Annotated in this window: 113 protein-coding genes, 1 pseudogene and 1 riboswitch (2 of these 115 running past the window's edge); of the genes and pseudogenes, 32 read left to right on the forward strand and 82 right to left on the reverse strand. The window is 46.9% G+C overall.

The window, feature by feature from the left end:
* The 3 genes from ppk1 to AC4PHM_RS08515 all read right to left on the reverse strand — a co-directional run.
* Positions 1-824: the start of a polyphosphate kinase 1 gene (gene ppk1 / locus AC4PHM_RS08505; protein WP_492017395.1), read on the reverse strand. 1327 nt of this gene lie to the left of the window's left edge; the window shows 824 of its 2151 coding nt (coding positions 1-824); its start codon is at positions 822-824; its stop codon lies off the left edge, out of view.
* Between the two features lie 18 nt (positions 825-842).
* The gene (locus tag AC4PHM_RS08510; RefSeq protein ID WP_492017396.1) at positions 843-1472 is read right to left on the reverse strand and encodes a flavodoxin family protein; all 630 of its coding nucleotides are present in this window, start codon (positions 1470-1472) and stop codon (positions 843-845) included.
* Positions 1473-1539: 67 nt separating this feature from the next.
* Positions 1540-3249: a phosphodiester glycosidase family protein gene (locus AC4PHM_RS08515; protein WP_492017397.1), complete on the reverse strand. Its 1710-nt coding sequence runs from the start codon at positions 3247-3249 to the stop codon at positions 1540-1542.
* Between the two features lie 252 nt (positions 3250-3501).
* Between AC4PHM_RS08515 and AC4PHM_RS08520 the strand changes: the two genes are divergently transcribed.
* Positions 3502-3687, forward strand: coding sequence for a hypothetical protein (locus AC4PHM_RS08520; protein ID WP_492017398.1), 186 nt, complete (start codon positions 3502-3504; stop codon positions 3685-3687).
* Positions 3688-3840: 153 nt separating this feature from the next.
* Here the strand turns inward: AC4PHM_RS08520 and AC4PHM_RS08525 are convergent, their stop codons facing one another.
* Both AC4PHM_RS08525 and AC4PHM_RS08530 read right to left on the reverse strand, forming a co-directional pair.
* The gene (locus AC4PHM_RS08525) at positions 3841-4221 is read right to left on the reverse strand and encodes a metallopeptidase family protein (RefSeq protein WP_492017399.1); all 381 of its coding nucleotides are present in this window, start codon (positions 4219-4221) and stop codon (positions 3841-3843) included.
* Between the two features lie 99 nt (positions 4222-4320).
* Positions 4321-5256, reverse strand: a complete 936-nt coding sequence (locus AC4PHM_RS08530; protein ID WP_492017400.1) for a DMT family transporter — start codon at positions 5254-5256, stop codon at positions 4321-4323.
* 175 nt (positions 5257-5431) lie between these two features.
* Between AC4PHM_RS08530 and AC4PHM_RS08535 the strand changes: the two genes are divergently transcribed.
* The 3 genes from AC4PHM_RS08535 to AC4PHM_RS08545 all read left to right on the forward strand — a co-directional run bounded on the left by AC4PHM_RS08535 (position 5432) and on the right by AC4PHM_RS08545 (position 10270).
* The gene (locus tag AC4PHM_RS08535) at positions 5432-6592 is read left to right on the forward strand and encodes a PucR family transcriptional regulator (protein WP_492017401.1); all 1161 of its coding nucleotides are present in this window, start codon (positions 5432-5434) and stop codon (positions 6590-6592) included.
* A gap of 46 nt (positions 6593-6638) precedes the next feature.
* Positions 6639-8570 carry a ribosomal protection-like ABC-F family protein gene (gene abc-f / locus AC4PHM_RS08540; RefSeq protein ID WP_492017402.1) on the forward strand — a complete coding sequence of 644 codons (1932 nt, stop codon included), beginning with the start codon at positions 6639-6641 and terminating at the stop codon, positions 8568-8570.
* Between the two features lie 65 nt (positions 8571-8635).
* Positions 8636-10270 carry a DEAD/DEAH box helicase gene (locus AC4PHM_RS08545; protein WP_492017403.1) on the forward strand — a complete coding sequence of 545 codons (1635 nt, stop codon included), beginning with the start codon at positions 8636-8638 and terminating at the stop codon, positions 10268-10270.
* Between the two features lie 121 nt (positions 10271-10391).
* Here AC4PHM_RS08545 and AC4PHM_RS08550 read toward each other — a convergent pair whose 3' ends face one another.
* The 4 genes from AC4PHM_RS08550 to AC4PHM_RS08565 form a co-directional block, all read right to left on the reverse strand.
* Positions 10392-11180, reverse strand: a complete 789-nt coding sequence (locus AC4PHM_RS08550; protein ID WP_492017404.1) for an IclR family transcriptional regulator — start codon at positions 11178-11180, stop codon at positions 10392-10394.
* A gap of 181 nt (positions 11181-11361) precedes the next feature.
* Positions 11362-12423: a YeiH family protein gene (locus AC4PHM_RS08555; RefSeq protein ID WP_492017405.1), complete on the reverse strand. Its 1062-nt coding sequence runs from the start codon at positions 12421-12423 to the stop codon at positions 11362-11364.
* A 109-nt stretch (positions 12424-12532) separates the two neighbouring features.
* Complete coding sequence (locus tag AC4PHM_RS08560) at positions 12533-12874, reverse strand: zinc ribbon domain-containing protein YjdM (RefSeq protein ID WP_492017406.1); 342 nt, start codon at positions 12872-12874, stop codon at positions 12533-12535.
* A 177-nt stretch (positions 12875-13051) separates the two neighbouring features.
* Complete coding sequence (locus AC4PHM_RS08565) at positions 13052-14362, reverse strand: MFS transporter (protein WP_492017407.1); 1311 nt, start codon at positions 14360-14362, stop codon at positions 13052-13054.
* A gap of 360 nt (positions 14363-14722) precedes the next feature.
* On the opposite strand from AC4PHM_RS08565, the gene AC4PHM_RS08570 reads away from it, so the two are divergent.
* The 5 genes and pseudogenes from AC4PHM_RS08570 (at position 14723) to AC4PHM_RS08590 (ending at position 22841) form a co-directional block, all read left to right on the forward strand.
* On the forward strand, positions 14723-17242 hold the full coding sequence (locus AC4PHM_RS08570; protein ID WP_492017408.1) for a bifunctional diguanylate cyclase/phosphodiesterase: 2520 nt from the start codon (positions 14723-14725) through the stop codon (positions 17240-17242).
* 62 nt (positions 17243-17304) lie between these two features.
* Positions 17305-18678, forward strand: coding sequence for a GGDEF domain-containing protein (locus AC4PHM_RS08575; RefSeq protein ID WP_492017409.1), 1374 nt, complete (start codon positions 17305-17307; stop codon positions 18676-18678).
* Positions 18679-18840: 162 nt separating this feature from the next.
* Positions 18841-18990: pseudogene (locus tag AC4PHM_RS08580) on the forward strand (hypothetical protein); the annotation flags it as partial.
* A gap of 27 nt (positions 18991-19017) precedes the next feature.
* A complete protein-coding gene (gene fdhF / locus AC4PHM_RS08585; protein ID WP_492020487.1) occupies positions 19018-20883 on the forward strand; it encodes a formate dehydrogenase subunit alpha in 1866 nt (621 codons plus the stop codon).
* A complete protein-coding gene (locus AC4PHM_RS08590) occupies positions 20880-22841 on the forward strand; it encodes a 4Fe-4S dicluster domain-containing protein (RefSeq protein ID WP_492017410.1) in 1962 nt (653 codons plus the stop codon). Before fdhF ends, AC4PHM_RS08590 begins: the two co-directional genes overlap by 4 nt.
* A 103-nt stretch (positions 22842-22944) precedes the next feature.
* On the opposite strand, the gene AC4PHM_RS08595 is transcribed toward AC4PHM_RS08590, so the two are convergent.
* A complete protein-coding gene (locus AC4PHM_RS08595) occupies positions 22945-24069 on the reverse strand; it encodes a hypothetical protein (RefSeq protein WP_492017411.1) in 1125 nt (374 codons plus the stop codon).
* 191 nt (positions 24070-24260) lie between these two features.
* On the opposite strand from AC4PHM_RS08595, the gene AC4PHM_RS08600 reads away from it, so the two are divergent.
* Complete coding sequence (locus tag AC4PHM_RS08600; RefSeq protein WP_492017412.1) at positions 24261-25877, forward strand: WG repeat-containing protein; 1617 nt, start codon at positions 24261-24263, stop codon at positions 25875-25877.
* 95 nt (positions 25878-25972) lie between these two features.
* Here the strand turns inward: AC4PHM_RS08600 and AC4PHM_RS08605 are convergent, their stop codons facing one another.
* From AC4PHM_RS08605 to malQ, 4 genes are all read right to left on the reverse strand, one after another.
* Positions 25973-26839 (reverse strand): DMT family transporter, encoded by an 867-nt coding sequence (locus AC4PHM_RS08605; protein WP_492017413.1) that lies wholly within the window; start codon positions 26837-26839, stop codon positions 25973-25975.
* Between the two features lie 27 nt (positions 26840-26866).
* Positions 26867-27793, reverse strand: coding sequence for a hypothetical protein (locus AC4PHM_RS08610; protein ID WP_492017414.1), 927 nt, complete (start codon positions 27791-27793; stop codon positions 26867-26869).
* 138 nt (positions 27794-27931) lie between these two features.
* Complete coding sequence (locus tag AC4PHM_RS08615) at positions 27932-30292, reverse strand: glycogen/starch/alpha-glucan phosphorylase (protein WP_492017415.1); 2361 nt, start codon at positions 30290-30292, stop codon at positions 27932-27934.
* 3 nt (positions 30293-30295) lie between these two features.
* Positions 30296-31780: a 4-alpha-glucanotransferase gene (gene malQ / locus AC4PHM_RS08620; protein WP_492017416.1), complete on the reverse strand. Its 1485-nt coding sequence runs from the start codon at positions 31778-31780 to the stop codon at positions 30296-30298.
* 342 nt (positions 31781-32122) lie between these two features.
* Between malQ and AC4PHM_RS08625 the strand changes: the two genes are divergently transcribed.
* The 4 genes from AC4PHM_RS08625 to AC4PHM_RS08640 all read left to right on the forward strand — a co-directional run bounded on the left by AC4PHM_RS08625 (position 32123) and on the right by AC4PHM_RS08640 (position 35901).
* On the forward strand, positions 32123-33358 hold the full coding sequence (locus tag AC4PHM_RS08625; RefSeq protein WP_492020489.1) for an efflux RND transporter periplasmic adaptor subunit: 1236 nt from the start codon (positions 32123-32125) through the stop codon (positions 33356-33358).
* Positions 33355-34572: an ABC transporter permease gene (locus tag AC4PHM_RS08630; RefSeq protein ID WP_492017417.1), complete on the forward strand. Its 1218-nt coding sequence runs from the start codon at positions 33355-33357 to the stop codon at positions 34570-34572. The genes AC4PHM_RS08625 and AC4PHM_RS08630 overlap by 4 nt, the downstream gene beginning before the upstream one ends.
* A 44-nt stretch (positions 34573-34616) precedes the next feature.
* Positions 34617-35408 (forward strand): ABC transporter ATP-binding protein, encoded by a 792-nt coding sequence (locus AC4PHM_RS08635; protein WP_492017418.1) that lies wholly within the window; start codon positions 34617-34619, stop codon positions 35406-35408.
* A gap of 334 nt (positions 35409-35742) precedes the next feature.
* Positions 35743-35901 (forward strand): hypothetical protein, encoded by a 159-nt coding sequence (locus AC4PHM_RS08640; RefSeq protein WP_492017419.1) that lies wholly within the window; start codon positions 35743-35745, stop codon positions 35899-35901.
* A gap of 83 nt (positions 35902-35984) precedes the next feature.
* On the opposite strand, the gene AC4PHM_RS08645 is transcribed toward AC4PHM_RS08640, so the two are convergent.
* Both AC4PHM_RS08645 and AC4PHM_RS08650 read right to left on the reverse strand, forming a co-directional pair.
* Complete coding sequence (locus AC4PHM_RS08645) at positions 35985-36353, reverse strand: DUF134 domain-containing protein (RefSeq protein ID WP_492017420.1); 369 nt, start codon at positions 36351-36353, stop codon at positions 35985-35987.
* Between the two features lie 56 nt (positions 36354-36409).
* Positions 36410-36703, reverse strand: coding sequence for a DUF5320 domain-containing protein (locus tag AC4PHM_RS08650; protein WP_492017421.1), 294 nt, complete (start codon positions 36701-36703; stop codon positions 36410-36412).
* Between the two features lie 190 nt (positions 36704-36893).
* Between AC4PHM_RS08650 and AC4PHM_RS08655 the strand changes: the two genes are divergently transcribed.
* Genes AC4PHM_RS08655 through AC4PHM_RS08665 form a run of 3 tightly spaced genes read left to right on the forward strand, consistent with a single transcriptional unit; the run spans position 36894 to position 38241 of the window.
* Positions 36894-37460 carry a TetR/AcrR family transcriptional regulator gene (locus tag AC4PHM_RS08655; protein WP_291405312.1) on the forward strand — a complete coding sequence of 189 codons (567 nt, stop codon included), beginning with the start codon at positions 36894-36896 and terminating at the stop codon, positions 37458-37460.
* Between the two features lie 27 nt (positions 37461-37487).
* A complete protein-coding gene (locus tag AC4PHM_RS08660; RefSeq protein WP_291405310.1) occupies positions 37488-37808 on the forward strand; it encodes a cupin domain-containing protein in 321 nt (106 codons plus the stop codon).
* 22 nt (positions 37809-37830) lie between these two features.
* The gene (locus AC4PHM_RS08665) at positions 37831-38241 is read left to right on the forward strand and encodes an OsmC family protein (protein WP_291405308.1); all 411 of its coding nucleotides are present in this window, start codon (positions 37831-37833) and stop codon (positions 38239-38241) included.
* 122 nt (positions 38242-38363) lie between these two features.
* Here the strand turns inward: AC4PHM_RS08665 and AC4PHM_RS08670 are convergent, their stop codons facing one another.
* From AC4PHM_RS08670 to dpaL, 3 genes are all read right to left on the reverse strand, one after another.
* On the reverse strand, positions 38364-39368 hold the full coding sequence (locus AC4PHM_RS08670; protein WP_492017422.1) for a prenyltransferase/squalene oxidase repeat-containing protein: 1005 nt from the start codon (positions 39366-39368) through the stop codon (positions 38364-38366).
* Between the two features lie 30 nt (positions 39369-39398).
* Entirely contained in the window at positions 39399-40361 is a 963-nt protein-coding gene (locus AC4PHM_RS08675) for a GNAT family N-acetyltransferase (protein ID WP_492017423.1), read from the reverse strand.
* An 82-nt stretch (positions 40362-40443) separates the two neighbouring features.
* The gene (gene dpaL / locus AC4PHM_RS08680) at positions 40444-41652 is read right to left on the reverse strand and encodes a diaminopropionate ammonia-lyase (RefSeq protein ID WP_492020490.1); all 1209 of its coding nucleotides are present in this window, start codon (positions 41650-41652) and stop codon (positions 40444-40446) included.
* Positions 41653-41912: 260 nt separating this feature from the next.
* Here dpaL and AC4PHM_RS08685 point away from each other — a divergent pair, with 260 nt between their 5' ends.
* Positions 41913-42677 carry a DUF2202 domain-containing protein gene (locus AC4PHM_RS08685; protein ID WP_492017424.1) on the forward strand — a complete coding sequence of 255 codons (765 nt, stop codon included), beginning with the start codon at positions 41913-41915 and terminating at the stop codon, positions 42675-42677.
* A gap of 48 nt (positions 42678-42725) precedes the next feature.
* Here AC4PHM_RS08685 and AC4PHM_RS08690 read toward each other — a convergent pair whose 3' ends face one another.
* The gene (locus AC4PHM_RS08690) at positions 42726-43685 is read right to left on the reverse strand and encodes a helix-turn-helix domain-containing protein (protein WP_492017425.1); all 960 of its coding nucleotides are present in this window, start codon (positions 43683-43685) and stop codon (positions 42726-42728) included.
* A 16-nt stretch (positions 43686-43701) separates the two neighbouring features.
* Positions 43702-44745: a fasciclin domain-containing protein gene (locus AC4PHM_RS08695; RefSeq protein WP_492017426.1), complete on the reverse strand. Its 1044-nt coding sequence runs from the start codon at positions 44743-44745 to the stop codon at positions 43702-43704.
* A 169-nt stretch (positions 44746-44914) separates the two neighbouring features.
* Here AC4PHM_RS08695 and srtB point away from each other — a divergent pair, with 169 nt between their 5' ends.
* On the forward strand, positions 44915-45724 hold the full coding sequence (gene srtB / locus AC4PHM_RS08700) for a class B sortase (RefSeq protein WP_492017427.1): 810 nt from the start codon (positions 44915-44917) through the stop codon (positions 45722-45724).
* A 120-nt stretch (positions 45725-45844) separates the two neighbouring features.
* Here srtB and AC4PHM_RS08705 read toward each other — a convergent pair whose 3' ends face one another.
* The 9 genes from AC4PHM_RS08705 to AC4PHM_RS08745 all read right to left on the reverse strand — a co-directional run bounded on the left by AC4PHM_RS08705 (position 45845) and on the right by AC4PHM_RS08745 (position 55003).
* Positions 45845-46264: an arsenate reductase ArsC gene (locus tag AC4PHM_RS08705; RefSeq protein WP_492017428.1), complete on the reverse strand. Its 420-nt coding sequence runs from the start codon at positions 46262-46264 to the stop codon at positions 45845-45847.
* Between the two features lie 68 nt (positions 46265-46332).
* Positions 46333-47394 (reverse strand): ACR3 family arsenite efflux transporter, encoded by a 1062-nt coding sequence (gene arsB, locus AC4PHM_RS08710; protein ID WP_492017429.1) that lies wholly within the window; start codon positions 47392-47394, stop codon positions 46333-46335.
* Positions 47395-47428: 34 nt separating this feature from the next.
* The gene (locus AC4PHM_RS08715; protein ID WP_492017430.1) at positions 47429-47773 is read right to left on the reverse strand and encodes an ArsR/SmtB family transcription factor; all 345 of its coding nucleotides are present in this window, start codon (positions 47771-47773) and stop codon (positions 47429-47431) included.
* Between the two features lie 262 nt (positions 47774-48035).
* Entirely contained in the window at positions 48036-48308 is a 273-nt protein-coding gene (locus tag AC4PHM_RS08720) for a DUF1905 domain-containing protein (RefSeq protein ID WP_291405304.1), read from the reverse strand.
* 6 nt (positions 48309-48314) lie between these two features.
* A complete protein-coding gene (locus tag AC4PHM_RS08725) occupies positions 48315-48731 on the reverse strand; it encodes a secondary thiamine-phosphate synthase enzyme YjbQ (RefSeq protein ID WP_492017431.1) in 417 nt (138 codons plus the stop codon).
* Between the two features lie 146 nt (positions 48732-48877).
* Positions 48878-50827 carry an ABC-F family ATP-binding cassette domain-containing protein gene (locus AC4PHM_RS08730; RefSeq protein ID WP_492017432.1) on the reverse strand — a complete coding sequence of 650 codons (1950 nt, stop codon included), beginning with the start codon at positions 50825-50827 and terminating at the stop codon, positions 48878-48880.
* Positions 50828-50957: 130 nt separating this feature from the next.
* Positions 50958-52502, reverse strand: a complete 1545-nt coding sequence (locus AC4PHM_RS08735; RefSeq protein ID WP_492017433.1) for an IS3 family transposase — start codon at positions 52500-52502, stop codon at positions 50958-50960.
* A 180-nt stretch (positions 52503-52682) separates the two neighbouring features.
* Complete coding sequence (locus tag AC4PHM_RS08740; protein WP_492017434.1) at positions 52683-53915, reverse strand: protease inhibitor I42 family protein; 1233 nt, start codon at positions 53913-53915, stop codon at positions 52683-52685.
* 203 nt (positions 53916-54118) lie between these two features.
* On the reverse strand, positions 54119-55003 hold the full coding sequence (locus AC4PHM_RS08745; RefSeq protein WP_492017435.1) for a hypothetical protein: 885 nt from the start codon (positions 55001-55003) through the stop codon (positions 54119-54121).
* A 134-nt stretch (positions 55004-55137) separates the two neighbouring features.
* Between AC4PHM_RS08745 and AC4PHM_RS08750 the strand changes: the two genes are divergently transcribed.
* Entirely contained in the window at positions 55138-56322 is a 1185-nt protein-coding gene (locus AC4PHM_RS08750; RefSeq protein ID WP_492017436.1) for a gluzincin family metallopeptidase, read from the forward strand.
* A gap of 223 nt (positions 56323-56545) precedes the next feature.
* Here AC4PHM_RS08750 and AC4PHM_RS08755 read toward each other — a convergent pair whose 3' ends face one another.
* From AC4PHM_RS08755 to AC4PHM_RS08795, 9 genes are all read right to left on the reverse strand, one after another.
* Positions 56546-57445 carry a pentapeptide repeat-containing protein gene (locus AC4PHM_RS08755; RefSeq protein ID WP_492017437.1) on the reverse strand — a complete coding sequence of 300 codons (900 nt, stop codon included), beginning with the start codon at positions 57443-57445 and terminating at the stop codon, positions 56546-56548.
* 103 nt (positions 57446-57548) lie between these two features.
* A complete protein-coding gene (locus AC4PHM_RS08760; RefSeq protein WP_492017438.1) occupies positions 57549-58424 on the reverse strand; it encodes an SAM-dependent methyltransferase in 876 nt (291 codons plus the stop codon).
* 15 nt (positions 58425-58439) lie between these two features.
* A complete protein-coding gene (locus AC4PHM_RS08765; protein WP_492017439.1) occupies positions 58440-58562 on the reverse strand; it encodes an OadG-related small transporter subunit in 123 nt (40 codons plus the stop codon).
* 30 nt (positions 58563-58592) lie between these two features.
* Positions 58593-59720: a sodium ion-translocating decarboxylase subunit beta gene (locus tag AC4PHM_RS08770; RefSeq protein ID WP_492017440.1), complete on the reverse strand. Its 1128-nt coding sequence runs from the start codon at positions 59718-59720 to the stop codon at positions 58593-58595.
* A gap of 156 nt (positions 59721-59876) precedes the next feature.
* On the reverse strand, positions 59877-60308 hold the full coding sequence (locus AC4PHM_RS08775; protein WP_492017441.1) for a rhodanese-like domain-containing protein: 432 nt from the start codon (positions 60306-60308) through the stop codon (positions 59877-59879).
* A 24-nt stretch (positions 60309-60332) separates the two neighbouring features.
* A complete protein-coding gene (locus AC4PHM_RS08780) occupies positions 60333-60764 on the reverse strand; it encodes a pyridoxamine 5'-phosphate oxidase family protein (protein ID WP_492017442.1) in 432 nt (143 codons plus the stop codon).
* A 49-nt stretch (positions 60765-60813) separates the two neighbouring features.
* The gene (locus AC4PHM_RS08785) at positions 60814-63120 is read right to left on the reverse strand and encodes a putative bifunctional diguanylate cyclase/phosphodiesterase (RefSeq protein ID WP_492017443.1); all 2307 of its coding nucleotides are present in this window, start codon (positions 63118-63120) and stop codon (positions 60814-60816) included.
* 46 nt (positions 63121-63166) lie between these two features.
* The gene (locus AC4PHM_RS08790) at positions 63167-63673 is read right to left on the reverse strand and encodes a GNAT family N-acetyltransferase (protein ID WP_492017444.1); all 507 of its coding nucleotides are present in this window, start codon (positions 63671-63673) and stop codon (positions 63167-63169) included.
* 21 nt (positions 63674-63694) lie between these two features.
* The gene (locus AC4PHM_RS08795; protein WP_492017445.1) at positions 63695-64144 is read right to left on the reverse strand and encodes an RrF2 family transcriptional regulator; all 450 of its coding nucleotides are present in this window, start codon (positions 64142-64144) and stop codon (positions 63695-63697) included.
* Positions 64145-64386: 242 nt separating this feature from the next.
* Here AC4PHM_RS08795 and AC4PHM_RS08800 point away from each other — a divergent pair, with 242 nt between their 5' ends.
* Complete coding sequence (locus AC4PHM_RS08800) at positions 64387-65790, forward strand: L-cystine transporter (RefSeq protein WP_492017446.1); 1404 nt, start codon at positions 64387-64389, stop codon at positions 65788-65790.
* Between the two features lie 124 nt (positions 65791-65914).
* On the opposite strand, the gene AC4PHM_RS08805 is transcribed toward AC4PHM_RS08800, so the two are convergent.
* From AC4PHM_RS08805 to AC4PHM_RS08850, 10 genes are all read right to left on the reverse strand, one after another.
* Positions 65915-67378, reverse strand: coding sequence for a protein adenylyltransferase SelO (locus tag AC4PHM_RS08805; RefSeq protein WP_492017447.1), 1464 nt, complete (start codon positions 67376-67378; stop codon positions 65915-65917).
* A gap of 32 nt (positions 67379-67410) precedes the next feature.
* Positions 67411-67737 (reverse strand): hypothetical protein, encoded by a 327-nt coding sequence (locus AC4PHM_RS08810; RefSeq protein ID WP_492017448.1) that lies wholly within the window; start codon positions 67735-67737, stop codon positions 67411-67413.
* Between the two features lies 1 nt (position 67738).
* Positions 67739-68041, reverse strand: coding sequence for a DUF2089 family protein (locus AC4PHM_RS08815; RefSeq protein ID WP_291402826.1), 303 nt, complete (start codon positions 68039-68041; stop codon positions 67739-67741).
* 225 nt (positions 68042-68266) lie between these two features.
* Complete coding sequence (locus tag AC4PHM_RS08820) at positions 68267-68506, reverse strand: hypothetical protein (protein ID WP_492017449.1); 240 nt, start codon at positions 68504-68506, stop codon at positions 68267-68269.
* Positions 68507-68783: 277 nt separating this feature from the next.
* Entirely contained in the window at positions 68784-69011 is a 228-nt protein-coding gene (locus tag AC4PHM_RS08825; protein ID WP_492017450.1) for a DUF2164 domain-containing protein, read from the reverse strand.
* A gap of 169 nt (positions 69012-69180) precedes the next feature.
* The gene (locus AC4PHM_RS08830) at positions 69181-69588 is read right to left on the reverse strand and encodes a LytA/YqiH family protein (protein WP_492017451.1); all 408 of its coding nucleotides are present in this window, start codon (positions 69586-69588) and stop codon (positions 69181-69183) included.
* A 208-nt stretch (positions 69589-69796) separates the two neighbouring features.
* Positions 69797-70474, reverse strand: coding sequence for a PspA/IM30 family protein (locus AC4PHM_RS08835; RefSeq protein WP_492017452.1), 678 nt, complete (start codon positions 70472-70474; stop codon positions 69797-69799).
* A 101-nt stretch (positions 70475-70575) separates the two neighbouring features.
* Positions 70576-71700: a hypothetical protein gene (locus tag AC4PHM_RS08840; RefSeq protein ID WP_492017453.1), complete on the reverse strand. Its 1125-nt coding sequence runs from the start codon at positions 71698-71700 to the stop codon at positions 70576-70578.
* A 473-nt stretch (positions 71701-72173) separates the two neighbouring features.
* A complete protein-coding gene (locus tag AC4PHM_RS08845; protein WP_291405298.1) occupies positions 72174-72977 on the reverse strand; it encodes a DUF4346 domain-containing protein in 804 nt (267 codons plus the stop codon).
* 150 nt (positions 72978-73127) lie between these two features.
* On the reverse strand, positions 73128-73412 hold the full coding sequence (locus tag AC4PHM_RS08850; protein ID WP_291405296.1) for a hypothetical protein: 285 nt from the start codon (positions 73410-73412) through the stop codon (positions 73128-73130).
* 171 nt (positions 73413-73583) lie between these two features.
* On the opposite strand from AC4PHM_RS08850, the gene AC4PHM_RS08855 reads away from it, so the two are divergent.
* Complete coding sequence (locus AC4PHM_RS08855) at positions 73584-74249, forward strand: DUF4386 family protein (protein ID WP_492017454.1); 666 nt, start codon at positions 73584-73586, stop codon at positions 74247-74249.
* A 173-nt stretch (positions 74250-74422) separates the two neighbouring features.
* Here the strand turns inward: AC4PHM_RS08855 and AC4PHM_RS08860 are convergent, their stop codons facing one another.
* The 3 genes from AC4PHM_RS08860 to AC4PHM_RS08870 all read right to left on the reverse strand — a co-directional run bounded on the left by AC4PHM_RS08860 (position 74423) and on the right by AC4PHM_RS08870 (position 77489).
* Positions 74423-76126 carry a GGDEF domain-containing protein gene (locus AC4PHM_RS08860; RefSeq protein WP_492017455.1) on the reverse strand — a complete coding sequence of 568 codons (1704 nt, stop codon included), beginning with the start codon at positions 76124-76126 and terminating at the stop codon, positions 74423-74425.
* Positions 76127-76215: 89 nt separating this feature from the next.
* The gene (locus AC4PHM_RS08865) at positions 76216-76965 is read right to left on the reverse strand and encodes a DUF6904 family protein (protein WP_492017456.1); all 750 of its coding nucleotides are present in this window, start codon (positions 76963-76965) and stop codon (positions 76216-76218) included.
* Between the two features lie 128 nt (positions 76966-77093).
* Complete coding sequence (locus AC4PHM_RS08870) at positions 77094-77489, reverse strand: VOC family protein (protein WP_291405292.1); 396 nt, start codon at positions 77487-77489, stop codon at positions 77094-77096.
* Between the two features lie 314 nt (positions 77490-77803).
* Here AC4PHM_RS08870 and AC4PHM_RS08875 point away from each other — a divergent pair, with 314 nt between their 5' ends.
* The 4 genes from AC4PHM_RS08875 (at position 77804) to AC4PHM_RS08890 (ending at position 79777) form a co-directional block, all read left to right on the forward strand.
* Positions 77804-78190, forward strand: coding sequence for a hypothetical protein (locus AC4PHM_RS08875; RefSeq protein ID WP_492017457.1), 387 nt, complete (start codon positions 77804-77806; stop codon positions 78188-78190).
* Positions 78191-78249: 59 nt separating this feature from the next.
* Positions 78250-78624 (forward strand): DUF2089 domain-containing protein, encoded by a 375-nt coding sequence (locus tag AC4PHM_RS08880; protein ID WP_492017458.1) that lies wholly within the window; start codon positions 78250-78252, stop codon positions 78622-78624.
* Positions 78625-78649: 25 nt separating this feature from the next.
* Positions 78650-79042: an SHOCT-like domain-containing protein gene (locus AC4PHM_RS08885; RefSeq protein ID WP_492017459.1), complete on the forward strand. Its 393-nt coding sequence runs from the start codon at positions 78650-78652 to the stop codon at positions 79040-79042.
* 108 nt (positions 79043-79150) lie between these two features.
* A complete protein-coding gene (locus tag AC4PHM_RS08890) occupies positions 79151-79777 on the forward strand; it encodes a DUF975 family protein (RefSeq protein ID WP_492017460.1) in 627 nt (208 codons plus the stop codon).
* 155 nt (positions 79778-79932) lie between these two features.
* On the opposite strand, the gene sfsA is transcribed toward AC4PHM_RS08890, so the two are convergent.
* From sfsA to AC4PHM_RS08980, 18 genes are all read right to left on the reverse strand, one after another.
* Positions 79933-80625 carry a DNA/RNA nuclease SfsA gene (sfsA, locus tag AC4PHM_RS08895; RefSeq protein ID WP_492017461.1) on the reverse strand — a complete coding sequence of 231 codons (693 nt, stop codon included), beginning with the start codon at positions 80623-80625 and terminating at the stop codon, positions 79933-79935.
* Positions 80626-80814: 189 nt separating this feature from the next.
* A complete protein-coding gene (locus tag AC4PHM_RS08900; RefSeq protein WP_492017462.1) occupies positions 80815-81645 on the reverse strand; it encodes a peptidoglycan-binding domain-containing protein in 831 nt (276 codons plus the stop codon).
* Positions 81646-81649: 4 nt separating this feature from the next.
* Positions 81650-81782, reverse strand: a riboswitch (cyclic di-AMP (ydaO/yuaA leader).
* 66 nt (positions 81783-81848) lie between these two features.
* The gene (locus AC4PHM_RS08905; RefSeq protein WP_492017463.1) at positions 81849-82256 is read right to left on the reverse strand and encodes a molybdenum cofactor biosynthesis protein MoaE; all 408 of its coding nucleotides are present in this window, start codon (positions 82254-82256) and stop codon (positions 81849-81851) included.
* Between the two features lie 20 nt (positions 82257-82276).
* Complete coding sequence (locus tag AC4PHM_RS08910) at positions 82277-83833, reverse strand: histidine kinase N-terminal 7TM domain-containing diguanylate cyclase (protein ID WP_492017464.1); 1557 nt, start codon at positions 83831-83833, stop codon at positions 82277-82279.
* A 292-nt stretch (positions 83834-84125) separates the two neighbouring features.
* Positions 84126-85526 carry an APC family permease gene (locus tag AC4PHM_RS08915; protein WP_492017465.1) on the reverse strand — a complete coding sequence of 467 codons (1401 nt, stop codon included), beginning with the start codon at positions 85524-85526 and terminating at the stop codon, positions 84126-84128.
* A 142-nt stretch (positions 85527-85668) separates the two neighbouring features.
* Positions 85669-85962 (reverse strand): hypothetical protein, encoded by a 294-nt coding sequence (locus AC4PHM_RS08920; RefSeq protein ID WP_492017466.1) that lies wholly within the window; start codon positions 85960-85962, stop codon positions 85669-85671.
* Positions 85949-86227, reverse strand: coding sequence for a hypothetical protein (locus AC4PHM_RS08925; protein ID WP_492017467.1), 279 nt, complete (start codon positions 86225-86227; stop codon positions 85949-85951). The genes AC4PHM_RS08920 and AC4PHM_RS08925 overlap by 14 nt, the downstream gene beginning before the upstream one ends.
* Before the next feature lie 241 nt (positions 86228-86468).
* Positions 86469-87041: an ANTAR domain-containing response regulator gene (locus tag AC4PHM_RS08930; protein ID WP_492017468.1), complete on the reverse strand. Its 573-nt coding sequence runs from the start codon at positions 87039-87041 to the stop codon at positions 86469-86471.
* Between the two features lie 79 nt (positions 87042-87120).
* The gene (locus AC4PHM_RS08935) at positions 87121-88356 is read right to left on the reverse strand and encodes a sensor histidine kinase (RefSeq protein WP_492017469.1); all 1236 of its coding nucleotides are present in this window, start codon (positions 88354-88356) and stop codon (positions 87121-87123) included.
* A gap of 25 nt (positions 88357-88381) precedes the next feature.
* A complete protein-coding gene (locus tag AC4PHM_RS08940; RefSeq protein WP_492017470.1) occupies positions 88382-89797 on the reverse strand; it encodes an amino acid permease in 1416 nt (471 codons plus the stop codon).
* A 14-nt stretch (positions 89798-89811) separates the two neighbouring features.
* Positions 89812-90534, reverse strand: a complete 723-nt coding sequence (locus tag AC4PHM_RS08945; protein WP_492017471.1) for a lysoplasmalogenase family protein — start codon at positions 90532-90534, stop codon at positions 89812-89814.
* Positions 90535-90618: 84 nt separating this feature from the next.
* A complete protein-coding gene (locus AC4PHM_RS08950) occupies positions 90619-91071 on the reverse strand; it encodes a helix-turn-helix transcriptional regulator (protein WP_492017472.1) in 453 nt (150 codons plus the stop codon).
* A gap of 238 nt (positions 91072-91309) precedes the next feature.
* Positions 91310-92047, reverse strand: coding sequence for an SIMPL domain-containing protein (locus AC4PHM_RS08955; RefSeq protein WP_492017473.1), 738 nt, complete (start codon positions 92045-92047; stop codon positions 91310-91312).
* Between the two features lie 48 nt (positions 92048-92095).
* The gene (locus AC4PHM_RS08960; protein WP_492017474.1) at positions 92096-92377 is read right to left on the reverse strand and encodes a GNAT family N-acetyltransferase; all 282 of its coding nucleotides are present in this window, start codon (positions 92375-92377) and stop codon (positions 92096-92098) included.
* A 93-nt stretch (positions 92378-92470) separates the two neighbouring features.
* Positions 92471-93118 carry a tetratricopeptide repeat protein gene (locus tag AC4PHM_RS08965; RefSeq protein ID WP_492017475.1) on the reverse strand — a complete coding sequence of 216 codons (648 nt, stop codon included), beginning with the start codon at positions 93116-93118 and terminating at the stop codon, positions 92471-92473.
* Between the two features lie 27 nt (positions 93119-93145).
* Positions 93146-94153, reverse strand: coding sequence for a hypothetical protein (locus AC4PHM_RS08970; protein ID WP_492017476.1), 1008 nt, complete (start codon positions 94151-94153; stop codon positions 93146-93148).
* A gap of 19 nt (positions 94154-94172) precedes the next feature.
* Positions 94173-94802 (reverse strand): metallophosphoesterase, encoded by a 630-nt coding sequence (locus tag AC4PHM_RS08975; protein ID WP_492017477.1) that lies wholly within the window; start codon positions 94800-94802, stop codon positions 94173-94175.
* A 192-nt stretch (positions 94803-94994) separates the two neighbouring features.
* Positions 94995-95759 carry a type II toxin-antitoxin system prevent-host-death family antitoxin gene (locus AC4PHM_RS08980; RefSeq protein ID WP_492017478.1) on the reverse strand — a complete coding sequence of 255 codons (765 nt, stop codon included), beginning with the start codon at positions 95757-95759 and terminating at the stop codon, positions 94995-94997.
* 314 nt (positions 95760-96073) lie between these two features.
* Between AC4PHM_RS08980 and AC4PHM_RS08985 the strand changes: the two genes are divergently transcribed.
* Complete coding sequence (locus AC4PHM_RS08985) at positions 96074-96445, forward strand: hypothetical protein (protein ID WP_492017479.1); 372 nt, start codon at positions 96074-96076, stop codon at positions 96443-96445.
* 131 nt (positions 96446-96576) lie between these two features.
* Here AC4PHM_RS08985 and AC4PHM_RS08990 read toward each other — a convergent pair whose 3' ends face one another.
* Positions 96577-97701, reverse strand: coding sequence for a radical SAM protein (locus AC4PHM_RS08990; protein WP_492017480.1), 1125 nt, complete (start codon positions 97699-97701; stop codon positions 96577-96579).
* 229 nt (positions 97702-97930) lie between these two features.
* Here AC4PHM_RS08990 and AC4PHM_RS08995 point away from each other — a divergent pair, with 229 nt between their 5' ends.
* Both AC4PHM_RS08995 and AC4PHM_RS09000 read left to right on the forward strand, forming a co-directional pair.
* The gene (locus AC4PHM_RS08995; RefSeq protein ID WP_492017481.1) at positions 97931-99211 is read left to right on the forward strand and encodes a glycine/sarcosine/betaine reductase component B subunit; all 1281 of its coding nucleotides are present in this window, start codon (positions 97931-97933) and stop codon (positions 99209-99211) included.
* Between the two features lie 16 nt (positions 99212-99227).
* A complete protein-coding gene (locus tag AC4PHM_RS09000; RefSeq protein WP_492017482.1) occupies positions 99228-100499 on the forward strand; it encodes a glycine/betaine/sarcosine/D-proline family reductase selenoprotein B in 1272 nt (423 codons plus the stop codon).
* A gap of 181 nt (positions 100500-100680) precedes the next feature.
* Here the strand turns inward: AC4PHM_RS09000 and AC4PHM_RS09005 are convergent, their stop codons facing one another.
* The 3 genes from AC4PHM_RS09005 to AC4PHM_RS09015 form a co-directional block, all read right to left on the reverse strand.
* Entirely contained in the window at positions 100681-101043 is a 363-nt protein-coding gene (locus tag AC4PHM_RS09005) for an MmcQ/YjbR family DNA-binding protein (protein ID WP_492017483.1), read from the reverse strand.
* A 73-nt stretch (positions 101044-101116) separates the two neighbouring features.
* Complete coding sequence (locus AC4PHM_RS09010) at positions 101117-102037, reverse strand: Fic family protein (RefSeq protein WP_492017484.1); 921 nt, start codon at positions 102035-102037, stop codon at positions 101117-101119.
* Between the two features lie 377 nt (positions 102038-102414).
* Positions 102415-103239, reverse strand: coding sequence for a 4Fe-4S binding protein (locus AC4PHM_RS09015; protein ID WP_492017485.1), 825 nt, complete (start codon positions 103237-103239; stop codon positions 102415-102417).
* 220 nt (positions 103240-103459) lie between these two features.
* Between AC4PHM_RS09015 and istA the strand changes: the two genes are divergently transcribed.
* From istA to AC4PHM_RS09030, 3 genes are read left to right on the forward strand one after another with little or no spacing between them, the layout of a single operon-like run.
* Positions 103460-105010, forward strand: coding sequence for an IS21 family transposase (istA, locus tag AC4PHM_RS09020; RefSeq protein ID WP_492017486.1), 1551 nt, complete (start codon positions 103460-103462; stop codon positions 105008-105010).
* Positions 105003-105776, forward strand: a complete 774-nt coding sequence (istB, locus tag AC4PHM_RS09025) for an IS21-like element helper ATPase IstB (RefSeq protein WP_492017487.1) — start codon at positions 105003-105005, stop codon at positions 105774-105776. Before istA ends, istB begins: the two co-directional genes overlap by 8 nt.
* Positions 105776-105955 carry a hypothetical protein gene (locus AC4PHM_RS09030; protein WP_492017488.1) on the forward strand — a complete coding sequence of 60 codons (180 nt, stop codon included), beginning with the start codon at positions 105776-105778 and terminating at the stop codon, positions 105953-105955. Before istB ends, AC4PHM_RS09030 begins: the two co-directional genes overlap by 1 nt.
* Before the next feature lie 251 nt (positions 105956-106206).
* Here the strand turns inward: AC4PHM_RS09030 and AC4PHM_RS09035 are convergent, their stop codons facing one another.
* The 8 genes from AC4PHM_RS09035 to AC4PHM_RS09070 all read right to left on the reverse strand — a co-directional run.
* Positions 106207-106437: a hypothetical protein gene (locus AC4PHM_RS09035; protein WP_492017489.1), complete on the reverse strand. Its 231-nt coding sequence runs from the start codon at positions 106435-106437 to the stop codon at positions 106207-106209.
* Positions 106438-106452: 15 nt separating this feature from the next.
* A complete protein-coding gene (locus tag AC4PHM_RS09040) occupies positions 106453-108159 on the reverse strand; it encodes an IS1634 family transposase (RefSeq protein ID WP_492017490.1) in 1707 nt (568 codons plus the stop codon).
* A 498-nt stretch (positions 108160-108657) separates the two neighbouring features.
* The gene (locus AC4PHM_RS09045) at positions 108658-109533 is read right to left on the reverse strand and encodes a DMT family transporter (protein WP_492017491.1); all 876 of its coding nucleotides are present in this window, start codon (positions 109531-109533) and stop codon (positions 108658-108660) included.
* 5 nt (positions 109534-109538) lie between these two features.
* Positions 109539-110660 carry an aminotransferase gene (locus tag AC4PHM_RS09050; RefSeq protein ID WP_492017492.1) on the reverse strand — a complete coding sequence of 374 codons (1122 nt, stop codon included), beginning with the start codon at positions 110658-110660 and terminating at the stop codon, positions 109539-109541.
* 13 nt (positions 110661-110673) lie between these two features.
* Positions 110674-111669: an ornithine cyclodeaminase family protein gene (locus AC4PHM_RS09055; RefSeq protein WP_492017493.1), complete on the reverse strand. Its 996-nt coding sequence runs from the start codon at positions 111667-111669 to the stop codon at positions 110674-110676.
* Positions 111670-111778: 109 nt separating this feature from the next.
* Entirely contained in the window at positions 111779-112960 is a 1182-nt protein-coding gene (locus AC4PHM_RS09060) for a PucR family transcriptional regulator (protein ID WP_492017494.1), read from the reverse strand.
* Between the two features lie 407 nt (positions 112961-113367).
* Positions 113368-114711 (reverse strand): protein kinase domain-containing protein, encoded by a 1344-nt coding sequence (locus AC4PHM_RS09065; RefSeq protein ID WP_492017495.1) that lies wholly within the window; start codon positions 114709-114711, stop codon positions 113368-113370.
* Positions 114701-115343, reverse strand: partial view of a hypothetical protein gene (locus AC4PHM_RS09070; RefSeq protein ID WP_492017496.1) — the final stretch only. 3098 nt of this gene lie beyond the right edge of the window; the window shows 643 of its 3741 coding nt (coding positions 3099-3741); the start codon falls outside the window, past its right edge — the gene reads right to left on this strand; the stop codon is at positions 114701-114703. The genes AC4PHM_RS09065 and AC4PHM_RS09070 overlap by 11 nt, the downstream gene beginning before the upstream one ends.

Raw genomic sequence — 115343 nt, forward strand, 5'->3', positions numbered from 1 at the left:
AATTCAACGCTCAGCTTGTTCTGCAGTTCCAGGCGGACCGGGGCTAGCCTGGCCCTGAGTTTCACGATTTTCTTCATGTGGCTTCTGAAATTTTCATCCACTTCAAAAGCCTCGTCATCCGGCTGGATATCCGCGTTTCTAGTGACGCTGATCACCGTTTTTTCTAGGATCTCGTACATTTCAAAAACATCTGGGGCGTATTGGAGGATCAGGTCTTCAATCAGAATATAACGAAGTGATTTACCCGGCAGATACACCACTCTTGGCAATGACCTGGGTACGGGGATCAGACCGTATTGCGTCACCTCTTTGGATTTCAACATCACTGCAATGGTCAGCGCCTTATTCTCAAGATGCGGGAACGGATGGTGAGGGCTGATCACCTGAGGTGACAGCACTGGCATCACCTGGGTCTTGAAATAAGTTTGGATCACCTTCCTGTCCTTGCCTTCAAGTTCTGCCACCTTCAGCCGTTCGATCTCGTATTGCGCCAGAAACATCTCAACATTTTGATTCGTTTTGTCCCTGTGCGCATACAGCGGCTTGACGGCTTTATAAATTGCCTTCAGCTGTTCTGCCGGCGTCATGCCAGACTTGTTGTCAATCATTGTCTTTTGGAGCATGGACAAGTCAAGCAGGCTCCCCACACGGATCATGAAAAATTCATCCAGGTTGCTGGAAAAAATGGACACGAATTTTAGCCGCTCCATTATGGGAACGGCTGGATCATTAGCCTCGTTCAAGACCCGTTCATTAAATTTCAGCCAGGACAGATCCCGGTTCTGTGTATAAGTATAATCTACATAGTCCTTGGGCTTTTGCATAGTTGTTCTCCTGTCCGCTTATTTGATGATCCGGCTCTTTCTCAGCCATGCTGCGAGGTCTTCCCGGAACATTTCGGGGGATAACACCTGATTCGCACGCTCCTCATCTCCCAGAGTCGCCAACATCTTCGAGGTGAAGCCGATGGTCTCCACCACCACGCCCCCCTTTTGTTCTATACGCTTTCGCACAGAATCCATGACCTTTTGCGATGGCACATTGTCAGCCATGGTCATAAATAGCCATACTTTTTTGTTATTAAAATTTTCACGCCTCAGAAAGGCATTGACGGCCGGTGTCGTGTTGCCTGCCCAAACCTGAATGCCAAGAAAAAGATTGTCATAGGTCTCCAATGATATGGAAAGAGGCTTTATATCGCTTTTAAAATGAAACCACGCACCCATGGCTGCCATTGGAATACTGCCAAAAGGTCTATGTTTCGCTTCTTCAATTCGTTCAAGGGCAAATCCAGTCTGAGCGTGGAGCTCCTGGGCGACGGACGCCGTATTGCCCGTCCATGAATAATAAACTATAAGACTTTGGCCTTCCATGCCAAACACTTCCTTTCCTGAAAATCCTATACCCATTCCTGAGGCTTGAATATCATAAAACCATTTGTAAGCAGAGGGGATGAAGCTGGTGTCTGACACCGACTTCATCCCCTCTGCTTATTATGAAGTTGAAACTCGGTGTCTGACACCGAGTTTCAAATCCAATTCAATTCTCCACTATCACAATGGCATTACTGATCGCCCGGCCAGGTGTCCGAATCATTTTTCCGTTGTAATACATACCGCTCGAGGCCCCGCCGTCCAGGTTCGTCGCGGTTTTAGCGCCGAGCTGGATCATAATGTCCGCCAACTCGTGGAGGGTGGCGGAGGTGGTGATGAAGATCAGGCGACCATCGGCAGAAATTCCTACGGCACTGCGGGCGGCTGAATTCGTCGTTATCTTTGCCTCGTAGAAGGCCTCTTTGCCCAAATCAATAGCTTTCACGCCATCCCGCACCAGCAGCGGACCGGCCCCCACCACGGAATCTGCTTTGGCCCAGAAATCCCCGCCAAGCTCGGAGGTTAGCGCAGGCTGCATCCCAAAGCGGCTGCCTTCCGCAAATTTGGCGTAAGAGGTGTAAACAAAGCCGGCGTTTTGGTTAATCAGCGCACCGGTAGCGGCCAGGAGGTTCGTGTCCTTGCCGGGGTAGCTGTGGGCCGCCGGAAACACAACGGTGTAATCTGCGGTGTTCGACAGGGTGCCAGCCCATGGTTTGGCCTTCGAAATAAGTCCGCCGCTGACAGTGAAGACTGTGCCTGCAAAGCTTGTATTCAGCGCGATCTGGCTTTTATACTGCTTGTCGAAGATCACGATGCGCTGATCCGTGGCGTGGATCTGCGGCGTATTGAGAGAAAAGCCCTTCCAGGCACCGCTGTACCAGGGGACCTTGTCGAAGACGCCGCCGGTGTTTTCGCCATTTACCGTCGAGGACACCCGGTCAATTCGGGCTTCAGTCCCGGAGATGCCAAGAGAGCCGTAGTGTCCGCCCGTGGTCAGCAGCCTGCCGCCTACGACCAGAGTGTTGCTTGGCGTGCCGTAGCCGTTGTAGGCGTCAAAGAAGGTGCCGTTGATGGCGAAGACGGCGTTTTCACGTTTGGCTGCCGCTTCCAGCGTGTTGGTTTCCCCGACCCGCGACCCGGCGAGGACAGCTCTGGCCTTCAGTTTGGCGCTTTTCAGGTCCACGGTGACGACACTGACGGGGATGGATTTGGTACCGACCTTTATGGTTTTTTCAGTAAAGGTCATGCCGCTCGAAACCGATGCAGGTGCTGTGGCTGGCGCTTGGCCAGAAGGAAGTACAGGTTCTGCCGATGGTCCCGAAACCAGCCCCTGCGCCGGTACGCTGGCATTGAGCACGCCCGAATTGATGACTAATCCACCCGCCTGGCTGTATTGATAGTCCCAGCCAAACATTTCCTTTGCAAACCGCCATGTCAGCGGGAAATAGGTGATATCCCGGAAATTGAGGATTGGATATGGCTCCTTGGCATTGTCTATGCGCTGACCGCCAACTATGACGGGGTAAGTGACAATTTTTGCGGAATACGTGGTGTTCAGCCTGTTGCTGCCAGTGGTATCCTGTTTGACGGTATCCTGGCTGGCGGCTTTTTGAATGTCGAGCCCAGCTTCAGACGAGAATTTCAGGGTGAGACCAAGTGAACGTGACAAATTCCAGGTCATGGGGAAATAAGTGATGCTTTTATAGAGTACCAGTGGGTATTTGGCGCTTGTCGACTCAAAGCCGACCCCATTCAGAGTGACTTTGAAGGTCGGAAGAGTGACCCCTGCTTCTGTGGCATAGGAACGGTTGGCGGCAGACGGAAGAATTGCCGTCAGTGCCAGGATCAGACTGAACAGAATGATGAACTTCTTCATTGGGGTGACCTCCAGACTCTAAGTTATTCATAGAATAACACTTTATACCTTCACTGGAATGTTACAAATATATTTCGGTGTCAGACACCAAGTTGAGGCTGGTGTCTGACACCAGGTTGAAAACCGTCCGCGTCACCAAAAAATTTTCCCTCCCCATAATTTCTCCACAACTCCATGGCATACTGTCCTCAGGGTCACAAACAACCCAAACCAAACTAAAAACAAATTAATCCTTTAGGAGGACAATTCAAAATGAAAAAGACAATTGCTGCAAGCATCCTTTCTTTACTGCTCATCACTTCAGGTTCCCAGGCATTTGCTGCCAACGCGGTCTCCAATATGGCCACAACCAAAGGCGGCCTCAGCGTCGCAGAGTGCGCTAAAACCATGGACCGCGGCGTCTCCGCGTGTGCTCAGCACGACGTGTGCGCAAAATAATAAAAAACCCGCCCTCCCCCTTTTATTAAAAGATTGAACATATAAAAAAGACAGGTCTTGCAGGGAAGTTTCAGCGCGTAATCCCCTCCTGCAAGTGCCTGTCTTTTTTGTTTTTTGAATCCCCCACATGAACGAATATCCTCCTAAGACGTCTCACGTCCGCCGAACCTTCCGGCTCAGATAACGGTTCATGTCCCGCTCGTCCTGTTTCTCCAGCCCGCGCTCCCCCGCCAGCGACTCCAGGTGATGCGTAAACTCATGCTTCAGCGTCTCCTCAAGCCGCCGCTTGATCACACTGCGGTCCGCATGCCCATAAACCTGCGCGAACGAGCCATAGTAGATTACAATATACCGCCCCTGACTGCCTCCCCGGTGGTATTCGCCCATGATAAACAGGTCATCCCCAATGCTTTTCGGATGCATCCGACTTTCCGGCAGCAGCAAAATCCCGCCATTCAGCTCCTTGTAAAACACCTCCGGCAGCCCCTCGGCGACCTCGTTCAGAATCTCTTCCATTTCCTCTATTGTCAGCACCGCCACCACCACTTTTCTGTTCTCGTCTTCACTCTATTCTTTCCCATAAAGACTAAAGACCAAACATCTGCCGATGGTCACCTTTCCCAAACCCAGCCGCTAAGACTCACTGATCCAGATGGCTCCCAATATGGCCGCCGCGCCAATCGCCATCTTCGTCGTAAAGGAATCCCCCAGCAGAACTACTGAAAGCAGGCTTCCAAACACCGCCTCCATACTCAGAATGATGGACGTTACAGACGGCTTCAAATACTTTTGACACACTGTCTGAAGGTAGTAGGCCACTATGGAGCCAAAGACCGCCAAATGCAGCACTGCCAGCATCCCCAGATTAAACACCTGAGGCGCGGGACTAAAAAGCAGGCCAAGAATCATGGCCAGGACAGCACCAACGCCAAACTGGACTGCCGTAAAGACCGCCGCATCTTCCTTATGGGCAAAAAATCCCGTCACAACGATATGAGCGCCATAAAACACAGAGCTGAGCAGCGTGATGCTGTCCCCAAGACTGATGCTTAGGTTTTCATTCAGCGAGAGCATGCCAATGCCCCAAAAGCATACTGCTGCACCTATGTAAGCTTTAAGAGACGGATTCCTTTTGAATACCGCCCAGGTCAAAAATGGTACTATGACCACATAGGCACTGGCCAAAAAGGATTGTTTACTTGCCGTAGTGAACTGAAGACCATAAATTTGCAGCACATATCCCATTGAAAGCATGACGCCAGCGATCAGGCCGCCTCTCATGTCTTTCAGTTTCGTTGAAAACAGTTTCTTGTGGATGACTATGGCCATAAGCACAAAGGCGAATAAAAATCTAAATCCCATAAGATAAAAGGGACTCATAAATTCCAGTGCGTATTTCCCCGCAGGGAACGTCGAACCCCACATCAACGCTGTGGTCATAAGGCCAAGTCCAGCTAGCAGCCGTGTCTTTTTAGGGTAATCTGACGGTTGTTTAGCGTCGTCCTTTTCGACCTCTTCACGCCCCTGATTGTTCAAAGCTGAGTCAGTTTGATTCTCTTTTAAAGCCATGGATTCATCCCCTTAACCTTGCTCAAAGGCTAATTAAATAAGTTGCTAAAATTAATGATCTCGATTTATTATAACAAACCTCTCTTTGTACTTTTTACAATGATTCGAAATAAAATTTGTATAAGTCACTACGCATTTCGAATTAATGAGTTATAATTTGATAGAGGTGAGGTTCATGTCTATCACGGTTCTGGAAGCCACTAAGCTGAGTACCTTTAAAAATTTCAAACTCATTGTGGGCCACTCCGGCCTCGACCGCCAGGTTGAGAAAATCGGAATTCTCGACTATGAGTTTATTTCGAATATCCATGGACAATTTATTCCAGGTGAATTCGTCATCAGCAGCCTGCTGTTCGCCAAAGACCACCCTGAGCGGATCCTTTCCGCTGTCGCCAGCCTTATTGAGGACGGCGTCAGCGGCTTGGCCATTAAAAACATCTATTACAACACACTGCCTCAGGAGGTTCTGGCGTATGCCAACGAACACAGCTTTCCCATCTTTATTTTTGATAATACCGTTTACTTTGAAGACATCATCACTGAGTTGACGGATAAACTCAGATCCGTTGACAACGATGCTTTGCTCGAAGCCAAAGTGGATGCTTTAGTACGTCTAAGTCTAAATAAAGCCACTGTCAGAGATATCGCGCTCGAAATTAACACCAGCTTTAGAGAGTACTTTTTCGTCCTTTATTTACGCGAAAAGAAGCTCTTTAATCCCCAAGGCTCTATGAAACTTTTGGATGAGATCAAAAAGCACCGCGGCCTGGAGATTCAAAACAGCATTATGCGGTATCGTCAAGGACTTCTCCTGATTTTGACTTTTGACCTAGCCCTTGAGGAAACCAAACTAAAAGCCTCCTCTCTTCAAGTTTTTTCAAAGCTCGGGATCCCGTCAGAACAATACGAGACTGGCATAAGCGGCGCCCATGGCGACCTCAGTGATTTGGGGCGAGCCATTAACGAGAGCCTGTACGCACAAAAGGCCAGCGCGCTCATCCATGAAAGCCTCTGCGCTTTCAGTGACATTGGCATTTACAGCATTCTGATGCCTTACCACCAGGAGCTCTGGATGCGTCAATTTTATAGCCGGGTTCTTCAGCCCATCAAAGACTATGATGAACGATACAATACACAGCTCTATGAAACGGCTCAAGCTTTTGTTGAGCAGGACGGTAAAATCCCTGAAACGGCAGAGTCCCTTTTTATGCATAAGAATACCATTCGCTATCGTATCGGAAAAATAAAAAGCCTGCTTCATATGGAGGACGCTGAAGGAAGCTTCTATGAACAGCTGTCTCTAGCCATAAAGCTGGACAGAATCTATTCGCTCTAAGTTTATCGACTCTATGCCACCCAACTCCGAAAGGGGCATCCACAGCATGATAGATATTTCTTTCTTTCAAGTCAAAAAAACATATTATCAGAAACCTATCCTTGAATCTGTCTCCTTCGACGTGATCTCCGGCTCAAAAATTGGCTTAATTGGCCGTAACGGCGCAGGAAAAACGACACTTTTCAAACTTATGATGAAGGATGAGCTGCCGGATGCAGGCCAAGTGAACCTTCGTAAAGGTCTGCGCCTCGGGTTTCTGGAACAATTGCCTGACCATAGACCGGGACTAACCGTCAAAAACTTATTGGAGGAAGGCTTCTCAGAACTTCATGAACTGAGAGCGTCGCTCTCTGAACTTGAGCTCAGAATGTCCGGGGAGCCTCAGAACACTTCATTGCTGAAAAGCTACGGGGAAAAGCTGACGCTTTTCGAAACACTGGGCGGCTACACGACCGAAGTCAAACTGAACGAGATCTGCCAGGCCTTGAAGCTGGTGCCGCTTCTTAATCAACCCTTTGAGTCCCTGTCCGGCGGCGAAAAGACCAGAACCCTATTTGGACGATTACTCCTCAAGGCGCCGGACGTTCTGCTTCTTGACGAACCCACCAACCACCTGGACAGCGATATGCTGGAGTGGCTTGAGCGCTATCTCAACCTATACGACGGCACGGTCATCATGATCTCCCATGACCGCTATTTTCTTGATCTGGTCGCCCAGTCCATCCTGGAGCTTGATCAGGGTTTTGTACGCCACTATGAAGGCAACTATTCCTGGTATGCGATTGAGAAGGAAAAACAAAATGAGCTTCAGCTTCAGCAGTATCTGCTCCAGCAAAAGAAAATTAAAGCCATTGAAGCGGCCATAAAGCGCTTCGAATTATGGGGCACCATGGGTGATAACGAAAAATTCTTCAAGAAAGCCAACCAGTTTAAAGCGCGCCTTGATAAAATGGATAAGGTCCTTCCGCCAGATCACGGCCAGCTGAACTATAAGCTCAGCCTGGACAGTACCTCCAAGTCATCAAAACAGCTGATCACACTTGAGAATCTGAAGCTGGGATACCCTGGCATGACCTTGCTTGAGCATGGCTATTTAAGTCTTTTTCGAGGCGAGCGCCTTTGCCTGATCGGTAAAAACGGCGCAGGAAAAACGACGCTGTTCAAATCGATTCTGGGACAATGCGAGGCTCTTGATGGTTCGGTCAGGGTTGGGGTATCTGCGACCATCGGCTACATCCCTCAAGATATTGAATTTGAAGATGCGGACCTCAGTCTGCACGACTGGTGTATTCAAACGCTTTCTCTAAGCAGCGGTGAGGCCAGAAATCTGCTGGCCCATTACGGATTCCGGGATCAGGAGGTTTTCAGACGGCTTTCTACGCTGTCCGGGGGTGAACGCAGCCGGCTGAAGCTCATTCAAATTTCGAAATCCCAGTCGACGCTGCTGCTTCTCGACGAACCGACCAATCATATGGATATCCCCTCACGGGAGCAGCTGGAAGCCATGCTGTCGGATTTTAAAGGGACTTTGCTGATGATCTCCCATGACCGCTACCTGATTGAAATGATTGCTACTGGGATGGTCTGGCTGCATGATCAGACCCTGGAGCGGATTGACGGGGGGTATGAGGATTATTTAATCGCGAGATCGCGGGTTCATCTGCTCGAGTCGAACACCATGCCCGAAAAATGTGTCAATGCTTCTGAGAAAGACGCGGCAGCCTCCAGCCAAAATCGAAAGGAACGTCCAAAGACCTTCCAAAAAGAGAAACTGCGGCTGCAACAGGTTGAAGCGGAAATTGCGTTGGCTGAAGACCAGCTCACCCTTATAGAGGAGGCCCTAAAGGCGCATGCAAGTGACTTCGAAAAGCTGACGGCACTCAGCTCAGAGCTGGCAGCGCTTAAGGAACACCATCATATCTTGCTGGAGGAATGGACTGAGCTTGCGGAAACTGTTGAATCAGGTGCTAAGGCTTGAAATAGGACATTTCGCCGAAGCATGTTATAATAAGACTACACATTAACGGAAATGAGGTTCCCAGCATGACGCAATTTAAAGATCTTGGCATTGAAGCCCCTATTCTGACCGCTATTGACGAGATGGGCTTTGAGACCCCTACAGAGGTTCAAATCAAAGCGGTACCAAAGATCCTCAATCAGGAGGACTTAATTATTATTTCTAAGACCGGCAGCGGCAAAACCGCTGCTTTCGGCATGCCTATTTTGCAACTGACGACGCCCGACACCAGCGCTACCCAGGCGCTGATTCTCACACCTACCCGAGAGCTGGCCATCCAGGTGGATCACGATATCATGCAAATGGCCAAGCACCTGAGCCACAAGACGACAGCCATCTATGGCCAGCACAACATCAACGTTGAGATCAAGGCCCTCAGCAAGTTTCCGGAGATTGTCACGGGTACGCCGGGCCGGGTATACGATCACATTCAAAGAGGCCAGCTCAAGCTGGATAAAGTGAAATTCCTCGTCATTGATGAAGCGGATCGCATGCTGGACATGGGCTTTATTGATCAGGTGGTTCGGATTATCAAAAAACTGCCTAAGGATCGTATCACTCTGCTCTTCTCCGCGACCATGCCGGAAGAAGTGCGCCGCATGTGCAAGGCATACATGAAGTCCCCTACGACCATTGAGATCGAATCCGAGACAAAAACGGTGGATCTGATCGAGCAATCCTATTACCGCGTGGAGCGCAACGAAAAGCGCACTCAGCTGGATAGGCTTCTCCAAATCAACCGGCCTGACAGCTGCATGATCTTCTGCAATACACGCCATGCGGTGGATCAGGTTCAGAGTTTCCTCCAACGCCAAGGCTACGCGTCCATGGCCCTCCACGGCGAAATCCCACAGAGCAAACGGCAATCCACCATAGAAAAATTTAAGAAGAGCGACTTCCACCTATTGGTCGCTACAGACGTTGCGGCACGTGGCATTCATATTGATGATCTCTCTTTGGTCATCAATTATGATGTCCCGGAGGACAAAGACAGCTATGTCCATAGAATCGGCCGCACGGGCAGAGCCGGCAACACAGGCCGCGCCATTTCCCTGGTTACAGGGGATGACGTGATGACCCTGTATGAAATCGAAGAGCATATCAACGCCATGATCTCCGAAGCGGATCTCCCTACAGACGCAGAAGTGAACGCTGAGAAGGATGCAGCTGCGGTCTGGAAAAAGACGAAATCGGTGCCATTCTCTCCGCCTGCGGATCCAACCCTAAAAGCCAGGGGCAGCCGACCGCCAAGACGTTCCGGGGCTGAGAAATCAGCTCATGAAAAGTCAGTTCAAGGAAAGCCGGCCCAAGGAAAGACCAGACCACAAAGTGAGAAAAAGTCAGAGCCTAAAAAGAGCAGACCTGCCGATGGTCGCGAAACCGGCTTCCGCTACGAAACCCGCGAGCCAAGCTTTGACAACCACCAAAAATCGACCCACGAGAACGCTCACCCAAAAAAGAAGCCTTACACCGGGTCCGGCCGCCAAGGCAACCCAAACCAGTATCACCCTCACCATCAAGAGCCAAAGACAAAAGCGACCAGCCCTGCTGCAGCACCGAGCGCTCCGGTCCCACCAAAGCCTCAGGCAGTTTCCACTCCGCCGAAAGAGAAGTCTGTATTGGCTAAAATTGTTGGGCGCTTGTTCGGGAAGAAGGGATGAAACTCGGTGTCAGACACCCAGTTTCATCTCGCACAAAAACCCAAAAGCGGCTCCAAGCAATAGAGAATCTTTCTCTTCTGCTTGGAGCCGCTTATTCTTAAGCAATTATTATTATTTAACGTTACTCAATTTGTCCATTCGACCTTGTATGATACCCCAGTTTCCTGGAAATCTTATCTGCTGCATCTGTTATCAATTTCGCGAAAAGATCCGTATCTTCCGGAAATCTAAACTTCGGACCTGACACGGACAGGCAGCCAATGACCTTTTGTGTCGAATCAAAAATTGGCGCCGCGACGCAGCCCACTTCGTAATCCTTTTCGCCAACGCTCACCGCGTAACCCTGCTGCCTGATTTTTTCAAGCTCCTGTATGAACGCCTCCGGGTCAGCCACTGTATATTCCGTCAGCTTCACCAGTTCTTTGGTCATTTCCACCCAGACGGAACGATCCATGAACGCCAGAATCGACCGCCCCGTCGCACCCGCCCAAATTGGGAATCTCTCGCCAATACGTACGGTGCGCTTGATAGCCATAGGGCTCTCCACCTGCTCAAAGCAGACGCGGTCGTGATAGTCCAGCAAATAAAGGTTCGTTGTCTCTCTCGTCTGGTGCGTGATGTTCTCCATGTGCGGCCGGCTGACGCTTCGAATGTCCATGCTTTCCTTGGCAATCAGTCCAAGATAATAGAGATCGAATCCCAATTTATAGTGGTTGGTCTTTGGATTCTTATAAATGAACCCTTCTTCTTCCAGCGCCGTGAGCAGCCGAAGCGTCGTCGACTTCGCCAGTGAAATTTTTTCGGAGATCTCCGTCAAATTCATCTCCCGCGCTTCCCAGGTGAATGCCTTTAAAATGGATAGCGCTCTGGAAAGCGTTCTGACCGAACTTTCGCTCTTTTCTGTTTTCATTTGCCCACCTCATGTTTATTTGCGCTGCCCAAAGTACGAGCTGCCGTCAAAATCCGTCACAGTGACGTTTCAGCCCTATCATACCACAGGATGGCACAACTTATCCATTTTTAAAATCAGAAGACCCAAAAAATTCAAAAATATAGCCGATAGTTCCCCTACCCACCACAATTACCAACCATTACCACATCTGAATGACACTCTGTACCAATAGAGAAGCTCCCGCGACCGCAATCCAGCAGCAAATTCCCAGGACCACAGGCTTCAGCCCTTGAGTCAAAAGCTTCTTGATCTTCGTATTGAGTCCAATGGCTGCCATAGCCATAACGATCAGAAACTTACCCACAGTCACCAAAACCGTAGACAGTGCTCCAAGCTCAAAAACCGTATTCACTACAGCCGCTGCCAAAAAACCAATGACAAACCACGGAAACACTTTTACAAATTTAAAATTCTCAATTTCAGAAAGTTCATTTCCTCCCTCACCAGTTCCAGCCAAAAGAGATTTCTTTCGGGCAGTGTAAATGGCAAGAAACAAAGTGATGGGCACAATCATCAGAGTACGGGTCAGCTTTACAATTGTAGCAAACGCCAAAGCTGTATCATTGCCAGCCGCACTGCTCCAAGCCGTCCCCGCCGCAACGACGGAGGACGTGTCATTGATGGCAGTGCCTGCCCACATGCCAAAACCCATATCGCTGAGACCCAGCAGTCGCCCGAAAGTTGGAAATATAAATACTGCCAGGACGTTAAAAAGAAATATGGTAGAGATCGCATGGGCGACCTCTTCGTCACTCGCCTCGATCACCGGTGCCGTCGCTGCAATCGCGGAGCCGCCGCAAATGGACGTTCCAACACCAATCAGTGTTGTCACTTTGCCGTCCAGACTCAAGGATTTTCCCACAAGATAGGACGTCACAAAGGACGCTGCTAAAGTCACCAGAATCACCATTATGGACTGGCTGCCGACCTTAAAGACATGGAATAAATTCATGCCGAAGCCTAACAATATGATTGACAACTGCAGCACCTTCTTGGAAGTCATTTTTATGCCCTTCTCAAGACCTCCGAAACGCCACTTTAATCCTGATAAATTAGGAAAAAACAGTGACAGCATCATCCCTGCAAGGATTCCAAAGACAGGGCTCCCCACCACAGGAAACACTTTGCCCAGAAACCATGCCGGCATGGCAATGATCAAACAAAGCAGAACTCCAGGTGAGGTTTCTCTAAAACTTTTCACAAAATGACACCCTTTCGCAAGGAAACTCGGTGTCTGACACCGAGTTTCACTTCTTTTTGAAACTCGGTGTCAGACACCGAGTTTCAACACCGAGTTTCACTCAAGTGCTCTATATTTTCTTAACGAACTCTGATTTGAGATTCATAGCGCCGAAGCCATCTATTTTACAGTCGATGTTGTGATCGCCTTCCACCAAGCGGATATTCTTGACTTTAGTGCCCATCTTAAGCGCGGACGAGCTGCCTTTTACTTTCAGATCCTTAATGATGGAGACGGTGTCACCATCAGACAACACATTGCCATTGGCATCCCGTACTTCAAAAACCTCATTGACTGCCTCAGCAGCTGAAGCATTCATACTCCATTCGTGGCCGCATTCCGGGCAGACAATCATCTGATCACTTTCGTAAGTATATTCTGAACTGCATTTTGGACAATTAGGCAAAGCCATAGTGCTTTCACTTCCTTTCAGGGGTTTAAAAGGCCAGTCAATGACCGTCACAAAGTTTATCACCTCATGAGCCTCAGTGTCAAGGCTGACCCTAAATCTCAACCCCTTCACACAACTTAACAACTTAAGCACTACTTAAGCAATTCAACCCTCTCAGACTATGCTAAAGTATAGACGTTAGCGTTCTTCTGACTTTGACCCTACATCTTGCAACTCTGCAGCCACTGCCACAGGCTCATCCTGACTCGATGCCTCAGGCACCTTCGGATTGCCCGCCGCCACCAAAATCCGGTCCAGAATCATACCAGCGCTGAGCAGCACAACCAGAGCACCCGTCACAATCATGATCCATTCTATCGCGATCCTGTCAGAGACCGGTCCAAAAAACATCATGCCGAGCGGCATCATTGCGCTGGACAGCATGCTCATGACGCCAAAGACTCTTCCCATATAATTTTCCTCAACGGTTTCCTGGATCAAGACCATAGACGGGGTGTTATAAGCAGGTATTGAAACGCCTATCAAAGCGAGAAACAGCGCGTATCCCCAAAAGGTCGGCACCACACCCAGAGCGAGCGTGCCAAAGCCAATAATGCCACCGGACAAAGCAATTGTATGAATTCTATTCTTCATGCCGCCCCAGGCCGCCATGATTCCGCCGCCTGCGAGCATACCTACGAAGAACACCACCTCAATTACCGTCAGATGCCAATAGGTGCCGCTAAAAGTCCGTGTGACCTGTAGCGGTGTCAAAAAAGCAGAAGGTGCAATCAGAAACATTATAATTGCGTAAAACACGAAAAAGTGAAGAATGAATCGATGCTGTCGAATATACGTGAACCCCAGCTTCAAATCCTCAAAATACCCAGACTCCTGCTTTTGAAGCGCTTTTTTGTGAGGCTTCACATGGAGAAAGAGCATGAGAATCGCAACGGCAACACCCGCCGTTACAATATCAATAAAAAGAAGATTCTGCAGACTGGTCATACTCATGAGCGCACCGCTCGCCACCGGCGCGACCAGCATTAATCCCGACTGCAAACTGTAATTGATGCCGTTGACTCTTGTCAATTTCTCCTGGGGCACCAACTGAGGCAGCAGCGCATTCACCGCCGGCGTCTGAATCCCGCTGCCCACTGAACGCACAGCGGACAGTACAAACATGAGCCAAAGCGCTTCAAAACCTGCCATCAGAAAAAAGGCCAGCACCAGCGTCGCGGCTGCAATCCCAATATCCGACAGGATGATCAGCTTCTTTCGATCATACCGGTCTGCCCAAACGCCTGCAAATGGAGACAATATAAAGGCTGGCAAAAATCCGCTGATGGCAGAGATGGTCACCATCAAGCCCGACTTGGTCTCCAGGGTGATGTACCATAGAATCGCATATTGTACCAACGAAGAACCAAACAACGTAAACATCTGGCTGGTCAAAAAGACGGCCGTCTCCCGGATCCACGCCCTTTGGCTGTCACTATGAGTTGACATAATTATTTTCCTTTCTGGGTATGACTAACGCAATCTCTCAGAAAACATTTCTTTCTATACCCCGGACAGCTCAAAACACGCATTTAAGTTAACCTTAGGACTTCCCAATTAAGATGTAAGAAATGTGTTCGGCAGAAATACCCCCGCTTATGTATAATTCTTTATAATTCCGGATATTTGTTCATTATGGTCTCGAACTTTGTCGAATAATTTGTTGCGATATAATTTTTTTTGAAATAGAATATTACTATCTGTAATCATTGTTACTTTGTACCAGAAAACGAACCATTGCCAACTTCCTTCGACCGGTCCATCCACTCTTTGCAGATGGCCCCATCCTGAGAAACCGGAGTTGAAGCTATGCTATATAATAAAATTGACTGGCTGAAAAATCGTATTTGTGAAATTGAAGCGCGCAGCGAGGAAATGATCGCGGCGCGTAAAAATCTAAACCCCGTCAAAGAAACCCTGGGAATTATTCTAAAGTATTTGGGGATCGGCATAATCTGGATTTTGTTTTCAGATTATATCCTTTCTCTTGTCATTCAGGATCCGGAACAGCTTAAAGATTTTCAGCTTTATAAAGGGTGGTTCTACGTTATCGTGTCCGGCGGTGTCTTCTACGCGATAATCCTCAAAAGAATAAAACTGTTTTCAAGCGCTATCACCCATATTTACGATGAGACAAAGCTGCTGACCGCCTACGACCAGCAGCTTGAGGAAATCACCACCATCCTGGAGCGGCAGCACGAGATTCTGGCGCATCAAAAAACCGCACTTGAAAACAGTGATCAGAGGTATCAGCTTACCTTGGAAGGTTCCAATGACGCCTTATGGGAATGGGATCTAGAAACAAATCACTATCATTCCTCGATCCTGTCAAAGCCTCAATATCACTTGTCTGAGCAGCCGCTGACCAATAATGTTGATGACTGGATTGCGCTTCTGCATCCTGAGGATCGGGATATTACCCAGAACGCACTTCACAGCTTCATCAAAAGCACCAATAACTTGTACGAGAACACATACCGCGTCTGTTCGGATACCGGGGAAACCAGATGGATCCACAGCCGGGCAGTCGCCTTCAGGGATGAAACGGGAAAGGCCAAAAAGATTGCCGGCTCACACACAGATATTACAGATAGTGTACTGATGAGCGACGCCATGCATCAGGAGAAAGAATTACTGGGGAGCATCCTGCTCAGAGCGCCGGTCATGATCCTGATGATGGATCCAAAAGGCAGCATTGTCCGCTTCAATCCCATGGCAGCGCTGATCACCGGCTATTCTGAAGAAGAAGCCATCGGCCGCCATGTTCTGGAGCTCCTCAGCCCTTCCGAAGATCTCGAACAAAATGCTTGCCTCATGAAAGCCATCCTCAGCGGAGAAAGAACTGAGCATGTCGATGTCACCATTGTGTGCAAAAGCGGCAGAAGAGCAGACATACTATGGCATAGCAGTGTGATCAGGGATCAGCAGGGCGAACTCAAGTATTTGTTGAGTGTAGGTCTTGATGATACGGAGAATCGAATCATGCTGGATCAGCTTCACGAGATGGCTTATCACGATACCCTCACACGACTTCCCAATCGCAGCTACTTCAGGCTCCAGGTCCAGCAGCACCTGGATGACGCCGTGAATCAGCACAAGCAGATCGCCATTGTCTACATGGACTTGGTGGATTTCAAACACATCAACGACAGCGTTGGGGTAGAAGCAGGGGATCAGCTGCTTCAGCTCTTTGCCGAAAAACTCAGGGGCATGTTTAACGAACCTGATTTGGTCTCACGGATTGGCGGAGATGAATTTGCCATCATGCTGGTGTCTGAGGATGACATAGCGACTATGGCAGACAAAATGCAACTTGCCGCTGAGCTGCTTAAATTCAAATGGACTTGTCACGAACAGGAATTCTTTGTTTCAGTCACCATGGGTATGGCGGTCTATCCAACCCATGGCTGTGACCTGAACACCCTGGAAATCAATGCCGATACCGCATTGTTCCACGCTAAAGAACACGCCCGAGGCAAATGCGTCCTCTTCAGGGATGAGATGCGCGATAATATTCTGAACACCATTCATATGAGCAGCCTCCTCAGAACTGCACTGGATCAGAATCAGTTTTCTCTGGTTTATCAGCCAATTATTGAACTGAGCACTATGACAGTCTCAGGTGTTGAAGCTCTAATCCGTTTGAAGGACGCCGAAGGGCACCCCGTCTCCCCTATGAGTTTCATCCCTTTTGCTGAACAGCACGGTTTCATAACAGGCATCAGCGAGTGGGTCATCAAAACGGCCGCAAAGCAAAAAGACGACTGGAACCACCTTGGCTTCAGTTCACTCACTATGTCCATCAACCTCTCCGGAAAATGCCTGACCAACAACCATATCTCAGAAACCCTGGAACGCTACATGAAAGTTTACAATATTATGCCGGAAGAATTTGATCTGGAAATCACGGAAACGGCAATAATTGAGGATATGGACAAAAGTTTCAAGATCCTGGATCAATTGAAGGAGATCGGATTTTCCATAGCACTTGACGACTTCGGTTCAGGTTACTCCTCATTAACTTATTTAAATAAGCTTCCCATTGATACTGTGAAAATCGACCGGGAATTTATCAGTCAGATTACAGAGGAAACGGCAGACCTTCATTTGCTCAGCGCCATCATTGACCTCTCACACCGTCTTGGACTCAGGGTTCTGGCAGAGGGCGTCGAAAACGAGTCACAGCTTCAGTATCTGCTGAAGCAGGGCTGCGATCTGGCCCAAGGCTATTATTTCTGCAGACCGCTGCCCGCCCCTGAGGCTGAACACTTTATTGCGTCACGAAATATTCAGTTGGAAATGGATATCTTCATAGAAAACACACAATAATTCTATATCCTATTTGTTGAAATCGCGACAAGAATTACACCCCAAATTGGAGACTTTTGCCTATGATTAAATCCAATCCTTTCATTCGGCGATTCAAAGTATGGACATGGATTTTACTTGTTCTTATTGTCCTGATTACTTATGTCACTCTGTTTCAGCCTTATCGGTCGGCTCTCGAAAAAATGACACTGGAGAATTATGTCCTGATTTCCAAGGCGTCAGTCAGCACTGTGGATCAATTCATATTGCGCAGCCATGAAAACGCCAACAATTTTTCCCATGCACTGATTGAGCACACACCTCTGGATGACTATTTGAACGGCAAGCTGACCTTGGACGAGCTCAAAAAGATCAGCGCCGATGGTTTCCTGTACGAAGCCTCAAAACAGCCCCATTTAATCGCCGGTGCCAGGCTGTTGTTCGGGAGTGTGAACGCGACTATCGGCAGCGAATATCTTCCTGCTCTCTTGAGCCAGCGAAACGACTACAATTCAAGCCATATTCAGACGGTATTTTTGACAGGTCGTGAAACGCCGGGGCTGTTTGTGGCAGTGCCGCTGATGACAGGCGGAATGATTTACGGTTACGATTTGATTCTGTACGATCTCGCCGCGTTGGCAGAACCGCTGAACCGAAACAATATGACCTTTTCTTTTATCGACCTGACACAGCAAAATTCATTGTTTGAAAAAGGGGCCAAACTGAAGGAGGCCGGCGGTGTCATGCTTTATGACAATGGCTGGTACACCGGTTTCGTCCTTCCCATTGACGGCACAAACCAGGCGCTGCATATGTCCACCTCAAATGAGGACCTCTACGAACGCGTGGATGACATTATCCTGATGAACCTTTTGGGATTTGCGTTGGCGGTTGGGGCTGTGCTGTTTCTCAGCAACCGGTTTATTGTGTTCCACATCCGGCATTTGATGGCTCACGCTGAAAAATCCAAGGAAAAATATATGGATATGGCGAACCGGGACCAACTGACAGGCACGTTTTCCAGACGCTACCTGGAGGAGTGGAAGATTTCGAACGCCCCCCTCAGCCTGCTCGAGTTGACGCACTATATATTGGCTATGGTGGACGTCAATGACCTCAAGGTGATCAATGATACCTATGGTCACAAAACCGGTGACCTCGCCCTGAAATATGTGGCAGATACCATGGGGCGGACGCTGCGCTCGGAGGATGTCATCATCCGCTACGGCGGGGACGAATTTCTCGTGATCCTGTCCTCATGCTCTTTGGATGAAGCAAATCATATTTTCAGCAGGATCAATCAGGCACTGCTTCTGGACCAACCTTTCGATTTTCCGCTGTCCATCTCTTATGGTACAGAATATTTGACGAAGGTGGAGCTTATGGATGAAGTCATCCATTCTGCAGACGAAAAGATGTATGCGTTGAAAATGAAGAACAGGGCAGTTTTTGCTTAAGCAACTCCAATAAGACTCAGAATGAGATCGGTGCGTTGCGCCAATTTCCTTTTTTGTTTTTACGGACGCCAACATTCCCGTTTTGCCACATGGAACGAGGGTATTCATTAGATGATGTCTTTTATTGAATACAGAACGCCACTAAAGCAAGGAGGCAGAAGGATGAAACGATTGGAAACCACCTGCGGCTACTGTGGGTGCGGCTGCGGCATCTACGTCAATGTGGCGGATGACGGTACCCTTCTCGGCATCACGCCAAGTTACAATCACGTGGTGAGTCAGGGCAAACTTTGCTCAAAAGGCTGGCACGGCTTTGGCTTCGTACGCGACTCCAGACGGCTGGTCAATCCCCTCGTAAGAAATGACGATGGCAGCTTCCGCGAAACCACTTGGGAAGATGCCTACGACAGAGTCGTTGCAGGCTTCAAGGCTGCCATGACCGGCGGGGACAATACGGAGACCATCGGCATGCTATCCTCTGCCCGGTGCACCAATGAGGAGAATTTCCTCATGGCCAAGTTCGCCAGAAAAGCCCTGCGAACCAGCAGCATCGACCACTGCGCCCGCCTCTGACACAGCCCAACGGTAGCCAGTCTGGCTATCTCCTTTGGCAGCGGCGCTATGACCAACACCATTGAAGAAATCGGCGACGCGGACTTGATTTTCGTCATTGGCTCCAATACCACCGAGCAGCACCCCCTCGTGGCCACCCGCATTTTTGAAGCCCTCGACAAAGGCGCCAAGCTCTACGTTGCAGACCCAAGGCGCATCCGTCTCACCGACTTTGCCCATGGCTACGCGCCTATCGAACCCGGCACCAACCTGGCCATGATCAATGCCATGATTCACGTCATCATCGAAGAAGGTCTCCAGGACCAAAAATTTATTGATGAACGCACCAACAGCTATGACATAATGAAAGCGTCTGTGGCGGACTGCACGCCGGAGTGGGCAGAGCCCATCACCAAAGTCCCGGCTGAGACCATTCGCGACTTCGCCCGGACCTACGCTGCCAGCGACAAGGCCATGATCCTCTATACTATGGGGGTCACCCAGCACGTGACCGCCACCCGCAGCATCTGTGCCCTGGCCAACCTGGCCATGCTGACCGGCCATGTGGGCCGTCCGTCCACCGGCATCAACCCGCTCAGAGGACAAAACAATGTCCAGGGCTCCGGTGACATGGCGACACTGCCGGACTATCTGCCAGGCTACCAGCGTCCGGAATGGCCGACTACCTGGGAGCGCTTTTCCAATGCGTGGGGCGACTTTTCATGCCTGCGCGGCAAAGTCATGTCTGAAATGTTCGATCTGATCGACGAAGGCAAGATGAAAGCCATGTACATAGTCGGCGAGAATCCCGTTCTTTCCGATCCGGACCAGAATCACACTATTCACGCTCTCAAGAAGCTGCCATTCCTGGTGGTTCAAGACCTCTTCCTGACGGAAACCGCCGAATACGCGGACGTCGTCCTGCCGGCCTCCAGCTGGCTGGAAAAAGACGGCACCTACACCAATACCGAGCGCCGGGTCCAGCTGATCCGCAAAGTCATCGAGCCTGTGGGCAACTCCAAGCCCGACTGGATCATTCTTAACGAACTCATGCAGCGCATGGGCCTGGACGTCGATTATAAATCCACTTCCGAAATTATGGACGAAATCAACCTCCTCGTCCCAACTTATGCCGGCATCACCCACGAGCGCATCCAGGAGGTCGGCATACAGTGGCCGTGTCCGGACAAGAACCACCCGGGTACTCCAATTCTCCACGTCGGCCAGTTCCGCCGCCAGGGCGGCAAAGGCCTCTTCACCATCAACAACTTTGAGCGCGAAGGTGAGCGCACCAGCGAAGAATTCCCGTTCATCATGACCACCGGCCGCGTCACCCACCAGTATCACACCGGCACCATGACCCGCAAGGTCTGGACCCTGCACCGGGAATACCCTCACGGCTTCGTTGAGATCAACGTCAAGGATGCTGAAGCGCTGGGCATCAAGGAGCACCAGATGGTCCGCGTTACCTCCGCCCGCGGCAGCATCACCGCCATGGCCGCAATCACCGACCGCATCAACGAAAAGACCATCTTTATGCCGTTCCACTTTGCTGAATCCCCCGTCAACCGACTGACCGGCCAGCATCTGGATCCGCTGATCAAGATCCCTGAGCTCAAGGTCACAGCCGTCAGAATCGAGGTGGAAAAATGAAGACCCCGCTGCTCTATCAACTGGAAAAATCGAATCTTGACCTCGTCCTGGGCCGCTGGAATCAGACCATTCCGGTTTACGTCCCTTCCGGCAAAGGCAAAGACATTTCCCTTTTGCCGATGGTCGACTTCCCCCGCACCGAAGCCTACATCAACCTCACCCTGCCCGTCAAAGAGATGATGTTCGAGCAGAAGGAAGCGCTTTTCCGGTGGGATCGGGATGCCGGCGGCGTGAAAGTGGAAAATCTCTCAAAGCAGCATGCCGGCGAAAGGATCCTGTATGGCGTCAGGGCTTGTGATACCTACGGCGTCGGGTATACTGACCACTTCTATATGAAAGAATTTGAGGACACCAACTACGCGTCGCGTCGCGACAAGGTCTATATTGTCGCTGTGAACTGCTTGAAGGCCGGCCCCCACTGCTTCTGTACGTCGGTGGGAACTGGGGTTTTCTCGACCATCGGCCACGACCTTGCTTTAACAGAGCTGGAAGGCTTCTACCTGGTGGAGTCCGCTACAACAAAAGGACAGCAGCTGATCGAAGCCGCGGCGGACTTTTTCGTGCCAGTGTCAGATGAGTTTGCCGGGGACGTCTCCCCCGGGATTTTGCTGAGCATGAAGGAACAGCTCCGGCAGAAGGTGGCGGACAGCTTCCCGCTGAAAATGGACCTGACGAACCTTCACGAGGATATGGCCAGGACCTTCAACGCGGACTTCTGGCTGGACGAGGCGAACGCCTGCATAGGCTGTACCGGCTGTACCAACGTCTGCCCGACCTGCACCTGTTTTAACGTCGTCGAGGAGAACCGGGACAAGGATCACGGCATGCGCGTCCGCTATTGGGATTCCTGTCAAAGCGACCACTTCACCCGCAATGCGGAGTTCCATAATCCGCGCAACGCTTTGTCCAGGACGCGGTACAGAGTCTACGACAAACTGAAGTATATTGAAGAGCGCTTCGGGTACAAGGGCTGCTCCGGCTGTGGCCGCTGCACAGATGTCTGCCCAACCTACATCAGCATTATAGATATCATCCACTCGATTCAGAAAGAGGCGAAGGAAAATCCGGAGCCCCCTGCGATTCACCAGATCACAGCCATGCGTCACGAAATCTTCGACCGCGAAATCAACGTGCGCAACGGACTCTTTACGCCGGATGTGGCGACGATCACGAAGATCGAGCTGGAGACCCCGGAGATCAAGCGGATCTACGTCAAATATGACGATCCGGCGCTGCACAAGAGTTTTAAGCTGAACGGCCAGTTCTTCCAGATCACGGTCTTTGGTGAAGGCGAGGTGCCGATCTCCATCCCATTCGGTCCTGAGGAAAGCGACGAGTTTGATTTCTGCTTCAAGAATGTGGGCACCGTCTCCAACATCCTGTACCATTTGAAAGTCGGCGACAAAGTGGGACTCCGGGGCCCTTACGGCAGACCGCTCCCGTATGAACCTCTCAAAGGGCGAAACCTGGTCTTTATTGGATCGGGCGTGGCCATGGCGCCGCTCAGAACTATTCTGGTGCAGGTCGTGGACAACCTGCAGGATTTTGGCAAGGTTGTCATCATGGCCAGCGCGCTGCAATATGACAAGGTCATCTATAAGGATGAACTGAAGCTTTGGTCAGAACTTGAGGGTGTCGAAGTGCATTACGCCCTTAAGGATCCAACGGATCAGGTCAAGGCCCACCAAGGCTATATCAATGACTTGCTGCCGGGCTTGGATCTGGACTGGAGCAACACTACAGCACTGGTCTGCGCGTCCCCTAAGCGGATCAAGGAAGTCTCAAAGGACCTCCTCGCCCTGGGGATTAAACCGACAGACATCCTGACCACCCTTGAAACCCACATGCGCTGCGGCGCAGGCAAATGCGGCCACTGCAAGGTGGGCAGCCATTACATGTGCGTCGACGGCCCGGTCTTCACTTATGAAGAGATGATGGCGCTGCCGCCGGAGTACTAGGAATCCCGCATAACAAGGACATGGTAAAACCCGCCTGAAGCTTGCGCTTCGGGCGGGTTTTTGGTTTAGAAACTCGGTGTCTGACACCGAGTTTCTGTCATTATCAATTGCCTTTATTCTTTCCATTGCCTTTGTTTGCAGAATTGCCTGGGGCAGGCGGTGTTTCCATGTCTTCTAATTCTTCGATGCGGTCTTCCAGATAATCGCGGATTGCTTCTTCATATTTCACTGCATCTTTCTTAAGAACACCATCAAACTCAGTGTTAGGACCCATTAATTTTGATACTTCGGAAATCAGGTTGGTGCCCATATAACGGTTGGATATGCCGAGTTCTTTGAGAATCTTGTTAGCGACGGCAGGGGCAGCAGGATAGTTATCCATGTCTTTGTTGTCATTGTCACCATTGTCGCCATTTTCATTTTCATCAAATATGACTTCAACAGTAATCTCATCTTCAAATTTTAATACATCGTCATCGTCGCCATCTTCATCAGGATTGATCCACGCAAAAACAGTAATCACAAACTCATCTTCCACGGAAAGGTTCCATTCAGCTTCAAAATTGAATTTGTCATTTGACAACATAACATATTCACTTGGCTGATCGATGAGTGTGATATACTGCGGTGCGCCATCCCCATCAATCTCAATTCGCAGGAATTTCAACACATCGCCTTCGTCTGCTTGAATCCAGCCTTTGATAAGTGTGTCATCACTCCAGTTGTCCACAACGATGTCTTTGCTTGGCTTCGTTAACTGCAAATCATAGTCTGTATCATAATCAAATTTAAATTCTACTGTCTTACTGTCTGATTCAGTTTGATCGCCAAGAGCTTGATCATCTGGTTCAATGCGAGTACTTACCTCAATGTTATAATCGTCGTTCACATTATCTTCAATATTAAAATCATCAGGATTAACGACAAATTTAAACGCAAACTTCTCGTTTTCCCAGTCTCCAATAACGTCATCGAAATCAATATCATCACTTTCAATTTCCAATTCCACGTCGTTGATGGTCAGTTTTATCCACTCAATGATGTCATCATCATTAGCCATGATATAACCTGTAACAAAGAACTTATCATCCTCATTAAGAAGCTTCAACTCATCGTCAGGGGTCTCAATAACAACTTTATACTCCCCTTCATCTACATAGGCAAATGCAAACGCTGACATCATCAAAATCAGCACGGTCGATAAGAACATTGCAATAAGTCGTTTCAAATCATCACGTCCTTTCAAACAAACGAGTGACATAACACTGTGTTTCTGCTTACATTATACCTCAAATACCTTAAAATATTCAAAAACACAAAAAAGTAACACACTTCTCAATTGAGGTTTTATTGCCAAAGTGGGTAAAAAGACACTATATCCTCAACATCCAGCCATTTCCCTACAAGGAGGTTTTAGTTATGATTGAAAGAATGTTTTGCTTTAAACCTCGCGCAACTCCATGTTTGAATACATCCAGAATGTTGTTGTTTGTGGTTGTGCTGATTACGACCATCGGCATGATCTCTGGGAGCTACGCCGCGGGTCCAACAGCCGGTCAGGAGCTGCGGGCCATGGGGCTGATTGAAGGCAAAGCCGGTGGTGACCTGGCGGAAAATGACTATCTGACCCGGACGGAAATGATGGTTGTCCTGGCCAGAATGCTGGGCGAATTCAATCAAGCCGCTGCGTGGCAGGCGCCTTCCACGTTTCTGGATGCCAGGAACCACTGGGGCGAGCCTTATGTGGCTTACGCACAGTACCGAGAGTGGACCTCAGGCATAGGCGGCAGCAGGTTTGGCTACGAACAGCGCCACACAGTTCAGGAGGCCAGTGTCTTCATGCTGAAGGCCCTTGGCTATACGACTCCGGAAGACTTTATTTGGGAGACTGCCTTCGACACAGCCCGAGAATTGGGACTCTTCAAAGGGTTGACCTTAACCCAGGAGCAAGACATCCTCAGGGGCGACCTGTTCAGGCTGATGATGAATACTCTTGAAACACCCACCAAGGGGCATCCTTACAGGCTTGGGGATCAGCTCGACGTCACGGTGGCACCTTCCTTTGCAGCAACCTTGGCCGCAGCCCGGGCGAATACGCCTATGGCCGCCGTCCGAATTGGCGACCGCTGGGGCTATATGACCTCGGATGGGAAGCTTGGGATCCGCTTCCTCTACAGTCAGGCCCAGGATTTTTCCGAAAATCTCGCCGCGGTGGCTCTGAATGGAAAATTCGGCTTCATTGACAAGGCTGGCACTATAATGATTCCATTCAATTATGAAGACGCAGGGCGCTTTGCCGATGGTCTGGCCCCCGCAAAATACAGCGGCAAATATGGCTTCATCGACAAAAACGCCAATTGGGTCATTGAACCTGCCTATGAGTTTGCTGACCAGTTCTCAGAGGGCTTGGCCCGCGTTGTCGTTGCCGGTAAGATTGGCTATATCGACAAAACCGGGACTATGATCATTCAGCCGTCTTTTACGGCCGCCAACAGCTTCAAAAACGGCATCGCCGCAATCCAGGAGAACGGCCTGATTGGCTATATCAACCGAGAAGGTACCAAGATAATCACACCAAAATATCTCGTCTCTGGCAACGGTGCTGATGGTATGATTCGCTTCAACTCAGGCACCTCCATAGGGTTCCTCAACACCAGCGGCGGAGTGGCACTGGCCGCGAATTATTTTTGGGCAGACAATTTCTCCGAAGGGCTGGCAGTTGTGGAGTCGGCTGTCAGCGGCGGTTTCGCCTTCCACTATATCAACACCGCGGGTACCCGTGTTTTCAGCCAAAGCTATCAAGACGCCTATCCTTTTTCCGATGGTCTCGCCTTCGTCCTATCCGGCGGGAAGTACGGCATCATTGACAAATCCGGCACCATGGTGGTCCAGCCTAAATTCAATTATGTCGATCAGGAAGGCTTCTCAAACGGCCTCGCCCGAATCCTATCGAAAGATCAAGTTGGATTTATCAACCGCAGCGGTACCGTGGTCATTGCGACACAGTTTGATGAAGCTCGGCGGTTTGTTAAGTGAAGTGAGACCGCCAAGTGAAAAAAAAGGTAAAAAAAGGATGAAACGGTTTTTGGGCCGTTTCATCCTTTTTTCTTGTTGGTAGGCGAAACTGGGTGTCAGACACCCGGTTTCCTAACTGATGGCCGCTCCCCCAGAACCGCGCCTCCAAGTATACATGCAGCGCCCGCGATCTGACCGGGCAGCATGGTTTCACCCAAAAATAAAACCGAAAAGACGACGGCCGACAGTGGCTCCAAATAGCCCGAGAGCGCCACGGTCTGAACTGGCAGGTGACCAATGGAGGAAAAGTATAAGTAACAGCCCACACCTGTGTTCAGCACGCCAAGAAGCAGTATCGGGATCCAGTCTTCACCTGAGACCTGAATCGTTAAGCCCTGCCTGAGTCCCACATAAACCGCGGCCGTCAAAAAACTGATGAACAATTGAACCACAGAATTCTCAAGGCCAGTGATGGGTTTAGCCAGTTTATTGAAAATGACCAGGACGGCAAGCGTGACAGCGGACATGCCCCCATAAAAGAGACCCAATATGTTTTTACCATCCTGAATCGCCCCGCCATTGACGAGTACAACACCGCACAGAACCACCAAAAATCCTGTTATTTTAGGCCAAGTCAGTTTTTCGTGGAACAGAAGCGGAGAAAGGACCATGACAATGACTGGGCCGCAGTAGTAGGCTAATGACGCAAGGCTGACGCCAATGAGCTGGTATGCTTCATAGAGAAACATCCAGCTTGCCCCCATGGCTATGCCGGACACCGCAATAAAAGCGAATTGCTTTTTGTATTGAAGAAAATTGATTTTTTGTTTCGAGAAAATAAAAATTAATATTAGAAGTGCACTGCCTATCGATGTCCTCAAGAGGACAATTTCATAGCTTGTGAGGGCAATGCGGCTGGCGACGATCCCATTTGAGCCGAATAGGAGCAGAGCGAGAACATATTTTAGGTAAGCGGATTTCATGGGATCACCTCTTGATCGACAAAAAAGTTATTTTTTTATTTGCCCCTGCACTTTAAGCCGGCTGAAGAGCGCCACACTCAAACCGCCGCTTATGGCTGTCAGCAGCGAGAAGATGATAACCATCCCCACGTCTTGGCCAAATCCATAAAGTGGTTTCAAAAGTTCTCCAATCGCAACCGATAGGCACAGCGTCAGCGTCTTGATCAGCGCCACCCCCGCCAGCAGGATCCCAAGCTTGGTATTTCTGACCAGCTGCCAAATCACGAAAGCAAACGCCGGAAAAACTATGCCCAAGTCGAATACAAAGACGCCGTATACTTCGCCCGGTGTTCTGCTGAACAGGTCGTCCTGCATTCTGAATAGCCACACAGGTATCAAGACCACCAGGATGAACAGCAAAAATCCCATTATGACCCGCCTGAGAGGCGTTGAAATTGGAATAACTGCATTTGAATGCTGTACTAAAGTTATAACACCGGCAATGACGCCATACAGCATGGATGAAAAAATGGCTAGATACACCAAATATAGTGACGTATATTGACCCTGTATGGTGTACAGACCATAACCGTAAAACAAATAAGATGCGAGTCCTGTCATAATCATCAGAGCCTTAACATTCAGCGAGTCCTGACGATGTCTTAATAATTTAACCGACAATACCGTCAACACGAGCGCGGCCGTCACAGTGATGAGATCCTGTACCATGGAACCAAAGCGAAGGAATGGCGTGATGGTTCCTGAATCGACAACTTCGAGGTAAATACGCGAGTTAAATAAGCTTATGACGGCCGCAAATAATGATAACAATCCGCCAATCAACATAAGTGTGCCAGTCCATTTGATGCTTTCTGAAATCTTGCTGCGTTGTAAGGATTCATTTTCAGAAACTGCGGGCACGACGCATTCCTCCATGTAAACATGTTGTGCATCTGAGATAATCTCGAATGCCATAAGGATATTACCCATCCTTTAGTAGGTTAAACAATGTAAAGAAGCGGAAAATGGTGTCAGACACGTTCTTCCATCTCTAAACAAAGGCAGCACTGTTCTTAAGCGAGCGAGCTCGCTCATGAACAGTGCCTCCTTTTCTTACAGATTACTTTTGACTTTCCAAATGTCTATCACATAGTCTCGTATCGTCCGATCTGACGAAAACTTGCCGGCACCGGCAATATTCATCCAGCACTTTCTCGCCCAGGCCATACGGTCCAGGTAGGCCTCGTTGATCTTCTGCTGCGCCTCTCTGTAACTCGCGAAGTCTTTTAAAATCATAAAGGCATCCGGCGAATGCCAATCCGCGCCCACCAGCAGCGCGTCATGAAGTTCCTTGAAAATGCCGGTGCCGCCATCATTGAAAGTGCCGTCCACAAGGGAATCCACCACCTTCTTCAAGCCCTTGGTCTTCCTGAATTCTCCCACAGGCTTATACGCAGCCTTAATTCGCTCGATTTCCTCAACTCTTAGGCCAAAGATGAAGTTGTTTTCTTCCCCTGCCTCCTCGACAATTTCAATGTTCGCGCCATCATAAGTGCCCAGGGTCGGCGCGCCGTTCAGCATGAATTTCATATTGCCGGTTCCGGACGCTTCCTTCCCTGCCGTTGAGGTCTGCTCAGACACATCCGCCGCCGGGAAGAGCATCTCACCATAGGAGACATCGTAATTCTCGACAAAGACAACCTTGAGCTTGCCCGCCATCTCCGGATCCCCATTGACAAGGGCCTTGACCTCCTGGATAAACTTGATGATGCCTTTAGCCCTCAAATAGCCCGGGGCTGCCTTGGCGCCAAAGATGAAGGTCCTCGGCACAATCTTCAAAGACTTATCCTTTTTAAGCCTGTAGTACAAATCCAGAATTTGAAACGCATTCAGAAGCTGTCGCTTGTACTCATGCAGCCGCTTGATCTGGACGTCATAAATGGAGTGAGGATCGATCTCAACACCCTCATGCTCCAGAATATAGGCCGCCAACTGATTTTTCTTCAGCTGCTTGATCGCTAAAAACCTCTCCAGCACTGCCGGATCATCCGCAAAGTCCGCCAGCTTCCTCAGTTCGTCCAGATGCGTGACCCAGCGGTCAGACCCGAGTAACTCAGTGATAAACTCCGAAAGCTCCGGATTCGCCTTCAGCAGCCACCGCCGCTGGGTAATCCCGTTGGTCTTGTTGTTAAACCTCTCTGGATACAGCTTATACCAATCCTTCAGCTCGCTGTGGATCAAGAGTCCTGTGTGAAGCTGGGCTACGCCGTTAACAGAAAACGAACCGTAAATCGACAAAAACGCCATTCGAATCCGTCTGTCATGGATAATCTCATACTTCGACATGTCCTCCAGCGGTACCCCTAGCCCTTTCAGCTCTCCGAGTAGCTGCTCGTTGATCTTCAGGATTATCCTGTAAACCGCCGGCAGCAACTTCTTGTAAAGCTTGATATCCCAGGTCTCGAGTGCCTCCGCCAAAATGGTGTGGTTGGTATAGGCAAACGTCTTGGTGACAATCCTCCAAGCCTTTTTCCACGACACCCCCTCCACCGACGTCAGCAGCCGCATCATCTCAGGAATTGCCACCGCCGGGTGGGTGTCGTTCAGCTGAAGGGCGTTCAGCTCTGCAAACCGTTCAAAATCCCCATATACGGTCTTATGCTTCAACATTAAATCCTGAAGTGACGCCGACACAAAGAAATATTGCTGCCTGAGCCTGAGCAGTTTGCCTTTGTCGTTGGAATCGTTGGGATAAAGGACTTTGGTGATGGTTTCTGCGCGATTCTTCTCCTTTACTGCGCGGTCGTAATTCTGCAGATTGAACTGTTCAAAGTCAAAGGGCTCCAGCGCCTCCGCCTTCCATAGACGCAAGGTATTGATCGTCTCCCCGCCATAACCCACTATGGGCGTGTCGTAGGGGATGGCTTTAACGTCACCATCGGCAAAACGCACTGTGACAGCTTCGTCTGCGCGGCGAATGGACCAGGGATCGCCGTATTCCAGCCAGTTGTCCGCCTCTTCGACCTGAAAGCCCTCCACAAACCGCTGCTTGAAAATGCCAAACTCATAGCGGATGCCATAGCCGTTCAGCGGATAGCCGTGGGTCGCCGCCGAATCGAGAAAGCATGCGGCGAGACGTCCCAGACCGCCATTGCCAAGCCCCGCGTCAGGCTCTGCCCGCTCGACGGCATTCAGATCAATTCCCAAGGCATCCAGCTGCGCGGCCACTTCCCCACGCTGTCTCAAATTGATCAGATTGTTGCCAAGGGCCCGCCCCATCAGATACTCCGCAGACAGATAGCTGGCATGCTTTGAACCCTCGAATGCCTTCTTTGAAGCCTGCCACCGAGGCACGAGATCTTCCATCAGCGCCTTCGACAGCGCGACGTATTGTTCTTTTGGTTGACACGACTCAAACGCCTTGCCAAAGGTGGTTAATGCCCAGGCAGAAGACCGCTCTCTCAAATTGTCCATAACCTACCGATCCCTCCCATAAAGCCGTGTCAGCCGGCGAATTCTTTCGGCCAGGGCCGGCGTCAGCGCGGATTCCTCCAGGCGCCAGGTCCAGTTGTTGCCGATGGTCGAGGGCACATTTATCCTCGCAGAATTATCTAGATCCAAAAAGTCCTGTATTGGCGCTATTGCAAGGTTCGCCGCAGAGCTCCAAGCGCCCCGGATCATGCCCCAGTTCAGACCTTCATCATAATTCAGCTTCAGATAATTGACCGCATTCAAAAATTCCTTCTTAGGGATCTTATCCAGCCATCCGGAAATGGTCTCGTTGTCGTGAGTCCCCGTGTAGACGACGGTATTTGGGGTGATGTGGTGCGGCAGATAAAAGCTTTCGACCTCCGGATCAAAGGCAAACTGCAGGACCTTCATGCCGGGATACCCCGTTGCTTCAATCAATTGCTTGACCTCAGGGGTGAGATAGCCAAGGTCCTCGGCTATTATGTCCAGTGGCCCCAGAGCTTTGTGAATCGCCTTGAACAGACTCAGACCCGGTCCTTTCACCCATTTGCCCGAAGCGGCAGTTTCCGCGCCATACTCGACCTCCCAATAGGCTTCAAAACCTCTGAAATGATCTATTCTGAGCGCGTCGAACCTGGTGAAGCTATGACGGATGCGCTCGATCCACCACTGGTAGCCCTCCTGCTTCATTTGCTTCCAATTGTAGATAGGATTTCCCCAAAGCTGTCCGGTCTCCGAAAAGGCATCCGGCGGGACGCCGGCCACGGTTAGAGGTTTATGGTCCGTTCCCAGCTTAAAATAGTCTGGTTTGGCCCAAACATCCGCACTGTCCTCAGCGACATAAATGGGGAGGTCACCAATAATGCGGACGCCCCTTTGATTGGCATAATGCTTCAGTCGCTGCCACTGCATCTCAAAGAAGTATTGAGTGAACACCCAAAACCTGATGTCCTCCTGGTGGGCCGCTTCAAACGCGAGGACTTCAGGCGAATCAATGTTTCTGTATTCCCGGTCCCAGTCTGACCAGGCTCTGTCGAACTGAAAATCCTTGATGGCCATATAGAGCGCGAAGTGTCGGAGCCACTCTCCTTGCGCCTTCAAATAGTCTGTCAGCGTCTCCTCCATGGTAATCCCGGCTCTTTTATAAGCCTTTCTAAGCAGCTCCATTTTAGCCTTGAACAGATGTCCGTAGTCAATGGGCTTTGACTCTTTTTTAAGACCGGCTTTGGAAATCTCGAATTTCGAGAGATACCCCAGCTCAATAAAGGTTTTTAGATCTATAAAATAGGGGTTTCCGGCAAAGGCCGACAGGCACTGGTAGGGAGAATCCCCGTAGCTTGTAACGCCGAGGGGCAGAATCTGCCAGTTCCTTTGACCCGCCGCTTCAAGAAAGTCGACGAAATTGTAGGCGGATTTTCCGAAGTCACCTATGCCATAAGGACCCGGCAGAGAGGCGATGGGTAACAATATGCCGCTGGAGCGCTGTGTCATGATGTTCACCCCTTGTGGATTGATTTGAGTTGACAGTTTGTTTAAAGCAAAGTCATGTTATTCATTTCTACCCAACTATTTGGAGGCGTCACAGATTCTGTGGCGTTGATAATTTATTGTCAACATTTAGAAATTTAAGGGTATACATAACCATCAGAATCTCATGGAAAGCGGTGACGAATGGTGACTATCGGCAAAATAAAAAATATCTTTTCGGACAGATTCTGCTGTATTCTTAACACAATTTTTGGGTATAATATTATTGTTGTTATCATTTCAATTTTGATTTTATTATATTTATTCTCATAAACCATAGAAAATCAAGGGGTGTTCCAGTTGAAGATGAAGAAATGGATTCTATCAGGCGTTGTAATAGTTGTCGCCGCATCCGCATTTGTATTATGGAATGGTCGAAGTGAGCCACTGATGGATTACTGGGTGGTACAGGAGCAGCCTTTTACGCAAACGGTGACGGCGTCAGGAAAGATTCTGGCTGCCCAAAAAATTGAAATTAAGTCAGAAGTGTCCGGTACTTTGAGCAATTTTTCGCTGAATGTCGGTGATGCCGTTGCAGAGGGGCAGACGCTTTTTACACTGGATGGCAGTGATGTCGAACGCAGCGTCCAGGAGCGTCAGGCAGCTTTAAGCGCGGCAAGGGCGCGCTACCGCGCCGTCACGGAGGTATCCCTCCCTACCGCCCAGGAGACTGTCAGACAGCTTGAGGCGGTGCTGGAACAGCTGAATAAGCAGCTCGAAGATACCAAGGTTCTATTTGAGAGCGGTGCCATGGCAAAAACTGCTGTGGATGATCTGGAACACCAAATTACCCTTCAAATGTCAAAGATTGCCTCAGCAAAAGCCTCTGCCAACGCTTACGCCTCCGGAGGCGCTTCAGTTTCGGAAGCCGCGGCCGGTGTCAGTCAAGCCCTTGAAGCCTTGGAGACCGCTAAAAATCAGCGTCTAAAATATGCTGTCGCTGCCCCGTTTTCCGGAACAGTCCTCGAGCGTCTTCGCGAGCCTGGCGAATATGTCCAGGCGGGTACGACACTTGTGACGTTGATTGACCCTTCCAGCTACTATGCCGAGATTGAGCTTGAGGAGCGAAAAGTGGGATTGATCGAGATTGGCCAGCGGGTCCTGGTGTGGCCTGAAAGTTATCCGTCCAAGGCTGTTGAGGCCTCCGTCTCAAAGATCCTGCCAAAAGTGGAGGACGCTACTGGAACCGTTAAGGTTCAGATCAAGCTGGCCTCGACTGCTGATTTTCTGATTGAGAATCTGTCCATCCAGACGGAAATTGTCATTCGTACTTTGCCAGCCGCCATTATACTTCCTGCCCAAGCTTTGTGGAATGCCGAGGCTTCAGAGGTGCTCGTCGAGCAGGATGGACGCGTTGTCAGCAAACCGGTGAATCTCGAGGCGGTTGGACTTTCGGATTATCTTGTACTTGAAGGTTTGAGTGTCGGTGAAGCTGTGCTGGATCCGGCTTCTGAGCTGGCACCAGGCGACGAAGTAATTTTAGCCGATGGTGGCGGCAAGAGCGCCACCGCTTCGGATGACAAGTCGGGTGAGACGCCATGATCTTCGAGCTGAAAATTGCCCTTCGCTTTCTCAAAGACGGGCGCGGACAGACGACTTTTATTCTGCTGGGCATAGCCATTGGGGTTGCCGTACAGATCTTTCTGGGCACCCTGATTAGCGGTCTTCAAAAGGACCTGGTCAATGGCACCGTAGGCTCGAGCCCCCACATGACGTTTTCAGCAGCTGAGACTGCTGAGGCCAGCGGTCTGGGTTCGACGAACGGCTTTGTCGCTGCCAGCGCAGGAAATTTTTCCAGACAGGAAAAGACACTGGACAATTGGCAGCCCCTTCTGACAACCTTGGACCAGGCGCCTGAGACGACAGCGGTTTCTCCCGTCGCTGAAGGCAGCGGTTTTGTTTTGAAGAGTGGGGAGCGTTGGCCTATTCTCGTTCGCGGCATTGAGCCCGAGCGTGCAAACGACATCTACGATTTAAAAAGTAAGCTGAGTGCAGGGACTTTTGTCGTCGAAGGGGATCAAGTGCTTATAGGGACGTCGTTAGCCGCAGAAGCGCTGCTTGAGGCAGGCGATACCTTTACCCTGGAACTCCCCGGTGGTCAACGCCAAAGTCTGACGGTGGCCGGAATCTTTGATCTTGGTAACAACAGCCTCAATGAGACCTGGCTGTTTATGTCGTTGTCCCGAGCTCAGAGACTTCTGGGCTTAGGGGATGACATCAGCCGCGTCGAGGTCCAGGTGGAGGATGTTTTCGCGGCAGACCTGCTTGCTGAGGGTTATGAGAAGCAATTTATAGGCATTAAGTCAGAGAACTGGAAGGTTCAGAACGCCAGCCTGTTGTCTGCCCTCACCAGCCAAAGCAGCTCGTCGCTGACGATTCAGGCCTTTGTTCTTTTAGCGATTACCCTTGGCATAGCCAGCGTTCTGGCGGTATCAGTTGTACAAAAATCAAAGCAGATTGGCATCCTCAAAGCCATGGGAACCTCAAGCGCCAGCGCCAGCAGAATCTTTTTGTTCCAGGGCGGCATACTGGGTCTGATCGGTTCCGTCATAGGCAGCGGCATGGGTTATGCCCTGACACAGGCCTTCCTTTGGGGCACATCCATTCAAACCGGGGAAGCGTTGTTTCCCCTGGAGTTTGACCCGGCTGCGGCAGGCGTGATCATCGCCATTGCCACCGTGGCCAGTATTGTGTCTGCGCTGTTTCCTGCGAGACGTTCGGCCAGTTTGAACCCTATAGACGTTATCAGGGGTTAATATAATAACCGCGTTCTACTCTGTACAGTAAAGGAGCGATTCCTATGGCATCTCCACTTCTCGAAGCCAGCGAATTGACAATGGTCTATGGCACGGTGGTTAAAACCCACGCCCTTAAAGGGGTTAACCTGACTATAAATTCCGGTGAGTTTTCAAGTATAATTGGCTACTCCGGTTCGGGAAAAACGACTCTGCTCAACATTCTGGGCACACTGGACCGGCCAACCAGCGGGACGCTGCGCCTCCTGGGTGAAGACATCACCAAGATGAGCGATGCGCAGCTGGCCGTTTTCAGAAACCGCAATTTAGGGTTCATCTTTCAGTTCCATCATTTGCTGCCGGAATTTACTGCCCTCGAAAACGTCCTCATGCCGACCTGGATCCAGTCCAGAAATGGCAGTATGAAAATGGCGTCACGGGCGAAAGAGCTATTGGAACTGGTTGGCCTCAAAGACCGCATCAACAACAAGGCCACGGCGCTATCCGGCGGCCAGCAGCAACGGGTCGCCATTGCACGGGCCCTGATTAATCAGCCCCAGCTGATCCTGGCAGACGAACCCACTGGCAATCTCGACTCTGAGACCACAGAGCAGGTTTACGATCTGATGCGCAATATCAATGCCAATTTGAAGTCGGCCTTTGTCGTCGTCACACATAACGACCACATTGCCGCCAAGTCCGACCGCATCATTGAGATGAAGGACGGTCTGATTACAAGGGATTATCCGGCAGCGGCCATGGACAACGACGCTGTTTGGAGCGAAATAGCACCAAAATATTGCCGTTACTGTAACCGCGAGCTGGAAACCGACGGCGCGACAGCGCTGCTGCTATGAAGCTACAGTCGCGGACAGACGTGTACCTCGCTCCGCTGCGCTGCGCTTCGGTCACGGGCCGCGCCCTATTCAAATAAATATGATGTCGTGGATCAGAGAGCAATCTCTGATTCACAACATCATATTTATTTGTGCACGCCTGTTAGCCTTCGCGCAAGTTGGGGACGCGGACGGTTTTCAACTTGGGGACTGACACTAACTTCACTTTAGGGGGGACGGTAATATTTCTGTAACATTTCAAAAGTCCTATTGTCACAGGCGTATTTCAGGCGTATGATTAATCCACAGGAAGTTGTCATTAACCCCGACTTTCTAGCGGAAAGGAGTTGTTACTATGTCAGAAAAAGACCTTGAAAAGATGAAGCAATTCCTCGAGGAAAAGAAAAAGAAAGAGCAGCACAGCAGCCATCAACATCCTGGGAAAACCCATGGACAACACGCCAACACAAAAGGCTTCCACAATACCAAATCCGGCGGTCCAATCAGCAAATAAAATTAGTGCCATTTAGCAATTCAGCACATCAGATCGACAAAAAAGACGACCCGAATTCAATCGGAGCCGTCTTTTTTTATTTGTCATTTATTAATATTCACTGTCCCGCCCTGCCTGTGGCGGCGCTTGTGGCAGCCCGGGCCGCACTGTACTTCATCTTTATCACAAAGTCTGTATTCGCCGCCTTCAATCCTCAATATGACACCATTGACCAGAGACTGCGCCAGCTTATGTCTCGCGCTGGTATAGATCCCCTGAACGGTTGTCCTTGCGACATTCATATGCTTAGCGCATTCCTCCTGAGTGAAACCAACCAGATCAATTAAACGAATCGTCTCATATTCATCTACAGTCATAATGACGACATCTTCCCGCTGATCAGAGTCCATTGGGCCAAAGCTTGTGTTCTCTGGCATACTGCAGACTTTTCTCCATTTCATTGGTCTTGGCATTTTTTCACCCCGGTTTTCATGATCTAAAACAGCATATTCCAATGCGTTTGCTTTTATTATTCTTGCATTTTTTTGTTGATGGCGTCAAGTTGTGCTTCTAGAATTTTCTTTTGTTCAGCTAAAATTTCTTTCTCTGAAGCTGCGAACGGCGGCTCATCTGTCCCATAATCCACAAAATATCTCCCTAAGCCTCTTCTGCAGCCTATCCCACGGCCCATGCCTCTGGCGAAACCAAAACCCTTGCCTCTTCCAAAGCCCATGCCTTTGCCAGCACCGGCAAAGCAGCCTCCAAAACCTCGTCCTGTCATTGGGCCTGCGCCCATTGGCCCTGTACCATCTCTTCCTGGCATTTTCATCTTCTCCTTTCAAAATAGTTTATGACATATGTTTCTTTGAATTCAATTATACCCATTTATCGACATATGTCAATTACATCAGTTTATTTAATACTTTAGTTCATTAAATAACCTTGAAAAAATCATAATGATTGATTAGAATATGAATGAGCGCTCATTCATATCGATTGAAAGGACTGTCCAAATGAAGAAAGATCTGATCGCTGACTCCGCTATCGAACTGTTGGCTGAAAAAGGCTACGCCAACACTACGACTCGCATGATCTCAGAAAAAGCCGAAATTGCGGTTGGCACCATCTATACCAACTTTAAAAACAAAGAGGGCATTCTGGATTATATCTTTCAGACAGAGTTTGATAAGCGTGATGCTTTTTTAAAAATACTCCTGTCAACCCATAGCTCTTATCTAGATAAATTAAATCATTTTCTGGATTTTCACTTCTATGAGCTCTCCAAAAATGAAACACTGGCACTTGTTTTGATTCAGGAAAGCAGTAATCCTGAGCTCTCACACTTGCCAGGCATTCAAAGCTTCCTGAAGCAGATTCCGGACTTCTTCAAGACCCTGTTAATTGAAGCCATGGCGCAAAATGAAGTCCGCCAGCTAGATCCGGGACTCACCGCGGAAATCATTTTCAGCACCATTAGAGGTACCGTTCTGAACGTCGCAGGCAAAAGAGCTTTAAATGACTCTGAAGGCACTCAGAAAGAATTGAAAGCCTTCATTACGCACGCCATCCAAAAAGTATAAACCCAAAAAAACAAGGAGGAATACCCCATGCACATTATCAGAATGAATGAAATTGAAGGCAAGAAAAATCCTAGAGGCGTTGTCGCAAAGCAACTGATCAGCCACGAACATACCCGCGTCATGAATCTTAACTTGAATCCCGGCGACGAAGTTTCCGCCCACAAAGTCCCAGTGGAAGTTTTCTTCTATGTAGTGTCAGGCACCGGAACAATTCAGATCGGTGATGAAAAAGCGGTCGTCAAAGCGACGGATATTGTCCTTTGTCCTGCGGAGACAATGATGGCACTTTGGGCAGATCAGGGCGAAGCTTTCAGCGTACTCAATGTTAAGACGCCAAACATAAAATAGGAATCTTAAAAGGAGTTTTCAGATGAATGTCAATATTAAATGGAGCGGTAAACAAAATTTCACAGGTGAAACTATAAATGGCCAGCTCATTCCAATCAGCCCGGATAAAAATGAAATTGAAATGATTTCACCGCCGGATCTGCTGCTGATGAGTCTTGGCAGCTGCACAGGTTTGTTTATACTGCCATCGGCAAAAGCAATGGGGATTGAGCTGGCTGACTTCGAAATCAGAGTCACAGGGGTCAAAGCAGAAACGCCACCAAAGCTATTTGATGAAATCAACATTTTCGTGAAATTTGTAGGGAATCTTAATTCAACCGAGGCAAACGCGATCTTAGAAAAAGCACATGAAAAGTGTTTTGTCCTCAAGAGCCTGAATCCGAACATAAAAATCAACAATTTTATTGAAATAGAATCGCCCCTTCAATTATAAAAAGCAAGAAAAAGTAAGAAAAGGCAAGAAAAAGTAAGACAGAGCCACAAAAAAGAGAGAGGAACGGTGCGGCTAAATGGAGCCCCCCGAATCCTCTCTCTCTTTTTTACCCAAGTCTCACTTCATTTTTCTGCATCTGCATGATTCCCAAACGCCCTCAAAATCCTATAAGCCCTCATTGTCAGCCATTTTGACGGCTTACCCTTCTTTTCTATGGTCACTCGCATCTTCCCATTGAAAGAGTTTTCCAGTTTCCAGAGACCATCGGCCATCTGTTTATCTTTGAGGATCCGGATCCCGTCGTCAAGTCGCGGATCATAGCACCGCAGCTCCGCGAAAAGGCCCAACAATTCAAACACGTCCGTCTGATACATCAGCGGAAATCCGGGCCTCAGCCAGCCAGGACGGGCGATCTGCCCCAGGTCATGACTCTTTTTGTAGAGATGATGCTTCAGGAAATACGCTTCCATAGCGACAAGCTGCCGGTCAACCGCCTCATTTCGACGATTCTCGGGAATCGCCGCCAGCGCCTTGAACGTCTTGGCCACCCCCATATGGCACGAATGGCTTCCCCAGCACATGTCGTAGCGGTCATAGGGTTTTCCCCTCGGCGGAGCGCCCTCAGCGTCATCCGTCCTCTGATAGCGGCAGATCCAGTCTATGGCGTGCTGAACTCGGGGATCCTCAAGATAGCCCAGTTTGATCAGCGCGTACACCATGTTGCCCGTCAGGCAGGGAACGACCCCGCTATAGAGGCCGTGGCCGGTTTTGGCGCTGCTGTCATAGGAAAAGCCGCCCTCTTCAGGCTCTTGTGACACATTGAGCACGAACTCGCACGCGCGCCTCACCCGTGGGTCCCCCGGATCCGCGCCAAGCTCGGCTATGAGCAGCAGCGACCAGACTGAGCCCCGGTATTTGTCTCTGTAAAATCGATTGATCTCACCCCATGAGCCGTCCTCATTCTGCTGCGCCAACAGCTCATGAACCGGCCCCGAGGCCATTACCGCAGCCCGTGCCTCGACGACCTCTGCCGCATCCGGCGCCAGCCCGAGCCAAGTCGTCAGCGTCATAAGTCTGACGGACGGATCCTTCTCTTCCAAAAGCCAATCGAGAACCTGCTTGTCCACTGAACACTCCCCCAATGCGTTACACCGGAATTACAGCTTAAGCCTGTAATAGTCCATGGTCGACGTCACCTCAAAGCCGCAGGACAGATAAAGCTTCAGCGCGTTTTCGTTAACCGCGTTCACCTGCAGATAGACCTCCTCCGCGCCTTCCTCCAGCAGGATCTCGATCCCGGAAAGCAGAAGCGCCCGTCCGTAACCTTTGTTTCGATGCTCCGGCAGGATCCCCAGTCCAAAAATCCCGCCCTGCCCAATCCTAAAATCCAAATGAATTTTGCCGATGGTCGTTTGATCCCCAACCTCCGCCAAATAGATCGTCATGCCCCGCTCTTCTTCCTCTTCGGGCAGGATGCGTCTCTCCGAAGCGGCTTCAGAGGTTTCCGAGGATGCAGGGTTCGTCCCCGTCTGTCCGTCTGACGCCTGCCCCTCCTGCACGAAATAAATCGCGTTTTGCCTTGCCACTTCATCCGCGTCCTGATTGGTCGCTTTTTGCAGCCGGATGCCCTTTTTCATGTCGTCCGTCAGGCTGATCTCCCACGGCAGTTTGAGGAACATTTCATATTCGGTATGATCCAGAACGGTCTCCTGTTTTTTAACAAAAGCTTGACCGGCGTTTGAGGCGCGATCCGTCAAAAGCAGCATAGAAGACACCTGACGTTTGGAAAGCTCCTGAATGACGAACCAGGTGAGCGCATCAAAAATACCCTGCCTTCGGTACGCCGGATCCACCATGCCGCTGACTTCAGGCTCTGAACCGGCAAAGCTCAACGCGCCTGCATAGCCAACCAAGCGGCTTTTGTCATAACAGAGGAACTCATTCATCTCTTCTCCTTGAAAGTTTAGACTTTTAGCCACGCTCAGCTTGTAATCCAGTTCAAGCTTTAAAGCTATTTGGTCGACATTGACGCAGTGTGCTTCAAGTGCCTTAACTTTCTCTGTTTCCAACTCTGAGAGGAACGGTTTTATAGTGAAGGTCAAATTCGATGGTTTTTCCACTGGCGTACCCCCGATATTAGGTTAGGTCATAAAAAACAGTGCGGCTGGGCTGTCCAAATCTCAAAATCTGACGTGAAGCAGATCAAAATGTGGGATAGGCGCCATCCCAAACAATGCTTCTGTAATTCTCTGGATCTGTGTCCCCTTCTGTGCTGATGATCAGGATTTTCGAGCTTTCATCCAGCTTCAGTTGTTTGGCCAGGTCTTTGTATGCCGGATCCTGAATCAGAAGACTCAGGACACCCATGCCTACTGCGCCGGATTCCCCGGAAATGACCTGAGGATCATTCTTCAGCGGGTTTCCAAGGATTCTCATCCCTTTGGCCGCAATGGCGTCGGGGCAGGACAGGTAACCATCGGCATAATCTCTGAGAACACCCCAGGCGACCAGGCTAGGTTCGCCGCAGGCCAGGCCGGCCATGATGGTAGGCATGTCCCCCGTGACCGCATGGGGCTCGCCGTCCGCGATCGTCATGGATTTAAACAGACAGGCCGCCTCGTCGGGCTCGACCACCACGGTGACGGGATAGTTGTCGCCAAAGGCTGAGACCAGATAGCCCAGAATGCTGCCGGCGAAGGAGCCGACGCCCGCCTGAAGGAAAACGTGAGTTGGCTGTTCGTGTCCCAGGGCCTTGATCTGCTCCACCGCCTCGTCCACCAGAGTCGCGTAGCCTTGCATGATCCAGGTCGGAATGTCCATATAGCCTTCCCAGGAGCTGTCCTGGACGAGGACGCCATTATGGTCCTCGGCATAGCGGTTTGCCAGTCGGACGGCGTCGTCGTAATTGAGGTCTGTGATGGAGGCCTCCGCGCCTTCGTTTCTTATGTTGTCGAGGCGGATTTGGGAAGAGCCCTTCGGCATGTAGACTACCGACTTCTGCCCCAGCTCTCTGGCAGCCCAGGCAATGCCGCGGCCGTGGTTGCCGTCTGTGGCTGTGACAAAGGTGATCTCCCCCATTTTTTCTTTCATTTCTTTGGATTTCAACTTTTCAAAGGACAGGTCTTCAAGGGGCGTATCAAGGCGCTCCGCGAGATATTTTCCTATAGCGTAGGCACCGCCCAGTACTTTAAAGGCATTGAGCCCAAAGCGATAGGATTCGTCCTTAACCCAGATGGCCTTGACGCCGTAGGCTTTTGCAAGGGCTTCCAGGTTTTGAAGAGGTGTTGGCTCATACTGAGGGAAGCTTTTATGAAAGTCGCGGACCTTGGCAGTGACTTCTGTGCCAATAAAGTCTGGGTTTGTTTTGTTGCTGCCTTTGATTCTTGCGTTTGGATTTTTAATAAAAGTCATTGAGAGCTTGCTCGCCATCATCATGCTCCTTTTGGGGTCGAATTTGGAGTTGCCGAGATGCGTTTGTTGTCAACATTCATTCGCTATCTTCATTATAACGGTAATTTGCTTTTCTTCAAACTATGTAGAATAACCTCAAATTTCCTTTACATTTTGGCAGTATGATGTTCTCAAGAAACAGAGCAACAGAGACACAGAGAAACACGCGAGTCAAAACTAAAAGGGCACAAGCTCAAGCACTAACATTGGAGGTTATTAAAATGACAACTAACAAGATGAAAAAAGTAATCCCTGCAGTCCTTTCCCTCTCTATGATTTTCTCGCCACTTTCCGCTTTCGCCGGCACCACTGACTTTGGTCATGTGGGCGCCGCCGCAGATCAGGACTACACGCTGGAAGACATGCTGAACTACGCCATTGAAGACGAGTATCTCGCCAAAGCTGAATACGAAAAGATCATGGCAGAATTTGATGTGACCAGACCCTTCTCCAATATCATGAAAGCCGAAACCCAACATATCAGCGCGCTGCTGCCTCTCTTCGAAAAATATGATATAGCGGTGCCTGCGAATACAGCTTCTGAGCATTTGGTTATTCCAGATACCCTGGCTGAAATCTACAGCATAGGGGTCGAGGCTGAAGTTGCCAATATAGCGATGTATGAAAAATTCCTGGCAGACCCAGACCTTCCTGCCGACGTCAAAGCCGTTTTCACTGCGCTGATGAAAGGCAGCGAGAACCATCTCAAAGCCTTTGAACGTGCGGATGAAAGAGTATCCAGCGGCGCAGCAGTTGGCGCAGCCTCCGGCTTGGCTGGCGCTCAAGCCAGAAATGGCAATGGCTTCAAAGGCGGCAACGCCGATTCTGAAACCGGTCGCGGCAATGGTCTTGACAGCGGCAATGCCTTTGGAAATGGCGCTTCAAATGGCCCAGGCGGACTCAATAAGAACATTGGCGGCTTCCGTGCCACAGGCGTGAGAAATGGCCTCGGTACAGGTCTTCAGGATGGCAGCTGTCTCGAATAATAAATTTGGGCGGAAGAAGGTGTCTGACACCGACTTCCGCCCATTTTTTTACAGCATCCTCTTTTCAATCTCGTCCAAACCTTGATCCAGTGCCTGCAGAGAGGGGAGATAAAAATCCGCCCCTAATTGATTCAGCGCCACCGCTTCACTTTCTACCGCACTGCCACCGACCATAATCTGAGGCCGCAAAACAGGATCTAAGGCTTTGATCGCTCTGATCAAGGCTTCACAGCTGTTGAGATGGCGGCTCAAGGTCACTGACAGAACAAGAAGCGAAACCTTCTTTTTCTTAAAGAAATCCTCCAAACTTGAAACAGGAATGCTCCTGCCAAGGTAGAAAGTCTTCCATCCATGATGCTTAAACACCTCGTCCGTCATCTTCAGCGGAAACTCGTGCTCTTCTGCGCCGGGCAGCATCAGGACGGCAGTAAAAGGTTTGGCTTCTAAAAGACCCTCCGTCTTATCAACTTCAAGCCGCGTCATCAGCTTATCAATCACAGATGAAATCATATGCTCTTCAGCGACACTCATATCTCCGGAAGCCCATAGCGCGCCCGTCGCTTCAAGGGTTGGCGCAAACACCTTTTCATAGTAGTCCAGCATAGTGACATCGCCACGGTAATTTAAAATCAATTCCGCTGCCTCATGCCAGTTGCCCTGTTTAAGGCACTCAAAGAATGTCTCTTGTAATGCCCTTAACGCCCGATCAGCCTCATTTAAAGATGCGGGTGGCCGATGGTCACGATCCATAAAAAAGGAACCAGAGACTTCTGTCGAAGCCTCTGGGGATACACTTGACGATTCCTCATCTGATCTTCCAAGGAGATAATCTAAACTGACATCCAACTGATCCGCAATATCTTTAAGCGCTGATGCCACAGGAAACCTAAAATTCTTTTCATAATTGGAGATGGTTGACTGTTCAACACCCAGAAGCCCGGCTAGATCTTTCTGCGTCATTTTTTTATTCTTTCTGGCAAGTTTGAGTCGGGTACCAAAATCAGTCATGTCATCAACCTCTTTGCTATTTCATTCTTTTTCTCATCATGCCTGCACCGGCTAATGTCATTATACCTGCGATGACAAATGGGGTCAAACCTGCGCTGCCGGTCTTAGGAATGTCATTGTGGTCTTCTACAGCCTGATAAGTGAAGTTTTGAGGGACAAGTACCGTGTCGATCACGTGGATGACGCCGTTTCCAGCTTCAATGTCCGCTGCGGTAACACCGCTTTGGTTGACTTTGACGCCGCTGCTGAGGTCGAATTTTACTTTTTCACCGTTCAGAGTTGCTGCTTCAAGTCCGTTGGAAAGATCTGTGCTCATGACTTTACCAGAAACCACGTGGTAGAGAAGGACTTTCGCAAGATCCGGCTGGTTGAGCAGATCTGATGCGCTGATGTTGAGGGCTGCGAGGAGCTTTTCAAAGGCTGCGTTCGTTGGCGCAAAGACGGTGAATGGGCCTTCACCTTGAAGGGCACTCACGAGATCCGCTTTTTGAAGGGCTGCGACCAGGATGCTGAAATCGCTGTTGGAAAGCGCTACATCAACTACGGTTGCAGGGACTGCTGGCTCAGGATTCAGTTTGAAAGTGGATGGCACCAGGACTGAATCGATAATGTGGATGACACCGTTGGTTGCCATGACGTCAGCTGTTGTAACACTGGAGCTGTTGATTTTGACGCCGCTTGAAAGATCAACTTTAATGTTTTCGCCGCTCAGGGTTGGGGCTGTCATACCGTTTGATAGATCCGTGCTGAGGACTTGACCTGAAACCACGTGGTAAAGGAGAACTTCTTTTAATTGTGGGTGATTCAAAAGGTCCTCTGCTGTAATGCCGAGCGAAGCGAGCAGTTTTTCAAAAGCTGCGTTGGTTGGCGCAAAGACTGTGAATGGGCCTTCGCCTTGAAGCGCTCCTACGAGCTCAGCCTTTTGAAGTGCCGCTACCAGAATGCTGAAGTCTTCATTGCCCACTGCAATTTCTACAATGTCCTGATCCGCTGAGAATGCCGGTAAGCCTATGCCGATCAATAGTACTAAACTCATTAGTAAACTCATTAGTTTTTTCATTTGAAATGCCTCCTATTTTATAAGTGTGTGTGATATTTATTTTTTGGTGTGCCTTTGATGTCTATAAAATATCACATATCGTGTTGTTTGTCAACTTCATTTTGAAAATAATTCTCATTTACTTGATTTTTATCTCGTTTTGTGATATTTTAATTTTGAGGTGATCCAGATGACTTCCTCTAATAAGAAGAAATTACTAAACGGGATTATAGCAGCAGCTATGCTCCTTCTGGCAGGTACAGCCTACGTCGCTTGGGAGCGGGCTCAGGCTCAAAACAACTATGAGCGCTTGTCAGAGCATAGAGCTGATCAACTGGTGCAAGAAGCATCAGCGGCACTTCCGCCACCGGCTTCAAGCGAGACCGACCCAACCGGTTCCGCCGAGGGCTCATCCAGCTCTGAATCCTCTTATGTTTACAAAGAAAATATCAATAAAAAGTGGCTTGATATTAATCCGGATTTCATGGGCTGGCTTCAAATCCCTGGTACCAACATTGATTATCCATTCGTACGCAGCAAGGACAACCAGGACTATCTCAAACGCGATTTCAACGGGAACTACAGCGAGGCGGGCACCTTGTTCATGGACTATAGAAACCTTGGCAATTTCAATGATCCCCACACGCTGATCTATGGTCATAATATGAAAAACAAATCCATGTTTCAAAATTTAACCTATTATCAGGATTTAGACTTCTTTTCTCAAAACCAGCATATTCAGCTATCCGGACTGTTTGAGACGAGAACTTACAAAATCTTTTCCGTTTATGAAATTTCAGCCGATGATTACGTCTTCACACTCCATTTTGAAAACGATACCGAATACCTGACTTACCTAAATGGCCTTGAAGACCTTTCCCTGCATCGTCAAGACCTGATACTGGAAACCGGCCAAAGGCTTCTAACTCTAGTGACTTGCAGCTATGGCGTCAACAACGGCAGAACCATTGTTCATGCGGTGGAGGTTTCTGAAGAGTAAAGAATAAAGAGTAAAAAGTATAATGCATGAAATAGAGAAAAAGCGGCACCAAACAGATGCGCATTGTCTCATCTGCTTGATGCCGCTTTTTCGTTTTGAGTTCAATGACAAGCGACACGATTATTGAAGCGCGATGTCGCCATTTTTGATTTTTTCAGACAGTGTTTTAACGTTTTCCTCGATCTTCTGAATAATGATCTTGAATTCATCATCGCTTTTGCCCGATGGATCATCCAGTCCCCAGTCCTCTTCGTGCTGGCTCGGAAGAAACGGACAGATCACGTTGCACCCCATCTTGATCACTATATCGACATCCGGAATATCTGTCAGGAGTTTTGGACTCTGAGTTTCCTCCATGTCAATTGAATAAATCTCTTTGATCAGTCTTACGGCATCCTGATTAATCTGAGGTCTCATTTCAGTGCCTGCCGAATAGCTATCAAAGACATCAGCGGCAAAATGCTTGCCCAATGCTTCTGCCATCTGACTTCTGCATGAATTGTGGACACAAATAAAGGCGACTTTTGGTTTCCTGCTCATTTTTTTCCTCCTCGAATTAGTGCCATATAAACACAAAAATAGGTTATAGTTTTATAATTCACAAGGCACTACGCTGATTTTTTCTCTGGAACAAACCAGCTTCTAGTATTGTTGGCAATTTTGACGAGTGTCAACATAACCGGTACCTCTACGAGCACACCGACTACTGTAACTATAGTCGCGCCGGATTGGAGACCGAAGAGAGAGATCGCTACCGCAACCGCAAGCTCAAAGAAGTTTGATGCGCCAATCATACCAGCAGGCGCCGCGACATTGTGAGGCAGTTTCCAAAACTTCGCCCAGAAATAAGCTATGAAAAATATTAAGAAGGTTTGTAGGATCAAAGGGACTGCAATCAGGACAATATTGATTGGATTATCGACAATGATTTGTCCCTGGAAGGAGAAGATAATGACCAAGGTCAGCAATAATCCAGCGACCGTGACATTGCTGAATTTTGGAATATAGACTTTTTCAAAATACTCAAGCCCTTTGTTTTTTGAAATGACTACCCTGGAAAACCAACCAGCGCCCAGTGGAATGACAACGAAGAGGACGACCGAAAGAAAAAGTGTGTCCCAAGGTACTGCGACGTTACTGATCCCAAGCAGGAAGGCGACAATCGGCACAAAAGCAACGAGGATGATGAGGTCGTTCGTTGCAACCTGTACAAGCGTATAGGCAGGATTCCCCTTTGTCAGATGGCTCCATACAAAGACCATAGCGGTACATGGCGCCGCGCCAAGAAGAACAGCTCCAGCCAAATACTCCTTGGCAAGTTCGTTTGATATCATGCCTTTGTAAAACACATAAAAGAATAGCGAGGCTATGCCAAACATGGTGAAGGGTTTGATCAGCCAGTTGGTGACCCAGGTGATAATGAGGCCTTTAGGGTTTTCGCCTACTTTTTTGATGCTGTGGAAGTCAACCTTGAGCATCATTGGGTAAATCATGAGCCAAATCAGGATCGCGACGGGAATGGACACGCTGGCGTACTCAAACTTGCTCAGCCAGGCTGGAACCTGAGGCAAATAGACGCCAATCAGAATACCTATGATCATGCAGGCCGCGACCCACACCGTCAAATACCTTTCAAAAAAACTGATGCCCTGGATTTGTTTCTTTTTCACTTTTGAATCCTCCCTGTAATTTTCTGCCATGATTTTAGCTGCGATTCACGTGATTCATAATGTAATTTTCAACCTTGCTTTTGTCGCTGGTTATATCCGAGCAGTTGTAATCGCTTTTTTTGTACACATTGCATTTCTTGAGATCTAGAACAAAAGGTTGTTCCTTACGAAATCCCTCTTTCAGATAAGTTGCCAGCTGCTCATGGTCGTCGAGAAACCTGTCATCAACTTTGTAGTGGACCCATTGGCCATCTTTAGAACCCGTGATGATTTTCTCTTTTCTCAAAACACCTAGGTGTCTGGAGACATTGGACTGACTGAGGCCAAGGACGACTTCGATTTCACAAACACACAGCTCGTAGTGCATTAGGAGATTCAATAATCTTAACCTGTTCTCGTCACACAAGCTTTTAAAAATCGCCAACATTAAATAATGTCACCTGCCCCTCGTCACTTATAAGTTAAATGGCAATTACAAAATTATATGATTATATTTGAATTCAATCATATATTAACATGAGAAACCCGTCTGTTCAATAGAGAAAATGTAAAACTTGTGTTAAATGCTTCTGAAATGAAGAAGAAACTCGGGGGTCATTTGGCACCAGCCACTGACACCGAGTTTCTCATGACGTGAAACACTATCTCTCCACAATAGTCACACTCACAGTATCCCCCGGCTGCTTGCCAATCTTTACCCGAATGTCTTTGCGAATGCCAATAATGTGACATGGTGTGCCCATTTTCACCAAGCTGCCATCATAAGGTTCGCCGTCGAAGGTCGCGTGAACCTTGACGCGGCCTTTGCCGTAGACCGCCTTGACGTCAAACGGAATTTCTACATAAGCGCCATCCAAATCAGGTACTTTCTGAATCACTGCGGTGAATTCAAATTGCTTAGTCTCTTCTGTCATAACATGCTACTCCCCTATGATCTTCACCAATACCCGCTTACTCCTCTTGCCGTCAAACTCCCCATAAAAGACTTGCTCCCAGGGTCCAAGATCCAGCTTGCCTGATGTCACCGCGACGACAACCTCACGTCCCATGATGGTTCGCTTGAGGTGAGCATCGGCATTATCTTCGTAGCCGTTGTGGTCATACTGATTGTAGGGCTTCTCGGGCGCCAGTTTTTCCAGCCAGCGCTCGAAGTCTCTGTGGAGACCGCTTTCATCATCATTGATAAAGACGCTGGCCGTGATGTGCATGGCGTTGCACAGCAGCAGGCCTTCTTGGATCCCGCTGTCTTTTAAACATTTCTGCAGGTCTCCGGTGATATTCACAAAGCCCCTGCGGGCGGGCACGTTAAACCAAAGTTCTTTTCTGAAATGCTTCATTTGACGACCTCCAGACTATTTGGAAGGTAAGAGAAACTCGGGAAACTCGGTGTCTGACACCAAGTTTCACCTCTGACACCAAGTTTCACCTTCAAGATAAACTCGGTGTCTGCGGCTTGCGCCTATCAACCCCGAGTTTCTCATCCTTAATTCTCCCGTTTATTCCGTTCAATCTCTTCATACCGCTCGTTAAGATAGGTCCAGCGCTCTATGGCCTCATCCAGCCGCTGTTCTAAGGCCGACTTTTCCTCTGTCAGCCGTCCAAGGGCTTCAAAATCTGACGAGGCTTCGAGCATCCGTTCCTCCAGCCCCTGCAGCTCCGCCTCCAGCCCGGCGATGACCGAATCGATCTGATCGAACTCCCGCTGCTCTTGGTACGAAAACTTCAGTGGCTTGGATTTCGCTTCATTGCTGGTGGTGGAGGTGTTGGATTTGGTGACCATCGGCCCACTGGATTTTTTTTGGCCCTTTTCTTTTTGAAGGGTCTCTTCCTCCTGGGTCTGGCGGTCCATGAACTGCCTGTAATCCGTATAGTCGCCTGCAAGCTGCCTGACACGGCCGCCACCCTCAAAGGAGAAGATGCTGGTCACAATGCGGTCGAGGAAATAGCGGTCGTGGGAGACCACCATGACGGCGCCCGGGAATTCGTCCAGGTAGTCCTCCAGGATGCCGAGGGTCTGGATGTCCAGGTCGTTGGTGGGTTCGTCCAGCATCAGGACATTGGGGGCACCCATGAGGATTCTGAGGAGGTACAGGCGGCGCTTTTCGCCGCCGGACAGCTTGGAAATGGGCGTCCACTGGGCACCGGGCGGGAACAGGAAGCGCTCCAGCATTTGAGAGGCGCTTTTGACGCCATCGTTGGTGGTGATGAATTCTGCCTGCTCGCGAATGTACTCAATGACCCGCAGCTGGGTGTCCATATCTTCGTTTTCCTGTGAGAAATAGCCAATTTTGACTGTATCCCCTATTGAGACCTTGCCGTGGTCCGGCAGCAGCCGTCCGGCGGCGATCTTCATCAGAGTGGACTTACCAATGCCGTTAGGACCAATGATCCCAATGCGGTCATCCCTCAGCAGCGTGTAGGTGAAGTCTTGAATCACCGGAAGCTCGCCATAGGTTTTGCTGATGTGGTCCATCTCAATGATCTTCTTGCCAAGCCTCGAAAAGCTGACCTGCATCTCCACATTGCCGACGCTGTCTGGGCCGCGCTGGGCAGTCAGCGCCTCGAAACGTTCTATGCGGGCTTTTTGCTTGGTGGACCTGGCCCGGGCACCGCGCTGGATCCATTCCAGCTCCGTCCGGATCAGGCTTTGGCGCTTGCGCTCCGAGGCCTGGGCCATGTCTTCCCGCTGGGCCTTGAGCTCCAGATAACCGGCGTAGTTGGCCTGGTAGCTGTAGAGGTTCCCATCCTCCAGCTCTAAGATGCGGTTTGAAATGCGGTCCAGCAGGTACCGGTCGTGGGTGACCATCAGGAGCGCGCCTTTGCGCTTCAGGAGGTATTTCTCCAGCCAGTCCACGGTATCGTTGTCAATGTGGTTGGTCGGCTCGTCCAGGATCAGCAGGTCCGCGGGGCTGATCAGCACGCTGGCCATAGCCACGCGCTTGCGCTGTCCGCCGGACAAGGTCGCCACGTCCGCCTGGAACGAGGTGATGCCCAGCTGCGTCAGAATGTTCTTCGCCTCGGCCTCCGTGGTCCAGGCCTCCATGTGATCCATCTTCTGGCTCAGGACGATCAGGTGCTTTTCCTTTTGGGCATCACCTGGGTGCGTCTGAACGTCCTCCAGTGCCTGCTCGTATTCCCGGATCAGCTTCATCACCGGCGAGTGGCCCTTAAAGACCTGCTCCAGCACCGTCGTGCCAGGCTCGAACTCCGGACTCTGAGGCAGGTATTCCACCTTCATACCGCTGCCGATGGTCACCTTCCCACCATCCGGCCCCTCCACACCTGCTATCACCTTCAAAAACGTGGACTTCCCCGTCCCGTTGATGCCGATCAGCGCGATGCGCTCCCCCTCATTTATGGCGACAGACACGTCCTCAAGCAGTCGTTTTTCGCTGTAGCTCTTTGTAATTTTATCTGCAACTAGAATGTTCATAATTTATAAGGCGCTCCTTTGCTGGAAGTTCATTTTATTATTTTATCACGTTTGCGGTGGACGAGATAGGAAAATGGTAGGAGGAAATATTACCGTCCGCGTCGGGGGTGCGGACGTTTTCTTGGACGGTTTAGGCTACTAGTCCTTTGCTTCGCCTGAACACCAACGGACTCATTCCACCCAGCGACATTTTGATTCTTTTTTCGTTATACCAGATTAAGTATTCATCTAATATATTCATAAACTCGTTCAGGCTAACACCGACCCATGAGCGATAATAAAACATTTCAACCTTGAGTCTGCCGAAGAAGCCCTCGCAGGCAGAGTTATCAGGTGAACAGCCTTTCTTTGACATTGATCTCACCAGGCCTGCATTGTCCATTCTGGATAGCCACCCTGGCCAACGGTAGTGGCATCCTCTATCCGAATGGACAATTGGACGCTGATCCTCTTGTAGCTTGTCTATGGCGCGATCAAGCATACTGTTAACCAGAGCTGCGTCGGGTCTTGTTCCAATTGACCAGCTCGTTATATAACCGTCATAGCAGTCTACTATTGGGGATAGGTATATCTTACCGGCGGGGATTGAAAACTCGGTTATATCCGTAAGCCATTTTGTATTTGGTGCGTCCGCATGGAAATCCCGATTAATCAGGTTGTCTGCTGCAGGTGCTATCTCACCTAAATAGGAACTGTACTTTCGCTTCTTTTTCCCGAAAACAACAAGTTTTAATGTTGACATGATACGTCTCACAATCTTCTCCGAAACACGAATGCCTTCCTGCTGAAGGAGTTCGTTAATCCGTCGATATCCAAATCTTCCGTGGTTTTCTTTAAAAAGATCAATAATTCGAAGCTTGATATTCTCGTATTTCTCAGGCATCAATGCAATCTGATGATGATAATGATAACTGCTTTTTGGTATATCAACATATTTCAATAATTCCTTAAGGGTATATTTATTTCTTAGGGCGTCGATCAATGTTGCTCTCACTTTGTTTGTCAATTTCTTCGGATCGACGCCCGGGTTCTTTTTTAGAATTATTGAGAGTTCTCCCATGAGTTCTTTTTCAATTTCCAATTTCCTGATTTGTTTTTTTAGCAATTCGATTTCAACCAAGAGAGCCTCTGTTCCTTCAGGGGGCTTGCCTTCATGGAGTTTATCATCAACTTTCAACATGATTATTGGATACTCCTTAGCGAGCAGAACACCGTTGTGTTTATAATTAGTTCTTCGGCCGACACTGTGCTTATCTCCGAGATCCGTCGCCCTGACACACGGCGTGTCGGGTTCTACGACGGCTTCCTTTTTCTGCGCTTGAGTGCATTGTATACTACTGACGTGCATTTTGCGATCATTTGGATTCAATTCATCACACCAGAGTCTTAATTTGCCCGTGGATGGATAGCCTAAAGCTCTTACTGTTCTTGAAAGATTTCTCCCGTGCGCCAGGTAATGATTAACGGCTACTTCCATTTGCTCTACTGAATACTTGACCTTTCTAGGTTTCCTCCCCCATTCGTCTCCGATTGATTGACCCCTTAGATAGTCTTTGTACCATCTCCGGATGACTCTACACGATGGAAAACCGAGCTCATTTGATACAGCGGCCGCAGACTTGTCGTACTTGATGTATAACTCGATTACTTTTTTCCTAACTTCCAACGAATACATACGGACAACTCCTGACTTTTTCATAGTCCAGGTTTTTGTCCGCACCCCGGTCCCCAAACGAGAAACCGTCCCCGACGCGGACGGTAATATATTCGTAATAATTGCCACCATTAAAAAGTCGGAAGCTGGCCGCGGCCAGCTTCCGACTACCTTTCCAAAATTACAGTTCTGCGTCTGATGTCACTTAATTCTTCTGACACTTTCCAAAAGCCCGTCCTCGCCGACATTCACAGCGTAAACTCTCGTTTCAGCCGCGGTTTCCGGCGCTTCCCATGGTCTGTAATACTGGAAAGTCAAGCGGACGCAGCCTTTCGCAAGGACCTTGAAGGTCCAAGTGTGCTGACCACCCGCGCCTACGACGTTGGCTGAAGTCTGGCTGCTCACAAAGGCATCGTGATCCAGTGCCAGGATGCCCTCCGGTGCCATAGTGTAGGCCCAGCTGTAGCCTGTGGTCGGATTCTCGTCCAGTGTCAGTGTCAGGGATGTCATTGAATCCGCCACAACCCATTCAGGCGGTATGACATCAAGGGCATGGATGACATTCATCAGCATGGCGGCTGCCTCTGCTCTGGTGACGAGGCGGTCCGGCTCAAACTTGCCATTGTCGCCGCAGATCAGGCCTAAGTTCTGGAGAGAGAGGATGTAGCCGCGACCATCGGCAGGAATCTTTTCGAAATCGCTGAAAGGCGGCGCCATGCCAGGTCCCGGCCCCTCAGATTTCTGAAGCTCCAACGCTTTGGCGAGCATGACCGCCAGCTGGTAACGGTTCAGTGGCGTCTGGCCGTAGGTCTGGCTCTGATTCATGATGCGGAGCGCCGTCTGATCGCGAAGGGCTTCCCTCGCCCACGTCGGAATGAGTGACCAGTCTATGTCCATATCCAACGCGGTGTAAGGCTCAATACCCTTGAGATCCCGAACCAGGTGGCTGGTCATAAGTACGCCTTCGAGGCCGGTGATGAGCCCCTGAGGATGAAATGTCCCATCCGGATAGCCACTCACAAGACCCCAAAGATAGGCCCAGCGAATGTGGTCTCTCGCCCAGTGGGTCTCTATGTCGGAGAAACATAGGCGATACTGGTTGGTATTTGCGGTCTGGGCTTCCGCCTGAGTTCGGAGCGCAGTCTCCAGCCGCTCCTGGAATTGCAGTTGGGCTTCGGTGCCGAGCTGAAGCTGGACCCTGAGCTGGCTTCTATGAGCTAGCTGAACCTCCGTTAAGAATTGAACGCGATCCTGGTCGCGCTTTTGAATCATAGGCTGAGTTTCACAACTCGTCATATCCTGAACTCTGTCGCGGTCCTGTACCGGTTCATTCGTACCTGCACCCGTTGTTTCAGCGGCAAAGGCTGGTGCTTGGGCCGTTATGATCGTCAGTGCCAGGGACAACATCAGGAATAGGCTTAATAATTTACGCATGATGTACACCTCCAAATCGGGTTCTTCCTCAAGTTGTGTCTGAGATCGAGAGAGATCCTTGTGGATTGCACATTATATATACCCATTATAAATAATAAATACACGCTTCTGCCGATGTTCACATGCCCAACCATCGGCTAAAACGCTCTGGGCGGGGGTATAAATATAGATAATCGAATGGATATAGTTTCTCGACAAACAGTCTATTTCTCTGAGGTAAAAAGCACCTCTCCAGATGAATCGAGGATTGTAATCCGTTCGCCTTGACCATAATCCCCGTTAAAACCGATTGAAGTGTCCAGGAAAAAACCGTTGACATAATAATTATAGATCAGTCCGTTGACATCCTCCATTACGGCCATCAACGCGTAGGTCTGACCTTTTTCGATGGCAATCTCCTCATTCAGTGGGATCATAATGTCGATGGCAAGGTCGGTTTCATGGCTTTTAACAGGTACACCGTCCAGCAGCTCCACGAGTTTAACACTTTTTACGTCTGTCTTGTACTTGTTAGGGTCAAGCGCAATATGGACTTCGCCCTGAAAACGCCATTTATTGGTGTTCGGTGAATTAGAAATATGCCCGTTGTAACTGGCACCCATGTTTGGGAGATAGTCGTAGCGCAGCGGACCGTATGTTATCAGAGTTTCGACTTCACGGCTGGTTTCTTTCTCGAAGATGATGGAAGTGTGGAGTTCCTCGAAAACGGAAACCTCAAGGGTACCTTTGAGAGCGTAGTCCGGCTCGTGGGTCATCTGCGCTGTCTGTCCGTTGATGACGAGCTTTACCATTGTCCCCTGTTCGAGGCGCTTTGGCATTACTGTGACCTGGACAGGCACTTTGAAGGTTACGGGATCCATGTCACCAAAATCGAGTTTGTGAGAGGACAGCAGGCTGGCTTGCTCATTGAGTTTTTGCTCGATCGTATAGGATATGCCATTTATCTGCGAATCCATACCCAGTAATTGGGACTGCAGTTGATTGCTCTGCTGGGTGAGACTCTGGTTCAGACTGCCCATTCTTAATATTGTGTAGGCGTTCAGGATCAAGGATAGGATGAGCAGCAGGGTTATATGTTTCGTCTTCATGGTTTTCTTGACCTCCAGTGCATATTTTCTTTCTGCAGCATGTGCATGATTTCTCGGACTGTTTTGTAAAAGCTCGCCCTTTGTCTTTACCCATTTGTTAATGCATTAACCTGGTTAGGAGGATTTATATGAACATGTCCGTTCAACGTGTCATTAAAATTGGGTTTACTTTTATTCTGTTTATTGCCATGATTTATGGCGTTATTGGCTGCGGACAGCGTGATGGTGAAGGAAAAAGCATAACGGGGACTAAATCTTCATTGCCTTTTGGATTGACTCCTGAAGAGCAAACAGTGTTTAAGTCAATAGATGCGGTCATTGCAATTCAAGAAGAAGGCGTTCGCGAAAAGGACAGCGCCATTTATTTGACGACCATAGACAGCAGTAATGCGACTTACTTGAACGAAGCGACCTATTTGGCTCACAGGCTGGCTTATGCAGATATATCCGACTTCAATATGAATCTTCTTGGGATCTCAATTGAGGAAGATGGAAGCGCAATTGCAGAGATCCAGCAGAGTTATAAATTGAATGACCAGCTAAACGCCGTCACCTACCATGAGCGATTTCTTAAGTCCGGATCGTCGTGGCTGGATCATGATGTCGCGTTTGATGAAAAAGAAGTTGGCGTCGTTAAAGTATTCTATATGCCTGAGGTTGGCAATCCCGAGAGCTTTATTGTTCTCATTGAAAAAAGTCTTGAAAACGTTGATGCAACCTTCCCTGATTCACTGACCGAAAATGTCGAAATCAAGCTCTATAGCGACAGAGAGCTGCTTCGCCAGAAGACAGACCTTGGAATCGCCTGGCTCTTCACAGGTTGGTCGGAAGAAGGCCATGCCATTAAAGCGTTTACCGGACGCGAGCCTGAATACAACTATGAGGCGCTGTTTACTCATGAACTGATTCATAGATTGACCATTTCGGTATCCAAAGGAAATATGCCCATCTGGTTCGCAGAAGGACTTGCAATCCATTACGGTACATTTAAAATCAAGGGGTCTACCTATATGGAAGAGGGTACGGTTTCAATGGACGCCTTGAAAATTCCAGTAGAGGAATTGTCAGAAACGCATCTTGAGCGCCTCACTGATCAAACTGAGATCCTCACCTATTATGCAACTGCTGGCATGGTGATCCGTTATCTCGCCGAAACATATGGTGATGATCAGGTATTCGCGCTTTATCAAGCTTTGGGTAATTATCCATTCAATGATATTGCCTCCGATCCCGCCTGGGGACAACATTCTGATGAGCGCCTGCGCGCCGTCCTCCAAGACATTTTAAACCTCGATATGACCGAGCTCAGCGAGGGCTAACTTGAGTGGATTGAACTTCAACCTGAAGGTGGTCAATAAGCCTCTTTTTACCTTGGGGACGCGGACAAGTTTCGAACTGGGGACGCGGACAGCTTCAACTTGGGGACCGTAATATATTAGTAACATTGTCAAAAGATAAGGGGAAACGGACACAACTTAAAGTTGTAACCGTTCCCCCTTTTTGCATCTCATAAATATTATTTTATATATTTTGAATCACTGCCTACACCCAATGCACCGGCCTGTCCAAAATCTCCGGCAGTCGAGTTTCCCTATCCCCTTTGGCCGAGTTGACTTGGGCCTGGGTCAGGTAAAGCGCACTAGCCAAATTTGCGCCTCTCAGATTGGCATCCCTGAGATCTGCGCCAATCAGCTCCGCACCGCTCAGATCCGAATGATTCAGGTCCGAAGCAATCAAAACAGCACCTCTTAAATTCGCGCCTTTAAGATTCATATCACTGAGCTTCGCCCCTGCCAGATCCGCATAACGTCCAAACTGCTGTCTAACAGTCTGAGGTGCAGCTTTACCATTTCCATAAGCACCTCTCACCTGCTCCCCGACTTCAATGAGCAGTGCGTTCGCCTTACCCCTCAGCGCATTTATATCAATCTTCGCCAAAGCCTCAGCATCCAAACAGGTTAAACCCTCGACTTCCTTCAAAGCCTCATGGAGGGCTCTCCGAAGCCGCTTGCCGTCGCATCGCTCCAGGCCTTCACTGAGATACCAAAGCAGCTCGTAGAGATGGCGCATCACGACGAAGGCCTCAAACATGGGGTGGGCAATCTTAGGCGCGGTCCTCCAACTCTGCGAAGGATAGGTCACTCCGGACACCCTTTGCCCTGCACCCAAACAGTCAAAGCCTATGCAGCCTTTATAACCCCGGGCCGCCAGCGAATCATGGACCTCACATTTGAAGTCCGTCATTAAATGCGGGCAGGGCTTTCCAGGTGCCTTGTCCAGCGGGAAGCCCTCTGAAGCCGAGAAGTGCAGCGCGACGCAGCACAGGCCATAGCACTCCGGACAATCCGACTTCAGAACCCGCAGCCGCCATTCTTTAAGTGCACCAATATTCCCAGCTTCCAGTGGAACAGGGATTATACCAGCATCTTTAACTTCAGTCATAGTTCACCTTCAAATCCTTTCACGTTCATATATAACCAGAGCAAGCATACAGCAATCCAACACACCTTACGCCTACACACAGCCGCGAGGCAGACCACAACGCCTATTTGTACCCTGCCGCTATGGCGTAGACATTCGAAATCGTCCGATCCGGTACTACCGGCTTCAAATAAAGGTCATACAGCCTGGACGGCGAATAATCCTCAGCCCGCGTGAAACCCTGATCCAGCAAAAATCTTTCAACCGCGTCCTGCTCTATTCCAGACAATACGGGCTCGTGAAAAACGAACTTCAACGAATTCATGTGCTGAATCACCTTGCTCTTGATCCGCCCGTCCAGTGCCCCAGCATAGACATAATCGAACAATACCCGGGATCCAGTACCGGCGTGCTGCACCACAAATCCCAAAGTCTCGCGCACTGCCGCCTCCGGGAGGTACATAACGACCCCCTCGAGGGTAAACATGGTGGGCAGCCCTGGGTTGTACCCGGCTTCAACCAGACAAAACAATAAATCATCCACCGTAAAATCCACGGGCACATAGGACACATAATCCGGTAGTGTGCCAAAAAGCTTTTCGACGCGCTCTTTTTTCACACCCTGCGACGCCGGATGGTCCACTTCAAAAATCCGCAATCCCGCAAGCTTCTCCCTGAACCGGTACGCCCTGGAATCCAGCCCCGCTCCGAAGATGATGTATTGGCGACAACCATCGGCGGCGCCTTTTAACACAAAATCGTCGAACAAGCGGGTCCGAACGGCCATATAGCCGGAAACGCCTGTGCCCTTCTTTTCAAACGCCCAGTCCATGAAGCGCGTCGGCAGCGGCTGGCAAAGCCTCGCCGTAAGACGCGCCCACCAAGCCATGAGCGGATAGGCCAATTCGTCAGAGCAAATGCGGGTTTCCACCGGCCGCTGAGACTCATAAAACCGCATGTAGGCAACGCCTTCCGCGGTGCCGCTTGACTGGTTCTTCATAATAAAGCCTCCAAATCACTTCACCGGAAACACCTTGTTCAGCAGCTTGATCATCAGATAAATCAAAAACACGATCGAAAAAATGCCTAACATCCCGCGCCACATGAGCTCGAGGGACATGAGAAACGTTTCATTCATGGAATCATCCCTTTCTCGGATTTGCCTGCACTACAGGCTCTGCACCAGCATTAGAATCAGGCCGCCGGCCAGCACCGACGCGATCTGCCCGCCCACGTTGGCCCCCACAGCATACATCAAAATGAAATTCTGGCTGTCCTCTTTCTGCGCCATTTTCTGGATCACCCGCGCGGACATTGGAAATGCGGAGATGCCGGCTGCGCCAATCATAGGGTTGATTTTCTCCTTACGGAAGAGGTTAATCAGCTTCGCAAAGAGGACTCCGCCGATGGTATCAAACACAAACGCAATAAGTCCCATACCAATGATTAGCCCGGTCTGAGGGGTCAGGAAGCGCTCGGCTTGCATGGTCGTGGAAATGGTCAGTCCAAGAAGTATCGTCACGATGTTGACGAGCTCGTTCTGAGCGGACTTTGCAAGCCTGTCGAGAACGCCGCACTCTCTCAAAAGGTTTCCGAACATGAGAAAGCCAATCAGCGGCACGGCATTTGGCGCCACCAGTCCTGTTAATATGGTAATGACAATTGGAAAGACAATGCGCGTCGCCTGTGAGACGTTTTCAGACTTATAATGCATTCGAATCTGGCGCTCTTCCTTGGTCGTGACCAACCGAATCGCTGGAGGTTGGATCACAGGTACCAGAGCCATATAGCTATAGGCCGCCACCGAAATGGGGCCCAACAGCTCCTTTGCAAACTGATTTGCGACGTAAATGGAGGTCGGGCCATCCGCCGCGCCTATAATGCCAATTGCCGCCGCTTCCTTGATGCTGAAACCGGCCAAAGTCGCCACGGCAACAGTGAAAAAGATGCCAAACTGCGCAGCTGCGCCAAAGAGCAGCATGAAGGGATTGTGTAAGATCGGCCCAAAATCAATCATGGCGCCAATCCCAATAAAAATCAGAAGCGGAAAGAGTTCCGTTGCAATGCCCATGTCAAACAGAACATTGAGCACGCCCTCTACGGCAGTGCCTTGCACCATTTGTGTAATGGCACCCGACATGGGCAGGTTGACCATAATGGCGCCAAAACCCATAGGCAGCAGAAGCGCGGGCTCAAAGTCTTTTGCGATCGCCAGATAAATCAGCGTGCCGGCGATAATCCACATTACGATTTGCTGAGGGGTCACGGCCATGAGGCCGCTTAAGAAAATGTCCATTGTCAGTCCTCCAGGTGGGTAAGATAGGAACGAGATAGGGCGAGATAAATGTTGGAAGGTAGGCGGTGTGAAGGAAGACGGTGTCAGACACCATCATCCTTCGACCCCATCTTCCACTTTTCGGGGTCAATAGGAGACAGCCGCTGACACCGAGTTTCACTGCACGACGTCGTAAGGCCAGTCTATGATGCCGCCAAGATCAAAGACATTCTGATAGCCCAACTCCACCATCATAGCCGTTGCAGCACCGCTGCGGCTTCCACTGCGGCAATAGACAAAATAAACAGCGTCTTTGTCAGGAAACACCTCCGCTGCGTTTTTTTGAATCTGATCTACCGGCAGAAGTACTGCGTCCTCGATGTGACCGCTGTCGAACTCCTCTTTGGTTCTGACGTCCACTAGGATGATTGCTTCATCTGAGTCCAACCGTTCCTTGGCCTCTTCCGGCGTGATGTCCTGCACTGTGGCTTTCGCCGGCTGTTCCACCTGTTCCCCGCCCGTTAGCGGCGCCGCAGGCGCAGACTCACCGGCACAGGCTGACAGCACCAAGCTCAGGGCAATGACTAACATAAAGGTCCAACGTTTCATAAAAGTCACTCCTCGATGTGGGTGTTATAGTTCACCCTGCAGAATTTGAACAGGGCCATTCAGCAACAAGTAATTCTTCAGTCGAACACTAAAAATGACACAGTTGTCCTGACTTAAAATTTCTTCCAGTTCAGGATGTCGCGCCCTGAACTGGACACGCATCTCTTCAAGAATTGGTTTTTCTATTTCGATAAATTCGCCATCAAAAGTCACTGAAGTAATGGGGCGTTTTGAACCCACCTCCAGCTGCTGGCGTGAATCTATGATCACGCTGACATTTTTATTTTCCTTCAGATTTTTATACTTTCTCGAGTTCATTGAAGTCAACAGGTAGATCATTTTCCTCTCTTCATCGAGAATATAGGTCATAAGTGAGCAATGGGGCATACCGTGACTTTCGGTGCATAAAACGCAGAGCTGATTTTCCATCAGCATTTTTTCAACCTTATCATGCATTGGAGCGCCTCCTTCATTGATCATTAGAATTTCAAAAATATGACTCGCATCAGCTCGTCTGCACATCAAAATCCTCGAGGTTAGTTTCCCTCAGAAGTTCCAGCGCAGCCTGTTCCTTCAAGGGTTTGCTGAACAGATAGCCCTGCATTAGATCGCAGCCATTTTCACTCAGATAATTATGCTGTTTTTGGGTTTCAACCCCTTCAGCTATAACTCTGAGTCCAATTTTATGCGCCATTGAGATGATATCCGCCGTAATCAAATCTGTATGCTCTCTCGAATCTATTCTATTGATGAACGAACGATCAATTTTGATGGTATGAACATTTAACTCCTGAAGCTTATAGAAAGAGGAATAGCCAGTCCCGAAATCATCCAGTGCAATGTCAATGTGATGATCACTGAGGACCTTTAGTTTTGTATTTATACCCTCAAAATTGAGAAGCAACATGGACTCTGTAATTTCCAGTTCCAATTCTGATGCTTTAGCGCCGGTCTCTCTGACAATTTTCAAGACATTTTCCACATATTGTTCCTGGAGCATTTCAACGCCTGAAACGTTGACCGCTATCCGGATCCCATTGAAGCCCAGTTGGTTCAGTCGCCTCGAGAATAGACAGGCTTCTTTAAGAATCAGCTTTCCAAGCGGGATGATCAACTGCTTTCTCTCGGCCACTGCAATAAATTCAACTGGTGAAATTTGTCCAAGTTCCGGATCCGTCATTCTTGCCAAAGCCTCAAATCCAGTGATCTTATCACTTCCAAAATCCTTTTGAGGCTGATATTCCAGATAGAGGGGACTTTCTCCATGCTCAGTCAACGCTGTACGAATGACTTTTTCGATCATTTCTTCCCTTTGAAGAACCTTTTCCATTTCTTTATTAAAGAAAATGTAATTTTTCTGACTGGACTCGCTAAGATCATTTAAGGAGATTGACACTTCCTTGATGATTTGTCCCACATCTGTATAACTGGAATTGATTTCGACGATTCCCATCTGAATTTCTATGTATTGCTTTGTGTTTTGGATGACCATCGGCTGATTCATTTTCTCACTGATTGATTCAGCCATAGCCACGAGAGCACCAGCATCCGTATAGGATTGGATATATAAAACGAAGCGATCCGCGGTAAATCTAAACAATTTGACGTTTTCGTTTTCGAGTTCGTATAGGATCCTGGCCAATTCCTTCAGGACTTCATCCCCATACTCATACCCTTTTGTCATATTGATGATCTTGAAGTTACTGCAGTTGAACAGCATGAGGGCTTTCGAACGGGTATCCCTGCAATCCAATTCCTTCTTCATGAATTCTTTAAGAAACTGTTTATTAGGCAGACCCGTTAAGGAATCAAAATAGGCCAGCTTAATTAAATTGTTGTTTTTTTTGTAGGTTGCTGTTACTACATAAAGGAGAAATAAGTAAACCATTAAAAGGGCGATCATGACAAACATGGAGACCTGGCGCACAGTGGCATTAGTCTCGCTTAGGGAATACTGAATGGCGAGGGCACTGACACCTTCAGTCCTTATGCCGGTAGACACTGGAACAAAAACTACAAAAGACTCATCTTTTTTTGACGTTGAATCCACATAGCTGAACTCCAGTTCTCTGGTGATATTCTCCAGCACCAAAGGGTCTTTGATTATTGTACCAACCCGCTGAGGATCAGTGCTCTCTGTAACGATAAAGGACTCATTAATAAAGCATATACGCAGGGCATCTTTTTCTTCTTTCATAACTGCAAGGAGTTGTTCTTTATCAAAACTATGTAAAAAACTTTGAATTTTGTCAGCAGAAACACCAAATTGAACTAAGCTGCCATCCTTATATTTCAAGTATCCATATTTGTAAAAGTTACCCGTAATGACATCCTGTCTGATGTCTTCAACTAAAAATTCTGCATTGCTTTTCAGAAACTTATCAATAGGATGGCCTTCATAGACTTTCCACCCAATGACTTCCTTAAGGTTAGAGAATTGCAGTTCACCCTGAGAATTGTAATAGTCAAGTTCATCCAATTCCAGAATTTCAGCCAGCTTTGAATATAAAGCGTTGCTCTGTTGCCCTTCATAAAGCAGCATAGTCTGACTGGCGACTCTTAACTTTTCTTCAAGCAGCTGATTGACTATTTCCTCTGCCTCTTCAGATTTCGAAATACTCGTGGCGTAGCTTCGCGCGACTTTTAGGGCCTCATCTGTTCTTAAATCATAATAGTGTTCCTTAATAAAATCAGTCATGTGGCTGTAGGATATGAAGAATATGATCATGATCACAAATAAAGGCACTATGAAAGTTCTCGCTTCAATAGCTTTGAACTTTTTGTTGAATTTTCGATTCAGTTTAAGGTCCATGGCTCCTCCACGACTGCATAATTTACTTCATCATACTGGCGCAATACTAAGCCCGCAGGCGAGCCATTATAAATTCATCCACATAGGTACCGCCGCGAATGGCCGCTTTTTTTCGGGTGCCCTCAATTTCAAACCCCATTTTCTTATAAAGCGCAATGGCGCGTTCATTGTCCGTGTAGACGGCAAGCTCCACGCGAATCAGCATCAGCCAGTTGTCTGCCAAATCAAGAAGCGCCTCCATCAGTTTTTTGCCAATGCCCTGATTCTGAAAGTCTTTGTGAATCATGATGCCAAGCATGGCCGTGTGGCGGAGTCTTGGATTTGCACCTATCACTATGCCCGCAGTGCCAACGACAATCTCTCTTCCCTCTTCATCAAGGACGGTCGCCACCAGCTGGTGGGAATTTGAATCCAAACCGGAAATAAACCCTTCACTGCGGTCTACACGCTCTGACGGCAGCCCGAGAATATTTTCAAACACCCCCGGCATGCGCCTGATGGCGTTGATCTCCCTGGCGTCTTTAACCTCTATAGGCCTTATGTTTACAATCATTGTAAAATCCCCCAGTTGAACTCATATGTAATAGACAAGGACATTTGCCGCTTCTGATTTTCTGGCTTCCTCTGCGAGCCTATCAATGGATGCCGAATCCAAGAGATTCATGACCGCTTCATCAATCTTCATCCAGAGCTGTTCCTTCAAACACCGTTCAATAGCGTTATTTTCCTCGTTCGCTGCTCCAGCGCGACCACTGACAATAGTAAGTTCTCCCTCCAGCGACCTCAAAACATCCCCTGCGGAAATTTCTGAAGCGGGCCTTGCCAGGATATACCCGCCGCCGGCCCCCTTGATGCTTTTCACGAGTCCTGCTTTTCTCAGGGCTGAAAAAACCTGCTCAAGGTAAAGAATGGATAGCCCCTGTCGTTCCGCAATGGTCCCCAGCGGCACATGCTGTTCCGTGGCATTCAAGGCGAGGTCCACCATGCAGCGTAGCCCATATCTTCCTTTTGTCGACAGTTTCATCATACCACCTCCTCGTATGTCTTCTTATAAACCTAGTAAACCGATCACTTTATTTAAATTCTATAGCGCTGCATTTCAATTGTCAATTCACGTTCAAGACAGCTTGAACCCTACCTAAAATAATAATACCATATTATTTTTATATGTTTTATATGTTTTTTGTTGACAAAGTCCTCGCTAGCCTCTATATTATAAACATAGTATTCATATATGTTTTAATATATTGTTTTAGGAGGTCTATCATGCCAATCATTCCCGTACTGATCAATCTGCTCATCATGCTTTCCCTAGTAGGCTTTTTAATCTACTTGAAGAAGAAAAAGGTTTCCTTCTCCAAACGGGTTTTTGCCGGCCTGGGACTTGGAATCCTCTACGGTCTCGCCCTACAAAATCTCTACGCTGACAATGTCGCCATTATCAAGACCTCCAATCAGTGGTTCAGCCTGATTGGGTCCGGCTACGTCAAGCTGCTGCAAATGATCGTTATGCCGCTGATTATGGTGTCGATCATCTCTGCTATTGTTCACCTGAAGCAATCGAAAAACCTGGGGAAATTGAGCGGACTTATTATAGCCGTACTGCTGCTGACCACGGCTTTGTCCGCCGGTATAGGCATTGCCTCAGCCCTCGGTTTCAATCTCAATGCGGACCAGATCATCCAAGGCGACGCCGAATTAGCCAGAGCGGAATATCTTACCACAAAGCTCGACGAAGTATCCAAACAGTCCGCACCTCAACGGATGCTCGAAATGCTCCCGGCAAACCCCTTCGCGGATATGACAGGCGCAAGAAGCTCTTCCACCATAGCTATTGTCATCTTCTCCGCCTTGATTGGGTTATCCGTTCTGGCGCTTAAGAAACGAAGCCCTGAACAGGCAAAAATTTTCATTGATGGCGTGGATGCCCTCCATGGTGTCATCACCCACTTGGTGAAAATGATTCTTAGGCTCACCCCTTACGGTATATTGGCCATTATGACCCGGACTGTAGCCGACACGAGTTTTGAAGCCATCCTTCAAATGGGCAAGTTCGTTCTGGCGAGCTATGTCGCCTTGATTGCCGTCTTTATACTCCATTTGGCAATTCTCACTCTCTTGAAATTGAGCCCAGCCATTTACCTTCGCAAAATACTCCCGGTTCTAAGCTTTGCATTTACCTCCCGCTCCAGCGCAGCGACCTTGCCGCTGACCATTGATACTCAAAAGAACAAACTGGGTGTCGAGGAAGGCATCGCCAACTTCTCTTCGACCTTGGGAACTGCAATTGGCCAAAACGGTTGCGCAGGTGTCTATCCCGCCATGCTGGCTGTCATGATTGCACCAACGGTAGGCCTTGATCCTACAGCGCCCGGCTTCATTTTGACACTGATCGGCATTGTCGCCATCAGCTCCTTTGGCATAGCGGGCGTTGGCGGTGGCGCGACATTTGCCGCTCTGATTGTCCTATCCTCCATGGGGCTGCCCGTCGGACTGGCCGGTCTCCTCATATCCGTTGAGCCTTTGATCGACATGGGACGAACCGCTGTCAACGTCAGCGGCTCCGTTACCTCGGGCCTTGTGACAGGCACCCTCCTGAAGGATCTGGATCGTGAAGTTTACTACAGGGACATCGAGGATTCGGCCGAACTTGCTGCAGCAAACGCTTAGAGTTAGGGCTGTGACCATCGGCAAAAACAAAAAATGAAATGGGGAAGTTGTGGCATAAGTCTATTTTGACCTATGGCGACAACTTCCCCATTTAATTTGTGGCTGTTCTTCCCCCAGCGCTGATTCAGGTCCCGCAAAAAGTCCGGTACGGCCGGGCGCTTTCAGGCGCGGGTGCCGCATAAGCGGCTTGGTCGGGGGTATGGGCAAAGGGTTTTTCAAGGACGGCAGTCAAGCGGTCTAAAACGCTGAAATCTCCCAAATTCACCGCTGCTTCAAGTGCCTCTTCCACCCGATGGTTCCGTGGAATCACCGCCGGATTCACGCCCTTCATCCGCTCCTGAACGTCACCCGCTGACTGCGTCTGCCTCAGAAGCCGTTCCTGCCACCGAACCCGCCACGCCTGAAAGTCGGATTGCTCGAACAGACCTCTCACTTCTGGGCGATCAAAGGTTAACGCCAAAAAAGTATTGGTATAATCTGCATGATGTTTATGCATAATCTCGAGCAGCGCTTCAATGAGACCCTCATCTTCAGGCTCATTATTGAAAAGTCCAAGTTTCACACTCATAGCGCCCAGCCAGCAGCTGCGGAAGAGGTCCGAAAACCCGGAAATGGCTTCCTGAGCCAGGGCGAAGGCCTTTTCCTCGTTGGTATCCAGCAGCGGCATCATGGTTTCAGCGAAGCGGGCCAGATTCCAGGCGGCAATGTAGGGCTGATTTCCAAAAGCGTAACGCCCGTGGGCATCAATGGAGCTGAAAACTGTGGCGGGATCATAGGCATCCATGAAGGCGCACGGACCGTAATCAATAGTTTCGCCGCTGATCGCCATATTATCCGTGTTCATGACGCCGTGAATGAAGCCAATACTTTGCCACTTCGCGATCAGCCGGGCTTGCCGGTGCATCACTGCGTTCAGAAAATCGTAATAAGGACGGTCTGAGCCGGATAGTTCGGGATCATGTCTGGCAATCGCGTAGTCTGTCAGCATTCTGAGGTCCTGGTCAGAGCCCCTGCTATAGGCGAACTGGAAAGTGCCAACCCTGAGATGGCTGGATGCGACACGTGTGAGAATTGCACCCGGCAGCGATGTCTCCCGGTAAACGGGCTCACCGGTGGAAACCACAGCAAGGCTGCGAGTCGTAGGTATTCCGAGGGCATTCATGGCTTCGCTGATCAGGTACTCTCTGAGCATAGGTCCCAGGGCCGCTCTTCCGTCTCCGCCACGTGAATAGGGCGTTCTTCCTGAGCCTTTCAGCTGCAGATCGAGGCGTTTGCCCTGTGTTGTCACTTGCTCCCCAAGGAGGATCGCGCGGCCATCCCCCAGCATGGTGAAGTGTCCGAACTGGTGACCGGCATAAGCTTGGGCGAGTGGCTCAGCGCCCTCCGGCATCCGGTTGCCAGCCAAATATTCAGTGCCTGCCTCGCTGTTCAGGGCATCCGGATCAAACCCCATCTCCTTTGCCAGAGCGCTGTTGAATCGAACCAGCTTGGGGAGTCTGACCGGGGTCGGCTCTAAGTGAGTGTACAACAGTTTAGGAAGGCTTGCGTAGGAGTTGTCGAAGTTCCAGCCAAAGTTGTTTTTTGCCATGAGATCACCGCTTTTCTATTAAGGATTGTTGTTTAATCCAAATCGTGAATGTTCATTTTCTCAAGTTCCTGCCTTTGTTTATCTTTGACTTTTGCACGACAAGCGAGATAGATCGCGAAATTTATGACGGCAGGGATCAGATAGAGCAGCAGTGCCATGATAATAGGGACCATGTCGCCGGTATAGATCATGGCACCTAAAGACAGGAAAAGCGCCAGCCCGACATAAATGACCGGCAGGATCAGTCCCAGCCATTTGTTTTTCTGAAGGGATAAAAAAATCTGAAGCGCGGTCAATAAAATGATGATTAGAATCAATACCGGCAAAACGATCAAGCTTCTAACTGCGTCTATATTCATTTCACTGAGACTCCTTTCGGGACTTCTTGTATTCGGATATCAAAATTTTCGCTGTGTCAAAATCCAGCTTTTCATTGACAGCCAGACGTTTGATCAGCGCGATATAGGGTTCGTTCGATGTACTCTCGCTGATTTGAATCTTTTGTATTAATCGATCCAGTCTTAACCTGACGGTTGGGTAAGTCACCCCATAAAGGGCAGCGACTTCTTTCAGCGAACCGGAGGCCAGCAGGAATTTCTTGATGAAGACCATTTCCTCATCGTCAAAATTACTCATCCAGTCCGGCATCACATTGACAGACATAACGTCACCTCCAAGGCAAAGCTTTCATGCCCTACGCTTTAATAATATTAATTTTATTCTTTAATATTATTAAAGTCAATAAACGTTAAAAAGTTTAATATAATTAAATAAAAACTTAATATTTATTTGAATTAAATGAACAAAAGACTGATCCTCAGGTTTATTCTCCCTGTGGATCAGCCCTGAATAATTGGCTGGAAGTATGACTTCTGTTTGTTTGTCCGTCTATCTGTCCTGTCGATGAAGCACTCCGAATGTCAGCATGGCATTCAGCTGCGCCGGATTACGCATTGACGGCGCCGTCAATGCACCGGAAATTTTATGAGCCGGTTTGTCACATTCACTGCATTCCAATGAACAATAAAGGTCGACTTCCTCTTCTCTGACCCATTTTTCAGTGACGAGACTTGCGCGTCCCATAAACCAGAATAATACGACAAAGAATATTAACAAAGCCACTAACATCAAGGTTTCCTCCCCAAATCAGAGTGTTAGTCTATGTAAGGGTGATTAAGGGGGATAATGCCTGTCAGGATCAAGTGACTCATGCTGTTCAGTTTATGTATAAGTGCCCTATCGTTTGAATGATTTTGAATTTGATTTCGGATTTGATTTTGATTATCATTCTTACACTTTAGTTTTATCACATACAGTTGCCTAAGTCAAACCTACAATATGACCGTAATTCAAGACAGGAAGAAGGGATTGACAGGCGCCAGCCGCTGGCACCTTCTTCCTGGTGTTATTTCAAATACCCGAGCAGATCCTCACTCTTGTCATTGATATATTTATAAGCGTCGTAGACGCCCTGGTTATACGCGTGGGGTGCTAAAGTCTCCAAAAAAAACTCAAAAATCATATAGGCCGCCAGATCCCCCAAATCCTCATCACGTTCTTTCAAGAAATAAGTCTTGATGGCTTGAATCATTTCCTTTTTCGCTTCCTCAGCAATGATAATCTTTCCTGCCAACTCAGAGCCCTCCGTTTCACTTAGCCAGGTTGAATTATGAATCCAGCCTCAGGCACACTCGCACTTCGCTCACACTTCATTTCACTTGTCTAAAGTATATCACGAAAAAACAGGCGCTCTATGGGATTCCCATTGAAGCGCCTGCTTAGATTGCCTTTTTCTTGAAATTCTACTCCATTTTTTCGATGAACGTGAGCACCAGTTGACCATCTGCATTTGGCTTATAGCCAAATTTGACGCGGTCGCCATCCTCCAGTCCCTCAAGCTGATCCTTCACCTCTGTGGTTCTAAACGCCACAATGTCCGTTGGGCTCATCTGGATCTCAATGGAATTGTTGTCAATCTGGCCATTGTAAACGCCTTCTGCATCCGTGGCCTCATCCGCGATTTTAGCGGATGGCGCCGGCAAGGTAACTTCCGGCGCTGGTGACGACACCTCAGGTGCTGGGGTTGATACTTCAGGTGCCGGCCCTGATACCGCAGGCCCATCTGGCTTGGCGCATCCGCCGAGCGCGCCAATCAGTACCGCTACCAGTGCCGTCATGGTTATAAGTTTCAAATTCAATGATTTTTTCATTTGTTTGACCTCCTTTGGAATGCTTGTTAGACGCATGCGAAGTCCTGAAGGTTCCCACGTGTTATTTACTTTAATATTATCGTCAACTATTACCGTCCGCGTCCCCAAATGAGAATCCGTCGCAGACGGTAATATAATTGTAACATTAAACAAAAGACCGCCCAAGCATCCCCTGAGCGGTCAAATTGAAAGCTATATGCTTATATACTTATATGCCCAACTCACCTTTTAACTTCTCCAGCTCATCTTCCACTGAAGCAGTACCTTTGGCAGCATACTTTTCTTCCAGTGCCTTGGCTTCGTCCACGGCTTCAGTATTAAGCTCCGCCATAGCGTTAGCTTCGTCAAGCATTCTGTTGGCTTTGTCTTCCATGCGGTTAAACGCGTCCATGGCCCCCTGGGTTTTTTCGGCAGACGTATTGACCTTATTGAGAGTCTCCTGAGTCTTGGCAACCGTAACTTTTGCTTTGATCATTTCACGGCGCGCCTTCAGCGCTTCAATGTCGGACACCAGTTTATCATGCATCTGCCGCATTTTAACGGCGTTCTCATGGGCAGCGGCAAAAGCCGTCATAAACCCTGCGCCAACGTTCTCCAGCTCCTGCTTTTTAGCGATAAAGGTACGCGCGTCGCCTTCATTGCCGGCAATCAGCGCTTTCTTCGCAAAATCAGCGTACTTCGCGACCTCAGCCTGATTATCATCCACCAGCCGCTTGGTGCGCGCTTCCTCTGCCATGACGCCTGCTGTGCTGCGTTTAACCTCAGCCAGATCCTCCATCATGTCGTTCAAATATTGATCGATCATCTTTGATGGATCTTCCATCTTATCGAGCAGCACATTGATGTTCGCCTTGATGATGTCGCTGAATCTTTCCAAAATTGCCATTTAAACTCCTCCTCAGTCGTTGGATAGCTCAGAGCTAACAGCTTATAACCTATAGCACTGCCCGCCACGGACAGAATGCTTTCTGCCGATGGTCAGCGCCCCTAAACCTCAGGTCCACTGTCCTTATTATTATTTCGATCCAGTTCCTGTTCTTCGTATTTCTTAGCCAAATCTTCAGCTTCCTTGTTTCCAAATTGATCCAGTGGCGTCTTCAAAACCTCTTCCATACGCTTGGCTTCAAGATTCTTCTGGTTCACGGAATGTCTCCACCAGACGAAGAGAACGCCTGACAGCATCAATACCCCAAAGATGGACAACACCGGAATCCAAGGCGACTTCGTCACGGTCATAATGCGGTCCGCCGCGTCACCGAAGGCCTCGCTGAAGAACTCCTCATCTGTCATGTTGCTGTCAAAATAGTACCTATCCAGATAGTCCAGCAGGATGTCCCCTGCCTCCATATCAATGACCGTCTTTGCCTGCGTACCCGCCACATACCGCGTCATATAACTGCTGTCATACTCGAAGAAAACCAGCAGTAAATGGGCTTCATCCGTAAACAGCTGATCATAGAGATTTCGTGCAAAACTGTCCAGTTGATCCATGGACGGCTGATTATCCCCATTGATGTTGTCGGTGATATAGAGAAATGGCTGAACACCTGTCTCTTGATAGAAGTGTCTCATTCCTGACAACAGCCGCGTTTCATTCCCAATCCAGTCGAGCTCATCTCTGTAATAGTCCGTCTCGTTTACAGACCCCTTTGGTAAGGCTTCACGTACTACGGTCGACGTCGTTACGCCCCCATCCCCGGAGTCTCCAACGCGAGCGCTGAATAACGCTGAAAACACAATAGCACCAAGGATTAACAAAACTACCAGAACTAAAATCGCAATGGCACACCCGCTGCAGCCGCCGCCACCGGAACCGCGCCCACCGCCTCCAGGAGATCCGCCGCCGGAAGGCCAATCGTCATTTCTGGTTCTTCGACCCATCATGTTTGGAAAAAACACCGGACCAAAGGACCCACCGGGACTGCTGCCGCTTCCGCCAAAAGGGCCCATGCCTCCGCCGCTTCGGCTGCTGCCGCCACCAAATATTCCGCCGCCACCGCCGCGGCTGCTGCCTCCGGAGAAGCCTCCAATGCGCCCGCCGCTACTGCGGCTTCCGCCAAAGGATCCTCCACCGCTTCGTCCTCCTCCTCCAAAACCACCGCTTCTGCCCAATTTCCAGACCTCCATCTCAGACTTTGAGCTCCAAAAACGCCCCTCGCGTTTAAATAGGATCGACTCATTCCAAAGCGTTACAAAATTAACTTAACATTCTGAACTCATTATATCCCTTTTTTAGCCAGGACGTTATTAAATAAATCTTAAAGATAGTGACGTGGAAGATGAGGTTGTCGAGACCATTGGCATAATAATTTATGAGGGTCAGCGTATTTAACGTACACAGCCTTACAGCGGCGTAGCCCTCCTGGTCACTGATCTCAGCCCCCAGCTTGCCTTTGAAGACAAGCTTGCCATCGCCGATGGTCTCCTGACCCGCAATAATCGCCCCATTAACATAGGGATGGTTTAAGTCTTCCTCCCATCTGTCCGTATTCCAATTCAGTCGGCGGCGGGCAGATTTCTCCGCCGCTGACTTAATGAATACCCACTAATGGCAGAATTTATCAGTTTTCATGACTTCTCTTGGTTTACGCCTTGTCCTGAATATACTTAAACCCATACTTCAGCGACAATTCTGCCGCCATCAGTTCCTTGCCCAAATAGGCCGCGTGGCTGAGCTCGCTGACCCAGCCGCCCTCCAGGATAGTCCAGTATAAGTCACGGGCATTTTCCCCCTGTACAATATGAAGCAGCTCATTTTGATTGCTGTAGTGTTCCACGAGGATGTGTCCGGTTTTATCCTTGGGTACAATGACGAAATAGCCCTTCTTGTCGAGTTTGACCTGATTGGGGTCTTTGTAAGTCGCGGTGAGGGGTTGTGGGACTTTTGCGGGTTGGGTAGGGGTGACCATCGGCAGAGTGTCTTTGAAGACGTTGGCGCTGGCATTGGTGTTCGCGAGGTTTGCCGCGCGCTGATCCTTTCGCGCCGCTATCTCATTGAGGATCACCGCTTCATCCAGGCAGCCAATTAAATTGACGGTTTGGACCTGGGCCTTGAAGGCTTCAACTTCATTCATTGAGACATTGGCCAGTACCGGTTTTCGGCCTATAGAGCCTATGACACGGCCGTTTTCATCCATACCATTACGCACCAGCGCTTCGAGGGTTTGCCCGGCGAAGTGCCCCTCTGAGTCTATGCCACAGAGGATCAACGTCCTAATGGAGGGTGCAGCCAGTGTATTTTGGATAATCTTTTCAATGCCTATATTCTCCGTCTCTGCTTTGCCTGCAATGCTGAGGCCCTCAGGTTTTAATTGGGACATGCGCTCGGCGAGTTCCGGCGAGGCCAGGGTCACGAGTGCCACGCTGGACTGCGGTTTCAATGAAATCACATGATAGTCTCCTATGGCTGGGAGCCCGGCGTCAAGGGCACTTGAGGGCAGTTCGGCCACAGAGTCGATAACATGGATACTGTTTAGGTCCTTAAAAACCTCATCAAAGGTATTGGTTATGTCTGCTGACCAGCAGTGAGCGCATCCTGGTCAGGTGTACTCTATGGGTGCCATAAGTCCAAGAGCTTGATCAACTTCGCGGAGAATCATGGTCGTATCATGGTTGCCCTCGGATTTCCCGGACACTGAAGCATCCATCAGCTGTCCTTGAATGGTCAACAGCGTCTCCTTCATGCAGCCGCACTTTCTGCATTTGACGGTGTCAATGGCAGTCTGGATCTGTGTCTGAAGCTGAAGGGCCGTTTTTGGGGATGTATTCGAAGATGAATTGGGTGTTGTATTGTGCGCTATATTCTTTTTATTCAAAATTAACATGTTGATATCACCTCATTAAATTAGATGCTTCTATTTTACACAAAAAAATTGAAAGCATCATCCTCACTCACAAGAATCTTCTTGACGAAGTCAAAATTATATAGTAAATTAACAATGATCATTATATTAACGTTGTTAATATTTAATATAAAAAAAGGAGGCACTTTGCCCATGACAACCATATATGACTGGCGTCCGCTCTACTTCATCGCGTTTGTATCCGCAATTTTTTTGATCCTCATCATCCCGTTACAAATCCTCATTTACTTCCTCTCCCCACCGCCCACAACCGCAGAAGGTTTTCTGGCGCTCTATGCTGTCAGCCCCTTGAAAGGCCTGCTCAGCCTGGATCTTCTCTATATCCTCAACAACGTTCTGATGATTCCTATCTATCTGGCCTTTTTCCAATCCCTGAAACCCCATCGGCCGGCGCTGATGACTCTGGCAACCGCCTTTGGGCTGGTTGGGCTGGCGGCCTACTTCCCATCCAATACCTCATTTGAGATGCTGACGCTGAGCCAGCGCTACGCCGCTGCGTCTAACCCGCTCCAGCAGCAAGGCCTCGTTTCCGCCGCAGAAACGCTCCTGGCCATCTACACCGGCACCGCTTTCAACGCGTACTATGTCCTGAACGCCCTCACCCTGCTGCTCATCAGCTGGGTCATGCTGAAAACTGACGTCTACAGCCGCGCCACGGCCTCTTGGGGGCTGGCCGCCGGACTCCTGATGGTGATCCCTTCCACCGCTGGCACCCTGGGCCTCGTTTTTTCCATCCTGTCCCTGATTCCCTGGATCGTGTTTTCCGCGAAGGTCGCCAAGACCTTCTTGAAGTTATAAGAATAAGGCCTTTGCCGATGGTGGTGGCAATATAAGCGACCATCGGCCAGGGCCTTTAATTATTAAACAATCACCCATTTTGAATTAGTTGGACGCTAAGCCCTTCTTTTCCGGAAGCAGCAGCGTAGACAAAACTGTGAGCGGGATCGGGACCATGAGGTACAGGCTGCCCGCTACCCATGACCATTCCCTCTTTGCCGATGGTCAGTGTCCACTACCCTCGGCGCTGCAGATAAATCTCTCAGCTGCGTTTGGTTGCGGCCAAGTGCTTTCGCCTTATACAGCTCGGCGTCCGCCAGCTCCATCATGCTGGCGACACTTCCAAACTCCTGCAGTGTTCCTACGGTCCCACCGACACTGATCGTTACCGGTTTTTTGCAGCCATTTTCAACGTAATACAGCCCGAGCTTTTCGACCGTATCTCTGATGGTGTGCCCAAGAACCTCTGCTGACTTATAACTGAGATTTGGGGCAAAAAAGACGAATTCTTCCCCGCCGTAGCGTCCAAAAAGATCGCCGCCCTCACGCTGAAGTTTCTTGATCCCGCCAGCAATTTGCTTGATACACCCATCCCCTTCTGAATGTCCCCAGTAATCATTGAATTTCTTGAAGTGATCGATATCCATCATGAACATAGCCATTGGCTGAGTAGATTCCAGGGTAGATTCCAGGGCGGATTCCATGAGCTCATTGAGATAAAGGTTAATGCTCCTTCTATTCGGTATGCCTGTAAGTTCATCCTCATAAGCCTTCTTTTCGAGGATCGCGTTGACTTCTTTTATTTTCTTAAGTTCATGCTGCTGATAAGCGATCTCTTTTTCGAGGCGCTCCTGGATCTGCTCAAACTTCCCGGCGACTTCGATATAGCGCAGCTCTATATTCAAAATTTCCAGCTTGCTGCCCAGTGTCGAGGCTGTTATTTCTTCATTGACACGACTGAATTCTTTAAAATAATCCAGAGCTGATCTATAATCGCCCTCCAGTTCGTAGTGCTCAGAAATTTTTCTGCTGAGGATCATGATCTTCTTTTTTGCGTTGATGCTCTCAGCATACCTGAGCGCCTTAACGTAATGGCTGAGCGCTGCGCTGAAGTCTCTGAGACCAATGAGCTGGCCGAGATTCATCAGCACATCTATGGCATAATACTTGTTGTCTATTGCGCTTAGACGTTCAAGGGCGCGCCTGAAAAAATTTTCCGCTTGTACAAGATTTCCAACCACAAAATAAATTTTTCCCAAACGGTGTTCCACATCTCCCAGGTTCACCATATCATTTTCTTCCATGAGGAGATCGTAGCTCTGATTGTAATAGGTGAGTGCCTCGTCATACTTCTTCTGAGAAAAAAATATTTCACCAATATTCCCCAGGATCGAAGCCTTGTTGAATCTGAAATTATTGGCGTCACTGACCTTCAGCGCCTGTTCAAAGTAGTCCAGCGCCTTATTATAGCTTGAGGACTCCCTGTAGACTTCACCAATATTGTTCAGAACGCAGCTCAGTAAAAAATCGTCCTGGTTATGCTTTAAAAGACTGATGACCTGAAGCAGAAATTTGAGTGACTGCTCGTACATGGCGCTGTAAAAGTAGGCTATCCCAATGAGATTTAATGCTCTGATCTGACCCTTCATCTCCTGATGCCGATCAAAAATTTCAAGGGCTTTGTAGGCGAGATCCAGCATTGGGCTTATATCTGATTTAGCGCGGCAGGCAAACGACATCCCTAGCAGCCCATAACCTTTCTCCAGCTCAAGTTGATGAGAAGTCGCCAACTCTAGTGCTTCTGCACTCATATCATAGGCTCGTTCCGGATAAATTGCAGCGATGGATTTTGCTTCTCTAAGTATGGAATGGATCTCGTTTGAGATCGTCTGAGTCATAGTTGGGTCCCTCTTCATCTATTGAGTATGGTCTTTGAACTTTATGGCGCTGAGTGAATGAAAGACTTTGCAAGGTCTTGAATCCCCTGCTACCATTCCACATCAGGATAATCCAAGTTGAGTCTGACCTCATCCGGTGTAATCCCCATAGCTTTTGCATAATCTTTGATTTCATGCCTGAGTCCCAGGTAATCCGGCCCGTCGAGCTCTGTCAGCCGCTTGGCCAAGACCGTCACAAATTTCAAGCGCTTCTCAGGATCCATTTCAAGAATTTCGACGTTTAACTCATCCAAATACTGGGTGACATAGCCGTTCATCCAGGGATAATCCTGGATTATGAGATTGAGCAGCCGCGTGACGGCCCTTGGCTCCAGTGCCCTTGACAGACAGTCAAGAATGGCGGATTGGAGCATTCTGATTTGCGCGATGTCTCTGTCCCATATAATTTTTTTGTGCAGCATAGGATCCAACATCTGCTTCGATTCTTTTCTGGCCCGCATCAAACAGAAGTCGTTGAGCGCCATGACTATAAACAGAATTTCGGGCATCAGAGTCTGGAATTCGTAATAGACATTGGTTGTATGAACTACTTTTCCTGTAAGCTTCATTTTTTCACGGGTCATGTTGTTGTCAATGACCTTTATGTCGCGATCACCCATATAGGCATGCCTGATGTCGTAGCAAAGTCCCAGAATCCTGATTCTCGCTGAAGTATAAGCCGGGTACTCGTCTTCGTCACCCAGGATTCGGATGAGTGCATCATATAAATGATCCAGATCCTCATAATCTCCCGCTATGGCGATTCCGGCATGTTTTGGAGTCAGTTCCGCCTTGATCATTGTGTGCCTCCCCTTGTTGCTTTCTTACTACTATAATATTGTATTTGGAGGCTTTAGGAAAGCAGAAAAAGGTGTCAGACACCTGCTTCCATGTGCGGGTGTCTGACACCTTCTTCTTGTTAAAGGCGCTACTTGGCATTGACGTCCGGCTGATGGATGCCAAAGATATTGCCTTCTGTGTCATGATAATAGCCCTGCCACGCCATGCCAGCAAGTGCAGCTTTCGGCATGGCAATTTTACCGCCGTTTTCAAGAATTTTCTGCTCGGTAAAATCATAATCTTCAACGCCCATGGTGCAGACAAAAGCACTGAGCGGCTGGCCTTCGACTGGTCCAGAACCCTGACGCAGCATTAGGGCACCATTGATCCCAGGTTCGGAAGGATCTCCGGCTTCGGCGCCCCAGTAGGCTAATCCTGCATAATCGCTCCAGTCCTGAAAAATCCAGCCAAAAACGTTGCCATAGAATCGTTTGGCGCGCTCCATGTCATCAACATGGATTTCGAAGTGGATGACTTTGCTCATTTTTGTCCTCCTTACAAGCTGTTAAGGAATAAGTAACTCAAGGTGATAAATAATTTACCCAAAACTATCTGATCTATATCATAATTCAAGAAAATCCTCTCGAGCGCAGAGTTATGACACGTTGAGTGAAATTGTACTTTGAAGATTTATCGATATTTTAAACCAATTATTAATTTTATTAATTTTTTAATTAATTTTATTGAATTGTTAATTGACTTCTAATTGAAATTGATATATTTTATAATCAGATAGATAATATTAATCCTAAAATCGAATTAATTAATTTAAGGTAGGGTAGGGGATGTAACTTGAACGTGATGGCATTACTTGACCAAGTAGAGCGAAAAGAGATAGCTGTTCCTGAAGCAGCCTCGAAAATAATGGCCTCACTCACTACCTCCAACACGACATTGACAACTCTTTCCAAATCTGAGTTTCCAGCAAAATGGCTGAAAATAAAAATTATTGACCCAGAGTCAAATTTCAGGATGAGTCTGCCGCCACTGCCCCTCAGACTCACGGGCAAACTCGCGTCGTTTATTCTCAAGGTCTCTGCAAAGTTTACCGAAGGTTCAGATATGAATCCTTTCGACTATGAAGACATCCGGCTAATCCTCGATACACTTAAAGAACTCCCGCCCGTCCAACTGGTTTCAGTGATGGACGATCGAGGGACACAAATCGACATCTATACCAAATAGCAGCCTTAACGCATTTGAATCCTTGTTCAACATTCCAACTGTATGAAAGAGGTGATCCCATGGCAAAAGAAGTCATAGGCCAATGTCCCATCTGTCAGGATAAACTGCGTGTCACTCAGTTGTCCTGCAAAACTTGCGGTACGCAAATCTCAGGAGAATTCGAGCTCTGCAAGTTCTGTCAGCTCGAAAAGAATCAGAAATATTTTGCGGAAATCTTCATCAAAAACCGGGGCAACATCAAAGAAATCGAAAAAGAAATGGGCATCTCCTATCCTACCGTGAGACGACTTCTGGATGAGGTCATTGAAGCGCTGGGGTATAAGGAAGAAGCAAAGAAAAACGCTGTCAACCAAGGTGAGATCCTGGAGCAGCTCAGCAGGGGCGAAATCACCTCCGAACAGGCGCTTAAACTGCTGAACGGCGAAACCGTATAAAAGTATAAAGAAGGAGGATCTAGAAATGAACGAAGAAAAACTCAAAATCCTGAAGATGATTGAAGATGGTATAATTACGGCGGATGAAGGCGCACAGCTTCTGAAGGCAGTGGATGACATTGCCCAGCCGCAGATGCAGGCGGCTGCAAAGACCATCGGCACAAGCAACGCCAAATGGCTAAGAGTCAAAGTCCTCAGCACAGAAAACGGCATCAAGACCAAAGTGAATGTCAACGTCCCAATCGCGCTGGTCGAAACAGGGCTTAAGATAGGAAAACACTTTGACAAGAATATTGAAGATTCCATCAAGGACATTGACCTGTCGGAAATTCTCGAGTTGATTAAGAATGGCGCTGAAGGCAAAATCGTCGAAGTAGAGTCTGACAACGGGGATATCGTTGAAGTCTACGTGGAGTAACGCGGCCCTGAAAACAGCAATTGTTAACTTTCTCTTAAATTCCACTCAGCACAAAAATTTTGCGCTATAATAATGCCGTAATCCATCCTACAGGAGGAGGCCCTTCATATGACCTATGATGAAATGAAGCTCAAAGCCAAAGAACATCTTAGCGGAAACTGGCCTGTCGTCATCATTACAGTCCTCATTTTCCTGGCATTGACACAGCTCTTCACAAACCAAGACCGCGTTGTGACCCTGTCAAACGGCGAAAGTATGGTCAGTCCCTCATCTGCGTTCTTCAATCTGCTCAGCTTTATTCTGACCGGCCCACTGACCTATGGACTCATGGTGTTTTTCAGGCGACTCAGGGAGCAAATCGCTGACATCAAGGACCTCTTTGAGGGCTTCAAGCGCTTTGGGGATACCTTCCTGCTGAATCTGTTGACCACTATTTTCGTGATCCTTTGGACACTCCTCCTGATCGTCCCCGGCATCATAGCCGCCATCCGCTATACCATGGCTTATCTGATCATGACGGAGAATCCTGACATGACTGCTCTCGAATCCATAACAGCTTCCAAAATGATGATGGAAGGTCACAAAATGGAGTTCTTCAGCTTTGCCCTCAGCTTTATTGGCTGGTTTTTCCTTGGCATAGTGACCTTCGGATTGGGCTTCCTCTACGTCATTCCTTACTATAATGCCTCAAAAGTTGAGTTTTACGAAAATCTTAAACGAGGCACCGTTTATTAGTACTGCTGAGAAAAAGTGAACGCCAATAAATAGAAAACGGGAAATGAGTGCCTTCTTATGGCTCCATTTCCCGTTTTTTTAACGATGAAACTCGGTGTCAGACACCAAGTTTCGTCTCACTCCGAGTTTCATTCACCCATCTTCACCAACGCTGTTTATAGCCCAGGCCCCAAGATCACCTCAACCCGATCCCCAGCTTCCAGTGCAGACTCCGTCACCAGGCAGTCCACGGCGATCACCTTTCCGCCTCGCTCTGAAAGCCTTCTGAGAGCAGCCCCAAACTCGGGGTGCATGGCATCATTCGGTTCGAAATGAAGGACCCCGTTCATCTGCACTATGAAAACCACAAGTGCCTCATACCCGTCTTCAAGACATGCCCTAAGTTCATTGAGGTGCTTGACCCCTCGCTCCGTCGGGGCATCCGGGAAGCGGACTACGCCGTCCTCCTCTAGGGTTACGCCCTTGACTTCGACAAATATTTTCCGTGTCTTCGTCTCAAGGTAAAAGTCAAAGCGGGAATTCCCATACTTCTGTTCCGCTTTAATCAGACGAAGCCCTTGAAAATAGCCGCTCGTCTCAGCCCACTCCTTGAAAACCTTATTTGGCGCCTGGCTGTCCATGTTGACGAGCCGCTCCCCTTTCCAAACCGAGATCAAATCAAACTTGGTTTTTCTTCCGGGATGGCTGCATTCCTGAACCAGTACCCTGGCCCCCTCCTTCAGCAGTTCCCTGCAACGGCCAGTATTCTTAACGTGACAAATCTCCACGTTCCCGTCGATCTCAATGAGGGCAATGAAACGGTTCGGCCGCTTGAGGAAAACGCCTTCCTTCATATTTGGATATCTCACTTGTGTTGTTGCCTCCCCCATGCCCAACCTGAGAGCAATATCATGGTATCATGTCCGTCTATAAGTCAGCGACCCTTCGCTGCGCTCATATCCCCAATAAAACATTACAGGGAGAAGACCCGTTCAGTACCCCGCTCACCCGCGACGCCCTTCCGTACCCTCTCCCCAGAATAATATCTTTAATTTCAATTACATCCCAGACTCAAATGCCTTTTGAATCGCTTCCTGGTGCTTGCTGTCCACCTTATTGGTAGAATGCGTCCGACTGTTCAGGAAGTGAATATCAAAGTGGCCATCCATGCCATTGCCTTTGACTGCATCCAGGTTTTGTCCCGTGCCAAAGCCGCCGCTGCGATTGCTGACCACCACGACCTCTGGTTTGTCATCCCTTCCGGCATGCGGCATTGCGGTCATGGACGCAGCAATTCTATACCCGTCGATCTCCACAATGACCGGACGCCGGGTCCAGTTCCAGCTGCCGCCCGCGATTTCCTTCAAAACAGCCGTGTCCTCTTTGGTCATCGTTTCTACATCCGCATGATTCCCACCGTATGTACGCTTAACTTGCATCTTCAAACCTGATTGAACGTCAATGACTGTAGCGACATCCCCTCTGGCGTAAATGCTTTTAACGTCGTCAAACCACGGCAATTTCAGAGCGCTATTCGTCGCGGCTGTTTCCGACCTTGAGACACCGCCCCTGGAAACTGGCTTTTCCGCGCTCAAAAGACCAGTAATTTTGCCGATGGTCTGCGCACCCGCAACCCCATCCGCCGTCAATCCGTAGGCTTTCTGAAAATTTGCAACCGAAGACTTCGTCACACTACCGAAATAACCGGTAATATCCACAGAAAAATACCCTAGTTGTTTCAAATCCCGCTGCAATTCAGCCACGTCAGTGCTTTGAATTCCCTGCTTCAACACTGACCCCTGCGTGTAGGCAAACCCGGCAGGCTGGAAAGCTGAAGTCGTGAAAGCCAGTGCTGCGACAAGCACAGCAATTTTCATTTTTGAAATCACTCGTGTTCCTCCTCTTTTAAGCTGACGAGGTTAGTTGACGGGTTAGGTAAAAGAGTTCACCCCACCGTTTGCACGGTTTCACCCCATGGTAGTTCGTCCCCCGCTCTTCAATTTCGAAGATTAAGCATCAGTAAGAGTATAACATAATATTTATTTGAAGCCTACCGCAAACCGTGTATTGAGCTTAAATTGTAATGTTCCACCTATTCCCTTTTCTCAATTTCAGTGACGCATTCCGTTTTGATTTTCTCTACCAGGAACTGAAGTCCATCAATGACATTCGGTCGAATATCTCCGCCAATCAGGACAAACATGATATCATCCCCGACCTCAAGCTCGCCTTCATTCAGCCACACCTTGATATAATAAATCCCTTCGAGCCGGCGCGCTGCTTCAATGGCTGCCTCCACTTTGTCCGCGTCATAGGAAAAGGTCATGCCCTTGACCTCAGTCCCATCATCTATGCCCTGTCGGACCAAAGCTTTGGGCGTTTCTCTGACGACCCCGTTGTGTACTAAAAACATCCCGACACGGGAGGCGTTTGGGTCCATCTTTGCTACTTGAAGCCACAGCTCCATGGACGGGGATGGTTTTTTGTCAGTCATTTGCATGGTCTACACTCCTTATTATTTTAGCCGATAGATTCGAAACTGCCCTCAAACCCAACTCTGACGCAATTCCTGCCCGCATGCTTCGCTTCGTACAGACAGCGGTCTGCATGATTAAGCACTGCATCGAAGCTAGCTCCGTTATCTCCTAGCTCAGAGACCCCAATGCTGATTGTCATCCTCAGTGTCTGCGCTTGAATGCAGAAACAGCTTGACTCAACGGCAGCTCTGAACCGCTCAGCTTTGGCAAACGCCGTCTCAGCATCCGTTTGGATCATGACAACTGCGAATTCCTCACCACCCGTGCGGCCCACCACATCCGTCCCGCGAAAAGTGGCAGACAGCATGTCTGAAAAATTGCGAATAACTGCATCCCCGACATGATGACCGTAAATGTCATTGATTTTCTTAAAAAAATCTATATCGAGCATGAGTACCGATAAAGGTTCCTTATAACGCAGTGCACGCTGAAAAGCCTCTTCCGCCCGCTCCATAAAGTGCCTGCGGTTGCTCAGTCCGCTGAGCACGTCCGTGTTGGCCATTTCCAGCAATTGACGCCTTAGTCGTTCACGCTCCGTCACATCTTCCATTGTGACGAGATACCCTATGGTCTCATCTTTGTTGAGAACCGGTTTGACATTGACATTCAGGTCCCGTGTTTCGTTCTCATTCTCGAACTGAAAGACTCTTTCACCCTTTTCTCTGATACAATCCATTAGTTCAGGGAAGTCCTTTAAGAGAATATCCAATTTCTCCTCTTTGAGTGGGGTGTGAAACCATTGAAAGAACGGAACGCAGGCAGCGTTAAAATCGACCACCCTGTAATGGCGATTCAGAAGAATGAGCCCTGACGAACTGTCCTCAAACACCCGCTCACGCGCTAAAACTTTTATGTCCAGAAAATTGTATCTTGTCAGCGCCAAATTGATCAGCAAGACGCAAGGCGGCAAAATCAGCGCTGTATAGTCGATCCCAATTCCGCCAATATTTAAGACGATCAGAACCAAAGACACATATGGCAATACTGAAGCCAGAAGCAGCAATTTGAATTGAATCCTCTCATCGCCTGAACTCTTTCTATAGCGCTGAAAATAGATCCCCGTACAAGCGATCAGTGTCAGCAGAACATAACCCATCTGAATTAAATACCAAGGCCCTTTGGTGAGCAGCATAATCTGAGCGCCGCCAATGTACTGCAGCTCGATGCGGCTGTAAAAGAGTTGATGCCAGTCGTTGGTCAGCCGCATAATAAACGTTAAAACAGGGACCGCAAATATCAACAAACTTCTTGCACCCTGCAAATACTTACTTTTTCCAGTATAGAGCATGCTGATAATGAGCCAAAGCGAAGGGAAAAAAGGGATTCCTAAATATTGGATCTGATTCCAAAAGATCATTTCCGTCAGGGTGCTCGCGTTAATCTCCATGAGATATCCGAGAAGATACACCTGAAGCGTCAGACTAAGCACACCAAGTACTTTAGCATAACTGGATTTCCCTCTTAAAAACGAATAGACAAACATAAAGGAAAGAAGCATGACACCTATGAACAGATACAAACTGATCCATTTTATCAGCAATTTTGTTCTCCTTCCCAGTCTGAAATCGACTTGCCGCATTGGTTAGAATCCTAACTTTCATTATAACTTCTGCAGGCACGCACCGGAAATGATTTTTGTGCCGCCGCCCAATTTTTATTGGTGACGCGGACAAGTTTCAAATGAGTGTCAGTCCCCAAGTCAACTTTGAGGACGGACAGTAACAATTCTGTAACATTGGCGGAAGCGACAGAAGACCATCGGCAAAGGTTTAAAGGCACTCTGCCGATGGTCTTCTCAAGTCACTTCACCACTATAACACAACCGAATTTAATCAATACCCCTTCGGACGCGGCCAATAAGTCGCACCGTGGGCAATAAACCTCGACATATCCAAGGATCTCGACCTGTGCAGCACAAACCACAGGGAGGCCATCAGATAAAACGCAAAGCCCGCCAGTAGATTGGTCCAATATCCAAAATACATGCCGAACAGAGTCGCGGCTGCCAGAACAATGACGAAGATTGCAGGAAACGGATGCCACGGCGCTATGTAACCACGATCAATAGAGCCAATTGGGTACATGCGCCTGAACTTGAACATCATATAAGCGGTCAGCAGGTAAACGAGCAGCGCTGAAAGGATTGAAAACGTGATGACTTGATCAAGCAGTCCCGTGAATCCGAAGGCTATGGAAATTGGCATCAGAAAAACGATGGCGCGGTACGGCGTTTTGTATTTGGGATGAATCGCTGAGAAGGCTTCCGGGATGAGGGTGTCCCGCGACATGGAATACCAGGCCCGGCTTGAATCCGCGATACAGCCATTGGCGCTGGCCAGGCACGCGAGAATGGTCCCGACAAAGAGAAGCTGAATGACAACAGGCTTTCCGGTCGCCACAGCGGCATCGAAAAGAGGATAGGTCGAAACACCCAGCAGGTCCGCAGGCACCAGGCCGGAGCTGACAAACCACGTAATAGTAGCACCTATAATCAGCGTTAGGAGGCCCACCACGGCGCCCACCGGAAGCGAGCGGCCCGTTGAACGGCATTCTTCCGCAGCAAGGGCAGTGCCTTCAATGCCAAGATAAAACCAACAGCCAAACTGAAAGGCCCCTAAAATTCCAATCCAGCCATAGGGCAGACCGTTGGTCATTTCACCGAGCTTGATCATGCTTTCTGAAGGCGAGTAAAATTTGGTGCTGAAAAGCAAAATTATAATCGTAATAAATGCGACGCCTGTCAGGACAATATTGAGATTGAGCGTGGCATGAACGCCACGGTAATTGAGCCAGGTCAAAAACAGAATACTGAGAATAATATATGGCAGCGCCTGTATGTCCGGGCTGATCGTCTTGAGAATCTCGCCTACGACCAGGGAATCCGCTGCGGCGAGCATGACATACTCGAAAACGAGCATCATTCCAATATTAAATGCAGCCAGCGGTCCCAGCAGATATTTGGCCATGCTATATTGTCCGCCTGCTTCCGGCATGACGGATCCCATTTCCGTGTTAAACATGATCAGAGAAATATAAAGTATGCCAATCACCCAGCACGCTATGATCGAGCCCAACGATCCGCCTTTGGCAATGGTAAAGTTCCAGCCCATAAATTGACCCACGAGAACAATGCCCACCCCAAGTGCCCAGATATGCATTGGCCCCAACACCTTGGACAGGTGAGAGCTCGAGGACGCTTCCTTCGATGCTTTCAGATCAGGCAAATGATCCATTTCAGTTCCACCTTTCAGCGAATTAGTCTTCTTTCTTGAAGCGGCCAAGCTCTACACGAATAAAATCTGAAAAGATCAAGTAAACGAGTACTGCCGATAGTCCCCAGGCTACATAGTTCATCATGCTCCAAAAGCTCATGGTTTACGCCTCCTTGATTTCTGTGGTCGTAGACTCAATATCACTGTACAGACGGTGTATCATAGATTTTAACTCTTTGTCAGATTGGAACAGGATATAAGTCAGATAAACAAATAAGCTTGTGATGACTACGCCAAGCGTCTTGAAGTTAATGCCATAACTGAGTTCACCGCCTGTATTTCCAGACATCAGCATAGCCGTCAACAAAGTAGCAAAACAAAGGATCATTATAAACATTGAGTCCGCAAGTTCAACCCAGAAGTTCGTCTTCTTTTTTGTCTTATCAATGAGTTCCATGATTTTCCTCCTCATAGGACAATAATTCCTCAATATACACTTGTCTTTGATTCTTTCTCAGGTGGATCAGAACGGCTGTCGACGACGCTATTCCAAAAGAGATAATCAAAGCCGCCGAAGTGATGATGACACCCCTAACGGCAAGATCTGGCGCCAAGGTCAAGACATTAAAAGTAATGTAGATGAGAAGCAGACAAAAGAGTACCAGAAAAACAATCATGGTGATCCAGTCCGTCGAATAGAGCTTTTGAATCTTTTTTTCCAAAACTACACCTCCTTAGATTTTAACTGTCAGGTTGATTCCTTCAAACGAGGGTACGCAAAACGAGAATTGTCCACCCAAATTCCAAAAACAAAAAATGAGGCATCAAGCCATCATAAAAATGATGGATTGAAAGCCTCATTGCTTTCGAAATCCGAATGCGCCGTTGCATTCGTCGTGTTCAGTTGAGATTATATTATCAGACTATTTCGTCAACGTCAAGAACCTCAAAGTCCATATGGTCTTAGCCCATGGCAATAATAATGGCCTCTGCGATCTCCTTCATGGTTTTTCTCTGGTCCATGCTCATAGTCCGGATCTTCTTGAATGCTGCCTCTTCATCCAGATTATAATGCTGCTGCAGAATGCCCTTTGCTTTCTCAATCTGCTTCCTGGATTGAAGCGCTTCATTTAAACTGTCGACTTCCTGAGCTAAAAGGCTGAACTCCTCGTAGCGAGAAACCGCAATATAACAGGCAGGAATGAGGTTCTGCTTATTGATGGGTTTAACGAGATAGGCAAGCACGCCCGCCTCTCTTGCCTCTTCCACCAGCTGTTTCTGGCTGTAGGCGGTCAACAGCATGACCGGCGCAATTTTTTCCTGATTGAGCAGTTTAGCGGCTTCTATCCCATTCATCCCCGGCATTTTTATATCCATCAGGATTAGATCCGGTTTCAACTTTCGGGCAAGCTCCACCGCGGTTTGACCATCTCCGCATTCGCCGATGGTTTTTATCTTAGCCTCCGCGAGCATCTCACGCAGATCCTTTCGCGTCACCGGTTCATCTTCAGCAATTATGACTCTCAACGACTTCACACGAAACACCCCGTTCACAAAACTTACTTTCAAGATAACACACTTTCAATCCTTTTGTTGCAAAAGCTTATCCAACTGGTTAACGCATAAGCGGGAACCGGATCACCGAAATCGTGCCATTGATTTGCCCATTAATCGAAAAAGTGCCTTTCAGTTTTTCCACCGTAATCATTTCAATGATTTCAAGACCAAGGCTGTTTCTGTTTTTCTTGCCACCAAAGCCAATCCCGTTATCCGTGATGGTGATCACCGCTTCACCTTCTACCTCGCTGATATCAACCTTGATAATACCCTTCTTCCGCATTTGAAAAGCATGCTCAACAGAATTTTGAATCAACTCCGTAATGCAAAGGGATAGACTGCTTGCCTTGTCAGCGTCCTGATAAATCTCTGAGCCGCTCAGCTCGCCCGTGATGTTTTTACCGGGAGGCACCATGCTCGAAAGCACCATTTCCATAATATTTGCGGTCGCCGACTTGATATTGATCTTATCAATGCCGCCCCGAGAAAGCTCCTCATGGATCAAAGCAATACTGGAGATGCGGTTGATGCTCTCGTTGAAGGCGTTCTCCACCTTCTTGGAATTGACCCGCCGCATCTGGAGTCGCAGCAGACTCGCAATGGTTTGGAGATTATTTTTAACCCGGTGATGGATTTCCTTAATCACGGCAGACTTTGGATCCTGTGTGTTGTCGGAAAGAATCACAAAATGCATAAGTCCTTCCTCGACACTTCGAATGGGAATGTTCACGGCAAGTAGTTGACGCTGGTGGATTTCAAGTTCCGAAACCTGCAGGGTCACTTCACTTGTTGACTCCGGATCGTTGAAGGTATGATCCATTAATTTCCCAATTGGTTCAGCCGAAACGCGTGCCACTTCTGTCATTGCCCCATTCATCCAGACGACTTGTCCTTGACTGTCCAGTAAACACTGGGCGCTGGGGATCAAAGCATCCGGATTTTCACTCAACCTCAGCTGCGCTGCCTGATCCAGGTAAGCCAGAAAAACTGACTTGTTGAATAGTCCTTCTCTTTCCACCGCAGAAAAGGTTCCAATGGATGCCCCATTCATCATAACCGATAGGTCGCAGCCGTTGTTTTCAGCCTGGCGATCTGTTTCTGGCGGTGAATCAGAGAGATGATCCGAAACAGAGGATGCCTCGAGAGGGATTGAAGACAAGACCATCGGCAAAGCGCCCTCAATCACCAGCCTCATTGATTTAAAGCAGCTTAAAAGCGGATGCCACCCATCCGTGATCAGGCGGGTTACGTCCTCACACAGCTGTCTGGACACTTCATATGTACTCGGCCTCACAAACTTCACCCTTACCTTTCTGACGTCAATGAATTTTGATCATGCTGCTTTGCGCTTCCATTTCCTCAGGTGCATCAAGCGCAATGTATTTTCTGCCAACTAAAAAATAGTATAGTATAGCGCCGCCCAAAAAAACGCCTATGAATTGCACACTGTCCGGCGTGCGCAGGCTAATAAAGGTAAGCGCGCTGAAAATGAGCGCAGAAAATATAACCAGTGCAGCGGCCTTGACTTTGGTCGTCCAGCCTGGCGATGTCTTGCGCGTCGATAATTTAATTTTAAGATAAGACAAAATGACCAGCAGGTACATCAGCAGCGCGGAAAAACCGGCGGCAAACACCAGAACTCTAGCCGTGCCAAACTGAGCCAGTAATATGCCGATGGTCCCCGGAAGGACTATGGCAAGATAAGGCGTCTTTGTGACTGGATGAATACGACTCATAATTTTAGGCAGATATCCCGCCCGCGAAAGGGCGAAGCTCTGTCTTGAAAATCCGTTGATCATGCCATGAAGACTCGCCAGCAGACTGCTGAGCGCAAGGGTCGTAAAAATGACCAGCCGCTTGCCGCCATTTGGGTTGACCAGATGCATGGCACTGGACAGCGGATAGTCATTCATCAGCAAATCCCGCCAATCTACGGTCGCAAGGCAGAAAATCAGGACACCAAAATTAAGCACCGCCACCGTAATAATGCTGGTTCCGAAGCCAATCCGCATGTCCGTCTTGGGATTGACGGTTTCCTCGGCCGCCAGCGCAATGCCTTCGAAGCAAAGGTAGAACCAAAGCGCATATGGAATTGCTACGATGATCCCTTTCGCCCCGCTGACGAAAGGCTCAATTTCAAACGTCCTGGAAAGGTTCACTGCGTCCGCTGTTCCAATAAAGAAAAGGATGAGTGCCCCAATCGCCACACTGGTGATAATCAGCTGAAAATTCGCCGACTGCTTGATCCCAATGACGTCAATCATAAGGAATAGCGCATAGACCCCCAGCGCGACGTACATCTTTGGAATAGAGGGGTAGACCCAGGAGACGTAGGAGGCAATGGAGATGGTCACCGCGGCAGAGGCGCAGATGAATTCCGCGATCGTCAGAACCCCCGTCAGATATCCCCCAAGCTTCCCCAGCCCCTTTCTGACATAGGCATAAGGTCCGCCGGCATAAGGGTATAATCCCGAAAGCTCAGAAAAGATAAAGGCGAGGACAAAATAGAAGCCGGTCACCACAAGTGTTGTAATAAAGAATCCCAGCGATCCAGACAGCTCCAGACCATAATTCCATCCAAAAAATGTGCCGGCAATGACCGTACCTACGCCAATCCCCCACAAATGAATCCCTGATAGGATGCGCTTCAAGCCAAATCTTTTTCTGTAATCATCAATTTGTTTTTTTGTTATCAGAATATCGTCTTCAAAATCGTCATTTTGATCAAGGGGCATCGTTTTTCACCTGCTTACCTGGTTGTGAACTTATCTTTGACTGTCAGTGATGTCTCGGCAGTGATCATGAGTAGCAGCGTCCAACCGAGCATGTAAGTGCCCCAGATTAGATTTTCCTTCCACAGTAAGAAACTCTTAAAATTAGGGTGGAAAATGGAGAAGGCAACAACCATGTCGCTTAAAAACAATACTATGCCAGCGGCGGCAATCCTCCAGGCAGCTTTTTTTTGAAAATAGCCGCGGTAGAGGGTCGATACCATAGTCATTCCCGTATAGCATAACACAATTCCCAAAACAACCGCTGCCCAAAACATGAATCCCACTGCGTACTCCATGAGCAGGTACAAGACAATCCCGAAGGTGATAACAAAGGGAACCTCTGTGACAATTTCTTTCTTCCCGATTCTGAAGTTTCTCTGAAAAGCGGCAATCAGAAACAGATAAGCTGCAATAAAGCCCAGCATGCCGTAAAGCTCACGATTAGGGAGGTCTGGATTCGTCGCTCTAAGAAATACAAAGAAGTAATCCGACAGAATGGTGCATAGGAAAGCCAGGATGAGAATCCTTTGTTCCCAGAATTTTTTACTAAGCACAATGACTGTTAAAAACATGGCGATCCGTACGCCAAATTTTAGATAGAGCGCGGGACTTTCTAGTGAAAACAGGGTTGTGAAGAGAAGAATCATAAGCGTCAAGGTCAAATATGTAGCAAGAATGGTTCGATTAGTGTTACTCATGGGGTCATCGCCTCCAAATGTCAAAAAAAGGGTTAGTTAATGAGTGCCGGTAATTTCACCTCTTTATTTGAAGTTCGGTTCTAATCACGACTTTTGAATTTCATCCATAACCGCGTGTGTCTCCTCAATACTAAATGACGCGAATAACCTTCTATTTTCCTGATCTAAAATCCTGTAATGATGAGACAATAGATTCTGCTGGATCCTGTAGCCATTCTTCTCTTGAACGGTCTTCCACCACACTCTTCCGCCCCAGGTTTTCGGGTAATCGACCTCCAAGTCTTTGAAAGCCACTGAAATAATCATGCCAGAGACATCACCTCCAAGAGTGTCACGCAGAAGTGTACTGTCTGAGAAAATGCTGGCCAATGCCACTGACCCTGTCCATCCCAGGCTCTTTCTTCCTTTCTCAATCTCGATCAGCGTCTTTTTTGAGATCCCGAGAATGACCGCCATTTTATCTTGAGTCAGCCCATATTCCGTTCTAATCAGTTTCATTTTTTCGTCCATGAGCTTTACAAATGTGGCTTTATCCATAAACATTACCCCTTAATTCACAGTTTGGTTATAGTGTAATTTTACACCTTTTGATTCTATTTTTCAATATTAGTACGTGGTTCTTTTGGACTAAAGAAATATATTACAGTCCGCGTCCCCAACTTACAAGTTGGGGACGCGGACCGTCATATTTATGTAACATTTGCCGCTATATTAAAAGTAAAAAAACAAGGTCAATTGGCACCTTATACACCAATTGACCTTTTTTCACACTGTCCTAATCTTCAATTTCAAAACTCGCTGTCACTATGGCAGTGATGGCTTTTTCTATAGACGACGTGTCATTGATCCCATAGTCCGATACTTCTGTTGAGTTAGCCGGCGTGATCTGCATGACGCCCATTTTCGCTGACCGCAGCTTTCCAATCTTGCCGCCAGTATTCACCGCGATTTGCTCTGCTCTGGCTTTGGCATCCTTCGTGGCTTCCGCAAGCATACTCACCTTCAAGTCCGCGATCTTGGTATAGAAATATTGGGGCTGCCAGGATTGAAACTCAATACCTTCATTAATGAGTTCAGTGACTTCTCTGGAAACTCTGGTCAACTTCTCGAGTTCTGTAGAGCTGATTTCCACCCGCATTTCCAGTCGATAAGCCATCACATTCATGGTATACATACCACTTGGCGTTACTTCATAAATTGGATTCGTGGAGATGGAGGAAAAAATCATCTGTTCCTCCGGAATGCCTTTGGAAGACAAAAACGCTTTTACCTTTTCCTGATCCGCGTTCAACTTTGCATAAGCCTCTTTAAGAATCGCTGACTGAGCGCTGAAGCTGCCAGTCCAAACCATGAGATCTGAAGTGATCTGCTGTCTGGCAGATCCGGAAACAGTGATAAAATTCGTTCCTTTGATCTCCACCAAGCTGTCTGCGACTTTATAAGTACTTGCCACAATGCCGCCCATGACAATTAAAGCTGCGAGTAAAATAGTCACCATACGTTTGTTTTCCAAGTGCCCTCACTCACCTTTCAGTTTTACCATACGCGTCAACGCAACAGATTAATCCTTATAAATCAGATCATGATACTCGCTGTTCTTTTCCATCTGCGCTTTGGCATAGGAACAAACCGGCGTAATTTTCAAATTCTCAGTCCTTGCCCAGTCCGTCAGTGCTTTCAGCAGCAACTTGCCAACGCCTTGGCCGTTAAGCGCTTCAGAGACATAGGTATGATCAATTGTAATCCGCTTCTCTCCAGATGGCACATAGGTCATAGTCGCTGACCAATGATCTTCGGATTCGCCAATATAAAAGCTGCGGTCACCTTGTTTTACTTCATGCATACTGTCACACCTCCGTAGTTTTCTAATTTGCAATTCAATTTTATCACATTTATTCAGTCATAACCAAAAATGAAAAATGATTTTGCCGATGGTCTATTTTTCCACAAATGACTGCTCCCACTGTTGGTATAAACCACTCCAATAGGTCAAGTGTTCTGACCAAGCCTGCGGTAAATTTCCCTTCAGCACTTCAATCCGGCTAATAGCCTCGCTGACTTGCGATTCATTCAATAACACCAGCGCCTGATCCCGGAATACTTCTGCAGAACGAAAACGATTAGTCGAACAATGCACTGCCATAGTCCCCCAGATAAAAGCCTCAACAGGATTCACTTCAACCCCCGTCCCGCTCAGATAATAACCGGCCAAATTGCACTGAGCACCCGGATTGCCATGGTCCGAGGCTTTCAGCCACCACTTGACTGCTTTTTCCGGATCATTTTCACAGGCATTGTGTTTCGGACGCACGATCGCATAAAAATTTCCAACCCCACATTCCGCACTCGGATAACCTTGTTCAGCAGCACTTCTATAGCATTTGAAGGATTCAACATAATCTCTTCTGACACCCATGTGGTCAAAATAGGCTATCCCGAGTGCACAAAGTGCTGGTGCATAACCATTGTCAGCCAGCCTCTTAATAGTCTTGATGCCCTTGGCATAACTTCGTTCCTCCGAATTTCCGTAAAACAAAGGGTATACAGCGCCAAATGCCTTTTTTTCTGCCTCTGTTCCCCACATTTCGAATGCCCCCTTCAACGCTGTCACCTATTTTCTAGTCCCAAGAATTTTCTCCTCCAAAACCGCCAGCTCAGCTCTGGTTTTTTGATCCAAACGCCCGAAAACTTCAGCACGGGATGTCAGCGATGCTGCTTCTCTGTTGCTGTTTGTTTTGTTTTGCAGCGTCTCTCTCCAATAGACCTTTTTATTTTTGATGTATAGGTCATAATCTACGATTCGCTCACCATCTGGAAGATGCTCCAGCCCAAGAAGAATTTGTTTGAAGACCTTCGGTTCAACGTAGGTCAAAAAGTTCACACTGTAAACTTCCACGGGAAAAAGAAATTTAGGATAGTCCTTTGACCAGCTCTCACCGATCACGATTCCCAGTTCAAGAGAATCCAGCACCTCAATCAACCGCTGATAGTGAAGCTGAAAAGCACCGTAAACGTCGTAAATCCGGATTTCAAATTCATGCCATTCCTTATTGTCCATACTGCTGTTCAAATATCTAAAAGCATCCATTGTCAGATCTCGGTGAAGCGTCGCGTAATCTTGGTCCAACCTTAAAAAATTGTGATGCATATCGCTGAACTTTGCACTTCTGCTGAGCGGCTTGTCCGTTAATCCAATAATGGTGGAAGCCGCATTGCCACTTTCGACACAATAACTAAATGACCCAATCTGACCGCCAAAATCCTTTTGAATATTGAGAAGCATTTTTTCCATATCGCCTATGGCTTTCATTAAGATGGTCTGAGGCGCTGGCCTGATCCCTTGTATCAAATTGGCGTTCGTCTCTTGAATCAACTGACACAGAACATGCGCGACATCTTTTCTGATTAACAATGCATCTTTCACGTCACTTTTGTTTACATTCGGTTTTAAGTCAGAAAACAAATAAATTATTGTGTTAAACTCATCCGACTTATCAAAAACGACATCCACATCCAAAATTTCAGCGCGAAATTTTTCGATTAAAAAATTTATAAATTCAAACCGCCTGGCAGTGCCAATATATAACATACGTGGTCCATTTCTCAGCAGAGATACCATTTTTTCACCTCCAACTCAGTTAAAGACGCATTCTCTTTCGATTCAATCTCGCGCTGTCAGTGCCACCGGGGTACGTGATCACAAAAACTTCTCCGGTGGATAGATCGATTAAATGCATTGCTTCAATGCCATTTAAGTAATACACGTCATTCGTCCTTTGGCTTCTGAGCGACAAGTCGTGACCGTAAAGATTGAAGTCGGATCTATTTGATTTTGACGATCTAAGCGCTGCTTCATGATAATGGGCGGCTGAAATTGTCAGGCCCTGAAAATTATCTGTAACCGCATCTTCATAAACTAAAGCGCGACCGGCATGTTCTCTGACGAGATCGAGATTATCATGATTTCCAAGGGTAAAAATTACTTTTTCCGCAGAGCTCCGATTCACGATCTGCATGAGTTTAATCAGCGCACTCTCATAATTTTTCAGTAAACTTGAGCGAAGCTGAAGCTTCAAATCATCTGCGAGATCCCCGGTATGAATGATGTAATTCGGTTTCAAAACGCCCAGCAGGCGGTTTAATTCAGGGTAAAAGGAGGTCGGCGTATCTGAAATATGAAGGATCGTTGGACCTTTTACCCGCAGGAGAGCTTTATCCAAAATCACACGCCCCAACATCTGCCAAAGCATTTTCTTGATCGTATTCATCACAGCCCTCCAAGCGTCGACCCAAGATTGAAAACTGTTAATCACAACATTATTTTACCACTTAATTGTTATTCATGCTTAAATCTGGTATTGAACAAGACAATCGACAAAAAAAGTATTTCTCTGCCGATGGTCACACAACACCATTTTTCACCTACAAAATATCCTTGCAGCATGCCCACAAGTCTTACTTTACAAGTCAAAAACCTCCGCCAAAGGCGCTTCAAGCCCCTCAAACACCAGAGAAGCCGCGACTTCATCCGCTTTATAGCTGATAAATTCTTCAACATCCAGGTTATTAAATCCATAGATCATAATAGTCTTTCGACCAGGATCCACCAGCCAGTATTCTTTAACGCCTGAGAGCATGTACGTATTCAGCTTTTTGACCATGTCCTTGGAGCGGGTGCCAGGAGACAGAATTTCAACCACCAATGCAGGCGTCCCCATATAGCGGCCCTTGTCGTTCAGGTTTTCCTCAATATCACAGGCGATGAGAAGGTCCGGCTGGCACACATCCGGATTTTTGATTTCAGGCTTAAAAAAATGAACATCAAAGGGCGCATAGACCACCTTGCACTTATTTCCCCTCAAAAATTGTGAGAACAGGATAAACAGGCGGCCTGAAATTTCTTGATGCTCCAAGCTGGGCGAGCCCATCAACACAATTTCTCCGTCAATGAACTCCATTCTCAGCTCACTCTTTTCATAGATCTCCATAAATTCCTCATAGGACACCTTCTTGCCGCCATATTGGTAGTCCAGCGCTTGTTCTCTGACCTGCATCTCGTTATACCGGTCATAATCAGACAAATAAGGTGTCATACGAACTGCTTTTTCACCGTTCTTGGTAATAACCACTTCATTGTTCTCATTAACATAGTCCAGATATTTTCCCAGATTCTTTTTGAATTCTGTCGCTGTTATGGTTTTGCTGAAGATCCTATCTTCGTTCATGAAATCACCCCGTACGATTTTATAGCGTTATCGTACGATAATCATACTATACCGCACTTCTTATTTCAACAAAATCGCGCGATTTAAGGTATCTATCGCACAGTAAATAATAAAAACTTATTTTGACCCTTGTCGAACGAATCCGGATTTATTTTAATCAACGGTTTACATAATACTATAACTATTTAACGCTCCCCTATTGCTTTTGTACCTCAAACCGTCATATAATGTTAATGTTCGTAACGAAAAAAACACATGCCTTTTATGCTGTTTTCGATTACAATCTAAGTAACATAACAACTAGGAGGTCACAAATGGATTCAACGACAATTTGGATTATAGTGGGTAGTATTCTTGTTGGCGCGGTTATTGGCGCTGTGGTGTATTACCGCAAAAAGACCAAAGAGATGCATGAAATGTTCAAGCACGTCCAGGAAACTGTCAAGCAGGTGCCAAAACAAAAAAAGCAGAGCTTCATTCTGTTCATGTTTAAGGAAAGTGTAAGGGCAGCCAAATCAAAAACCACGGTCAACCAAGGCCGTTTCAATGACCCAAGAATCCTTGAAGCGCAACTGATCCAAATGTCCGGTATTCTCAAAGACCGCTCTAAGGTCAGCGACAAAAAAATGAAACAAGCCCTTCAAATGTATGACAGTTATATCAATTGGGAAAAGAAAATTTCCTAATTTCAACGCTTCATAAAGCTAATAATAAAAACCTGAACCGCTCGAGTCAATTTGAGCGATTCAGGTTTTTTCTTTTGAAACAAAGATTTTTCAGGTAACCGATCAGCCCATTGAGCCGGATTTGCGGACGCCTAAAAAACAATCTCACCCGGTCTGTACCCGGCAGGCAGCGGCTCTTCGCTCAAAAACTCAAAACTTTCATCACGCAGGATCGGTAAAAACACCTCGTACGGTATCCGTGCAAACTCACAGGCATAATTGCTGGCACCAAACCACTTGCCTTCTTTAGCGCTCTGGTTCAAGCCTCTGGCAAATTTCGTGAAGTTCGAGCAATCGTGAACGGCCAGGTCCCAATTCTCCTCACTGGCAATTTTCATGAACTTCAGTGTGAGCTCCCTGCTCCAAACCGGTGAAATATAGCCATGCCGGGAGATATACATGTTTTCCCCGTTATAATTGTCAATGTTGTTCTCATTCAAATGCAGCTCCGCACAGTTGATGAAGTCCAGGCCAGTCCCTAAGATCGCCTGCTTCTTCTTGAAAAAGGCATCAAAAAACTCCGGTGTCATAGGAGTTTCAACACCTACGTTTTTAATATATTTTTTTGCCAGCCCAATAGCCTCAATGACTTTATCCGAGCAATGGGTCGCGCCCAGGTTGAACCGGATTTCATCCAGTCCGGCCTCCCCCAGCGCTTTCAAATTCTCCTCCGTACATAGGGTCCCATTGGTATACAAATGTTGATGAATCCACGCATCCCTAAATTTCTCAACCACCGGATAATATTTTTCAATTTCCATGAACGGCTCCAAATAGACGTAAGAAATCCCCGTTGGCTTTTGCTGGATGGATAGCAGAAGGTCCAGATCCTTCTCATAGAACTTGGTACCGCCAATTTCCCAGAGGCCTTCGCCAACCGGCGGGATGTTATCAAGCTCGCCGTAGTTGTAACAAAACTTGCACACAATGTTGCATTTATTCGTTTTTCTGATGGCACTGAGCCCAGTTCCCAGGAGGCACGAGCGGCAACCGTCCGGAAATTTGCTGTCACTCCCCACATAAAAGGTTCTATGCTCCAAAGTCTTCAAGTTCTTGATGTCTGCCAATAGCGCGTCCATATTGTGATCGACCGCAGCCTCAATTTGCGCAAAGGTCGCGTAAATAATTTCTTGCTGCTTGGTCATAATTTCTTCCTCTTCCGGCAAAATCGAAAAGAATTCGAACCAGTGCAGCGCGTCTTTTTTTGATATTTTCAAAATAACCTCTCCTCAAAAGCGCCTTGACGCTTAAATAACCATCGGCAAAAGCCTTAGAGATTTGCCGATGGTCTCGTAAACAATCACCTTCACTCCTCTATTAAACAATTATAATCATGATACAATGAAGTGTCGATACATTCACTATATACCGCCAATGTCATATTGTAATTCATTATTCCTGCAAGTCAATCCGTAACTTACTTGGGACGAAAGGGATGGAATCAAAATGATGTACGAGCTCAGGAAAATAAGCATTCGCGATATAAAATTCGGCGATGTGAGCAGCATCGATCACGGTGTGCTGACGGTAGCCTCACAGCAACTTATTGATTTAATCAAAGAGGACAAGCGGATTAAAAGCGTGGAGATTCATATTGCCAGACCTGGAGAATCGGTAAGAATCCTGCCTGTGAAGGATGTCATAGAACCCAGGGCCAAGCTGGATGGGACAACCTTTCCCGGGATCTGTGCAGGTATTGAAGAAGCCGGATCCGGCATTACCTGCGCCCTCAAAAATTGTGCCGTTGTGACCACAGGCCCCATTGTGGGATTTCAGGAAGGCCTGATTGATATGAGTGGTCCGGGCGCGGCATACAGCCTGTTTTCCAAATTGAACAATATCGTCATCCAAATCTTCAAAGAGGATTCTGTAGAGCCCCATGAGCACGAGGAAGTCGTCAGAGAAGCGGGCATAAAGGCTGCCCGAAAGATTGGAGAAATTGGTTTAGCCTGCGCGGATTATGAATCGGAAATCATCGAGTGGAAAAACATTGGAGAGCGCTACAACGCATATCCCGAACTGCCTAAAGTCGCTTATATTTACAACTGTATGGCTCAAGGGCTGCTTCATGATACCTATTATTATGGCAGAGACGCGAAATTGCTGGTGCCAACTCTAATCACCCCCGGGGAGGTTGCCGATGGTGCAGTGATCAGCGGCAACTGCGTTTCGCCAGGTTCAAAGACGACTACTTACCATCACCAAAACAACGCTGTCATCACTCAGTGCTTGAAACGACACGGCAATGAAATCAACTTTATGGGCATTATACTCAATCCCCTGATGGTGACTTTAAAAGAAAAATACAGGAACTGCATGCTGGCAGTGAAGTCTGCTGAAATGCTGGGTGCCGAAGGTGTCATCCTTTCACAGGAGGGCTTTGGAAATCCAACAACTGACCTGATGCTGACCTGCAAGGGCTTAGAGAACAGAGGCATAAAGACAGTTATTATCACCAACGAGGACGCCGGTGTCGATGGAATGTCCGAGTCCCTTCCGGACACTGTCTCTGAAGCTGATGCGATTATTTCAACGGGAAACAGCAATGCAACCATTATGCTTCCCAAGATGGATACTATCATAGGACAATTAGCTGAAATCGAACGGGTCACCGGTGGCAATTCTGACAGTCTACAAGCTGATGGCAGCCTGCTGGTTGAGATCCACGGCATTATGGGCAGTCATAATTTACAGGGCAATACCTTCTTAAGCGCCACAACGATTTAGCAAAGGGGATAGAAGGTTGAAGAAGATTCTGTTTTATACCAACCAATTTTTTGGCCAGATCGGCGGCGAAGATAAGGCATACGAAAAGCCTGTCATTAAGAAAGGTGCTGTTGGTCCTGCAGCCGGTCTTTTAGGCCGGCTTGACAACGCTGAAATTGCAGCGACGATCATCTGTGGGGATAATTATTACGTTGAAAATATGGACTTGGTCAAGTCCTTCATCAAAGAGCAATTGGATCATTATGAAATAGATTTGTTCATAAGCGGACCGGCTTTCAATGCGGGCAGATTCGGCATTGCCTGCGCAGACGCAAGCGCCTTTGTTAAAAAGGCCTTCGGCGTTGAGGCGTTGACGGCACTTTACCCGGAAAATCCCGCCGTAGAAATGTACAAAAGGGATCTTTATATTCTGGAGACGGGCAAGTCTGCGGCAACTATGAGAAAAGCGTTAGAAGATATAATTCGCTTTTCCAATAAACTTCTGTCCGGCGTCCCCCTGGGATCACCTAAAGAGGAAGGCTATTTCGCCATGGGTAAACGCGTCAATGTATTTAAAGATAAGAATGGCGCTGAACGGGCTATGGACATGCTGCTGAAAAAGTTGTCCGGCGAGCCTTTTGAGACCGAGCTTGAGCTCTCGACTTATGACGAAGTGGTGCCGGCGCTGGCTTTGAAAAATCTTTCATCGGCTAAAATTGCCCTCCTGACCACAGGCGGCATAGTACCATTCGGCAATCCGGATCGCATCCCCGCTGCAACGGCAAAAAAATGGGGGAAATATTCCATTGAGAGCATGGATCAGCTTGAAGAAGGCGTCTTTCAATCTGTCCACGCCGGATATGATCCTGTGTACGCAAATAAAGATCCAAACCGGGTTGTCCCCCTGGACATCCTGAGGCATTTTGAAAAAGAAGGCAAAATTGGTTCGCTTTATCCTTATTTGATGGTTACCACAGGGAACTCAACCTCCGTCGCAGATGCCGTCAGGATGGGTAAAGAAATGGCGGCCCAATTGTTGGAAGCTGGTGTTGACGGCGTTTTGATGACTTCGACATGAGGCACCTGCACCCGTTGCGGCGCAGCGATAGTCAAAGAGCTGGAAAAGGCGGGCATCCCCGCAGTCCACGTGTGTACGGTGACTCCAATTTCAAAGACGGTAGGTGCAGTCAGGATCTATGGGGCTCAGGCCATCCCGTACCCAACCGGAGACCCTTCTTTAAGTCCGGAAAAAGAAATGATACGCAGAAGAGACATTGTTGAGAACGCGCTGGCGTTGCTCTTAGAATAGGATCATCTGATTACACGAGACTTGAATTTAATCTTCATCATGTTTGAAACACCTCATTTTGCATAATGCCCGCTGTCAGATTGAATGACAGCGGGCATTTTTCTTATCTTGGGATTGAACAGATAGAAGTCTGTGTTCAAGCTTCCCACTGCATCTATCCGCGGTGTTATTTGTCATAAGGTTACTCGCGAATTTTTTTCCTCAATTTTGGCTTGATCAAGTCATAGCTCCTCTCGATCATGCGCATGATGTCATCCTCAGGCACATCTCCTCCAAGAGTCACGGTATTCCAGTGGGTTTTACTCATATGATAAGCCGGGGTCACATCCGCGAAGACCTTTCGCAGGAAGTCCGCTTCCATTGGTTCACATTTCAGGTTCACACATAGTTTGCCATGGCGCTCATAGATCAGCGCGAAGGATTTCTTGTTCCCTCGATGCCGCATCACCGTCCACGCATGGTCGTCCGTCATGTCGTCAAAGGGATAATCCTCATAGGCGGCGGGAAAGGTCAAACAGAAGTTGATGAGGTCACTGCGTGTCAAGGGCTTCACCTCCCGGATTGGGATCCAATTAAGTGATCTTGATTTGGGCGTAACAGTCAAATAACGACGTTTTCTATTCAAGCAATGACAACCACATCTGTTCAGATTCAGTCACCAACTTAGCAACAAACTTAAGAAAAGGATGATAATCCATTGTGGTATGGGCATGATCCAACACGTTATAATACTCTGCCCGATTTTCTTTCTTTATGATTATGGGTGTATATCCATTTTTCATAAGTTCAAAGTTCAGAAGCAATCTTGATGTTCTCCCATTACCATCAATGAATGGATGAATCTTTAAAAATTCGCCATGCAACAGTGTTGCTCTTAACACCGGGTGATAGGACTTCCATTCTTCATTATACTCTAGAATAAGATTTTGCATAAGCGAATAGATTTCATAGTGCTTAGGCGGAATATGAACCGCACCACCAATCACCACATTTTCCATCCTGTACCTGCCCGCATTCTGATTGTCTATTTCTTTAAGAATCAGGGCATGAATACTCTTTATATTCCATTCAGATAAAGGCTCATTATTATTAATCATTTCTTCCAAAAAAAGAATTGCCTCACGATGGTTGATTACCTCTAAATGTTCCACGACGCTTTTTCCGCCAATAGTTATTCCCTCAAGAACAATTTTCGTTTCTGATAAAGTTAACGTATTTCCTTCTATGGCATTACTATTATAGGTCCATTCAATGACCAGTTTTTCATGCAGCGAATTTGCCAATCGTTTAGAAAACGGTCTATGAAGGTCAATTTTTCTTTTCATATCATCAATTCTGCCAAAATCATAGGCAATGCCCTTGTATGTTTTATTTTGACTTATTCTGGCATCGGCAGGCTTTGTTGCGTCATATGGAATTGACCAGTTTCGCCCGAATTTTACAGCACCTTCTATTCGTCCTTCTTTGCAAAGTACACGTATTCTTCGGTCACTGATCTTCCACTTGATGCTGGCTTCTGAAATACTCATATACTTCATGGAGATCACCTCAAAAACATAATATACCGATATCGGAATATTGTAAACATCATTCCGATATCGGTATAAAACAAATCATCAAAGCTAATTTGAGATCCCAAAATTAAAAACGTTGAATTTACGCTGTTCTCAAAGGCGCATCCTGATTGGAATTTGGAACGACTTTGAATGAGACCATTCGTTTTGACTAGTACGCAGAACGGCGGAGTGAGGATTTTCTTTATGCGACCATCGGCAAAGCACTGGGCTCTGATTATGATCATCTCGCCTACCATGTGAATGTTTATGATGGAAAGAATTATTATTTTTCAGAGATGGTTCTGAACGAGTAAGGCTCAAGAGATGTTTCAATGGTTGTTTAATTCTGATGTTGTTAGTTAACCTCTTGGAATCATGCCTTGACAGGGGACGCCTACCTGGCATTTACCGCAGCCGTAGCGGATTCTCCGGTTTGGACCATGGGGATCCAGTCTCAGCTTTTCCAAATAGGCACTGCAGGCGGGATGATCTTTGCCGAATATTACACCTTTTTTGCACTCGATGGCATTTATTGGACAGGTTTGAGCGCACATTCCACACGTGGTGCAATTTTCAAAAGGTGTGGAATAGGGCCGGGAAGTCGGTTCAATATAAAGGTCCGTAACAATGCTGCCGAATCTTCCTGCAACTCCCCTTTCGGTGATCAAGCCTTTTGACAGGGAGAAGGTACCAAGACCGCTAATGTAGGCGATATGTCTTTCAGACCAGTTTGATTTAAATTGTTCCAGCATTTTAAAGCGGCTGTCACCGGAGGGATATATTGCATGATAGCCCTTTTCAGTCAATAGATCTATTAAGTGATCCGCAAGTAATCCAATCACGATTTGGCCTTCTATCCTCCCATGGAGCCATTCATCCGAGGGATAGAAATAACTCTGAGTATTGGAGTTCCTGATCTCTTCTGTGAAAGGCAGAAAGAAGGATATGACGCTTTCAGCATCAGCCAGCCAGTCTTTCGGCAGCATGACATTGGGGTGAATAATTGTAGGCTGTCTAAGCTCAATAAACATTGGGTCCTCAGCTGACGCCACTTTTATAAGGGGATCGTCGAAAATTTTCATGCCGACGAGGTCCGCTCTGATTGCATCGTCCTTATTGATATAATTCTCGGGGGCACGAGTTATAAATTCATGACAGGCCTTTATGATTTCATTAACATTCATTGTTTCACCACCTCGTATCTGTTATGGCTCCTGTAATTAATGAAATTTGTGCTTATTGAATATTTCGGTTGAGCAGTGCACCCTTCACGCTGATTTAGAGCAATCATATCGGTAAATCAGAGCAGGCATCACGACAAACAGAGCAACTCATCATTTCGACTTTATAATAGAAATATGCACACTTCGTTGTGTAAATTTTTGTTGGAGGTCGATAATTGTGGTGAATTATCGAGAAATCATCAGACTTAAATGCCAGCATCACAGTAACAGTCAGATTTCTTCAAGTGTTCGCAGCTCCAGGAACACGATCGCCGAAGTATGTTGCCTTGCTGAAGAAAAGGGTCTTTTAAAGTGGCCTTTACCTGAGGATCTGACAGACGGCGACATCAGAGGTATTCTTTATCCAGGTAGGATTAGCGAATCAGGCCGAAAGATACCAGATTATGCTTACATTCACAAAGAGATGGCTAAACCTGGTGTGACACTCACTTTACTATGGAGCGAGTATTGCGAACAATGCGAATCAGAAAAATCAATTCCATACCAATACACCCAGTTTTGCGATTATTACAAGGCATTCGTTTATAAAACGAAAGCAACAATGAGGATTAAACACAAGCCAGCTGAATTATTAGAAGTTGACTGGGCCGGAACCACCTTATCAATCATTGACGATATAACAGGTGAACCCCATAAAGCTTATGTGTTTGTTGCAACTTTGCCTTGTAGTTTGTACAGTTACGCTGAAGCCTTCACCTCAACAATTACAGAAAACTGGGTCACTGCCCACATGCATGCATATCAATTTTTCAGTGGAGTAACAAGAATACTTGTCCCTGATAATTTAAAAACTGGCGTTATTCAAAACACGCGAAACGAGTTAGTCCTCAACAGAGTTTATCAAGAAATGGCAGAGCATTATGGCACTGCAATTATTCCGGCTAGACCATATTCTCCAAAAGATAAGCCAAGTGCTGAAGGAGCTGTCGGCGTGATTTCAACTTGGATCATTGCAGCATTACGCAATAGAAAGTTCTTCAGCCTAAATGAATTAAATATTGCCATTGGAGAGAAACTTGAAGAATTCAACACAAAACCGTTTCAAAAAAAGAATGGAAGCAGGCTGACTGCATTTGTAGAGGAGGAACAATCCTATCTACTGCCATTACCTGCTTCCATGTATGAAATTGCTGTCTGGGCGAAAGCAACCATACAACCCGATTATCTCATAACTGTGGATGGAAACAAGTATTCAGTTCCATATGAGTTTATCGGAAAACAGGTGGACATCAGATATACAGGAAAAGCCATTGAAGCATTCTTCCACAACAATAGGATAGCCTCTCATACCAGAAAGTTTGGAATAAGTGATCCGGTTATACTGCCAGAACATATGCCTGAAGCTCACCGGCAATACCTTGCATACACTGCCACAAATTTTGTTGAATGGGCAAGTGAGGTTGGACATTCTACGGAAACCGTTATGAAAGCGCTCCTTGCAGCAAACAAAGTGGAAAGGCAATCTTACTCCTCATGTAAATCCTTAATGAAGCTTGCAGATAAGTATTCCGTGGAACGGATTGAAGATGCCTGTTTGCGCGCGCTTGCATATACACCAAGTCCCAGCCTTAAAAACATACAGATGATCCTTAAAACAGGACAGGATCGAGTAAAACCTGAAAAGGATAAACCAGCATCTAAACCAAGTGGTGGTCAATATGGCATTACAAGGGGTGCCGCATACTACGGAGGAGGTAAATCAAATGATTAACCAACCTACCGTTGAGAAACTCCATTTAATGCGGTTAAGCGCCATGGCAGATGCATTTGAAAATCAAAGCAGTGACCATTCCTACGACGGCCTGACTTTCAATGATCGTTTTGGAATGATTGTGGATGCAGAATATCAAAAAAGACGATCCAGTAAACTTCAAAGGGCAATAAGAACAGCATCTTTTCGTTTCCCAGATGCATGTGTAGAAAATATCGAATACCATGCGGATAGAGAACTGGTGAAATCTGAGATCCTTCAACTGTCAACTTGTCGCTACATATCTGATGGACATCATATCCTGTTGAAGGGTGCTGCCGGCAGCGGTAAGACGTATCTTGCATGTGCCTTAGGCAATGCAGCTTGCAGAAGCTTTTTTAAGGTCAAATATATCCGATTACCAGAACTGCTGAATGATCTGACCATTGCGAAGGGAGAAGGGACCTATAAGAAGTTGATCAAAGCTTACCAGAAGGTTGATTTGCTGATCCTTGATGAATGGCTGCTCAAACCGCTTTCAACCGATCAGGCTATGGAGTTGTTTGAAATCATTGAAGCAAGAACAAGAAATGGCTCAATGATTTTTTGTACTCAAATCGATCCGCCAGGGTGGTATGAACGAATTGGAACCTCAGAAGACGGTACTGTTTCTGAAGCGATTATAGACCGTATAAAGCATAACTCATATGAGATTTTCATCAAGGGTAAGATGTCAATGAGAGAGCGTCACGGTTTGAAATCCAACAGTATTGGAGGTTCCTACTAATGGATATAGAAAATTACAAAGCAAGATACGAAGAGCTTCATGAGATTTTTGATCAATTATTGTCTGCACACCAGCAAGTTTTGATTGAGATAGGAGAATTGCGGACTGAGAACGGGATTCTGAAAAGCATTTTGGATAAGCAGGGTATCGAGTTGCCAGCCAGATATGATGATTTTTAACCAATTCAATAAGTAATCGTGGGTATGCCACTTCGGTGGCATATCCATTAATAGTATGACCTGCTCTGTTCCCGAAATAGGTGCTCAAATTTACCGAGATGCCTGCTCTATTTCACCGTGATTCCTGCTCTACGCGAACGAAATATTCACTTATCACTTTTTTCTATGTATGATTCTCGTCAACTTCCAGAAAAAATGTGACTAAAACTCCTGCACAGTGATCGCTGTAGGAGTTTTTTGTTGTTTTCAGCCTATTCTTTTTCTTGATCAATTGGTTGTATAAATTGAAGGATTTGGTCATAGGATTTATCACTTTTCATTATGGCATTGATAAGTTCATCACGTTTTATCGCATCGCGTTTGTCCATCAAATCTTTTAATGTTGCAAGCGCCGCATCGTACTTCGCCTTTGCCTTCACCACATCCGATTGCGCCTTTTCAATCTTTTGTTCCAACGCATCCATTCCAACCGTTCTCGCCATGTTTCGCATCCTCTCTTATTTGTAATTTTTTTCTGCATTCATAAGCGCTTCACTTATTTCAGCAGCTTTGTACTTTACATATGAAACGTCAATTCCGAAGGCTTTAAGTATCGTCTTCTGAGTTGCTGTAACGGCATGGTCCAGTCTATAAACATTGTCCAGCTGTCTAACCATCTCAATTTTTTCAAGTTCTTTTATTGCCGCAGGGACCGTCATAAAGTTCGGCCTTTTATCTATTTTGTTCATTTCTTCTTTGAGACTTGTATAGATCTTGCTTCTGATGATCAGCGCAATAAATTCTATAAATATCTTCGCCGATGCCGATTCATCTGAGTGCACACGAAGACTCTTATTACCAAGATACGACTTATCACCCCGGAATAGCTTTTCTGAGACATCACGACTTTTGTAAAGATCAATAGCTTCTTTTGCAGTCATCTTTTCCGAGGTGATGATGCAGAAATATCCGCATAAATCAATCTCGCTTTCTATTACACCAGCCTTCTCAACAGGAAATAGAAACGTCTTCTTTTGTTCATCATAGTAGAGTTCAAAATACCTCTCAAATCCCGCACCAAATTCACGCATTTCATTGGCATGACGTTTCATGAATTTTGTCATCTCATCAATCCGATTTTCCAGTATATTGCGCTCAGCACTTTCCTTATCAATACTATGATAGATATGAAAATAGCGATCTTTTTCATCCGTAGCATACAGCTTTTTCTTTACTGTCATGCCATAAACTCTGTATTCACTGATATGATGGAGTCTCTTCTTCTCAAATGATCCTTTATGTTTCAGAATGAGCTGATTTACGAGGGATGCCATTCCCTTGACCATGATCACAAAGCTATAACCACACTGATCCATGTACTCAATATTTCTCTTGCCGAAGTAACCACGATCCAGTATAAAACCTATCTTCCTATAGCCGTATCCTTTTGCTTTATCCAGCATAAACTGAAGCTGTGACACGTCATTTATACTTCCTGGGTAAGCTTCATAAAAAAGTGGTTCTTTGTTTCTCGTGTCATAAGCTATTGAATAATTGAAAATTGGAGATCCTTGATCTACTTTGGCATTGCCATATTCAAGCATTTCAATATCTCCAGCCTGACAATTCTTATTTGTTGAATCATAGGAGATATAGATCTTTTCTCTGTGATCTTTTGATTCGTTCCATGAATTCAAAAATCCCACACTTTGATCATCTGTTATATTTTTTAAAAAATCCGAAACCTTGGAATCACTGAAAATCCTCATATCTGTGGTAAATAGTGCATGATTATAAGCATAATCTGGATAGTACTGGGCAGCGTTACTTTCAGTAATAATCGAATAGGCTGCCATGTCCAAGAACAACCCTACATCTTTTTTACTAAAATCTCGGCTGAGCATGTCCGGGATTCCGCTTTCTCTGATGAGTTTTTGGAGAATTATATAAGTCCCGACTCGCAAACAACTGCTTCTTAATGAACGATCCTTTTCTTCGGGAAGCTCTACTTCCGGGAAGAACTTCAGGTAGTTCTGGTTTGGCTGCATCATAAGATGATCAGCTTTGGACTGCTTCCCAATCATCGCTCTTTTTACGTTCGTAAATTTTCGCGTAGGATCATAGATCCTATCGTACTCATAGTAAACATAACAGGAGTCGTCTCGTTTTCTGTAGGTTATTTTACCTGTTACTTCTGGTATTTTGACTAGAAAATCGAGGTACATTTTCGTCCTCCTTTTTAGTAACATATGTGACTAAATACAGTATAACACTAAGCCCGTATCTTTGCAAGCAAATCCGCAGAAATACGGGCTTCAGCTGATTATTTTCTATTTAGTCACATTTTTTTATAGAAGTTGACAATTCTCTTTATCTCGATAAATATTATTATACCTGATATATTTATCAAGAACAAGCGTTCTATATTGGTTGTTTATCAAGTCGATATGTTTACACACACAAAGCCCCTTGAGCGCAAACTTCGCACTCAAGGGGCTTTATCCATTGATTTTACTCGCTTTTATCGTCTTTCGAACTTCACAACCGTCTCAACATGCGTTGAGTAGATAAAAATGATGTCGTGTGAATACACCGATTCCTTGGCGGAGGTGTATTTTTCTCGAAAACGGATTTATGAGATCCGTTTTTTTGAAAATCAGTCCTCATTCTTAGCAAATCAAATGATTTTTTTATTTTAGATAACAAAAGCGTGATACTTATTCCTAAAGTTCACTGATTAATATAGCAACCAGTATTGCGATTGCACCAATAACAATTCTAAGTGTAAATGCTTCGCCAAGAATAATCATTGCCAATATTGCACCAAATACAGCTTCCAAGCTTAGTATTATTGAAGTCGTAGTTGGACTTGCATATTTTTGACATAGAATTTGAAGATAATAGGCAATGGCAGTCCCTACAATGCCGAGGTAGGTTACAGAAAGACTGCTAATTGCAAAAAGATTCTTTCCAATAGATAAGAATGCAAAGTCGCCTATCCATAAGGCAGTTACAAAGGACAAACCACCCATGACTCCAAACTGAACGGTTGACATCACTGCTGGATTTTCTGATTTTACGAAATATCCAGCTATGACTATTTGAGCTGCAAAAAACAAACTGCTAACAATCGTCAGAAAATCTCCAAGTTCAATTTTAAAACCCGGTTGAAGAGAAATTAGAGCAATACCCATGAAGCAAATCACAGTTCCAAAGTAAACTTTTAAGCTTGGCTTGGTTTTAAATGTCATCCATGTTAAAAACGGGACTGCAATCACATATGCCCCACTCAAAAATGCTTGTTTGCCTGCATTGGTATAGAGCAGTCCATACGTTTGCAGAATAAACGCTAAGAAAAGAGAAATACCGCAAAGTATGCCGCCCCTTAAATCCCTTAACCTTATGCCAACGAACTTCTTTCTAAAAAAAGTGACCATTATTGTAAAAGCAAGCGTAAAACGAACTGCCATTAAACTGAGCGGTGTGAGTGCTTCTAATGCAATTTTGTTTGCTGTAAAAGTTGAACCCCATATGATCGCAACGACGAAAAGACCAATTATCGAGGCTAGTTTAGTCGTTCTATTTATTTTTGCTTCCACAAAAATCACTTCCAGTTCTCATCAAAGTATTTCTGTAGTCTTGATAAACCCTCATTTAATACATCGGTACTATTGGCGTATCCTACTCTCAGATAACCTTCCATGTCTAATGCACTACCAGGGACAAGCATGACGCCGGTTTTTTCAAGAATATCTTTACATAAGTCCTCTGATTTGATGTCTCTATCGTATTTTAAGAATGCTGTAGTCCCGCCTTTTGGTCTGATATATTCAACATATTTAGAATCGCTAATCCATTTATCAAGTATTTCTACATTGTTTCTAACGATTGATAGACTTCTTTCTAGTATCTTATGCTTATTTCTCAGTGCGATGGTTGCTAAATAATCATCTATCATACCACAACTGATAATATTGTAATCTCTGCGCTTATTAGAATTGACAATAAGGTCTTTTGGTCCAACTACCCATCCGATCCTTAAACCAGCTAAAGAATAAGTTTTAGATAGACTTCCAGTACTTATTCCTTTATCATACAAATCCACAATAGATGGGGTGAAACCTACCGTATGATCTAGACCCCTGTATACTTCATCACATAATACATATGCATCTATTGATTTAGCAATTTCAACAATTTTCATTAACAAGTCAGCATCCATAACTGCTCCCGTTGGGTTGTTAGGATTATTAATACTGATCATTTTTGTGTTCGGCTTTATCAAGGATTTGAGTTCTTGGATATCTGGCAAAAACTGATTTTCCCATCGGAGTGGCAATATATCCACTACTGCACCTAGTGATTCAGGAATCGAGTAGTGTTGTTGGTATGTTGGCAGAACGGAAATGACATGATCACCAGGTTCAACCAAGACATCATATACAAGTGAATTTGCCCCAATAGTGCCATGTGTCACAGTGATATTATCCAATTCCACAGACTGAAATAGTTTTGAGATTTCGCTTCTTAAATCGTTAGAACCTTCTATCGCACCATAAGTCATTTTCATTTGGCTAATTTTTTCGAAAGCCTCGGCCTTCATGTTTGCCATTTCTAAAAGTTCGTTCACCGTAATGGACGCAACACAAGTTTCTGCTATATTATAGACTGCCTCATTTTCGTATTTGGCCATCCACATTTCAACACCAAAATCACGGATTTTCATAAATCTTCCCCCATTAAAATTCTACTTGTGTGCTAATCGATAGTTGCTTAGCTTTGTTAATTGCTAAAAAGCCTACTGCAATATCTTGAAGACCGATACCAGTTGAATCATATACTGTAATGTCATCCTCAGAGCTTCTGATTGAATATTTGCCTGTCAGTACATCACCAATTTCGCATGCAATGTCTTCTTTGGTAATCACTTTAGATTTGATTCCAATCTCAAATTCACCAACGCTTACAGACTGATTAATATCATCCGTAACCAGTTTCGAAATCTTGAGGATTTCAGAATCAATTTCTTGTTTGCCTTCCATATCTGAACCCATACAACTAAAATGAGTACCTTTCTTCACCCATTCTTTCATGATGATTGGCTTTCTAGAGGGTGTGGCAGTGACGATAATATCAGAAATACCAACAGCACCTTCCAAGTTTTCAACTGGAATGTATTCAATTCCTTCTCTTTTATAACTAAAATCCTTCACAAATCTCGATGCATTTTCAAATAAAATGGGATCATGTATCATCACTTTTTTCAAATTTGGAAATACGGTTTGCATCGCGCGAATCTGATAAGCCGCTTGATGTCCAGCGCCCACCATTAACATCACTTCGGAATCCTTTCTGGCAAGGGCCTTTGCACCAATAGCACCTGCAGCACCTGTTCTCATCCCAGTCATATGCTCAGCATTAATGAGCCCTAAGGGTAGACCTGTTTCCCTATCAAAGATCATCACACTTCCAGATAATGCAGGTAAATTTTTCTTTTGATTTTCGCCGAACCATGATACCAATTTAAGGCCATAGACACCCATAGCATCAAGGGTTCCAGATTTAATATCCATGTCAGCAACCGTTCTTTCGAACTCATGAAATACTAATGGAAACACCTTTCCACTGCCTAAAGATTTTTCTTTGTAGACGTTCTCAACCGTTTCGATTACCTCTTCCATTTCTAATAGTGATTTTGTATCTTCTTCAGATAACACAAATATTTTATTCATCATTAAAACCTCCTTTTTCTATAGGATACGCTTATGTATTGTTTTTATCTTTATCCCACAAAATAAAAAAAGCCTAAGAAATTGTATTTTTACACAATAACTTAGGCCGATACTATTTCATAGATTTGTCGAATAAATCTAATAAGTAAATTTTGATTGCAGCTGAAGCATTCTCATAAAAGACATACTCATTGGCATTTGGATCTAATTTTTCTTTTAACTTATTCATACGATACCGAAAAGTATTTTCGTGGATATTTAGCTTTTTAGCAATGAGCTTGGTATTACCTTGGTTTGAAACAAACGCTATTAGAGTTTCTAACAAATCCTTTGACGATTCTGATGCATCCAATAAGAGTGGCTGTAAATATTTTTTCATATAATCAATCATGTACTTTGATTGATAGTGGGCGGAAATGATACTCCAAATACCCAGTTCATTATATCGCTTAATATTTTCATTTAGTAAATTGGCGACTTGGCAACTCCAAGCTGACTCTTTAATGGAAAAATCTAACTCAGAAGCTGAACAGTGTACGCTGCTTACCCCTACAACATATTCGTCTAAACCCAATCCCGCAAGCTCTAATACATCATTAAAGCCGTGTTTGAACTTCTTTTCATCATTGTCGTTAGCATTAAGCAACACCAAGTAATTTTGCTTGTACTTTAATAAAAAGCAGCTTTCCTTTCTGTAGCGATTTTTAGAAAAGGATTGAACAATCTGTTTCATTCGAGTTTGACTGATTACCATTTTAGGTTTTAGCCAGTACGCCATCAAGTAAGGTAACTTGCTTAGTCCCATATCTCTCGATATTCCTTCAACCTCATATCTAGACAGTTCGGTACCTAAAATTATACCGATTTGCTGCTCAACTTTATTTACCCAATCAGATAATTGCAGTAAATGATCAATATCATTAACTATATCTTCAAAGTAAATGGCATTATCAAATAGTACTAGTGGGAATGCGTTTTCATCACAAAATTTTTTCGCTTTTTCAGGTATCGTTGGGAAGAAAACATTTTTTATTGCCAATCCGCTAACGCCTAATTCCACTAGTTTTTTTAGCATTTGATATAATTTTTCTTCATCTCCATGGGTAAACAATAAACTTGAAATCAGAAAATCACCATATTGAAAAGATCTATTTTGATCTATAAAGCCCTCTATTGAAAACTCATAGTCAATAATTCCTGTTTTCAATACCTCATTCTCAATACCCTCTACCCCACAAAGTACAGGATATTTTCTTAAACAACTATTCTTAATCACTTCAGATACAGTTATCATAGAGTTCACCCTTTTCTGTTTATTGCGGAATTATGACTATGTCATCTATATTTCCGCCCTTTTTTAGGGGTCAAAAACGTCTTTTTTTTTGCTGTTTTTTGGTCCCAAAATCGGCTCAAAACCACTACATGTTGTGGTCAAGCTCTACTTTTCCGTGTCAGAACCACATTTCGTCATCAGAATCACCGCTTCAACGTGCGATACAAATTATCACAAAACACCAGACAGTTATATTTATGTCTCTGTAGACTTTGGGAATGAAGCGGGGGATGGTGCCGAATGATAGTTTAGTAATAAAATAAAAGAACAGTCAAAAACAAAAACTTAGAAGAAATTTAGTTATAATGTTCAATTCTTTTTACATAATATTCTATGTTTAAAATTTTAAAGTCATTTTGATGACTGTATTAATTAGTTACTGATAAAATAAGCTTTTCTGATTTGCTCATAACTTCGATAATCGACTTCTCATTCTGCTCATCAAAATTTCCCAACAGTCTATCTAAGATACTTACTGAATAAAAGTCTTTATATTCAAAGATAGAACTTAATGGAAGGTTTCCTACTTTGATGTCTTTAGTAGTTATGCTTATCTTGTTATTTTGTTTATCAATTTCAAGCATATTTATAACCAAAAGGTATCTTTTATTATTTGTGCTTTCAAAAATTATCCCACTTTTTATCTCGGATATTTGGATTCTCTTAGCTACGAACTTCAAATCACAACTGCCATCTAAACGTTCACTTTCTATTAAATACTTATTAGCTTCTAATATCGCATTTAGAAAATCCGTCACTTTATCTATACTTGAAATTATTTCTATATCACTTTCAATCATGTATAAGTTTCGCCTTACTATTTCATTATGGTTAATTAAATTTATTTCATTCTCATGCATTTTGTTATCAGCAACAAACAATTCCAACTCATCAATAACCTGATCAATTGACGGTCTATTAACTGGTAAATATTCTGTACCCCTCATAATTAAATTATTCAATCTTGAAAATGTTTTAATACCATCGTTTCTGAAAATTTCCATATTACAATTTAAATAACCCTTTGTCACATAACTATACTGATCAGCAAAAGCTCTATTCCTACCAAGTATGAGCATCCAAATTGTTTTAACAAAAGAATAAATATCAGCTTTGCTTGAGTGCTTTAAGTCTGGATTATCCTCTCTCATTTCTGGAGCAATCGTCTCTATTGCACCTACTTTCTCCCAATTATTTGTCTTAGGTTCAAAACTCGGATGCCAAACCAGCCCAAAATCAGCAAGCTTGATTTTACCTTCAACAATCAAAATATTATTAGGCTTAATATCTCTATGGCAGTAATTATGTTCGTGTATACTCTTAATTCCTTTTGCTATATCCACAAAATATGCTAACTTGGAATAAAAATCTATTTCTTCATTAATAAAAACCGCTGAAATAGTACTTCCTATTGGCATAAGATACCAATAAAATCCCTCATTTGAAATATTATAATCAATAATTGGCATTACGTATGGATTACCTAATAAACTCAAATCATTTAAAGCTTTTATCTCGTTTCTGAATCTAAATTTACGCTTTTCATCCCAATCATTCGTTCGACTTGTTAATAAGCATTTTAAAGCAAAAGTTGAACGATCGTGGTTCCTGATGACTTTGTAAACATTTCCATTTCCGCCTTTATCAATATACTCGCCGAGTTTGTAATTCTCCAAAAATTTTTTCCCAAGAGCAGCCTCGTTAATCATCATATTGGGCTCTCTCTTTTTCTAATACATAATCTCTATAAAAGCGTTCTGAAATTGAGTTTAGTAGCTTGTGACATTTAGGATATATCTTTGATTTTTGAGCATAATTTTCATATAGTGTTGCAAATTTTAAGAAATCTGAACCGTCCGAAATAGTCCTAACACCAATTTTATTGTTTATTTCTATCAAAAAGCCCCTAAATAACTCTTCATTAAAAACAGATTCGATCACTTTCTTAACAGACTCTTGAGGAAACTCGCCATCATTAACAATATTTGTATTCGCAAGGAAATGCCCCAAATATTGTGATCCTATTTTTTTCTGATCATTTTTAGTCACAGTCGAAATGAACTCATTACACCAATTTAATAAGTTATTATGATCTATCACACCTATTCCGTCATTAGTTGGTGAAAACTTTATTGAAAACAGAATTGAGTGAGATACTTCAGCTAAATGTTTATCATTGTCATCAAGCAATTTCTCATCATTATAATTTTCGCTCTTATAAGCATATTTAATTAATTCAGCTGATAAATTGGGATTCATGCTAAGATTATATCTTAAATATTTTATTTCATTCTTCATTGCCATAATTGGCAAAAAATATATTTCCAAGTTCATTACTTGTTGA

This window comes from Acidaminobacter sp. QWL-03 (assembly GCF_058683855.1).

Coding starts and splice junctions, on each gene's coding strand:
- AC4PHM_RS09055 (WP_492017493.1), bottom strand. CDS start 111,669: ATGATGAATAAAATATTTGTGTTATCTGAAGAAGATACAAAATCACTA.
- AC4PHM_RS08665 (WP_291405308.1), top strand. CDS start 37,831: ATGAATGTCAATATTAAATGGAGCGGTAAACAAAATTTCACAGGTGAA.
- AC4PHM_RS08890 (WP_492017460.1), top strand. CDS start 79,151: ATGACCTATGATGAAATGAAGCTCAAAGCCAAAGAACATCTTAGCGGA.
- AC4PHM_RS08850 (WP_291405296.1), bottom strand. CDS start 73,412: ATGTTAATTTTGAATAAAAAGAATATAGCGCACAATACAACACCCAAT.
- AC4PHM_RS09010 (WP_492017484.1), bottom strand. CDS start 102,037: ATGAAGTATATGAGTATTTCAGAAGCCAGCATCAAGTGGAAGATCAGT.
- AC4PHM_RS08740 (WP_492017434.1), bottom strand. CDS start 53,915: ATGCGTAAATTATTAAGCCTATTCCTGATGTTGTCCCTGGCACTGACG.
- AC4PHM_RS08770 (WP_492017440.1), bottom strand. CDS start 59,720: ATGGACATTTTCTTAAGCGGCCTCATGGCCGTGACCCCTCAGCAAATC.
- AC4PHM_RS08615 (WP_492017415.1), bottom strand. CDS start 30,292: ATGGACAATTTGAGAGAGCGGTCTTCTGCCTGGGCATTAACCACCTTT.
- AC4PHM_RS08705 (WP_492017428.1), bottom strand. CDS start 46,264: ATGAGCAGGAAACCAAAAGTCGCCTTTATTTGTGTCCACAATTCATGC.
- AC4PHM_RS08530 (WP_492017400.1), bottom strand. CDS start 5,256: ATGGCTTTAAAAGAGAATCAAACTGACTCAGCTTTGAACAATCAGGGG.
- AC4PHM_RS08860 (WP_492017455.1), bottom strand. CDS start 76,126: ATGACTCAGACGATCTCAAACGAGATCCATTCCATACTTAGAGAAGCA.
- AC4PHM_RS09050 (WP_492017492.1), bottom strand. CDS start 110,660: ATGAAAATCCGTGATTTTGGTGTTGAAATGTGGATGGCCAAATACGAA.
- AC4PHM_RS08635 (WP_492017418.1), top strand. CDS start 34,617: ATGGCATCTCCACTTCTCGAAGCCAGCGAATTGACAATGGTCTATGGC.
- AC4PHM_RS08785 (WP_492017443.1), bottom strand. CDS start 63,120: ATGGACCTTAAACTGAATCGAAAATTCAACAAAAAGTTCAAAGCTATT.
- AC4PHM_RS09040 (WP_492017490.1), bottom strand. CDS start 108,159: ATGTACCTCGATTTTCTAGTCAAAATACCAGAAGTAACAGGTAAAATA.
- malQ (WP_492017416.1), bottom strand. CDS start 31,780: ATGACACAGCGCTCCAGCGGCATATTGTTACCCATCGCCTCTCTGCCG.
- AC4PHM_RS08970 (WP_492017476.1), bottom strand. CDS start 94,153: ATGGTATCTCTGCTGAGAAATGGACCACGTATGTTATATATTGGCACT.
- AC4PHM_RS09060 (WP_492017494.1), bottom strand. CDS start 112,960: ATGATAACTGTATCTGAAGTGATTAAGAATAGTTGTTTAAGAAAATAT.
- AC4PHM_RS09035 (WP_492017489.1), bottom strand. CDS start 106,437: ATGGCGAGAACGGTTGGAATGGATGCGTTGGAACAAAAGATTGAAAAG.
- AC4PHM_RS08725 (WP_492017431.1), bottom strand. CDS start 48,731: ATGAAGCATTTCAGAAAAGAACTTTGGTTTAACGTGCCCGCCCGCAGG.
- AC4PHM_RS08830 (WP_492017451.1), bottom strand. CDS start 69,588: ATGAAAAAATCATTGAATTTGAAACTTATAACCATGACGGCACTGGTA.
- AC4PHM_RS08880 (WP_492017458.1), top strand. CDS start 78,250: ATGGCAAAAGAAGTCATAGGCCAATGTCCCATCTGTCAGGATAAACTG.
- AC4PHM_RS08915 (WP_492017465.1), bottom strand. CDS start 85,526: ATGGATCATTTGCCTGATCTGAAAGCATCGAAGGAAGCGTCCTCGAGC.
- AC4PHM_RS08650 (WP_492017421.1), bottom strand. CDS start 36,703: ATGCCAGGAAGAGATGGTACAGGGCCAATGGGCGCAGGCCCAATGACA.
- AC4PHM_RS08570 (WP_492017408.1), top strand. CDS start 14,723: ATGCTATATAATAAAATTGACTGGCTGAAAAATCGTATTTGTGAAATT.
- AC4PHM_RS08640 (WP_492017419.1), top strand. CDS start 35,743: ATGTCAGAAAAAGACCTTGAAAAGATGAAGCAATTCCTCGAGGAAAAG.
- AC4PHM_RS08590 (WP_492017410.1), top strand. CDS start 20,880: ATGAAGACCCCGCTGCTCTATCAACTGGAAAAATCGAATCTTGACCTC.
- AC4PHM_RS08720 (WP_291405304.1), bottom strand. CDS start 48,308: ATGACAGAAGAGACTAAGCAATTTGAATTCACCGCAGTGATTCAGAAA.
- AC4PHM_RS08625 (WP_492020489.1), top strand. CDS start 32,123: ATGAAGAAATGGATTCTATCAGGCGTTGTAATAGTTGTCGCCGCATCC.
- AC4PHM_RS09015 (WP_492017485.1), bottom strand. CDS start 103,239: ATGAATGTTAATGAAATCATAAAGGCCTGTCATGAATTTATAACTCGT.
- AC4PHM_RS08760 (WP_492017438.1), bottom strand. CDS start 58,424: ATGAAGAACCAGTCAAGCGGCACCGCGGAAGGCGTTGCCTACATGCGG.
- srtB (WP_492017427.1), top strand. CDS start 44,915: ATGACTTCCTCTAATAAGAAGAAATTACTAAACGGGATTATAGCAGCA.
- AC4PHM_RS08940 (WP_492017470.1), bottom strand. CDS start 89,797: ATGCCCCTTGATCAAAATGACGATTTTGAAGACGATATTCTGATAACA.
- AC4PHM_RS08520 (WP_492017398.1), top strand. CDS start 3,502: ATGAAAAAGACAATTGCTGCAAGCATCCTTTCTTTACTGCTCATCACT.
- AC4PHM_RS08690 (WP_492017425.1), bottom strand. CDS start 43,685: ATGACTGATTTTGGTACCCGACTCAAACTTGCCAGAAAGAATAAAAAA.
- AC4PHM_RS08610 (WP_492017414.1), bottom strand. CDS start 27,793: ATGGCATTCGAGATTATCTCAGATGCACAACATGTTTACATGGAGGAA.
- AC4PHM_RS08820 (WP_492017449.1), bottom strand. CDS start 68,506: ATGTTAGTGGCTTTGTTAATATTCTTTGTCGTATTATTCTGGTTTATG.
- AC4PHM_RS08655 (WP_291405312.1), top strand. CDS start 36,894: ATGAAGAAAGATCTGATCGCTGACTCCGCTATCGAACTGTTGGCTGAA.
- AC4PHM_RS08660 (WP_291405310.1), top strand. CDS start 37,488: ATGCACATTATCAGAATGAATGAAATTGAAGGCAAGAAAAATCCTAGA.
- AC4PHM_RS08835 (WP_492017452.1), bottom strand. CDS start 70,474: ATGGCAATTTTGGAAAGATTCAGCGACATCATCAAGGCGAACATCAAT.
- AC4PHM_RS08790 (WP_492017444.1), bottom strand. CDS start 63,673: ATGATTGTAAACATAAGGCCTATAGAGGTTAAAGACGCCAGGGAGATC.
- AC4PHM_RS08960 (WP_492017474.1), bottom strand. CDS start 92,377: ATGCATGAAGTAAAACAAGGTGACCGCAGCTTTTATATTGGCGAATCC.
- AC4PHM_RS08870 (WP_291405292.1), bottom strand. CDS start 77,489: ATGAGCAAAGTCATCCACTTCGAAATCCATGTTGATGACATGGAGCGC.
- AC4PHM_RS08975 (WP_492017477.1), bottom strand. CDS start 94,802: ATGAATACGATCAAGAAAATGCTTTGGCAGATGTTGGGGCGTGTGATT.
- AC4PHM_RS08885 (WP_492017459.1), top strand. CDS start 78,650: ATGAACGAAGAAAAACTCAAAATCCTGAAGATGATTGAAGATGGTATA.
- AC4PHM_RS08855 (WP_492017454.1), top strand. CDS start 73,584: ATGACAACCATATATGACTGGCGTCCGCTCTACTTCATCGCGTTTGTA.
- AC4PHM_RS08565 (WP_492017407.1), bottom strand. CDS start 14,362: ATGTCAACTCATAGTGACAGCCAAAGGGCGTGGATCCGGGAGACGGCC.
- AC4PHM_RS08810 (WP_492017448.1), bottom strand. CDS start 67,737: ATGAATATAGACGCAGTTAGAAGCTTGATCGTTTTGCCGGTATTGATT.
- AC4PHM_RS08750 (WP_492017436.1), top strand. CDS start 55,138: ATGTCCGTTCAACGTGTCATTAAAATTGGGTTTACTTTTATTCTGTTT.
- dpaL (WP_492020490.1), bottom strand. CDS start 41,652: ATGACTTTTATTAAAAATCCAAACGCAAGAATCAAAGGCAGCAACAAA.
- AC4PHM_RS08905 (WP_492017463.1), bottom strand. CDS start 82,256: ATGCAAATGACTGACAAAAAACCATCCCCGTCCATGGAGCTGTGGCTT.
- AC4PHM_RS08920 (WP_492017466.1), bottom strand. CDS start 85,962: ATGGAACTCATTGATAAGACAAAAAAGAAGACGAACTTCTGGGTTGAA.
- AC4PHM_RS08775 (WP_492017441.1), bottom strand. CDS start 60,308: ATGAAACGTTGGACCTTTATGTTAGTCATTGCCCTGAGCTTGGTGCTG.
- AC4PHM_RS08695 (WP_492017426.1), bottom strand. CDS start 44,745: ATGAAAAAACTAATGAGTTTACTAATGAGTTTAGTACTATTGATCGGC.
- AC4PHM_RS08805 (WP_492017447.1), bottom strand. CDS start 67,378: ATGGCAAAAAACAACTTTGGCTGGAACTTCGACAACTCCTACGCAAGC.
- AC4PHM_RS08545 (WP_492017403.1), top strand. CDS start 8,636: ATGACGCAATTTAAAGATCTTGGCATTGAAGCCCCTATTCTGACCGCT.
- AC4PHM_RS08800 (WP_492017446.1), top strand. CDS start 64,387: ATGCCAATCATTCCCGTACTGATCAATCTGCTCATCATGCTTTCCCTA.
- istB (WP_492017487.1), top strand. CDS start 105,003: ATGATTAACCAACCTACCGTTGAGAAACTCCATTTAATGCGGTTAAGC.
- AC4PHM_RS08795 (WP_492017445.1), bottom strand. CDS start 64,144: ATGAAACTGTCGACAAAAGGAAGATATGGGCTACGCTGCATGGTGGAC.
- AC4PHM_RS08560 (WP_492017406.1), bottom strand. CDS start 12,874: ATGGCTTTGCCTAATTGTCCAAAATGCAGTTCAGAATATACTTACGAA.
- AC4PHM_RS08735 (WP_492017433.1), bottom strand. CDS start 52,502: ATGTATTCGTTGGAAGTTAGGAAAAAAGTAATCGAGTTATACATCAAG.
- AC4PHM_RS08765 (WP_492017439.1), bottom strand. CDS start 58,562: ATGAATGAAACGTTTCTCATGTCCCTCGAGCTCATGTGGCGCGGGATG.
- AC4PHM_RS08780 (WP_492017442.1), bottom strand. CDS start 60,764: ATGCATGATAAGGTTGAAAAAATGCTGATGGAAAATCAGCTCTGCGTT.
- AC4PHM_RS08865 (WP_492017456.1), bottom strand. CDS start 76,965: ATGATCAAGGCGGAACTGACTCCAAAACATGCCGGAATCGCCATAGCG.
- AC4PHM_RS08755 (WP_492017437.1), bottom strand. CDS start 57,445: ATGACTGAAGTTAAAGATGCTGGTATAATCCCTGTTCCACTGGAAGCT.
- AC4PHM_RS08745 (WP_492017435.1), bottom strand. CDS start 55,003: ATGAAGACGAAACATATAACCCTGCTGCTCATCCTATCCTTGATCCTG.
- AC4PHM_RS08945 (WP_492017471.1), bottom strand. CDS start 90,534: ATGAGTAACACTAATCGAACCATTCTTGCTACATATTTGACCTTGACG.
- AC4PHM_RS08985 (WP_492017479.1), top strand. CDS start 96,074: ATGGATTCAACGACAATTTGGATTATAGTGGGTAGTATTCTTGTTGGC.
- AC4PHM_RS09065 (WP_492017495.1), bottom strand. CDS start 114,711: ATGATGATTAACGAGGCTGCTCTTGGGAAAAAATTTTTGGAGAATTAC.
- AC4PHM_RS08980 (WP_492017478.1), bottom strand. CDS start 95,759: ATGAACGAAGATAGGATCTTCAGCAAAACCATAACAGCGACAGAATTC.
- abc-f (WP_492017402.1), top strand. CDS start 6,639: ATGATAGATATTTCTTTCTTTCAAGTCAAAAAAACATATTATCAGAAA.
- AC4PHM_RS08630 (WP_492017417.1), top strand. CDS start 33,355: ATGATCTTCGAGCTGAAAATTGCCCTTCGCTTTCTCAAAGACGGGCGC.
- AC4PHM_RS08515 (WP_492017397.1), bottom strand. CDS start 3,249: ATGAAGAAGTTCATCATTCTGTTCAGTCTGATCCTGGCACTGACGGCA.
- AC4PHM_RS08600 (WP_492017412.1), top strand. CDS start 24,261: ATGATTGAAAGAATGTTTTGCTTTAAACCTCGCGCAACTCCATGTTTG.
- AC4PHM_RS08995 (WP_492017481.1), top strand. CDS start 97,931: ATGATGTACGAGCTCAGGAAAATAAGCATTCGCGATATAAAATTCGGC.
- AC4PHM_RS08965 (WP_492017475.1), bottom strand. CDS start 93,118: ATGTGGGGAACAGAGGCAGAAAAAAAGGCATTTGGCGCTGTATACCCT.
- AC4PHM_RS08815 (WP_291402826.1), bottom strand. CDS start 68,041: ATGTCTGTCAATGTGATGCCGGACTGGATGAGTAATTTTGACGATGAG.
- AC4PHM_RS08645 (WP_492017420.1), bottom strand. CDS start 36,353: ATGCCAAGACCAATGAAATGGAGAAAAGTCTGCAGTATGCCAGAGAAC.
- AC4PHM_RS08550 (WP_492017404.1), bottom strand. CDS start 11,180: ATGAAAACAGAAAAGAGCGAAAGTTCGGTCAGAACGCTTTCCAGAGCG.
- AC4PHM_RS09030 (WP_492017488.1), top strand. CDS start 105,776: ATGGATATAGAAAATTACAAAGCAAGATACGAAGAGCTTCATGAGATT.
- AC4PHM_RS08535 (WP_492017401.1), top strand. CDS start 5,432: ATGTCTATCACGGTTCTGGAAGCCACTAAGCTGAGTACCTTTAAAAAT.
- AC4PHM_RS08605 (WP_492017413.1), bottom strand. CDS start 26,839: ATGAAATCCGCTTACCTAAAATATGTTCTCGCTCTGCTCCTATTCGGC.
- AC4PHM_RS08950 (WP_492017472.1), bottom strand. CDS start 91,071: ATGGATAAAGCCACATTTGTAAAGCTCATGGACGAAAAAATGAAACTG.
- AC4PHM_RS08730 (WP_492017432.1), bottom strand. CDS start 50,827: ATGAACATTCTAGTTGCAGATAAAATTACAAAGAGCTACAGCGAAAAA.
- AC4PHM_RS08685 (WP_492017424.1), top strand. CDS start 41,913: ATGACAACTAACAAGATGAAAAAAGTAATCCCTGCAGTCCTTTCCCTC.
- AC4PHM_RS08575 (WP_492017409.1), top strand. CDS start 17,305: ATGATTAAATCCAATCCTTTCATTCGGCGATTCAAAGTATGGACATGG.